Annotated in this window: 106 protein-coding genes and 1 tRNA gene (2 of these 107 running past the window's edge); 38 read left to right on the top strand and 69 right to left on the bottom strand. The window is 71.9% G+C overall.

All coding sequences use genetic code 11. The features are described from left to right. The 3 genes in view from FHX46_RS19920 to FHX46_RS19930 are tightly spaced (at most 28 nt apart) and all read right to left on the bottom strand, a layout consistent with a single transcriptional unit that may run on beyond the window. A protein-coding gene (locus tag FHX46_RS19920; RefSeq protein ID WP_167117242.1) for a hypothetical protein crosses the window boundary here: on the bottom strand, positions 1-9,821 show its 5' portion. The gene continues 19,684 nt to the left of window position 1, outside the view; only the first 9,821 of its 29,505 coding nucleotides appear in the window; its start codon is at positions 9,819-9,821; its stop codon lies beyond the left edge, outside the window. Positions 9,822-9,849: 28 nt separating this feature from the next. After that, positions 9,850-10,248: a hypothetical protein gene (locus FHX46_RS19925; RefSeq protein WP_167117245.1), complete on the bottom strand. Its 399-nt coding sequence runs from the start codon at positions 10,246-10,248 to the stop codon at positions 9,850-9,852. Beyond that, positions 10,245-10,667 carry a YbaB/EbfC family nucleoid-associated protein gene (locus tag FHX46_RS19930; protein ID WP_243871316.1) on the bottom strand — a complete coding sequence of 141 codons (423 nt, stop codon included), beginning with the start codon at positions 10,665-10,667 and terminating at the stop codon, positions 10,245-10,247. The genes FHX46_RS19925 and FHX46_RS19930 overlap by 4 nt, the downstream gene beginning before the upstream one ends. 68 nt (positions 10,668-10,735) lie before the next feature. Between FHX46_RS19930 and FHX46_RS19935 the strand changes: the two genes are divergently transcribed. Then, positions 10,736-12,013, top strand: coding sequence for a S8 family serine peptidase (locus FHX46_RS19935; protein ID WP_313886200.1), 1,278 nt, complete (start codon positions 10,736-10,738; stop codon positions 12,011-12,013). Between the two features lie 104 nt (positions 12,014-12,117). Here FHX46_RS19935 and FHX46_RS19940 read toward each other — a convergent pair whose 3' ends face one another. The 4 genes from FHX46_RS19940 to eccD all read right to left on the bottom strand — a co-directional run bounded on the left by FHX46_RS19940 (position 12,118) and on the right by eccD (position 15,750). Then, positions 12,118-12,408: a WXG100 family type VII secretion target gene (locus FHX46_RS19940; RefSeq protein WP_243871317.1), complete on the bottom strand. Its 291-nt coding sequence runs from the start codon at positions 12,406-12,408 to the stop codon at positions 12,118-12,120. Between the two features lie 20 nt (positions 12,409-12,428). After that, positions 12,429-12,758, bottom strand: coding sequence for a hypothetical protein (locus FHX46_RS19945; RefSeq protein ID WP_167117248.1), 330 nt, complete (start codon positions 12,756-12,758; stop codon positions 12,429-12,431). 172 nt (positions 12,759-12,930) lie between these two features. Beyond that, the gene (eccB, locus tag FHX46_RS19950) at positions 12,931-14,331 is read right to left on the bottom strand and encodes a type VII secretion protein EccB (RefSeq protein ID WP_167117251.1); all 1,401 of its coding nucleotides are present in this window, start codon (positions 14,329-14,331) and stop codon (positions 12,931-12,933) included. Positions 14,332-14,349: 18 nt separating this feature from the next. Then, a complete protein-coding gene (gene eccD / locus FHX46_RS19955) occupies positions 14,350-15,750 on the bottom strand; it encodes a type VII secretion integral membrane protein EccD (protein WP_167117254.1) in 1,401 nt (466 codons plus the stop codon). 120 nt (positions 15,751-15,870) lie between these two features. Here eccD and eccCa point away from each other — a divergent pair, with 120 nt between their 5' ends. Genes eccCa through FHX46_RS19970 form a run of 3 tightly spaced genes read left to right on the top strand, consistent with a single transcriptional unit; the run spans position 15,871 to position 23,112 of the window. Next, complete coding sequence (gene eccCa / locus FHX46_RS19960; RefSeq protein WP_167117257.1) at positions 15,871-19,824, top strand: type VII secretion protein EccCa; 3,954 nt, start codon at positions 15,871-15,873, stop codon at positions 19,822-19,824. Between the two features lie 28 nt (positions 19,825-19,852). Further along, positions 19,853-21,034 carry a hypothetical protein gene (locus tag FHX46_RS19965; RefSeq protein ID WP_167117260.1) on the top strand — a complete coding sequence of 394 codons (1,182 nt, stop codon included), beginning with the start codon at positions 19,853-19,855 and terminating at the stop codon, positions 21,032-21,034. Between the two features lie 5 nt (positions 21,035-21,039). Then, positions 21,040-23,112 carry a hypothetical protein gene (locus tag FHX46_RS19970; RefSeq protein ID WP_167117263.1) on the top strand — a complete coding sequence of 691 codons (2,073 nt, stop codon included), beginning with the start codon at positions 21,040-21,042 and terminating at the stop codon, positions 23,110-23,112. Positions 23,113-23,299: 187 nt separating this feature from the next. Here the strand turns inward: FHX46_RS19970 and FHX46_RS19975 are convergent, their stop codons facing one another. After that, entirely contained in the window at positions 23,300-24,343 is a 1,044-nt protein-coding gene (locus tag FHX46_RS19975) for a hypothetical protein (protein WP_167117266.1), read from the bottom strand. Beyond that, positions 24,340-25,518 (bottom strand): type VII secretion protein EccE, encoded by a 1,179-nt coding sequence (locus FHX46_RS19980; protein WP_167117269.1) that lies wholly within the window; start codon positions 25,516-25,518, stop codon positions 24,340-24,342. The genes FHX46_RS19975 and FHX46_RS19980 overlap by 4 nt, the downstream gene beginning before the upstream one ends. Positions 25,519-25,767: 249 nt before the next feature. On the opposite strand from FHX46_RS19980, the gene FHX46_RS19985 reads away from it, so the two are divergent. From FHX46_RS19985 to FHX46_RS20000, 4 genes are all read left to right on the top strand, one after another. Continuing rightward, positions 25,768-26,688 carry a sigma-70 family RNA polymerase sigma factor gene (locus FHX46_RS19985; RefSeq protein WP_167117272.1) on the top strand — a complete coding sequence of 307 codons (921 nt, stop codon included), beginning with the start codon at positions 25,768-25,770 and terminating at the stop codon, positions 26,686-26,688. A gap of 166 nt (positions 26,689-26,854) precedes the next feature. After that, positions 26,855-27,019, top strand: coding sequence for a hypothetical protein (locus tag FHX46_RS19990; RefSeq protein ID WP_167117275.1), 165 nt, complete (start codon positions 26,855-26,857; stop codon positions 27,017-27,019). An 89-nt stretch (positions 27,020-27,108) separates the two neighbouring features. Beyond that, entirely contained in the window at positions 27,109-27,981 is an 873-nt protein-coding gene (locus tag FHX46_RS19995; RefSeq protein WP_167117278.1) for a 5-oxoprolinase subunit C family protein, read from the top strand. A 265-nt stretch (positions 27,982-28,246) separates the two neighbouring features. Then, complete coding sequence (locus tag FHX46_RS20000) at positions 28,247-28,678, top strand: C40 family peptidase (RefSeq protein WP_167117281.1); 432 nt, start codon at positions 28,247-28,249, stop codon at positions 28,676-28,678. A gap of 46 nt (positions 28,679-28,724) precedes the next feature. Here the strand turns inward: FHX46_RS20000 and FHX46_RS28900 are convergent, their stop codons facing one another. After that, entirely contained in the window at positions 28,725-28,859 is a 135-nt protein-coding gene (locus tag FHX46_RS28900; protein WP_279589477.1) for a hypothetical protein, read from the bottom strand. Between the two features lie 207 nt (positions 28,860-29,066). Here FHX46_RS28900 and FHX46_RS20015 point away from each other — a divergent pair, with 207 nt between their 5' ends. The 3 genes from FHX46_RS20015 to FHX46_RS20025 all read left to right on the top strand — a co-directional run bounded on the left by FHX46_RS20015 (position 29,067) and on the right by FHX46_RS20025 (position 31,444). Next, on the top strand, positions 29,067-30,071 hold the full coding sequence (locus FHX46_RS20015) for a CobW family GTP-binding protein (RefSeq protein WP_313886201.1): 1,005 nt from the start codon (positions 29,067-29,069) through the stop codon (positions 30,069-30,071). 125 nt (positions 30,072-30,196) lie between these two features. After that, positions 30,197-30,595, top strand: coding sequence for a hypothetical protein (locus FHX46_RS20020; protein WP_167117284.1), 399 nt, complete (start codon positions 30,197-30,199; stop codon positions 30,593-30,595). Positions 30,596-30,730: 135 nt separating this feature from the next. Then, complete coding sequence (locus FHX46_RS20025) at positions 30,731-31,444, top strand: GAF and ANTAR domain-containing protein (protein WP_167117288.1); 714 nt, start codon at positions 30,731-30,733, stop codon at positions 31,442-31,444. Positions 31,445-31,764: 320 nt separating this feature from the next. Here the strand turns inward: FHX46_RS20025 and FHX46_RS20030 are convergent, their stop codons facing one another. After that, complete coding sequence (locus FHX46_RS20030; protein WP_167117291.1) at positions 31,765-32,358, bottom strand: TetR/AcrR family transcriptional regulator; 594 nt, start codon at positions 32,356-32,358, stop codon at positions 31,765-31,767. Between the two features lie 42 nt (positions 32,359-32,400). Between FHX46_RS20030 and FHX46_RS20035 the strand changes: the two genes are divergently transcribed. Continuing rightward, the gene (locus FHX46_RS20035) at positions 32,401-33,276 is read left to right on the top strand and encodes a Vgb family protein (RefSeq protein ID WP_167117294.1); all 876 of its coding nucleotides are present in this window, start codon (positions 32,401-32,403) and stop codon (positions 33,274-33,276) included. Between the two features lie 149 nt (positions 33,277-33,425). Here FHX46_RS20035 and FHX46_RS20040 read toward each other — a convergent pair whose 3' ends face one another. Together FHX46_RS20040 and folE are read right to left on the bottom strand one after the other, a co-directional pair. Further along, positions 33,426-34,202, bottom strand: coding sequence for a crotonase/enoyl-CoA hydratase family protein (locus tag FHX46_RS20040; protein WP_167117297.1), 777 nt, complete (start codon positions 34,200-34,202; stop codon positions 33,426-33,428). A 57-nt stretch (positions 34,203-34,259) separates the two neighbouring features. Next, on the bottom strand, positions 34,260-34,859 hold the full coding sequence (folE, locus tag FHX46_RS20045) for a GTP cyclohydrolase I FolE (RefSeq protein WP_167117300.1): 600 nt from the start codon (positions 34,857-34,859) through the stop codon (positions 34,260-34,262). Positions 34,860-34,997: 138 nt separating this feature from the next. On the opposite strand from folE, the gene FHX46_RS20050 reads away from it, so the two are divergent. Then, on the top strand, positions 34,998-35,687 hold the full coding sequence (locus FHX46_RS20050; RefSeq protein ID WP_167117302.1) for a helix-turn-helix transcriptional regulator: 690 nt from the start codon (positions 34,998-35,000) through the stop codon (positions 35,685-35,687). Between the two features lie 12 nt (positions 35,688-35,699). Here FHX46_RS20050 and FHX46_RS20055 read toward each other — a convergent pair whose 3' ends face one another. Then, positions 35,700-36,590, bottom strand: coding sequence for a MerR family transcriptional regulator (locus FHX46_RS20055; protein ID WP_167117305.1), 891 nt, complete (start codon positions 36,588-36,590; stop codon positions 35,700-35,702). Positions 36,591-36,752: 162 nt separating this feature from the next. Here FHX46_RS20055 and FHX46_RS20060 point away from each other — a divergent pair, with 162 nt between their 5' ends. Together FHX46_RS20060 and FHX46_RS20065 are read left to right on the top strand one after the other, a co-directional pair. Continuing rightward, complete coding sequence (locus tag FHX46_RS20060; protein ID WP_167117308.1) at positions 36,753-37,331, top strand: TetR/AcrR family transcriptional regulator; 579 nt, start codon at positions 36,753-36,755, stop codon at positions 37,329-37,331. Positions 37,332-37,389: 58 nt separating this feature from the next. Beyond that, positions 37,390-38,568, top strand: a complete 1,179-nt coding sequence (locus FHX46_RS20065; RefSeq protein WP_167117311.1) for an MFS transporter — start codon at positions 37,390-37,392, stop codon at positions 38,566-38,568. Between the two features lie 61 nt (positions 38,569-38,629). Here the strand turns inward: FHX46_RS20065 and fahA are convergent, their stop codons facing one another. From fahA to FHX46_RS20110, 9 genes are all read right to left on the bottom strand, one after another. Then, a complete protein-coding gene (gene fahA / locus FHX46_RS20070) occupies positions 38,630-39,811 on the bottom strand; it encodes a fumarylacetoacetase (protein ID WP_167117314.1) in 1,182 nt (393 codons plus the stop codon). Beyond that, positions 39,808-40,677, bottom strand: a complete 870-nt coding sequence (locus FHX46_RS20075) for a hypothetical protein (protein ID WP_167121583.1) — start codon at positions 40,675-40,677, stop codon at positions 39,808-39,810. Before FHX46_RS20075 ends, fahA begins: the two co-directional genes overlap by 4 nt. Beyond that, complete coding sequence (locus FHX46_RS20080; RefSeq protein ID WP_167117317.1) at positions 40,647-41,837, bottom strand: homogentisate 1,2-dioxygenase; 1,191 nt, start codon at positions 41,835-41,837, stop codon at positions 40,647-40,649. Before FHX46_RS20080 ends, FHX46_RS20075 begins: the two co-directional genes overlap by 31 nt. A gap of 63 nt (positions 41,838-41,900) precedes the next feature. After that, positions 41,901-42,425, bottom strand: a complete 525-nt coding sequence (locus FHX46_RS20085; protein ID WP_167097770.1) for a MarR family winged helix-turn-helix transcriptional regulator — start codon at positions 42,423-42,425, stop codon at positions 41,901-41,903. Positions 42,426-42,461: 36 nt separating this feature from the next. Further along, a complete protein-coding gene (locus FHX46_RS20090; protein ID WP_167117319.1) occupies positions 42,462-43,784 on the bottom strand; it encodes an MFS transporter in 1,323 nt (440 codons plus the stop codon). Between the two features lie 79 nt (positions 43,785-43,863). Next, positions 43,864-45,279, bottom strand: coding sequence for an FAD-dependent oxidoreductase (locus tag FHX46_RS20095; RefSeq protein ID WP_167117322.1), 1,416 nt, complete (start codon positions 45,277-45,279; stop codon positions 43,864-43,866). Beyond that, positions 45,276-46,052 (bottom strand): SDR family NAD(P)-dependent oxidoreductase, encoded by a 777-nt coding sequence (locus tag FHX46_RS20100; protein WP_167117325.1) that lies wholly within the window; start codon positions 46,050-46,052, stop codon positions 45,276-45,278. Before FHX46_RS20100 ends, FHX46_RS20095 begins: the two co-directional genes overlap by 4 nt. Then, entirely contained in the window at positions 46,045-46,851 is an 807-nt protein-coding gene (locus tag FHX46_RS20105) for an SDR family NAD(P)-dependent oxidoreductase (protein ID WP_208400217.1), read from the bottom strand. Before FHX46_RS20105 ends, FHX46_RS20100 begins: the two co-directional genes overlap by 8 nt. Then, the gene (locus FHX46_RS20110) at positions 46,848-47,324 is read right to left on the bottom strand and encodes a nuclear transport factor 2 family protein (protein WP_167117328.1); all 477 of its coding nucleotides are present in this window, start codon (positions 47,322-47,324) and stop codon (positions 46,848-46,850) included. Before FHX46_RS20110 ends, FHX46_RS20105 begins: the two co-directional genes overlap by 4 nt. Before the next feature lie 112 nt (positions 47,325-47,436). Here FHX46_RS20110 and FHX46_RS20115 point away from each other — a divergent pair, with 112 nt between their 5' ends. Continuing rightward, on the top strand, positions 47,437-48,108 hold the full coding sequence (locus FHX46_RS20115) for an IclR family transcriptional regulator (RefSeq protein ID WP_167117331.1): 672 nt from the start codon (positions 47,437-47,439) through the stop codon (positions 48,106-48,108). 13 nt (positions 48,109-48,121) lie between these two features. On the opposite strand, the gene FHX46_RS20120 is transcribed toward FHX46_RS20115, so the two are convergent. After that, entirely contained in the window at positions 48,122-48,274 is a 153-nt protein-coding gene (locus FHX46_RS20120; RefSeq protein ID WP_167117335.1) for a hypothetical protein, read from the bottom strand. 5 nt (positions 48,275-48,279) lie between these two features. Beyond that, on the bottom strand, positions 48,280-49,383 hold the full coding sequence (locus FHX46_RS20125; RefSeq protein ID WP_167117338.1) for a glycosyltransferase family 2 protein: 1,104 nt from the start codon (positions 49,381-49,383) through the stop codon (positions 48,280-48,282). A gap of 188 nt (positions 49,384-49,571) precedes the next feature. Between FHX46_RS20125 and FHX46_RS20130 the strand changes: the two genes are divergently transcribed. The 4 genes from FHX46_RS20130 (at position 49,572) to FHX46_RS20145 (ending at position 51,913) form a co-directional block, all read left to right on the top strand. After that, complete coding sequence (locus FHX46_RS20130; RefSeq protein WP_167117341.1) at positions 49,572-50,192, top strand: L-threonylcarbamoyladenylate synthase; 621 nt, start codon at positions 49,572-49,574, stop codon at positions 50,190-50,192. A gap of 67 nt (positions 50,193-50,259) precedes the next feature. Further along, a complete protein-coding gene (locus FHX46_RS20135) occupies positions 50,260-50,400 on the top strand; it encodes a hypothetical protein (RefSeq protein ID WP_167095801.1) in 141 nt (46 codons plus the stop codon). A gap of 3 nt (positions 50,401-50,403) precedes the next feature. Continuing rightward, positions 50,404-51,081 carry a hypothetical protein gene (locus FHX46_RS20140; protein ID WP_167117344.1) on the top strand — a complete coding sequence of 226 codons (678 nt, stop codon included), beginning with the start codon at positions 50,404-50,406 and terminating at the stop codon, positions 51,079-51,081. Between the two features lie 64 nt (positions 51,082-51,145). Continuing rightward, the gene (locus tag FHX46_RS20145; protein WP_167117346.1) at positions 51,146-51,913 is read left to right on the top strand and encodes an SDR family NAD(P)-dependent oxidoreductase; all 768 of its coding nucleotides are present in this window, start codon (positions 51,146-51,148) and stop codon (positions 51,911-51,913) included. Between the two features lie 10 nt (positions 51,914-51,923). On the opposite strand, the gene FHX46_RS20150 is transcribed toward FHX46_RS20145, so the two are convergent. From FHX46_RS20150 to FHX46_RS20170, 5 genes are all read right to left on the bottom strand, one after another. Next, positions 51,924-52,802: an enoyl-CoA hydratase-related protein gene (locus FHX46_RS20150; RefSeq protein WP_167117348.1), complete on the bottom strand. Its 879-nt coding sequence runs from the start codon at positions 52,800-52,802 to the stop codon at positions 51,924-51,926. 76 nt (positions 52,803-52,878) lie between these two features. Then, positions 52,879-53,916: an acyl-CoA dehydrogenase family protein gene (locus FHX46_RS20155; protein ID WP_167117350.1), complete on the bottom strand. Its 1,038-nt coding sequence runs from the start codon at positions 53,914-53,916 to the stop codon at positions 52,879-52,881. An 11-nt stretch (positions 53,917-53,927) separates the two neighbouring features. Continuing rightward, positions 53,928-55,100, bottom strand: coding sequence for an acyl-CoA dehydrogenase family protein (locus tag FHX46_RS20160; protein WP_167117353.1), 1,173 nt, complete (start codon positions 55,098-55,100; stop codon positions 53,928-53,930). Then, positions 55,097-56,230 (bottom strand): thiolase family protein, encoded by a 1,134-nt coding sequence (locus FHX46_RS20165; protein WP_167117356.1) that lies wholly within the window; start codon positions 56,228-56,230, stop codon positions 55,097-55,099. Before FHX46_RS20165 ends, FHX46_RS20160 begins: the two co-directional genes overlap by 4 nt. After that, on the bottom strand, positions 56,215-57,777 hold the full coding sequence (locus tag FHX46_RS20170) for an acyl-CoA synthetase (protein WP_167117359.1): 1,563 nt from the start codon (positions 57,775-57,777) through the stop codon (positions 56,215-56,217). The genes FHX46_RS20165 and FHX46_RS20170 overlap by 16 nt, the downstream gene beginning before the upstream one ends. An 88-nt stretch (positions 57,778-57,865) precedes the next feature. Between FHX46_RS20170 and FHX46_RS20175 the strand changes: the two genes are divergently transcribed. Next, positions 57,866-58,501: a TetR/AcrR family transcriptional regulator gene (locus tag FHX46_RS20175; protein WP_167117362.1), complete on the top strand. Its 636-nt coding sequence runs from the start codon at positions 57,866-57,868 to the stop codon at positions 58,499-58,501. A gap of 32 nt (positions 58,502-58,533) precedes the next feature. Beyond that, positions 58,534-60,156 carry a long-chain-fatty-acid--CoA ligase gene (locus FHX46_RS20180; protein ID WP_167117365.1) on the top strand — a complete coding sequence of 541 codons (1,623 nt, stop codon included), beginning with the start codon at positions 58,534-58,536 and terminating at the stop codon, positions 60,154-60,156. On the opposite strand, the gene FHX46_RS20185 is transcribed toward FHX46_RS20180, so the two are convergent. Next, the gene (locus FHX46_RS20185) at positions 60,153-61,088 is read right to left on the bottom strand and encodes a hydroxymethylglutaryl-CoA lyase (protein WP_167121585.1); all 936 of its coding nucleotides are present in this window, start codon (positions 61,086-61,088) and stop codon (positions 60,153-60,155) included. The genes FHX46_RS20180 and FHX46_RS20185 overlap by 4 nt on opposite strands. 22 nt (positions 61,089-61,110) lie before the next feature. After that, complete coding sequence (locus FHX46_RS20190; protein ID WP_167117369.1) at positions 61,111-61,740, bottom strand: TetR/AcrR family transcriptional regulator; 630 nt, start codon at positions 61,738-61,740, stop codon at positions 61,111-61,113. 129 nt (positions 61,741-61,869) lie between these two features. Here FHX46_RS20190 and FHX46_RS20195 point away from each other — a divergent pair, with 129 nt between their 5' ends. Then, complete coding sequence (locus FHX46_RS20195; protein WP_208400218.1) at positions 61,870-63,279, top strand: MFS transporter; 1,410 nt, start codon at positions 61,870-61,872, stop codon at positions 63,277-63,279. Between the two features lie 47 nt (positions 63,280-63,326). On the opposite strand, the gene FHX46_RS20200 is transcribed toward FHX46_RS20195, so the two are convergent. From FHX46_RS20200 to FHX46_RS20225, 6 genes are all read right to left on the bottom strand, one after another. After that, positions 63,327-64,241 carry a hypothetical protein gene (locus FHX46_RS20200; protein WP_167117372.1) on the bottom strand — a complete coding sequence of 305 codons (915 nt, stop codon included), beginning with the start codon at positions 64,239-64,241 and terminating at the stop codon, positions 63,327-63,329. A gap of 50 nt (positions 64,242-64,291) precedes the next feature. Further along, positions 64,292-67,120, bottom strand: a complete 2,829-nt coding sequence (locus FHX46_RS20205) for an FAD-binding and (Fe-S)-binding domain-containing protein (protein WP_167117375.1) — start codon at positions 67,118-67,120, stop codon at positions 64,292-64,294. Continuing rightward, entirely contained in the window at positions 67,117-67,485 is a 369-nt protein-coding gene (locus FHX46_RS20210) for an FmdB family zinc ribbon protein (protein WP_167117377.1), read from the bottom strand. Before FHX46_RS20210 ends, FHX46_RS20205 begins: the two co-directional genes overlap by 4 nt. 4 nt (positions 67,486-67,489) lie before the next feature. Next, positions 67,490-68,767, bottom strand: a complete 1,278-nt coding sequence (locus FHX46_RS20215; protein ID WP_167117379.1) for a hydroxyacid-oxoacid transhydrogenase — start codon at positions 68,765-68,767, stop codon at positions 67,490-67,492. 12 nt (positions 68,768-68,779) lie between these two features. Then, positions 68,780-69,586 (bottom strand): N-acyl homoserine lactonase family protein, encoded by an 807-nt coding sequence (locus FHX46_RS20220; RefSeq protein ID WP_167117381.1) that lies wholly within the window; start codon positions 69,584-69,586, stop codon positions 68,780-68,782. A 61-nt stretch (positions 69,587-69,647) separates the two neighbouring features. Then, the gene (locus FHX46_RS20225; RefSeq protein ID WP_167117383.1) at positions 69,648-70,361 is read right to left on the bottom strand and encodes a GntR family transcriptional regulator; all 714 of its coding nucleotides are present in this window, start codon (positions 70,359-70,361) and stop codon (positions 69,648-69,650) included. Positions 70,362-70,422: 61 nt separating this feature from the next. Here FHX46_RS20225 and FHX46_RS20230 point away from each other — a divergent pair, with 61 nt between their 5' ends. The 4 genes from FHX46_RS20230 (at position 70,423) to hisS (ending at position 75,486) form a co-directional block, all read left to right on the top strand. Continuing rightward, positions 70,423-70,926 (top strand): 2Fe-2S iron-sulfur cluster-binding protein, encoded by a 504-nt coding sequence (locus tag FHX46_RS20230; RefSeq protein ID WP_167117386.1) that lies wholly within the window; start codon positions 70,423-70,425, stop codon positions 70,924-70,926. Continuing rightward, positions 70,923-71,894, top strand: a complete 972-nt coding sequence (locus FHX46_RS20235; RefSeq protein ID WP_167117388.1) for an FAD binding domain-containing protein — start codon at positions 70,923-70,925, stop codon at positions 71,892-71,894. Before FHX46_RS20230 ends, FHX46_RS20235 begins: the two co-directional genes overlap by 4 nt. Then, complete coding sequence (locus FHX46_RS20240) at positions 71,891-73,963, top strand: xanthine dehydrogenase family protein molybdopterin-binding subunit (protein WP_167117390.1); 2,073 nt, start codon at positions 71,891-71,893, stop codon at positions 73,961-73,963. Before FHX46_RS20235 ends, FHX46_RS20240 begins: the two co-directional genes overlap by 4 nt. 236 nt (positions 73,964-74,199) lie before the next feature. After that, a complete protein-coding gene (gene hisS, locus FHX46_RS20245) occupies positions 74,200-75,486 on the top strand; it encodes a histidine--tRNA ligase (RefSeq protein ID WP_167117392.1) in 1,287 nt (428 codons plus the stop codon). 16 nt (positions 75,487-75,502) lie between these two features. Here hisS and FHX46_RS20250 read toward each other — a convergent pair whose 3' ends face one another. Then, positions 75,503-76,159: an HAD family hydrolase gene (locus FHX46_RS20250; protein ID WP_167117394.1), complete on the bottom strand. Its 657-nt coding sequence runs from the start codon at positions 76,157-76,159 to the stop codon at positions 75,503-75,505. A gap of 39 nt (positions 76,160-76,198) precedes the next feature. Beyond that, positions 76,199-76,885, bottom strand: coding sequence for a hypothetical protein (locus tag FHX46_RS20255; protein ID WP_167117396.1), 687 nt, complete (start codon positions 76,883-76,885; stop codon positions 76,199-76,201). Positions 76,886-77,017: 132 nt separating this feature from the next. On the opposite strand from FHX46_RS20255, the gene FHX46_RS20260 reads away from it, so the two are divergent. Together FHX46_RS20260 and FHX46_RS20265 are read left to right on the top strand one after the other, a co-directional pair. Then, positions 77,018-78,100 (top strand): sensor histidine kinase, encoded by a 1,083-nt coding sequence (locus FHX46_RS20260; RefSeq protein ID WP_167117398.1) that lies wholly within the window; start codon positions 77,018-77,020, stop codon positions 78,098-78,100. Then, positions 78,093-78,764: a response regulator transcription factor gene (locus FHX46_RS20265; RefSeq protein WP_279589478.1), complete on the top strand. Its 672-nt coding sequence runs from the start codon at positions 78,093-78,095 to the stop codon at positions 78,762-78,764. Before FHX46_RS20260 ends, FHX46_RS20265 begins: the two co-directional genes overlap by 8 nt. A 21-nt stretch (positions 78,765-78,785) precedes the next feature. Here FHX46_RS20265 and FHX46_RS20270 read toward each other — a convergent pair whose 3' ends face one another. The 5 genes from FHX46_RS20270 to FHX46_RS20290 are packed head-to-tail and all read right to left on the bottom strand — an operon-like array spanning position 78,786 to position 83,857. Continuing rightward, positions 78,786-79,934: an alpha/beta hydrolase family protein gene (locus FHX46_RS20270; protein WP_243871318.1), complete on the bottom strand. Its 1,149-nt coding sequence runs from the start codon at positions 79,932-79,934 to the stop codon at positions 78,786-78,788. A gap of 29 nt (positions 79,935-79,963) precedes the next feature. Continuing rightward, a complete protein-coding gene (locus tag FHX46_RS20275) occupies positions 79,964-80,377 on the bottom strand; it encodes a tautomerase (RefSeq protein ID WP_167117400.1) in 414 nt (137 codons plus the stop codon). Between the two features lie 39 nt (positions 80,378-80,416). After that, complete coding sequence (locus FHX46_RS20280) at positions 80,417-81,766, bottom strand: amidase (RefSeq protein WP_167117402.1); 1,350 nt, start codon at positions 81,764-81,766, stop codon at positions 80,417-80,419. Next, the gene (locus tag FHX46_RS20285) at positions 81,763-82,941 is read right to left on the bottom strand and encodes a hypothetical protein (protein WP_167117404.1); all 1,179 of its coding nucleotides are present in this window, start codon (positions 82,939-82,941) and stop codon (positions 81,763-81,765) included. The genes FHX46_RS20280 and FHX46_RS20285 overlap by 4 nt, the downstream gene beginning before the upstream one ends. A gap of 4 nt (positions 82,942-82,945) precedes the next feature. After that, positions 82,946-83,857 (bottom strand): nitrilase family protein, encoded by a 912-nt coding sequence (locus FHX46_RS20290; RefSeq protein WP_167117406.1) that lies wholly within the window; start codon positions 83,855-83,857, stop codon positions 82,946-82,948. 143 nt (positions 83,858-84,000) lie between these two features. Here FHX46_RS20290 and FHX46_RS20295 point away from each other — a divergent pair, with 143 nt between their 5' ends. Continuing rightward, entirely contained in the window at positions 84,001-84,444 is a 444-nt protein-coding gene (locus tag FHX46_RS20295; protein ID WP_313886202.1) for a helix-turn-helix domain-containing protein, read from the top strand. A 7-nt stretch (positions 84,445-84,451) separates the two neighbouring features. On the opposite strand, the gene FHX46_RS20300 is transcribed toward FHX46_RS20295, so the two are convergent. The 3 genes from FHX46_RS20300 to FHX46_RS20310 all read right to left on the bottom strand — a co-directional run bounded on the left by FHX46_RS20300 (position 84,452) and on the right by FHX46_RS20310 (position 86,476). After that, complete coding sequence (locus tag FHX46_RS20300; protein WP_167117409.1) at positions 84,452-85,069, bottom strand: SDR family NAD(P)-dependent oxidoreductase; 618 nt, start codon at positions 85,067-85,069, stop codon at positions 84,452-84,454. Positions 85,070-85,190: 121 nt separating this feature from the next. Continuing rightward, positions 85,191-85,619, bottom strand: a complete 429-nt coding sequence (locus tag FHX46_RS20305; RefSeq protein ID WP_167117412.1) for a PPOX class F420-dependent oxidoreductase — start codon at positions 85,617-85,619, stop codon at positions 85,191-85,193. Continuing rightward, a complete protein-coding gene (locus FHX46_RS20310) occupies positions 85,616-86,476 on the bottom strand; it encodes an NAD(P)-dependent oxidoreductase (RefSeq protein ID WP_167117415.1) in 861 nt (286 codons plus the stop codon). The genes FHX46_RS20305 and FHX46_RS20310 overlap by 4 nt, the downstream gene beginning before the upstream one ends. A gap of 51 nt (positions 86,477-86,527) precedes the next feature. On the opposite strand from FHX46_RS20310, the gene FHX46_RS20315 reads away from it, so the two are divergent. Both FHX46_RS20315 and FHX46_RS20320 read left to right on the top strand, forming a co-directional pair. After that, positions 86,528-86,908: a MerR family transcriptional regulator gene (locus tag FHX46_RS20315; RefSeq protein ID WP_167121589.1), complete on the top strand. Its 381-nt coding sequence runs from the start codon at positions 86,528-86,530 to the stop codon at positions 86,906-86,908. 99 nt (positions 86,909-87,007) lie between these two features. Beyond that, positions 87,008-87,205, top strand: a complete 198-nt coding sequence (locus FHX46_RS20320) for an antitoxin (RefSeq protein WP_167117417.1) — start codon at positions 87,008-87,010, stop codon at positions 87,203-87,205. 102 nt (positions 87,206-87,307) lie between these two features. Here FHX46_RS20320 and FHX46_RS20325 read toward each other — a convergent pair whose 3' ends face one another. The 5 genes from FHX46_RS20325 to FHX46_RS20345 form a co-directional block, all read right to left on the bottom strand. Then, complete coding sequence (locus tag FHX46_RS20325; protein ID WP_167117420.1) at positions 87,308-87,994, bottom strand: alpha/beta fold hydrolase; 687 nt, start codon at positions 87,992-87,994, stop codon at positions 87,308-87,310. A 96-nt stretch (positions 87,995-88,090) separates the two neighbouring features. Continuing rightward, complete coding sequence (locus FHX46_RS20330; protein WP_167117423.1) at positions 88,091-88,498, bottom strand: hypothetical protein; 408 nt, start codon at positions 88,496-88,498, stop codon at positions 88,091-88,093. Positions 88,499-89,018: 520 nt separating this feature from the next. Continuing rightward, a complete protein-coding gene (locus FHX46_RS20335) occupies positions 89,019-89,429 on the bottom strand; it encodes a hypothetical protein (protein WP_167117426.1) in 411 nt (136 codons plus the stop codon). A gap of 130 nt (positions 89,430-89,559) precedes the next feature. After that, the gene (locus tag FHX46_RS20340; protein WP_167117434.1) at positions 89,560-90,153 is read right to left on the bottom strand and encodes a TetR/AcrR family transcriptional regulator; all 594 of its coding nucleotides are present in this window, start codon (positions 90,151-90,153) and stop codon (positions 89,560-89,562) included. Between the two features lie 190 nt (positions 90,154-90,343). After that, positions 90,344-90,556, bottom strand: coding sequence for a LuxR C-terminal-related transcriptional regulator (locus FHX46_RS20345; protein ID WP_167117437.1), 213 nt, complete (start codon positions 90,554-90,556; stop codon positions 90,344-90,346). An 87-nt stretch (positions 90,557-90,643) separates the two neighbouring features. Here FHX46_RS20345 and FHX46_RS20350 point away from each other — a divergent pair, with 87 nt between their 5' ends. Further along, positions 90,644-91,036, top strand: a complete 393-nt coding sequence (locus tag FHX46_RS20350; RefSeq protein WP_167117440.1) for a hypothetical protein — start codon at positions 90,644-90,646, stop codon at positions 91,034-91,036. 58 nt (positions 91,037-91,094) lie between these two features. Here the strand turns inward: FHX46_RS20350 and FHX46_RS20355 are convergent, their stop codons facing one another. From FHX46_RS20355 to FHX46_RS20380, 6 genes are all read right to left on the bottom strand, one after another. Then, entirely contained in the window at positions 91,095-92,000 is a 906-nt protein-coding gene (locus FHX46_RS20355; protein ID WP_167117443.1) for a sugar phosphate isomerase/epimerase family protein, read from the bottom strand. Between the two features lie 17 nt (positions 92,001-92,017). Further along, positions 92,018-92,950 (bottom strand): multicopper oxidase domain-containing protein, encoded by a 933-nt coding sequence (locus FHX46_RS20360; RefSeq protein WP_167117445.1) that lies wholly within the window; start codon positions 92,948-92,950, stop codon positions 92,018-92,020. 24 nt (positions 92,951-92,974) lie between these two features. Further along, positions 92,975-94,597: an OmpL47-type beta-barrel domain-containing protein gene (locus FHX46_RS20365; protein ID WP_208400220.1), complete on the bottom strand. Its 1,623-nt coding sequence runs from the start codon at positions 94,595-94,597 to the stop codon at positions 92,975-92,977. A 72-nt stretch (positions 94,598-94,669) separates the two neighbouring features. Then, the gene (locus FHX46_RS20370; protein ID WP_167117448.1) at positions 94,670-98,233 is read right to left on the bottom strand and encodes a ThuA domain-containing protein; all 3,564 of its coding nucleotides are present in this window, start codon (positions 98,231-98,233) and stop codon (positions 94,670-94,672) included. 57 nt (positions 98,234-98,290) lie between these two features. Next, on the bottom strand, positions 98,291-98,515 hold the full coding sequence (locus tag FHX46_RS20375; RefSeq protein ID WP_167097862.1) for a helix-turn-helix domain-containing protein: 225 nt from the start codon (positions 98,513-98,515) through the stop codon (positions 98,291-98,293). A 211-nt stretch (positions 98,516-98,726) separates the two neighbouring features. Beyond that, positions 98,727-99,578, bottom strand: coding sequence for a sigma-70 family RNA polymerase sigma factor (locus FHX46_RS20380; protein ID WP_313886203.1), 852 nt, complete (start codon positions 99,576-99,578; stop codon positions 98,727-98,729). 92 nt (positions 99,579-99,670) lie between these two features. On the opposite strand from FHX46_RS20380, the gene FHX46_RS20385 reads away from it, so the two are divergent. Then, positions 99,671-100,366, top strand: a complete 696-nt coding sequence (locus FHX46_RS20385; protein ID WP_167117451.1) for a nitroreductase — start codon at positions 99,671-99,673, stop codon at positions 100,364-100,366. 35 nt (positions 100,367-100,401) lie between these two features. Beyond that, a complete protein-coding gene (locus FHX46_RS20390; protein ID WP_167117453.1) occupies positions 100,402-100,998 on the top strand; it encodes a hypothetical protein in 597 nt (198 codons plus the stop codon). 42 nt (positions 100,999-101,040) lie between these two features. Here the strand turns inward: FHX46_RS20390 and FHX46_RS20395 are convergent, their stop codons facing one another. Continuing rightward, a complete protein-coding gene (locus FHX46_RS20395; protein WP_167097866.1) occupies positions 101,041-101,283 on the bottom strand; it encodes a hypothetical protein in 243 nt (80 codons plus the stop codon). A gap of 142 nt (positions 101,284-101,425) precedes the next feature. Here FHX46_RS20395 and FHX46_RS20400 point away from each other — a divergent pair. Further along, a tRNA-Asn gene (locus FHX46_RS20400) sits at positions 101,426-101,498 on the top strand. Between the two features lie 265 nt (positions 101,499-101,763). Here FHX46_RS20400 and lexA read toward each other — a convergent pair. Genes lexA through dnaG form a run of 4 tightly spaced genes read right to left on the bottom strand, consistent with a single transcriptional unit; the run spans position 101,764 to position 105,623 of the window. Beyond that, complete coding sequence (gene lexA, locus FHX46_RS20405; RefSeq protein WP_167117457.1) at positions 101,764-102,423, bottom strand: transcriptional repressor LexA; 660 nt, start codon at positions 102,421-102,423, stop codon at positions 101,764-101,766. A 17-nt stretch (positions 102,424-102,440) separates the two neighbouring features. Continuing rightward, complete coding sequence (locus FHX46_RS20410) at positions 102,441-103,196, bottom strand: trans-aconitate 2-methyltransferase (protein WP_167117460.1); 756 nt, start codon at positions 103,194-103,196, stop codon at positions 102,441-102,443. Positions 103,197-103,211: 15 nt separating this feature from the next. Next, a complete protein-coding gene (locus FHX46_RS20415) occupies positions 103,212-103,733 on the bottom strand; it encodes a hypothetical protein (RefSeq protein WP_167117463.1) in 522 nt (173 codons plus the stop codon). Positions 103,734-103,736: 3 nt separating this feature from the next. Beyond that, positions 103,737-105,623, bottom strand: coding sequence for a DNA primase (gene dnaG, locus FHX46_RS20420; RefSeq protein WP_167117466.1), 1,887 nt, complete (start codon positions 105,621-105,623; stop codon positions 103,737-103,739). A gap of 51 nt (positions 105,624-105,674) precedes the next feature. Between dnaG and FHX46_RS20425 the strand changes: the two genes are divergently transcribed. After that, positions 105,675-106,619 carry a sigma-70 family RNA polymerase sigma factor gene (locus FHX46_RS20425; protein WP_167117469.1) on the top strand — a complete coding sequence of 315 codons (945 nt, stop codon included), beginning with the start codon at positions 105,675-105,677 and terminating at the stop codon, positions 106,617-106,619. On the opposite strand, the gene FHX46_RS20430 is transcribed toward FHX46_RS20425, so the two are convergent. Together FHX46_RS20430 and FHX46_RS20435 are read right to left on the bottom strand one after the other, a co-directional pair. Further along, positions 106,579-107,148 carry a carboxymuconolactone decarboxylase family protein gene (locus FHX46_RS20430; protein ID WP_167117472.1) on the bottom strand — a complete coding sequence of 190 codons (570 nt, stop codon included), beginning with the start codon at positions 107,146-107,148 and terminating at the stop codon, positions 106,579-106,581. The two genes, FHX46_RS20425 and FHX46_RS20430, sit on opposite strands and share 41 nt — an antisense overlap. Positions 107,149-107,225: 77 nt before the next feature. Then, a complete protein-coding gene (locus FHX46_RS20435) occupies positions 107,226-107,618 on the bottom strand; it encodes a MerR family transcriptional regulator (protein ID WP_390622634.1) in 393 nt (130 codons plus the stop codon). 64 nt (positions 107,619-107,682) lie between these two features. Here FHX46_RS20435 and FHX46_RS20440 point away from each other — a divergent pair, with 64 nt between their 5' ends. Beyond that, complete coding sequence (locus FHX46_RS20440) at positions 107,683-108,585, top strand: NAD(P)-dependent oxidoreductase (protein WP_167117478.1); 903 nt, start codon at positions 107,683-107,685, stop codon at positions 108,583-108,585. Here FHX46_RS20440 and FHX46_RS20445 read toward each other — a convergent pair. The 3 genes from FHX46_RS20445 to FHX46_RS20455 form a co-directional block, all read right to left on the bottom strand. Continuing rightward, positions 108,582-110,357: a YfhO family protein gene (locus FHX46_RS20445; RefSeq protein ID WP_167117481.1), complete on the bottom strand. Its 1,776-nt coding sequence runs from the start codon at positions 110,355-110,357 to the stop codon at positions 108,582-108,584. The genes FHX46_RS20440 and FHX46_RS20445 overlap by 4 nt on opposite strands. Before the next feature lie 3 nt (positions 110,358-110,360). Then, the gene (locus FHX46_RS20450) at positions 110,361-111,476 is read right to left on the bottom strand and encodes a serpin family protein (protein ID WP_167117484.1); all 1,116 of its coding nucleotides are present in this window, start codon (positions 111,474-111,476) and stop codon (positions 110,361-110,363) included. 498 nt (positions 111,477-111,974) lie between these two features. Continuing rightward, positions 111,975-113,088: the 3' portion of a deoxyguanosinetriphosphate triphosphohydrolase gene (locus FHX46_RS20455; RefSeq protein WP_167117487.1), read on the bottom strand. Its footprint extends 137 nt past the window's final position; 1,114 of the gene's 1,251 nt are visible here — the last part of the coding sequence; its start codon lies beyond the right edge, outside the window; its stop codon occupies positions 111,975-111,977.

Raw genomic sequence — 113,088 nt, forward strand, 5'->3', positions numbered from 1 at the left:
TCGGCGGGCGCTTCCGGGCCGGTCTCGCCCGGCTCGGCCTGGACTGTCGCTGGGCGCTCGTCCCCGTCTTCCGGGCCCGGCGGTGCGACCTGGGCCGGGGCTGTGGCCTGGTCCGGGGCTGCGGTCTGATCCGGAGCCGTCGGCAGGGCGACCTGCAGCGCGGCCGCCAGTCCGGCGAGCCGGACCCGCGAGTCGGCCTGCACCGGGACCACGACGCGGACCACGTCGTCGCCCGGCACCGCCGGATGCACCTCCAAGCCGTCGCCGGCCCGGAACTCGATCCGCCTTGTCCGGCCCTCGCCGTCCACCACGGTCATCGTCACGCCGTCGCTGTGGCCCGCGAGCGTGACCTGCGCCCGGTCCCGGACCCCGAGTTCACCGAGCACGGCGTCCACTTCGCCGGTGGTCACGACGGAATCTGCGGAGAGCTCGGCGCCGAATCGCTGCTCGATCAGCCGGACCTGGTGCGCAATCGCGTCCGCCGAACGGGACGGCTGCAGCAGGACCGTGGCCGTGCGCCCGCCGCGGTAGGTGAACTGCAGCGCCACCCGCCCGGGCTCGCCCATCCGCGCGGTCACGTGCAGCGGGTGCCCGCCCGGACCGCCGCGCAGTGCATCTTCGGCCTCGCGCAGCAGCCACAGGTCGTCCTCACGCCCGAGGCTCGGCTCCACCAGCGGGTCGCCCCGGCGCAGCGCGGTGGTGAACCGGTCCACATGGTCCACACTGGACGGATACCGCCACTGCAGCACCTCGGTCAGCAGCTCAGGGGCCCACGTGCGCACCTCGGCCAGTTCCGGCGACAACCGTCCATCCAGCGACTTCACCCACGCGAGCACCACCTGGTGGTCGGCGATCTCACGCTCCAGCAACAAGTCCGCCAGCGAACCGGTCGCCGTGCGCGCCGCCTCCGCAGGCGACTGCCGGAATGAAGTAACCACCTCCTTCACCAAACCGGTCGCGAGGACGTCCAACGGCTGACCCGGCCGCAGGCCAACCCGGCCCGACGCCCAGTCGTAGACAGCGGTTGCGGACACGTAGGGCAACAGCCGGTCGAACGCCGCCTGGTCATCACCGAAAGCCCGGACGATCCCATGTGGACTGAGTTGGAAGACCTCGGCGAGCTTCTCATCGATCCGGCGCTCGACCTCGTCCACGGTCAGGCCGAGCGCCTCGGCGACCACCCCCGCCCCCCGCTTGGCGAAGGCCCCGATTCCGGCGTGGGAGTCGTCCAGTGACGTGACGATGTTTAGCGCCGAGGCACTTCCAGCAGTCCTGAACGCCTCCACCGTCTCCGCCACCGTGCTCTCGATCAGCGGCAAAACTGCCATCGCGGCGGTACCGGACTCCCCGACCAAGGCCACCTGCAGCGCGGGGTCAAGCACATCCAGCTCGGCACGCAGCGCGTCCGCGTTCTCGTGCACCCGCACGACGGCGACTTCGCCGAACTCGGCGTGCACCAGCACGAACTCCGCTGGCAGATCACCCCAGCTCTCCTCGTCGACCCGGATGAGCGCCGTCTCCGGAGGTATCCCGAGACGGCGCGCGATGAACTCGCCGACCTGGTCGGCGGCGGCTTCACGAGCGTCCTGGCTCGCTTCCGGATCACGCTCCGCGGCGATCAGACTGTCCAGGACTGGCGCGGGGATGGTCTCCGCAAATCCCGGCGGCCTGAGGGCTGGCACACCCTCGCTGTAGCGCGCGGCGAGGTCGTCCCGCCGCGCAATCAGGATGTCGATCAGCTCCTGTGCAAACGCGGCATCACTGATGATCGACTCGACGATCTCCCGGATCCCGCCATCGCTGAGCGAGGCGACCGCGTGCACCGAGGCCAGGGCGAGGTCGTCCGGCATGCCTTCGAACAAAGCAGCCGTCCGCGGATCACGTCCCCCGGTCCGGAGTACATCGTCCTCGACGACGCTTTGCCCGAAGGGCATCTTGGGCTTGCCCTCCGTAGGGACCAGGGTTCCGCCGAACCCGGCGCGGACCGGTCCCCGCGCGGTTCGCACAATGTTGTCCGGGAGATCGCTGTGGCCGAGCCATGCATCGGCGCCGAACAAGGCCCAGAACGTGTTCTTCTGGTCGGCGCTGACGGAGTCGATACTCCATCCCAGGTCGCCGTCGTTGTCTACCCATTTGCTGGCGACTCCGAAGAAGTAGTCCTGTCCCAGCCGCCCGTCCAGCTGGACCACCCTGGTCTCCGGAACCGGGACGGTGATCCCGGTCCGTGCCGCGACCACGTCGGCGACCGCTCGGTACAGACGCCCGCCAAGGACCTCCAGCTCCACCTCGCGCAGCTGGTCCTCGGGCTGGGTCGCGTAAGGGGCCTTGACGTATTCGATGCCGTCTGAACCTTCGAACCTGCCGCCGAGACGCGTCCCCAGCGCTGGGCCAATCTGGGTCAGACCGTCCAGGCCAGGCAGTGCCGCGGCGGCGGACCGCAGGCGGAGCAACTGCGCATCGCGCTCGGCCAGGGCACGCACAACGGCCTCGTCGTAGAACAGGCCGCGGGCTCGCGCATGCCGTTCGTAGCGACCCGTGTCGAACAGCTGCTCCCCGGTGATACGGCCGTCGAGTATCTCCGTCTGCTGCTCCACGGGCAGACCACGCAGCACGTCGAACAGCGCGCGTGCGCGCAGATCGTGTCCGGTGAACCCGGACGACCACGCAAGTCCCGCCGACACCACCGGCACGTACGGTGTGTCGTCGCCGAAGGCGGCCACCGTCTCGGCCACAGTCCGGTCCGCCAGCGGCAACACAGCCATGGCGCCCGATCCGGACTCGGCGACGAGGACGACCCGCACGGCGGGGTCCAGGGCATCGACTCCGCTCCGTAGTGCATTCGCGTCGTCGTGCATGCGCACCACGGCGATCTCCCGGCCGTCCGAGGAGGTGAGCACGTAGTGCGCGGGGAGGTCACCGGTGTACTCCCCCGCGACCCTGGTCAAGGTCACCCAAGGCGGCAGACCCAGCTGATGCGCAATGAACTGTGCAGCCGTTGCTTCGGCAAACGCCCGCACCGCCGGGGGGAGCTCCGGCGAGTGCTCCGCGGCGATCAGCCTGTCCAGGACTGGCGCGGGAATGGATGCCGGACGTCGGGTGATCTGCGCGTCCGGTAGGTAACCGATAGCGAGGTTGTCCCGGCGAGAAATCAGCGTCCCGGTGAGCTCCTGGGCGAGCGCCGGATCGCTGATCGTGGACTTCACGATCTGCCGGATGAGGTCGTCGCTCAGCGAGGCGACCGCGCGGATCGATGCCTGGGCGAGATCGGCGGGCATGCCCGTGAACAATGTGGCGGCCCGACGTTCCCGGCTGCCGAGAACGTCCTCCGCCGCGACGGTGGGACCGAAGTCGGGATTCCAGATTCCCTGCGGCCTGTGCACCAGGGTTCCGCCGAACTCGATGCGCACCGCGCCATTCGGGGTCTTGACGACGTTGTTCCCCAGATCGGTGTGCCCGAGCCAAACGTCAGCGCCGAACAGAGCCCAGAACACCTTCTTGTGCTCATCGGGGAGCGAGTCGAACCTTAAAATCGCGCTACCCGTGTTGTCGATCCATTTGCTGGCAACACCGAAGAAGCGGCTACTTCCCAGATGCCCATCGAGCCGGACCACCCGCGTTTCCGGCACCGGGGCCGTGATACCGGTCTGCACCGCGACCGCGTCGGCCACCGCCCGGTACAGGCGCCCGGCGAGGACCTCCACCTCCGCCTCGCGCAGCTGGTCTTCCGGCTGGATCGAATTGGCCGCCTTGACGTACTCCGCGCCCTCCGGACCCTCGAACCGGCGCCCCTCGTGCGAGCCCAGTTTTCGGCCCGTCTTCGGCTGGACGAGGCCGTCCATCCCCGGGAGCGCCGCGCCGACCCGGCGCAACCGCAGCAGCTGTGCGTCACGCTCGGCGAGCCGCCGCAGCTCCTCCTCCGTGTGGGACCAGCCATCTGCCCGCGCCTGACGCTGGTAGTGGCCGGTCTCGAACAGCTGCTCGCCGGTGATCCCGGCCACGGCATCGGCCTGCTGGTCCGTAGGCAGCTTTCGCACCACGTCGAGCAGTGCGCGTGCACGCAGGTCGTGCCCGTCCAACCGGGCCGACCAGGTCAGGGCGGCCGCCACGGCAGGCGGGACATCACCGGGCGCGCCGTGCTCGCCCCCGGTCTCCGGGTCGAACCGGTAGTCCTGTGCCTGGTCGGCGATCCCCCGGCCGGTGTGCGGGCGGTGGGTCGGCCGCCCCGGAGTCGACACCGGTACCGTTCGCTGCTGCCCGTCGACGATCCGGGCGGACTCCACGACCCCGTCCCGCCGGACGACTGCGGTCAGGGTCACCCCGTCGAAAACGCCCCGGACCTCCCACGCGTCGAATAGACCGTCCGCTCTGCTCACGATCGCGTCCGGGTCAGCGACGACGTCCGTCACCGCCGCGCGCAGACGGTCGGCGACGGCCGCTCCGCCGAACCAGGAGCGGTCGAGCGTGCGGCTGCCTGGGGTGGTCACGTCCGGGCCGTGCACCCGGGCGAGTTCGGACACCACGGCATCGGGCACCGTGACCGTGTCCATCGAGTACTCCGGCGGGGTCCACCCCTCCGGGGTGAGCCCGTGAACGCGGGGTCCGTCGTCCGGTGCGCCGCTTTCGGCGATGGGAATGCCGAGTTCCGCCGCGAGTGCGCGGCCGAACGCCCGCGGATCCGCCCCGAGCCGAGGGCCGACCTGGACGAGCACGTCCTCGTCCGCCCCCCCTTCCGCACGCACGCGATCGGCGACCTGTGCGGCGAGTTCACCGGTTGTCAGCCGTGGGTCGCCGTGAACGACCGTCTGGACCCCGAGCCCCGGCAGATGCGCAACGGTGAAGGCCGGCCGCGGCACCCGCATCGTGTCGGCGCCCAGTGGCACCGGAGTGGCGGCGATGAGCCGGAGCCGCTCGGCGTTGAGCCATCGCCGTTGCAGGGCCTGGTCCCGGCGGGTCTGCGCGAGCCGGCGCTGCACTTCGGACAGACGCGCGGCGTGGGCAACGGCTTCGGCGGTGGTGAGGTGGACCGTGACGGTCCGGCCGTCCGGGCCGGTGAAGGTGGCGCGCCAGCCGTGATCGCCGGGCGCTCCCCACGCGATGTCCTGCGACTCCGGGGTCAGGCCCCGGCGAACCAGCTCGTCGAGGACCGCCTGCGCGTTCACGACGAACGCGTCGTGGGCGACGGTGACGGTGTATCGCAGCGGCTCGCCGGTTGTGAGGTCCGCGCCCGGGACGGTGCGGACAGCGTCGTGCACGGCCGGCACCTCCGGTTCGGCGGTGCGCGGGAACCGCAGTCCCAGGCGGACCTCCTGGCCGGAATCCCGGTGGCGCAGCAGGTGTGTGCCGTCCTCGGTCCGGCCGGCCCGGTCGAAACCCTGCTGGCCGAGTTCCCGCAGCAGCGGTGTTTCACTGCCCGCATCGGGCAGAGCCACGACGTACCGGGGCGCGGCGCCGGTGGCGAGTTCCGCCAGGGAGGTTGGGGTGTCCGGCATCAGGACGGCGCCGTCGATGGTGTGGACGGCGTCGAGCAGCGGGGAGAGCCATCGGCCGGACTCGGCGGGCGCGGGACGGCCGGGTTCGATGTGGGGACCCGGCAGGGGGCGTGCTTCCAGGATCCGTCCCTCGGGGGTGACATCGACCGTGACCGCGATCCCGTCGTGGTCCCCGTGGACCTGCCAGACGCCCTGCTCCGCGTCGAACTCCACCCGATCCGGCCGGCGTGCCACGGTGCGGACGAGCTCGCCGAGCGCGGAGCGCGGGTCCCCGTCGCCGAACCAGCGCGCCGCGATCCGGAGCTCGCCGGGGTCGGTCGCGGCCGGGCCGTGGCGTCGCACGATCCGGTCGAGCACGTCGCCGTCCAGCTCGATGTCGCCCAGGGCGGGCCGCTTCTCGTAGGTGGCGACGCCGTCGGCGTCCCAGGCGTTCGGCCGCTCCGCGGAGGGCGGGTCGATCACGCTGAAGTCACCGGGGCTGATCACACCGGCCAGGATCTCCGCGCGCCGCTGGGCGTTCGGCCCGTCCGGGTCCAGCTGGGCCGCCTGCGCCCGCGCGCTGATCGAATCGGGCGTGCCGAACCGCAGCACGATCGACCGGCCGGTGTCCGGATCGGTCCATTCGGTGACCACCACGGATTCGGTGCTGTCCCAGCTCAGCTCGGTGGTCTCCAGACGCAGACCGGACTCGGTGAGCGCCTGCACCATCGCCCACGTGTCGTGCACGAACGCCAGCGGATCGGGCATCCGGATGGCGTACTGCGCCGGTTCACCGGCACCGGTCTCCGGTGCCATCGGATCGGTCACCAGTCGGGCGCCCGCGACGGCTCCGATCACGGTCCGGGCCAGCCGGCCGACCTCCGGGTCCCAATACAGCGAGAGCGTGCCATCCGCAAGGTTGCCGAGGCCGTCGAGCACCTGTCCCGCCTCGGAGAGCGCCTGCCGCAGCAGGATCCGCTGCGAGATCTTCAGCGCGAAGGCATCGGGCACGCCCTGGTCCGAGAGGCGGAGCTCCAACGGGCTGACCTGGGCCCCGTCGGCGGTGAACTGGGGGAAGACGATCTCGTACTGGCCCGCGTCGAGCTCCGGGGCGAGTGTGATTTCCGCGTCGACCGTGACCTGGTCGTAGAACAGCCTCGCGAGGCCGTTGCCGAACTCCACCCGGTTTGGCAGTACGTCCGTTCCCGGCCGGCGCAGCGGGAAAGCGTCGCCGAGTGCGGGAGCCGACGGCGTCGAGACCGCGGTCAGCGCGGCCGGACCGCCAAGACTGCGGAGGAACGCCTCAACCTCGCGAAGGATCTCCGCGCGCTGCGACGTGGTGGCCTGCGTCACCGGAACCGAGCCGCGGACCGGTTCCGACGGCACCCGGGCCAGGTCGCCGTGGTTGACCGCGTGGTGGGGCTGGTCCCGCCCGGGCACACCGTCGGCGACGACGCGCAGGCCCGTCTCCAGCAGGGACGCCAGGTCACCACTCCCGATGCGGATCGTCGCTTCACCGGTCTGCCGCGCCGTCCCGCCGGACCCCACCTCCCACGTGCCCGGGTCGACGTGCACGGAGTGGTCCGGCACCCGGTCGTCCAGCTGCACGTCGACCGCGATCCGGGTGCCGTTCCGGTATTCGGCGAGCAGCAGACCGTGCTCCGGATCACCGTGCAGTGCTGCTACGAAGTCGGCGAGGCTGGGGTCCGGGCCGGACCGCTGACGAGCCGCGATCACGTCCACCAGGTCCTGCTCATCGGGCACCGTGACGGCGGCACCGGCGTCGACGTGGACCGTGCGGGGCAGCGCGTGCCAGATCGTGCCCTCCGCTTGCGGCGTCACGCCGTCGGTCGGCTGTCCCGCGTACGTGTGGACGAGCGCAGGCCGCACGTCGTCGGGGAGCGGCGCGCGCACCAACATGTCCTGCAGCGCCTTGCTGACCACTTCGTGGTTGTTCTGCAGGGCGACGTGGGTGTTCGAGGAGATGTTGCTGGAGATGCGCAGCTCGTTCCCGTGCACCTCCGCCGTTCCCGCCGGCAAGCTGTCGTCCAGTGCGACGCGGAACTCGGCGGTCTGCTGGTGTGGCGAGGTGACGGTGAAGACACCGGTGCTCCGGTCCACCTCGACGGTGAAGCCGGCCTGCTTCAGGGCATCGAGTGTGCGCGCGGTGGCGGCCTTCGCAGTCTCGGGGCCGTTCTCGATGTCTCCGGTCGCGGTGTCCGGGGTGAATCGCCGGTGGTACTCCCTGGTGCCGCTGGTGCGGGGCTCATCCCGGGAACCGGGATCGCGGGTGGCGTCCGCGTCCCGATCGTCCCTGGAGCTCGCCTCGCCAGCCGCGTGGCGGTCCCGGCCGGCGCTGTGGTGCCCCTCGTCCTGGCCGGCCCGTGCGCTGTCCCGGGTCTGGGCGGTCGCGCCACCGTCCCTTCCGGACTCATCGGTGGCACCCTGTCCGTTGGTGCTGTGCTCACCAGCGTCCGCCCCGCCCGCGGCCACGACCTGTTGCCGTTGCGCCGGTGCGGTATCAGAGTTCTCACCGGGCTCGGCGCGCCGTGACGCGGTGTTCGCATCCCGCCCGTCCGACGTTGCCGTCCGGCGGGATTCACCGGCGGAGGTGGAGTCACCGGTGCGGTTGGCCGGGCCGCTTTGGGCCGACCCGTTCGACGAGCTCCCCCGATCACTCGCGCGACCGCCACCGCTGGCGCCCTCCGCGGTGCCCGAGCGCGCCGGTGCGCCGTTCTGCGCAGCACCGGCGGAACTCCCCGCGGAGCCGCCCGCACCGGCGTGGGCCGGCGCGCTGGTGGTCTGGACTCCACCGCCGCTGAAGTGCCCCGCAGCGGGCGTGACGACCGGGCTTCCGGCGGGCGTGAGACCCGGCTGTGGGGCGATGAAGTTCGCGAAGTCGGTCTGGAGGCGGAACCGGCGCATCAACCGTGCGTCCGCCAGGTTGGTCGTGAAGTGGTCGTGGAACTCACGAATCGACGTGCCACCCGCGTACAGCTCCTGCGCACCGCCGACCGCTCCGCCCAGCGCGGCCTTCTTGAGGTTGTTCCAGCTGAGCGGGTTCTCCCCCGCCTGCTGGCCACCGCGGGCACCACGGGCGACGGTATCGTGCGGCGCATTGGCCAAATCGCTGCCGGCCTGTTGCGCGATCGCGTCGACGAGCGACGTGTAGCCCACCGCACCGATCTGGCCCAGGACGCCACCAGCCGCCCCCAGGACGAGGTGTCCCGGCAACCCGGATGCGAAGGCCAGCGGACCACCACCGAGCGAGGCGCCGATGAACGCGGACACGGTGTTGGTCGGGTTGGGGATGTAGACGCCCCCCGTATGCGCAGTAGTGAGCGTATCGACCGTGGTGGCGAGCTGGCTGGTAACGTCGCCACCGCCACCGTAAATCGCACCGCTGCGGAAGCCATACCCGACAAGCCGCCCGCCGATGACTTTGCGTGCGGGGTTTTGCACGGCGTGTTCGGCGACCGCCTGCGCGATCCGCCGCTGCATCTCCGGCGTCATGCCGTGCTGTGCCGCCCGCGCGGTGATCCGTTCGCTCGTGACCCGGCCGCCGTACTGGTGCGCGAGCTGCTGCGCGATCTCCTTGCGGATCGCGGGGTCCTTGAGCTGCGGAAAGATCCGCGCGAGGGCCTTTTCGAGCTCCTTCGCCCCGATCCGCCCCGCGATCTGCGCGATGGAGATCTCCAGCCCCCGCCGCAGCGCCGCTCCGGCGCCCTTGATATTGATCTGCTTGAAAGCCTGCTTGATGGAGATGTTCTCGACCTCGGCGGCCACCTTCCGCATCAACGTTCGCAAACCGACGGTGGTCTTGAGGATCGACGCCAGGATCTCCGCCGCGCTCTCACCGATGGTCGGCACCAGCGCGGCCAGGGACACGGCGATCTCGACCACGGTCATGGTCAGCATGACCTCGTAGCCGTTCTTCGCCAGGAAGAGGCTCGTGATGTACTGCTCGACGCCCATCCCCATCTGCAGGGCGTTCTCGATCCCGTTCAGGATTACCAGGTTGACCTGGGAGGACGCCGCGCCGAACGCGGCCGGCGCGGCGCCCTGGTAGGTCGCCATGACCAGTTCGGTGAGCTGGTTCAGCTTCTCCTGGACGTCGCCCAGGTCGGCCTGCTGCTGGTTCCAGAATTCGGCGACCGGGACGACGTCATCGGGATGGGCGTCGGGGTACTCGCCGAGCCAGCCGTCGATGGCGTCCCCGACGACCGGTGGAAGCAGCGTGAACCCGATCCAGCTGTTGACCAGGTTGAGGAAGTCGTCCGCCGCATTGCCGAAGTCCGCCAGGAGCTGCGCGTAGTACGCGAAACCGTCATCGATGTTTCGATGCAGTCCCATGCGTACCCCTCAGACGGACGGAAACGGTTCAGGCGTGGTAGGTCTTGCCGAGCGCGGCGACGTTGTCGAGTTCGGCACTCATCTGCTCGTCGATGGCCGCGCGACCGCCACCGCCGAGTTTGCTCAGCTCGTCACCCAGCTCAGCCATCGCCTGGAAGAACTGCCCGGCCTTCGTTGGTGAGAAGACACTGCACAGGTTCGTCGAGCCGGTGGCGGCGCCCTCCTCCAGGTCCCGGTAGCTCGGCTTGAACCGCTCGCCGAGCTCGTCGTCGCCGAACGCGGACATCTCGGTGTCGCCGCCCACCACGGAACTGTGGGTGGAAGCGGCGCTGGTGAGCAGGTTTGTCAGGTCCGTTCCGGTGGACGCCACCCGATCGAACAGCGACCGGATCTCCGCCACACTGGTGCTGATTTCGAGGTAGCTCATCGTCCGTCCTCCCGTTCCGCGTAGATGTCGGCGTCCAGCCGGCTCATCAGCTTGCCGACGGTGTCACTTTCGTTCGCGCGCAGCTCGTGCTGCAACTGGTTGGCATCCGACGGGAACTGGCCCGCCATGATCTCCTGGCGCTGTGTGTTGACGTCGATCACGGCTTCCCGAGACGCGGCCATGATCGCCGCCTTCAGTGCCGCGGCATCGGGTTTGCGGAACACGCGCGGGTCGATGTCCAGGTCGGCCAGCTGTCCACGCGGGCCCACGACGACCTTCACCATCCGGTCCGGCGACCAGCCGACCCCGGTGAGCTTCATCATGCGCTCACCGGTTTTGGGCAGTTCCTCGGTCGCTTTCTTGATCTGCTCGAGCATGCTGATCAGTGCCGGATTCATCCGGTCCGAAGGGAAATCCATGTGTACCTCCGTCCATCCGGCGCAGCAACGTTGCCACGCCCGCCAGCCACTCCGCTAGCATCGCCGCCGTGAACTCCAAGCGCCTGATCGCGGCACTGGCCACCGCCGCCACCGGGCTCGCCGTCCTCACGGTGTCCCAGCCCGCCGCGCAGGCTCAGCAGAACTGTGTCGTTTCCGGGTCGCCGTTGGTTCCCGTTCCGTGGTCCCAGAAACTGCTGGCGCCCGACCGGGTGTGGCCGTTGAGCACCGGCGCCGGTCAGCGCGTGGCCGTGGTCAGCTCCGGCGTGGCGGACAACCCGCAGCTGACGGGTCGCATTGCCGAACGAGCCACCTTCGGTCCGCCGGACACCGGCCAGTCCAGTGGCAGCCCCGACTGCGTCGGCACCGGTACCGGAGTGAGCGGCATCATCGCCGCGCAGCCCAGTTCCGTGGTGGGATTCCACGGTGTGGCACCCGATACGCAGATCCTGTCCGCGAAGGTCGTCGGCGACCAGTACGCGCCGGGCCAGCAGCCCTCGGGCACCGTCGCACCCAACACGCTCGCCGCGGGGATCAACTGGGCTGTCGACCGCAACGCCAGTGTCATCGCCGTTCCCACGATCACATACGAAGACAACCCGGCCCTGCGCGGCGCTGTGCAGCGCGCGTTGTCCCGCAACATCGTCGTCGTGGCCGCCGTCGGCCAGCGCGCGACGAGCGAGCCACCCGGCCTGGTCCCCTACCCGGCCGGCTACGACGGCGTGATCGGCGTCGGCTCGGTCGGCGAGAACGGGGAGATCGCGCCGGATTCCCGTCCCACGTCCGTCGACCTGGTGGCACCCGGCGGGAACATCGTCACGACCTACCCGAACGCCGGGCTCGGCACCGCGTCCGGCACCGAGTTCGCCACCGCTTTCGTGGCCGGCACGGCCGCACTGGTCCGTGCCCACCTGCCCCAGCTGTCCAACCAGGATGTCGCCCAGCGGCTGTTCGCCACCGCAACGCCCGCCCCTGAGGGAACGGGAAGCCCGTTCTACGGCTACGGCGTGGTCAACCCGTACCAGGCGGTGTCCGACGACGTGGTGGCCGGCCATCCCGTGGCACTGCCGCCGCTGGTACCGGCCACGGTCCCGCCGGATGTCGCCGCACGGCAGGCCGCCGAGGAACGCAGCAACGGCTGGGCCCTCGGCCTCGCCGCCGGCGGATTCGCGCTCGTGGTGCTGGTGACCGCGATCGTCGTGTTCGGACCGCGCGGCCGTCGTCGACGCTGGCGCGCCGGACTGGCCCCGGTCCCGCAGGACCGGCCCGAGGACGAACGCCCCGAACCGCCCTTGGAACTGTTCAGCGACCGGCCGGAACGGTCCTGATCTCTTGTCGCACAACGAATTCCTCCCCAGCGGGCTCTACTCGAGTGGGATAAGGACCGGTCCCGGAGCGTGGGCTCCGGGACCGGCTGGTGTGGAGTGGTGAGTCAGCTGAAAAAGCCCGCCGCCCGGTTGTCGCTCTCGAAGGCCCTTTCCATGGCCTCGATCACCTTCTTGCCGAAGTGTGCACGCCCCGTCGCGTATTCCACCAAGTTCTTGTTCCAGTCGTGATGCGCCTCCTGGAACGCGTGGGCGGCGAAACCCTGCCAGTCGTTGCCGAGGATGCCCTTGGCCTGCGTCGCGAAATCGTCGAACAGGGTCTCCAGATCCTGCGCTTTCTGGACGTTCCCCGAACCGGCGTCACCCACCAGGTGCGTGTACTTGAGATCGTTGTCCATGTGAGTTCCTTCCCCGAGGATCAGGCGTGGCTCATCCGGCTGTGGAAGTGCATGGTCGAACCGGCCGCCTCGATCGAGGAGCGCGACTCGTCGTCTCCGGCGGTCATCACGTTCTGCGTTCCGGTGATGCCGTTGACGAGCTTGTCGAGGATCGGCTCGAGCTTCGACCTCCAGAACGCGAGCATGTCGGCCGAGGTGATCTGGCCCGCGTTCGACGCCGCCCCGATCCAGTCACTCCCGATCACGTTCTCGAGGTCGCCGTGCATGCTCTGGCACAGCTGGGCGCCGCGGAGCTTGGTGTCGTCGAGCAGTTGCCGCAGTCTCGTGACCTGATCCGCGACAAGATGCACACCATTTGAAGCTGGAGACATGTCTCTCACCCCCACCTCTTGGGACGTTGTGACAGCAGCGTAAGTGGCGTCCCTGACATCGCTCCGTCGCGCCGTGACGCGCAGGCGAGAAGCGCAGCCGCAGGTAGAGGCTTGTTGTCAAACGTTCAAGAATATCAGGAGTGCGGTCTTGCTACGGGACCGCGGGTACCGCAGCGGCAGCCGGGCTCAACGTCGGGCCCTCCGGGATGCGCTGCACCAGCGCGGCCGGCATGTCCACCGCCGACGCCGCCGAATACCCCAATTGGGCCAGCACGTTGTCGTCCGGCACCGGGTATCGCAGGCCGGTGTCGGTCACGAGCGTGTACGCCCCGGCGGTGGCGGTCGCCGAGGGCAGCACGCGCACCACCGCGACGCTCCCAGGTGGAACCAGCACGCGGTCGGCCAGTTTGGTGCCGGTGCTGCTCTCCAGTCTGGTGGTGATCGCCGCGTTCAGGGCGCTCGGGTCACCGCCGACGGAAATGACCGGGTCGGTGCGGGCGTCGTGCGTCTGCGAGCACAACGTCGCGCCGTTCCCGTCCGGCACGGTAACCAGCTCCGGGGGCAGCGACGGCGGTGCAGCCTCGCCCTGCGCCGGGGCCAGTGCCGTGCTGATCGGCGCGACGTTCGCGGCCGCGGCGGGGATCTCCCTGGGCGTCACCGTGTACTGACCGGACAGGATGCGCACCTGCAGCTCGGTCAGCGGGGCCAGTCCGTCGCCCCGGACCAGGTAGTACTGCACGCCGCGGGACAGCGGGTAGTACACGATGTCCCCCACGCTGAACCCACTGAGCACTGTGGACGGCGTGCCCTGCCCGGGCACGTCGATCCGGCCGATGTCCTGCCCCACGGGCAGGCCGTTGAGCCACGCCGTGCCCGCCTCCACCGCGGCGGCCCTGGCACCGAACAGGGACCGGATCACGGACGCGTCGGTGATCCGGTAGCGGTGGTTGTTCCACACCAGGTGAACGGTGCCGTCGGTGGCGTCGCGGGCCAGGATCGCACGCTGGCCCAGCGGGGTGCCGCCGGGCATCGCCTGCCCCACCACCAGCGTCGTGGTGGTCGTCGGCCCGCCGGCGAGGTTGCGGCCCGGCACCGAGCACATCGTCCACGGCGTTGCCGCGGCGCGGCCGGCAGGCGGCAGCGAGGCCGGCGCCCCGGGGATGCCGACCGCAGGCTTGCGGGCCAGCCCCGCCAGGTCCGCACCGGCCACGCGGTACGGACCGGCCTTGTCGGGGCTGGTCAGCAGGCGGGCGGAGGCGTAGTTCAGCGTCGGCTGCAGCTCGCCGGCCCGGTAGACGAACGTCGCGCCCGTCTCGCGCTCGATGACCACCGCGCCGTCGGTCTTCCAGGACGTGCCGCCGACCCCGGTGAACACGCCGTACACGCCGAAACCCGCCGCGACCAGCACCGTGATCATGATCCCGGCGAACACCGCGCCCACCCCGCGCCGCAACGGCGTCAGCTCCGGATCGGTCTCGTGCACGATGAGCGCGGAGGTGACCCGCTGCATCATGAACTGGTAGGCCTGCAGCTGGTCGCGACGAGTGGGCACGCCTCTCCCTCAGCTCCCTCAGCCGATCGAGGCCATCAGGCCCTGGACGTATGCGAAGAATCCGGTGATGAAGCCCGCGAACGGGATCAGGGCCACGATAGCGGTGACGTCCACGATGTCGGCGATCCGGCCGATCCAGGGCGAGGGGTTCTTGCGGCTGTACACCACGCCGGCCGCCGCGACGAGCAACGCGATCACCACCAGCGCCAGCAGGACCAGCCCCCGCCCCCCGTTCCCGGAGGGGGTGCCGAAGCACCAGCGGGTGAGCAACGCGAACGCCCACAACCCGGCCACCAGCAGCGGGATCCGCTGCCGCGGCACCGGGAACAGCCGGGCGCGTAGCAGCAGCGCCGCGCAGGCGAGCAGCGACATCAGCAACCGGGAGCCGCCACCGTGCCCGGCGAGGAAGACCGCGGCGAGCGCGCTGATCAGGGCCGCACCGGAGAGCAGGCCGGTGAGCAGCTCGTCGGCGCGGGCGGCCGCGTCGAACACCGCGGGCGCGGCCGGCTGCGGGTCGTCGTTGAGCAGGTCGGCCGGCCGCTGCGGGAGCGCGGGCAGCGGGACGCGGCCCAGCCGCAGCGACAGCCACGGATACCCGGGCAGCAGGCCGATCGCGATGGTCAGGACCAGCGCACCGGCTGCGTCCGGGGCCATCCAGTAGCCGAACAACGCTCCCAGCGCGCCGAAGAACCCGGTGGCGATCGCCGCGACGAACACCCGGCTCGCCGCGCCGACGCCCAGGTAACCGACGATGCCGAAGACCAGCAGCGCGATCATGCCGAGCAGCAGCTGCGGTGCACCGAACCCGAACAGCCGCAGGTGGTCCGGCGCGGTCGGCAGGTAGCCGCCGAGGAACGCGTACGGCAGTGCCGAACCGGCGAACACCGCGCCCGCGTGGGCGTCCGGCACCGCGCGGGCCACCACGATGCCCAGCGCGGTCAGGACCACCGCGGCGGCCAGCGTGATCAGGCCGGCGTCGAGCCACGGTGGTTCGAACAACAAGGACACCAGGCTGCCCCCGCACAGCAGCACGGCGGCGATGACCAGCCCGGCCCGCCGGGTGGCGGCGCGTCCCCAGCTGCGCCCGTACCGGCGCGCCCCGCTGGCGATGGCCTCGACCAGGTCGTCGTACTCGATCTCGGGCCAGTCGACCGGGCCGGGGACCAGGTGCAGGATCTCGCCGTCGCGCACCTCCTGCGCGGCCAGCGTCTGCCGGCCGTCCAGGCGTTCACCGGTGGGGCGCCGCAGCGACCAGCCGCCGTGCTGCTCCCCGGTGTCCGGCGCGTCCTCGCCCGCGTGGCGCAGGATGTACGGCAGCAGTTCGGCCACCGGCACGTTCTCGGGGAGCGCGACGTCGATCCCGCGCGTGGGCGTGGTGATGCTCACCTTCGCGAGGCTCGTGCCCATCGCCGACGTCATACTGCCGCTACCTCCAAATTGGACCCCGAGTCCGGCTGGGAGAGTGTCCATTAAATCGCGACACTAGGCTGGCGGAAAGCTCTATGCTGGCGCACCCGGGCGCTCGGGAGGTTTTCGGTCTTGGGAACGATCATAGTCAAGCGGCCACTCCGGCGGCCCGCGCCTGACCTGCCCTCGGGCGACGTGGTGCTCGATCCCCCGCCGGAGAACCCGCCGCCCAGCGGCAAGAGCTGGACGCGGGTGCTGATGATCCTGCCGATGCTCGCCGGCACCGGCGGCATGGCGCTGCTGATCGGCGCCGGCCGGTCCGGCCCGCTGATGTACGTCGCCGGCGCCATGTACGGCATCGCGGTGCTGGGCATGATCCTGTTCCAGATCATCAGCCAGGGCGGGCAGGGTGCGAGCAAGCAGGAGATGATCGCCAACCGGCGCCGGTACATGCGGCGGCTGTCGCAGCTGCGCGCGCAGGTGCGGGACACGATCGACCAGCAGCGCCGCGCGATGTTCTACCGCCACCCGGACCCGGCTCGGCTGTGGTCGACGGCGCAGAGCGCGCGGCTGTGGGAGCGGCGGCCGGGCGACTGGGACTTCACCGTGATCCGGATCGGGCTGGGTGCGCAGGAACTGGCCACCCCGCTGGTCCCGCCGGAGACCAAGCCGATCGACGAGCTGGAGCCGCTGTCCGCGATGGCGCTGCGGAAGTTCGTCACCACCTACTCCACCGTGCCGGACCTGCCGGTGGCGGTCGCGCTGCGCGGGTTCGCGCGGATCCACCTGACCGGCGACGACGACCGCAAGCGCGCGCTGGCCCGCGCGCTGGTCGCGCAGCTGGGCACGTTCCACGCACCGAGCGACGTGCTGACGGCGTTCTGCGTGCGCGACCGCGAGCTGTGGGACTGGGCCAAGTGGCTGCCGCACGCGCTGCACCCGGCCAAGACCGACGCCGTCGGCCAGATCCGGCTGGTCGCCCCCAGCGTCACCGCACTGGAGGCGATGCTCGACGACGTGGTGGCCAGCCGGCCGCGGTTCAACCCGGGCACCCAGCCGATCGAGGGCTCGACGCACGTGGTGGTGGTCGTCGACGGCGGTGACACCGGCGGCTCGGAGCACCTGATGATCGAGGGCGGGGTCGAGGGCGTCACCGTCATCGACCTCTCCGGCGAGCCGCCGCGCCTGCTCGACGCGGCCACGCTGGTCCTGGACATCGCCCCGGACGGGCACCTGACGAGCCGCACCATGGACGGCGCCGGTGACATCGGCACCGCCGACGCCCTGGGCATCGAGGAGATGCGCGGCCTGGTGCGCACCCTGGCGCCGCTGCGGCTGTCCGCGCTGACCGCGAGCGAGCAGCCGCTGTCCGGGTCGCTGGAGCTCACCGACCTGCTCGGCCTGGGCGACCCGTACGAGTTCGACCTCGCCAAGAGCTGGGAGGCGAGGTCCAACCGGGACCGGCTGCGGGTGCCGATCGGCATCACCGCCGACGGCAGGCCGATGGAACTGGACCTCAAGGAGTCCGCACAGGACGGCATGGGCCCGCACGGCCTGCTCGTCGGTGCCACCGGTTCCGGCAAGTCCGAGCTGCTGCGGACCCTGGTGCTGGCGCTGGCCGTCACCCACGACTCGGAAATCCTCAACTTCGTGCTGGTGGACTTCAAGGGTGGCGCCACCTTCACCAAGCTGGACCGGCTGCCGCACACCAGCGCGGTGATCACCAACCTGGCCGACGAGCTGCACCTGGTGGACCGCATGCTCGACGCCATCGGCGGCGAGCTGGTGCGCAGGCAGGAGCTGCTGCGCAAGGCGGGCAACTACGGTTCGCAGCGCGACTACGAAAAGGCCCGCACCGCCGGCGCCCCGCTGGATCCGCTGCCCGCGCTGCTGATCGTGGTGGACGAGTTCTCCGAGCTGCTCACCGCGCGGCCGGACTTCATCGACATGTTCGTCCAGATCGGACGCGTCGGGCGGTCGCTCGGGGTGCACCTGCTGCTCGCTTCGCAGCGGCTGGAGGAGGGACGGCTGCGCGGGCTGGACTCGCACCTGTCCTACCGCATCGCGCTGCGCACCTTCTCGGCCATGGAGAGCCGGGTCGTGCTCGGCACCCCGGACGCCTTCCAGCTCCCCCGCTCCCCCGGCAACGGGTTCCTCAAGACCGGCGTGGACGAGCTGACCCGGTTCAAGGCGGCGTACGTGTCCGGCGTGCACCAGCGCGGCACGGTGCAGCGCACCGACGACGAAGGCCGCCAGATCGATCCGGTGCAGGACTACTCCACCGCCTACCTGCGGCCGCGGCTGGCGGAGCAGCCGCTGCAGCCGGCGCAGCGCGAGTCCGACGACCTCGGCGAGACGCTGATGGACGTGCTGGTGGACCGGCTGGAGGGACAGGGCGCGCCGGCGCACCAGGTGTGGCTGCCGCCGCTGAAGGAGCCACCGACGCTGGACAAGCTGCTGGAACCGCTGGTGCGTGATCCCGAGCGCGGCCTGACGACCGGAATTCGCGAGCACCGGGGGGCGTTGCGCGCTGCGGCCGGGATCATCGACCGGCCCGCCGACCAGCGCCGCGACGTGTGCTGGCTGGACCTGTCCGGCGCGGGCGGCAACGTGGCGGTCGTGGGCGGTCCGCACAGCGGCAAGAGCACCGCGGTGCGCTCGATCGTCGCGAGCCTCGCCCTCACCCACACGCCGTCCGAGGTGCAGTTCTTCTGCCTCGACTTCGGTGGTGGCGGCCTGGCCGCGGTGCGCGACCTGGCCCACGTCGGCGGTGTGGCGACCCGGCGCGAGGTGGACCGCGTCCGGCGCACCATCGCCGAGGCGCGGACGCTGATCGCCGAGCGCGAGCAGCGCTTCGCCGAGCACGGCATCGACAGCATGTCGACCTATCGCAGACTGCGGCGCGAGGGCCGGTTCCCGGAGGACCCGTTCGGCGATCTGTTCGTGGTGGTGGACGGCTGGGGCACGCTGCGCGCGGAGTTCGAGGACCTGGAGACCGACGTGGCCGAGGTGGTCAACCGTGGCCTGGCCTTCGGCGTGCACGTCATCGCTGCCGCCAACCGCTGGATGGACCTGCGGATGAACCTGCGCGACATGTTCGGCAGCAGGCTGGAACTGCGCCTGGGCGACCCGGTGGATTCGGTGATCGGGCGACGCCAGGCCGCGGGCGTGCCGGAGCAGGCGCCCGGCCGCGGCCTCGCGCCGGACGGCATGCACTTCCTGGCGGCGGTGCCCAGGGTGGACGGCCGGGAGACCGCGGACGACCTGTCCGCCGGTATCGGGCACTTCGTCGATGCGGTCAACTCCGCCTGGCCCGGCAAGCCGGCGCCGCGGGTGCGGCTGCTGCCACCGGTGCTGCCCTACGCGGCGCTGCCCGCGCCGGGCGAACACGGCATCCCGATCGGGATATCGGAGGCGGACCTGCAACCGGTCGGGCTGGACTTCACCAGCGAACCCCACCTGGTCCTCTTCGGTGACGTGGAGAGCGGCAAGACCACCTTCCTGCGCGCCCTGGCCACGAGCATCATGGCCCGGTACACGCCGGGCCAGGCGCAGATCGCCCTGGTCGACTTCCGGCGGAGCATGCTCGGCCTCGTCCCCGACGAGTACCTGATCGGATACGCGACCTCCAGCGGAACCGTTCAGGAGATGGTGCGTCTGACCGTTGACGCGATGCAGAAGCGACTGCCGGGAGGTGACATCACACCGGAACAGCTCCGCTCCCGCAGCTGGTGGAGCGGACCGGAACTGTTCATGCTGGTCGACGACTACGACCTGGTCGTGCCGAGCCCGCACGACAACCCGCTCACACCCCTGCTCGAGTACATGACACAGGGCCGCGACATCGGCCTGCATCTGGTGGTCACCCGACGCAGCGGCGGCGCAGCACGGGCGATGTTCGACCCGGTCATCGCCCGGATCCGGGACCTGGCCTCGCCGGGAATCCTGATGTCAGGCAACCGTGAGGAGGGTCCCCTGCTGGGCAACATCCGGCCGGAGAAGCTGCCCCCGGGCCGCGCCTGGCTGATCACCCGCGGAGCCGGGGCCCAGCTGGTCCAGCTGGCGGACCTGCCGCCACAGACCTGAGAAGAGAACCCACAGGGGTTGACACCCGGTGGTTTGCTGGGATGCGCGGGGGTCTGCCGACCCCTACCCCCGGCGGACCCCCGCGACCCACCGGCTTTTCACGACGTTTGGGAGGGACATCGTGGCACCAGAGCCGCCGTCGAAGGACGCCGTCCCGGCTCCCGCATGGGCGACCGACGGGGCCGCCATCGAGCTCGACCCGACCAGCTTCCGCAACTACGGGCGGAACGTCGCGAAGATCAGCAACGACATCAGTACCGACACGGTGTCGGCCAACATGGCGCTGCGCGGGCCCGGTCCGAAGGACATGCTGATGAGCACGTCATTCGGACCGGGTCAGGAAATGCAGGACTCCGCCTTCGGCAACGCCGAAGAGCTCGGGATGTTCCTGCTCGCGCTCCCCACGAACGTATCCTCGATCGCCTCGGGCGGTCTGCTGCTGGGCGACATCTTCGGTTCCATGGACGGCGACAACGCCGCGATGCTGAACGCGGTCCAGTTCGCGTTCCGGATGCCCGGCGCCAAGAAGCCGGCCGGGCTCCCGTCCTGGATCGACACGAAGAAGACCGTCGCCGATACGCTCGCGATGCGGGCGGAATCCACCAGCGCGGTCAACACCGCGGGTGACAAGCTGATCAGCACCGTCGTCGTGGACGGCACGACGATCACGACGTACCAGACCCACGGCGGCGGCGTACGTACCGTCCTGTCGAAGGGCGCCACCACCACCGAATACGCCATCGGCAAGGACGGCAAGCGCCTGTACGAGATCAAGACGATCAAGAAGACCGAGGGCGAGGGGAAGAACAAGGAGGAGGTGCTGGAAACCATCACGACGCACTACGAGAACGACGCGCGCTCGGGTCAGGAGCGCCGTGTGACGAGGACCAAGCACCTCGACAAGAACACGGACGACCAGTTCACCACCGTCGAGCAACTGGACAAGGACGGCCGGCCGCGCAAGACCGATGAGCAGCGGCTGCCCGATCACGTCGTGACGTACCGGCACTCCGACGGCACCCACAGCCGGGAGTACTACACCGAGACGCGGAAGCAGGATACGACCGACGTCAACCACAATGGCGACAAAAAGGAGATGATCGCCGGGCGGACGAACGAACGCAAGGTCGGACCCCAGGCCGATCCGCAGCTCAGCGACGACGCATACCGCGAACGTCTCAACCAGGCGCGGCACCTCGGGGGGGCGTGACGACCATGGCGAGCGAGGACGACCCCTACTTCGGCTACCGCCTGAAACCGGTCAGCGCCGGAGCCGCGGATGCGTACTACACCAATAGGCAGGACACCCAGCGGGACTACGGCTTTGCCGACCTTCCGATCGAGGCCCTGTACCAGCAGATCGTGAAGGGCGAGCAGCCCGGCACCACCGCCGACCGCGGACAGCAGTGGCTCAACGTGGCGATGATGCTCCAGGTCGCCGCTGACGACCTGTACGAGCAAACCAAGGCCCTGGCCGATCACTGGAAGTCGCCGGCCGCCAAGAAGGTGTTCCTGAGCAAGGTCGGCATGACCTTGGCCCACATGCGGCAGTGGCAGGACGCCGCCGTCGCGAACGGCACCGCACTGTGGGGTTTGTCGAACGTCATGTACGAGGCGCAGGCCGAGATGGAACACCTGTACCAGGAGTACCGGGCGACGAGAGCCGAGGCCATCGACGGCGCCACCCACGACATGGGCACCTTCTACCTGGCCAAGAACGGCCCGAAGGAGGGTAACGACCAGGACAAGGCGAAAGCGGCGCTCGAGGTCGAGTCGAAGTACGACCAGAAAGCACGGGAGCTCGCGGAGAAGATCGCCGGCGAGTACGCGCCCTACATCGCCAAGATCCAGGCCGCACGCGCGCCGAAACTCGAAGTCCTGAATGCGATCGTGCATCCGGACCTGGACCCCACTGCCGCGCCGAGGCCTCCCGCGTTCTCACCACCGGGGGCGCCACCCGGCGGTCCCGGCGGCGCGCCACCCGGTGCCCCCGGCGGCGGCCCGACCGCACCGGCACCACCGCCGGGCGATGCGCCGACAGCGCCGCCCGGAGGCGCGCCAATGCCGCCTCCGGGTGCGCCGCCACCGGCTCCACCCCGCGCGCCGGCACCGTCGCCAGGTCCTGCGCCCGCGCCCCCGAACAGGTTCGCCGCCCGCCCACCGGCAGCACCTCCGGCCCGCCCGCCGGTAGCGCCGCCGGGCAACCCGCCGGTAGCGCCGCCGGCGCTGACCGGTCTTCCCGCAGGGGGTGCGGGGCTGGCACCGAACCCCTTCCGCGCCAAGCCACCCACTGCACCGGCGCTCGGCGCCCACGGCGGCGGACCGAACCTGTTTTCGGGCGGAAAAGCTCCCGCCGGGGTGCCGCCCACACTGGGTCTCAGCGCGGGCTCGGGGACGCCCGCACTGGCCGGGTTCTCCGCCGCGCCGCCCTCGTTCGCGCAGAACAGCCTGTACCCACCGGGCACGATCACACCGCCGCCGAGCGGCCAGCTGCCACAGCAGCCGCCGGGCAAGGAGCTGGGCAACCGGACAGGAGCGCCGACGTTCAGCACGTCTCTGCCGTTTGACGATCACCTCGACCTGGAGGCAAAAGCCGCGTACCACCAGGATGCACAGTCGGCCCCGGCGCTGCCGCCTGGCAGCCAGGCGCCGATGGGCGGCGGCTTGGGACAGCCGGCTCGCAAATCCGGTGCGCCGCCGACGGGTGGCGTCGCCGAGCAAGCGCCGGCGTTCCGCCTGCCGCCGAGCACCACCCCGGCGGTACTCACCAACGACCAGCAGCGCACCCGCCGGGGCGGCAGCGCACAGGAAGCTCCGGCAGGTGCGCAGGAAGGGTTAGCACCCGGGATCGGTGCGCCGGCGGTGCTGTCCAATCCGCACCGGAGGGCTCCGGCGAAAACGTTCAGCGAGTGGATGGCCGAACGCAAGCGGCAACGGGCGCAACCCAGCGGGGCACACCGCTCCGAGTTCACCGCGAACCTGCCGACCGGCACCGCATCGGTGTTCGACGGGCGGATCTCCGCGACGGAGTACGTGGCGAGCTCGGCCGGGGAGGTTCCCTCGGTGCTGCAGGCGCCCGCACCCGTCGTGTCCACACCGGACCGGCATGCGAAACCGGTCGTGCAGGCCGACCGGGCCACGCGGATGGCCAGGCCGGCCGAGAAGGCACCCGTCACCGATCAGTCGGCCTTCGAAGTCGAGACGCCCGGTGGTCCGGTCGTGGCGAACGGGGAGCCGGAGAAGCGGTACCGGCCGGCCGGGCCGGCCGCGCTGGACGGACGGAACTGATCACGACCCCGGCGTGCCGGGCCTGCAGCGGGAAAGCCGACTGCGGGCCCGGCACCCGGAAGCCGTGACCAACGATGCACCTAACCGGCACGGACGGCGGAGACGCCAGGCCCGGCGGGAGTGCCGAAAGTCAGCGGGACCTGGCGGGAAAGAAGGGCAGGCGGAGTTACGTCTTTCCCGCCTAGATTCAGTAGCGGCCCGGACGTCCCAGGCGCTGTTCGGCTGGTGCTGGGTCGACCCACACGTAGTGGTTGGTCTCGCCCGCGAGCACGGCCAGCATGTCGTCCCGCAGCATCTGCAGCTGTTGCGCGGTCGGCGGGGCCAGCCGCAGCGCCGGGGCGACCAGCGACGCCTCGCTGGGGGTGAGCCGTTGCATCAGCACCAGGTCCGAACCCGGCACCGCGCCGACCCGTTCGGGCGTGAGCCGACGGTGCAGCAGCACGCGCGTCTGCCACGCCTCCGGCTTGCTCGGCGGCTGCGGCGCGTCGTGCAAGCACAGCACCGGCGCGTCCGCGCTGGCACTCACCGCGGTGGGTGATCCCGGTGCCAGCACGGCGACCCGGTCGGTCCGGCCGGTGGCCGACTGTCCGAGCTGGACCCAGTCGGCCGGCTGCTGTGAGAACACCAGGAGCCGCGCACCGGCCCGCAACGCCCGGAACGCCATCAGCCGCGCCGCCCAGGCGCCGCCGATGAGGCTCACCGAAACCGGCTCGGGCCGGAACAACGTCAGCGCCACCGGGAACCCGTTCTGGTCCCGGCCCAGCGGCAGGCCGACCGCGGACGCGGACACCTGCAACAGGTCCAGGGCCGTGTCCGCGGCGAGGTGCGCGCCGATCCGCAGCCGCGGGATCGAGCGGTACCGCCGGGTGCGCCAGTCCCGTTGTTCCCGGGGCGCGCCGGGTGCCGGCCCGACCGGACCGGCCCCCGGTGGCTGGGGCGGCATGGGTGTGGGCACCCCGATCGCCAGGGCGGGCTGCGCGACCTCCACAGTCGTCGCGGTGGCAACGGCTTCGGCCGAACCCTGCTGCCGGGTCTGCGCCGGGCCTGCCACGGCGACCACGGCGGGCGCCTGCGGCAACGCCTGTCCGCCGAGCACGGTCTGGCCAGGTGGGACCGCGGCGGGCTGCTGCTGCGGCGGCGGGCCGGGCTGGGCCTGAGCGGGCGGCATGGGCCCCGGCATCGCCTGCGCGGGCGGCTGCGGCCGCGACGGCGGGTACTGTCCGGCGTTCATCGTGCACCTCCACCGCTCGGCGCCGAAGCATACACGGCCGGCCCGTGCTGTCCGTCCAAACGAGACACCCGCCCGCCGTGGCGCTCGGCCAGGGTGCGCACCAGGTCGCACACCTGCGCGTACCGCTGGACGGTCGCGGCGACCCGGACGAGGCACCGCAACGTGGTGCCGTCGAAGGACGGTTCGAGCAGCAGCGCGATGCTGACCAGGTCCGCGGGCAGCTCGGCCAGCGCGGCGAGCAGCCCGGTGCCGCGGTCGGGCTCCGGCCAGGAGTGGATCCAGAAGCAGCCGTGGGTCAGTCGCGTGGAGTGCCACGACTCCCAGGCTTCGTGCACCTGCGACGGACCGCCGCCGGGCAGCAGGTCGCAGGAGCGGGCCAGCGCGTCCACGACCTCGTCGGCCGCCAGCATCCGCGCCCGCAGTCCGCGCCGCCGCAGCACGCGCTCGGCGCGGCGGGTGATCTCGGCCAGCACGGCGGGCACGTCCAGCCGGTCGCCCGGCGCGTCGATCATCGACTCGGCGACGGCCTGCGCGTCCAGCCGCACCGCGACCCAGAGCGTGCGATCCCGCGTGCGGGGTTCGTGGCCCGGCGTCGAGTGCATCACGACCTGCATGACCACGCCGGCCTGCTCGGCCTCGGCGGCGGTGCGGGCCAGCGCGGCGAGCGGCACCGGCGGGCTGACCACGTCCGCCCCGCCGGCGACCTCCAGCACGGCGAACCAGCCGGCCTCGTCACTGCCCATGCCGAGCTGCGCGTCCCCCGGGCCATCGACGTCCTCGACCACCAGGTCGGGCACCAGCTCGCACAACGCCGCCAGCCGCGGGTCGTCCCGCCGCTCGCCGGACGTGCCGCGGCGGGACCGGAAGCCCAGCCACAACACCAGGCTCTCGGTCCACCACCGGCCGTTCGAGCGGCCGAACATCATGATGATCACGGCCAGGCCGAGCACACCGGCGGCGATCAGCGCCCACAGCCGCTGCACGCCGACGGCCGCGACGGCCACGAGCACGATCTCGAACGCCAGCAAGCGGGCCAGGCTCAGCACTCCCAGCCGCCCGCGGTTGCGGACGTGCGGGAACCACGTCTGTCCGCTGGTCCGGGTGCGTAGCTCGGCGGAGCCGCCACCGCGCGCGTCGAACTGCCCGGCCTGCGGCTGCTGGCCAGTCGTGATCACCTGCGGAGCCCCTTCCACCAACCCACGATATCGCCGGACACCGGCAAGATCACCGCACGAGACCCCGCGGTGCCTGCGCCGGACCCGTAGCCGACCCGCACCGTACCGCACAGCTGCACGGCGGGAATCCCGATGACCTGCCCTTTTCCCGTTCGACGCGCGAGGCCGGGCTGTCGGTTCCGTGCCAGGCCGTTCGGCCACTCTGGGAGCGGTAGCAGAGTCCCCTTGGCTTGTCGGAGGCAACGGCAGGTGACCCCACCGCTCTTCGAGCCGGCCGATCCGGTCCGGGCGTACCTCAACGGCATCAGCCGGGCCGAGCTCCTGACACTCGAGGACGAGGTCACGCTCGCCAAACGGATCGAAGCCGGGCTCTACGCCCAGCATCTCCTGACCACCACCCCGGCGCTCGATCCGGCGATGGCCGAGGACTTGCGCACCATCGCCGAGGAGGGCCGGGAGGCGAAAAACCACCTGCTGGAGGCGAACCTGCGGCTGGTGGTGAGCATCGCCAAGCGGTACACCGGCCGCGGCATGTCGCTGCTGGACCTCATCCAGGAGGGCAACCTGGGGCTGATCCGCGCGGTGGAGAAGTACGACTACACGCCCGGGTTCAAGTTCTCCACCTACGCCACCTGGTGGATCCGGCAGGCGATCAGCCGCGCGCTGGCCGACCAGTCCCGCACCATCCGCATCCCGGTGCACCTGGCCGAGCAGGTCAACCGCGTGCTGGCGGCGCAGCGGGAGCTGGCCACCCGCCTGGGCCGCGAGCCGGGCCACGACGACATCGCCGCCGAACTGAGCCTGACGCCGTTCCAGGTGATCGAGCTGTTGTCCTACAACGAGGAGCCGATCAGCCTGGACCAGACCGTCGGTACGGACGGCAGTAGCGTGCTCGCGGACCTGCTGAGCCACCCCGGTCGTCCGGGCGTGCCGGCGTCGTACCACGTGCTGCGGCGGGAGATCGACGAGCTGCTCTCCGCGCTGAACCCGCGGGAGCAGCAGGTGATCCGGCTGCGGTGTGGTCTGGACGACGGCCGCCAGCGCACGCTCGAGGAGGTCGGCCGCGAGCTCGGCGTCACCCGCGAGCGGATCCGCCAGATCGAGCGGCGCACGCTGGACAAGCTGCGTGAGGAGTCGCGCGCCGCACGGCTGCAGGCGTACGTGTCCTGACTCCGGACCAGATACCCGCAGTACCGCAGTGCCGTGGCCGTACCCATCCTCCGGACCAGCGGTTTTCGCGCACTCCGCCGGTCAGCTCGCGGCGCCCGTTCTGCCAGCGCGAGCGGGCACACTGAACGCCGTCAGGACGATCGAGGGGGAAGACGGGCAGGCTGAGATGACGGAGACGCAGTCCCTCTGCCGGACGTGCGGGGATTCCGGCGGATGGGTCCTGGAGACCGACGTCGATGCGGCGACCGGGTTGATCACCTCGCGGGAGGAGCCGTGCCCGCGGTGCCGGCCGGCACCGCGGAGCCGGGACGACGCGTTCGCGGAGTTCTGACGGGTCGGCCCTCGTTCGCCACAGGCAACTCTTGCCTTATTGTTCAACAATTCTGTACGGTCAGGGCACCCGGAGGGATCGGAGTTGCCATGGCCGCGGTGCTCGAGGTCGTCCACAGCGGGCTGTTGTCGACCGTGCAGGATCTGGGCCGGCCGGGGTACGCCGAGATCGGCGTGACCGAGTCCGGCGCAGCCGATCGCGCCTCGCTGCGGCTGGCGAACCGCTTGGTCGGCAACAGTGACGGCGCCGCAGCCATCGAGGTGACGTTCGGTGGCTTCGCGGCGCGGGCGAGCGCGGACATCACGATCGCCGTCACCGGCGCGCCGTGCCCGGTCCACGTGGACCGGCAGAACGCGCCGTTCGGTGCACCGGTGCAGGTGCCGGCCGGCACGGAGTTCAGACTGGGCTGGCCGGTGAGCGGGCTGCGCGCTTACGTGGCGGTGCACGGCGGGATCGCGGTCGAGCCGGTACTCGGGTCACGCGCGACCGATCTGCTGTCCGCCCTGGGGCCGGATCCGTTGCGCTGCGGGATGGTTCTGCCGCTCGGCGCGGCGGCCGCACGGCCGTGGACGCCACGCTGCAGCCCCTTGGCCGTCCCCCCGCCCGACGAACTGACGCTGCGGGTGATCCCCGGTCCGCGCGACGACTGGTTCACCGAGTCGGCGATGCGGACGCTGCTGGCCGAGTCGTACGTCGTGACGTCGGAGAGCAACCGCATCGGCATCCGGCTGGACGGCCCGGCGCTGTCCCGCGCACGGGACGGGGATCTGGTCAGCGAAGGCATGGTGACCGGAGCGTTGCAGGTGCCGCCGTCCGGGAAACCGACACTGTTCCTCGCCGACCACCCGGTGACCGGGGCCTATCCGGTGATCGCGGTGGTGGTGACCGAGGACGTCGACACCGCGGCCCAGGCACGCCCGGGAATGCGGATGCGGTTCACCCTCGCCGAGGCGCAAACCTAGGCAGTGGCCACCCAGCACACCCGGCGGTTGCGGGTCACCTGTCACTGCACTCCGGACACACGATGCGCCGCGTGCGCTACCCGACGGTTTACCCCGGAGAACACGAGGGTGAGCACTATTCACGACTGTGTTCTCGTTCACTAATGCGGGTGTATATCGTTTCGTGATCGGGCAGCGGGGAAAACGGGGTCTGGTTCCGGGAAATGAACCGAAATACCTTCGAGTGTGAAGGAGGGTTCCGACCGTGCCCACTCGAATACAAAGAATGATCACCCTGCCGATCGGGTGTGCCGTCGCAGCCGTCGTGGTGCTGGGGTTCACCGCACCCGCGAGCGCGGCTCACCTGTCCACAGGGGACCGCATCGTGAACGCCGCGGCCGCTCAGGCCGGCAAGCCCTACCGTTCCGGCGGCACGGGCCCGGGCGGGTTCGACTGCTCCGGCCTGGCGCAGTACGCGCACAGGCAGGTCGGCATCACCCTGCCACGCACCGCCAGTGCCCAGCGGGCGACGGCGCGCAGCGTGTCCAAAACGGATAAACGGCCCGGCGACCTGGTGTTCTTCGCCAGCGGCAGCAAGGTCTACCACGTGGGGATCTACGCCGGGAACAACAAGATCTGGGCCGCTCCGGAATCGGGCGACTTGGTCCGGTTGCAGACGATCTGGACCAGTTCCTACACCGTCGGCCGGGCTTGGTGATCCCCGCCGCGGGGTATCGGGCGACTTAACCCGGTACCCCGCGGCGTCATCCGGGAGTCACCGCCGAAACCGCGTCGCGGACGGCGTACTCGACCACCAACGGATCCGGTGGCTCGCCCATCAGGACCAGCCGGTGGTACAGCGGCGCCGTCGCCATCACCAGGACCCGGTGCGCTTCCACCCCATTCCCTCAGGCATTTCAGGCTGCCCACCCCGAATTCCGAACCACACGGGCTCACCGTCGCGACAGACGGCTCGGTTTGCGCGGCGCCCGAGATCGGCCGGCTTCGTGCCTGAGGTTCCACCGGCCATGCGCACGCTGTCCAGAGTGGAGCGAAGCGGCCGGGAACGCGCGGCGGTGCGGCCGGGTCGCGATAGGGTGCCGTCGGTGAACACGCAGCCGATCCCCGTGGTCCTGGTCGCCGGCTACCTGGGCTCGGGCAAGACGACCCTGGTCAACCACCTCCTCATCCATGCGCGCGACCACCGCATCGGGGTGGTCGTCAACGACTTCGGCCGCATCAACATCGACGCGCTCGCGGTCGCCGGTCAGGTCGACGCGATGCTGCCGATGGGCAACGGCTGCCTGTGCTGCGCGGTTGACTCCGCCGGCCTGGGCCGGATGCTGGAGCGGCTGACCGAGCCGGAACTGGGCATCGACGCGATCGTCATCGAAGCCAGCGGCCTCGCCGAGCCGCGCGACCTGGTGCGCATGCTGCTGGCCGGCGACAATCCGCGGATCGCCTACGGCGGGCTGGTGGAGGTCATGGACGCGGTCGAGTTCGAGGCCAACCGGCTGCGTCACCCCGAGCTGGACGAGCACCTGCGCTTCGCCGACCTGGTGGTGCTGAACAAGGCCGACCAGCGGGACGACGACGACCTGCGCGAACTGGTGCGCAAGGTCAGCGGCGGGCGCCCGGTGGTGCGGGCGTCGTTCGGCGCGATCGACCCGGGTCTGCTGTTCGATCCGGGCCGGCCGGAACCGGTCGCGCGGCAGCTGTCGTTCGACGACCTGCGGCACGCGGACGGCCACCACCACACGCACCTGCACGAGGCCTATCGCAGCGTCGAGTTCAGCACGGACACCCCGCTCCACCCGCGCCGGTTGCTGGCTTTCCTGACCGAACGGCCGGCCGGGCTGTACCGGATGAAAGGGCCGGTGCACTTCGGCGTGCCCGGTCACGACGACCGGTTCCTGCTCCAGACCGTCGGGCCGTACCTGCGGTTCCACCGCTCCCCGTGGGGTGACGAGACGCCCGGTACGCGGCTCGTGCTGATCGGGACCGGCCTCGACGCCGACGACCTGCGCGCACGGCTCGCGGCCTGTGTGGAACCCGACCCCGCGGCCCGCACCGACCGCGCGATCCTGCCGGTGCTCAAACACTGCGGCTAGCGGGCTACCGCATTGTTGAGCAATTCTCAGCAACCTCTTGTCTGATTGTTCAACGAACCGCTAGCGTGTGATCCACATCGCCGAGGGTCCGGCGGTGCACCCCGGATCGAAACGAGGTTCGTTCCATGAACAAGCTCAAGGCCGCTGCCGCCGTCGCCGGCATCGCCGCAACCTGCGTGATCGGCGGCGCCGCACAAGCCTCCGCCGCACCCGACGACGTCACGTGCGCCGTCGTGAAGTACCAGGGCCACGACCGCGGCAAAGCCTGCTACCACTCCAACGGCGACAAGATCGAGGTCTTCGACCTCCGCAAGGACGGCTACTGGATCCACGGCCGCGTCCACGTCTTCGCGCCCGTGAGCTACCCCCACGGCTCCTACTCGTGCGAGAACCACAAGGGCTACAACACGAAGGTCACCTGCAGCAAGGACGCAATCGAGGGCAGGGACGTATACTTCAGCGTCTATCTCGAGGACGGCGACAAGGTTCTGGAGGGGACCAAGTTGATCAGGGCCCACTCCTGACGCACCCCGGGTCCCGCGGCCGTCCAGCGCGCCGCGGAACCCGGGCGAGCGCCACGCCCTCCAGCTGAGGGATCCGGGCCGGAAAGACGGGCCGGACCCTGTCGCCGCCCGCCCGCGTGGACGAGACTGTGGCTGGTGACGGACGAACTCATCAGACCCGCCGATCTCGAACTCGCCGACGCGCTCAGCGCCGTCGTGCGGACGCTCGAGCCGGAGCCGGACGTCGGACGGACTGTCGGCAACATCGTGGCGGCCGTCGCGACGACCGTGCCGGGCACCGAGGACGCCGGGGTCTCGCTGCTCGACTCGGGCGTGTTGAAGACCGTTGCGCCGTCGAGCGAGCGGGTGGCGCGGCTCGACGAGCTGCAGCACGAACTGGGCGAAGGGCCGTGCGTGGACGCGGTGTTCGCCGGCACCGTTTACCGCACCGGCGACATCCGGGCGGACGAGCGCTGGCCGAAGTTCGGTGCGGCCGCCGCTGAGCTGGGGATCAGCTCGATGCTCGCGATCCGCCTGTTCACCGGTAAGGCCCTGCTCGGGGCGCTCAACTTGTTCTCTTCGGAACCGGATGCGTTCGACGAGTCCGCCGTGCACGTGGGCAGCCTCTTCGCCGCGCACGCGGCGGTCGCCCTGGCCGGTGCGCGCGGCCAGGCGCAGCTCCGGGACGCCCTCAAATCGCGCGACGTGATCTCCATGGCCAAGGGCATCCTGATGGAGCGGCACCGCGTCACCGACGACCAGGCGTTCGACCTGCTGGTGCGTGCGTCGCAGAACTCGAACCGCAAGCTGTACGACGTCGCGCACTGGCTGGTGACGGGCACCAATACGGCGATCGAGGCCGGTTCGTAGGGCGTGTGCCGCACCGGCCGCTCGCCGCGGGCTCGGCCGGGTCTCAATGTCCGGCACGGTGAACCGCGTCCGCCCCGCTGCGCCCAGCCGCTCCACGCGGGCGCGGACCAGGACAGGCAGCGTCCAGGAGGCAGCGGTCCGAGCGAGCTCCGGGCCGGGCGGAGCCACCGGTCCTCAGTGGACTGAGCGACGAGGCCCGGCCGGAACCGGACGAGCCCATCGGAGATCCGAGCCGACCGGGCCGCTCGTGACCCGCACCGTCCCACACCCGGTCGGTCAAGGCAATCCCGGCGCCCGGCGGGCCGGTCGCGCGCCGCGCGTCATCCGGCTGTCACCGCCGAAACCGCGTCGCGGGCGGCGTCCTCGGCCATCACCGGATCCGGTGGCTCGCCCATCAGGATCAGCCGGTGGTACAGCGGCGCCGTGGCCATCACCAGGACCCGGTGCGCGTCCACTCCGTCCGGGAGTTCCCCGCGCGCCTGAGCCCGCGACACCACCACCGCGCACCGCCGGTACCGGTCACGCCAGAACGCGCGCAACGCGGCCGCCGCCGGGGCGGACCGGAACGACGCCGCGATCAACGCCCGCGTCACCGACGTGGCGTCGCGCAGCGATGCGAACACCTCCCGGTTCAGCGCGATCAGGTCGCCCAGCAGCGAACCCGTGTCCGCCGGTGCCCAGTCGTCGTCCGCCGCGGCGTCGAACACGTCCGCCAGCAGGCCGCCCACGTCCCGCCACCGCCGGTACACCGTGGCCCGGTGCACACCGGAGCGTTCCGCGACCGCGTCGATGCCCAGCCCGTCGAACCCGGTCTCCACGAGCAATGACGTGACTGCCTCGAGTACCCGCGCGCGGGTCCGGGCGGTGCGGCCGCCGGGACGGCGCAACCCGGTTGTGCCTGCCGACTCGCTCATGCCAGTATTCTACTGCGACGGTCGTCGCGTTAAGGAGGCGGAGTGCGAATCGACGAAATCGACGTGCCGGGCAAGGGTCCCTACGGGATCACCGAAGGCCCGGACCGCGCCCTGTGGGTCACGCTCGTCCACAGTGCCCAGATCGCCCGGATCGCCGAGGACCCGACCGGCACCGTCGACACCACGGTGTTCGACCTCGACCCCGGCTGCGGTCCTGCGGTGATCACCCCCGGCGCGGACGGCGCGCTGTGGTTCAGCCGTCTGCACGACCACCGCATCGGCCGGATCACCACCGCGGGCACCGCCACCTCGTTCCAGCTGGCCGCGGACTGCGGCCCGTACGGGGTTGCCGCGGGTCCGGACGGCGCGATCTGGTTCACCCAGATGAACACCGGCCGGATCGGCCGGATCACGCCGGAGGGCGACGTCGACGAGATGCCGCTGGGCCTCGACGGGGCGTTCCCGTCCACCATGGTCACCGGTGGCGACGGCGCGCTCTGGGTGACGCTGAACCAGGCACACGCCCTCGCGCGCGTCACCACCGCGGGCGAGGTGACCCGCTTCCCGCTCCCCCCCGAGAACGCCGCACCGGTCGGCATCGCCGCCGACGCGCACGCGGTGTGGTTCGCCGAGATCGGCGCCGGGCAGATCGGCCGCATCACCACCGGCGGCGAGATCATCGAATTCCCGCTGCCCGACCGCGAAGCCCGCCCGCACGCGGTCGCCACCGACGGCGACGGCGGGTGCTGGTTCACCGAATGGGGCGCCGGCCGGGTCGGGCACGTGACCGCCGACGGTGAGTTCACGCACTTCGCGCTCCCCACCCCGGGCTCCGAACCCCACGGGCTCACCGTCACCTCGGACGGCTCGGTCTGCGCGGCCCTGGAGATCGGCCGGATCGCCCGGCTGCGCCCCTGACGCCCCGTGCCGGCCGGGGGCGGGATCACTCCGCCGGGCCGGACCGGTCGCGCACCTCGATTCGCTCAGCTGTTGACCGCGGCAAGGAAACACCGGGGTGTGGGCAGGCAAGCCAGACGCGGGCCGCCGCAACCGGCCGGGTCCCGCCGTCAGCCCAGCTCGAACGAGCCGCCGCGGCCCGCGCCCGCGGCGAAGCGTCGGGCACCGTCGGCAGCGTCGGCGGCCAGCGAGACCAGCCCGTGCCGCCACTCGTTCGCCATCGCGGCGCGTTCATCCAGACCGTCCTGCTCGAGCAGCGACAACCGGTCCTGCCGCAGACAGGTCTGCGGGAACCGGGCGATCGCCGCGGCCAGGTCCTCCGCCGCGGCCCGCTCGGTGCCGCGCGGCACCACCCGGTTCGCGAGGCCCATCCGCAGCGCCTCGTCGGCCGGCACCGGCCGTCCGGTGAGCACCAGGTCCATCGCCTGGCTCGCCCCGATCAGCCGGGGCAGCCGCACAGTGCCCCCGTCGATCAGGGGCACGCCCCAGCGGCGGCAGAACACCCCGAACACCGCGTCATCGGCCGCCACCCGCAGGTCGCACCACAGCGCCAGCTCCAGACCACCCGCCACGGCGTGCCCGGCGATCGCGGCGATCACCGGCTTGCCCAGCCGCAGCCGGGTCGGCCCCATCGGCCCGGGACCGTCCTCGCCCAGCCGGTTGCCGCGGTCCGTGCCGATCGCCTTCAGGTCGGCGCCCGCGCAGAACGTGCCGCCCTCGCCCCACAGCACCGCGACCGCCGCCGAGTCGTCGGCGTCGAACTCCTCGAACGCCGCCAGCAGGGCCTGCGCGGCCGGCCCGTCGACGGCGTTGCGGGCGTGCGGACGGGACAGGATCACGGTGTGCACCGGGCCGTCGCGCTCGACCCGGACCCCAGACTCGGTCATGCCGTCACGCTGTCACAGGGGTGCCGTGTTTGTCAGTGTCTGTTATCGGGAGACGGGTCAGGGGTTGACGCCGGTGAGGGCGAAGAACTCCTGGCGCGACCGGGCGTCCTCGCGCAACGTGCCGAGGAGGGTGGAGGTCACGGTGCTCGACCCGACCGCCTGCACGCCCCGCAACGTCATGCACGTGTGCTCCGCCTCGATGACCACACCGACACCCTTGGGGTGCACGCGCTCGGAAAGCCAGTCCGCGACCTGCTTGGTCAGCCGCTCCTGCACCTGCGGCCGCCGCGCGAAGTGCTCGACGACACGGGCCAGTTTGGACAGTCCGAGGATGCGCTCGCCGGGCAGGTAGCCGACGTGCGCGACCCCGACGAACGGCAGCAGGTGGTGCTCGCACACCGACCGCACCGGGATGCCCCGCGCCAGCACGAGCTCGTCATAGCCCTCGTCGTTGGGGAACGTGGTCAGGTCGAACGGCCGCGGCGAGAACAGCTCGGCGTAGGCGCGCGCCATCCGGCCGGGTGTTCCGCGCAGGCTCTCCGAGTCCAGGGAGATCCCCAGCGCTTCGAGGAACTGGGCGGCGTGGAGCTCGGCGGCGGCCAGGTCGGCGCTGTCGCTCTGGTCGTGGACGACGCGCAGGGCGGGTTCGGGCTGCACGGCATTGCCTTTCGGTGGGGAGGGGATCAGCGGGCGGGCCGGGGACTTTTCACCAACAAAGTTTGGTCTTTTAATCCCGCTCAAGTCAAGACTTCTCCATGGCATTGGGCAAAGGACGTTCGGTGATACCGTGGGACGATGACGGAGGGGCCGATCCGGGCACTGGCCGCGCTCGACGACGAGCTGCGGCGCCGCATGTACGCCTACATCCGCCAGGCCCGGCGCCCGGTCACCCGGGACGAGGCCGCCGGTTCGGTCGGCATCTCACGCAAGCTCGCCGCGTTCCACCTGGACAAGCTGGTCGCGGCCGGCCTGCTCCGCGCGCGGTACGAGTTCGTCGGTGAGCGGCGCGGCGCGGGCCGCACCCCGAAGGTCTACGAGCCGTCCGGACTGGACCTCCGCGTCAGCATCCCGCCGCGGCGGCCCGACCTGCTGGCGGACATCCTGCTCGACGCGGTCGTCGGGGAGGTTGCCGGTGAAACCGCGCACGAGGCCGCGCTGCGGATCGCCCGGGAACGCGGACACGCGGTCGGGAGCGCCGAGCGGGAGCGGGCGCGACCGGGACGGCTGGGTGCCGAGCGCGCGCTGACGTTGGCCGCGGACGTCGTGGAACAGCACGGCTTCGAGCCGAGCCGCGAGTCCCCGGCGTGCCTGCGGCTGCGCAACTGCCCGTTCCACCCGCTGGCGGCGAAGCAACCGGCGGTCGTGTGCGGGCTGAACCAGTCGTTCCTGACCGGGCTGCTGGACGGGCTGGGCGCCACCACCGTGGAGGCGGCGCTGGAACCGCGAGCCGGGGAGTGCTGCGTGGAGCTCCGCTCGGCGGAGTAGGCCCGCGGCCGATCAGGTCGGTCCGGTCAGGGCGTCCAGCGCGTCGGGCAGGGAGCGCAGGTGCCGGGCGCCCTCGGGGAGCGGGACGCCGTCCCAGCCGGGGCCGGCCACGTACAGGCGGGTGCCGGTCAGCTCGGCCGCCGGGACCAGGCGCGCCAGCTCCGCCGAATGCGCCCACACCACGGTGGCCGGCGGGTTGCGTGCCGTGACGGCGGCGAGCAGGGACTGCGGCGGAACCCGGGCGCCGAGCGCGATCGTGCCGCGCCCCCGTTCGGCGAGCGCGTGCCGCAGCACCTCCAGCGGCAGCGAATGCTGTTCCTCCGGCGCGCACGCCAGCAGCACCGAACCCGCCGAGGTGTGCCCGGACGGGATGGCGTGCAGCGCGGCGATGATGCCGTCGGTCGCGAGGTGCTCGACCTCCACCGGCCCGCCCGGCTCGGCACACCGCTCGCCCAGCTCCTGCAGGAACGGCACGAGCAGTTTCTGCCACGTGTCCACGGTGCCGTGCCGGTCGAGAAAACCCACCACGATGCGACGGAAGGCGTCGGGGTCGAGTTTTTCGGCGGCTCCGCGCAGCGACCGCCGGCGCCGGCTCGCCACCCGGTCGGGCACGTCGCCGGCCGGGGCGATCCGCGGCACCGCGCCCGCGCTGACCGTCGCGGCGGCACTCGCCACCGGCACACCCTGGCGCACCAGCTGCACCACGCGCTCCAGGCGCCGCAGGTCGCCCACCGTGTAGCGGCGGTGCCGCCCCGGCTCGCGGGAACTGGGCCCGAGTCCGTGCCTGCGGTCCCAGCTGCGCAGGGTCGCGACGGCGACGCCGAGGCGGCCGGCGACCGCGGCGGGGGTCAGCACCGCTTCGGGCGGTACCGCGTCTCGTGCGGCCTGCCCCGTGCGGGTCATCGGCTCGCGCCTCCTGGTGCTGTGCGGGTGACCGCCTCCCGGCGGATTCATCCTTCGATTGTGCAACATTTCCGGGTCGCACGGTTGCGGGAGAACTCACTGACCACCGGGGCATCACGGGGCTATTGGAACGATCGGTTGGATATGCGCTAGGCTGCGGTGATGGCGAGGACCAAGGAGTTCGACCCCGACGCCACGTTGCAGGCCGCGCTGGAGCTGTTCTGGCGACAGGGCTACGAGGCCACCTCGATGCAGGACCTGGTCGAGCACCTCGGCGTGAACCGCGCCAGCCTGTACGCCACCTACGGCAGCAAGCACGACCTCTACCTGCACGCCCTGGACCGCTACTGCGAGCTGCGCGGGATCCAGACGATGACGGTGCTGAACCGGCGCGGGCCGGCGCTGGCCGCGGTCCGCGACTTCATCCGCGGCTACCTGACCGAGGTCCGCGAGGACCCCGACCACAAGGGATGCCTGGTCACCAACACGGCGACCGAGCTCCTGCCGCGCGACGCCAAAGCGGCGCGGCGCGTGGAGATCGCGTTCGGCGAACTGGAAGCCGCCCTGGCCGGCGCCCTGACCCGGGCACAGCACGAGGGCGATCTCGCCCCGGGCAAGGATCCGCGCGCACTGGCCCGGTTCCTGGTCACCTTCGTGCAGGGCCTGCGGGTCGTGGGCAAGACCGACGACGTGCGCCGGGTCGACGAGGCCGTCGACCAGGCGTTGTCGCTGCTGGCCTGACCGCCCCCGTGGCATACCCAAATTCCGGAACGATCAGTTGTTTATGAAAGGGGTGCGCATGCCGCGCGCAATCTACGTGCTGAGCCTCGGCGTGTTCGCGATGGTCACCAGCGAATTCGTCGTCGCCGGCCTGATGCCCCAGCTCGCGGACGGGCTGGGGGTGACGGTTCCGCAGATCGGCTACCTCATCACCGCGTTCGCCGTCGCGATGGCCGCCGGTGGCCCGGTCCTCACCGTCGCGCTGCTGCGGCTGAACCCGAAGTCCGCGCTGCTGCTGCTGTTCGTGATCTTCCTGGCCGGCAACGTGCTCGCCGCGACGGCGACCGGCTACGCCACGATGATGGCCGCCCGCATCGTCACCGGTGTCGCGTCGCAGGCGTTCTTCGGGATCGGGGTGTCCCTGAGCGCGCAGCTGACCCGGCCCGAGGTCCGTGGCCGCGCGATCGCGGCGGTGATGAACGGCCTGATGCTCGGCACACTGCTCGGCCTGCCGCTCGCCACGGTCGTCGGCGAGCACTTCGGCTGGCGGGCCGCGTTCTGGGCGATCGGCGCACTGACCGTCGTCGCCGCGCTGACCACCGTGGCCGGTGTGCCCGCGGTGGCCCCGTCCGCCGAGGGTGGCTCGTTCCGCGCCGAACTCGGCGCGTTCCGCGCGCCGCGGCTGTGGCTGGCGCTGTCGAGCAGCACGCTCATCATCGGCGCCACGTTCTCCGCGTTCAGCTACTTCACCCCGATCCTCACCCAGGTGACCGGGTTCGACGGCGGCACCGTGCCGCTGCTGCTCGTCGCCTACGGCGCGGCCACCGTGGCAGGCAACTTCGTGGTGGGACGCCTGGCCGACCGGCACACGATGCCCGTGCTGGCCGCCGGGCTGGCCCTGAACCTCGTCTTCCTCGTCACGTTCGCGCTGCTCGCGGACCTGCCCGGGCCGGCGGTGGTGGCGATGCTCGGCATCGGGCTGGCCGGGGTCACGCTGAACCCGGCGATGGTGACCCGGGTGCAGCGCGCCGGGAACGCCCGCCCGCTGGTCAACACCGTGCACTCGTCGTTCATCACGCTCGGCGTGATCCTCGGGTCCGCGCTCGGCGGGCTGGCCATCTCGATGTCCGGCCTGCGCGCGCCGCTGTGGCTGGGTGCCGGGCTGGCGGCGCTCGGCCTGCTCACCGTGCTGCCCGAGCTGGTGCGCGGCCGGGTTGCACGACCGGCACCGGCGCCGGTCCCGCAGCCCTGCTCCTGACCCGCGGACCGGAAACCGCCCCGTGCACCGGCCGCTGAGGGCGGCCGGTGCACGGCCGCCCTCAGCGCTTGGCTTCGGTGGCCGGCAGGATCCTCCCCCGCACCTCGCCGAAACCGATGCGGCCCGCCGCGCCGGGCGCGGTGGCCGTGATGGTCACCTCGTCGCCGTCGAGGAGGAACGTGCGCGGCTCGCCGTTGACCGTGACCGGCTCCTGGCCACCCCAGGTCAGCTCGATGAACGCGCCGCGCTGGTCCTTCGCCGCGCCGGAGATCGTGCCGGACGCGTACAGGTCACCGGTGCGCGCGGACGCCCCGTTGACGGTCATGTGCGCCAGCATCTGCGCCGGGGACCAGTACATCTCCCGGTAGGGCGGGCGGCTGACCTCCTGCCCGTTCCACGAAACCGCGAACTCGACGTCCAGGCCCCACGGCTCGCTCTCCCGCAGGTAGGGCAGGACCTGCGGCTCCTGCGGCGGCGTCGGCACGCGGGCGGCCTCCAGCGCGAGCAGCGGCACCACCCACGGTGAGATCGACGTGGCGAAGCTCTTGCCCAGGTGCGGGCCCAGCGGCACGTACTCCCACGCCTGGATGTCGCGGGCGGACCAGTCGTTCACCAGCACCGCGCCGAACACGTGCCGCGGGAAGTCCGCTGTGGACAGCGGCGAGCCCAGCGGCGTCCCGGTGCCGACGACGAAACCCAGCTCCGCCTCGATGTCCAGCCGCCGCGACTCGCCGAACGTGGGCGCGTCCTCGTCCGGGGCCTTGCGCTGCCCGCACGGCCGCACGATGTCGGTGCCGGACACGACGACCGTGCCGGCACGCCCGTGGTAGCCGACCGGCAGGTGCTTCCAGTTCGGCATCAGCGGCTCGGCACCGGGCCGGAACAGCCGCCCGAGGTTGGACGCGTGGTGCTCGGAGGCGTAGAAGTCGACGTAGTCGGCCACCTCGAACGGCAGGTGCAGCTCCACCTCGCCCACTGCGAAGACCGCCGCGTCCGGCACGTCGCCGCGCACCAGGTCACCGATGCGGGAGCGCACCTCGACCCAGCGGTCGTAGCCCTGCGCCATGAACGCGTTCAGCGACGGCCGCGCGAACACGTCGTCGCCGAGCGCCACCGCCAGGTCGACCACCGAGTCGCCGACCCGCACCCCGACGCGCGGGGCGGTACCGGGCGTGGCGAACACGCCGTAGGGCAGGTTGCCGAGCCCGTACAGCGAGCCCTCCGGGATGTCGATCGTGGTCACGCCGTCACTCCTCCGTTCAGCGCCGCGGCCGGGACCAGTCCGAGGTCCGCCAGCTCGGTCACCGGTTCGATGATGCTGCACGTGCCGAACGAGCGGAACCACGCCCGCGCCTCGGCGTCCACTTCGGACACCAGTGCGGCGACCCGCGCACCGTCCCGCTCCGCCAGCAACGCGATCAGCTCGTCCTGCCCCGCGCCGCGGGCGGCGGCTCCCGCGGCGAGCAGCAGGTTCAGGAACCCGTGCTGCTCCAACCCGGTCTCCGGGTCGGTGTTGCGCAGCGCGTGGTGCAGCCCCGCGGTCGCCTTGAACGGGACCCCGGCCCGCACCACGGCGACGACCGCGGCAGCCAGCTCGGCCTCGTCCGGGTACAGCTCGGCCGTGACCCCGCCGGTGCGGAACTTCGCGTGGTGCCCGGTCTTCGCGCAGGTCGCGATCACCTCGGCGCGGCGGTCGTCCCGCGGCACCTCCACGAACACCGGGACGTCCCCGGCGGCCTCCAGCCCGGTGAAGAACTCGGTCACGCCGAGGCCGGCGGGCATCGCGACCTCGAACCCGGCCAGCCGCACCGGCAGGTCGGCGGCCCGGGCACGAGCGTCCGGCAGCTGGGCCGGGCCGCCCGGCGCGGTCACCGCCAGGTCCAGTGGCTGCTCCACGACCGCGCCGAGGTCGGCGAGCGCGGGCGCCGCCAGCACCAGCGGGCCGACCAGCCCGCCGTAGCCCGACGCCAGGTGCACCGCGTGGTCCGGCACCGCCTGCGCCAACGGCTTCAGCCCCGGCGGGAACACCGCCGCGTCGTCGAGGAACCCGTCGAACAGGCCTGCCGGACTCCCCGGGTTCACTGCGGCCCCCGGCCGGCCCAGGTCCAGGCGTAGCCCGGGTCCTCAGCCGCGCGGCCGCCCTCACCCAGCTCCAGCGGGCGGAACGTGTCGACCATGACGGCGAGCTCGTCGAAGAACTCCACGCCGATGCTGCGCTCGTAGGCGCCGGGCTGCGGACCGTGCGAGTGGCCGCCCGGGTGCAGCGAGATCGAGCCCTGCCCGATGCCCGAGCCCTTGCGCGCCTCGTAGTCGCCGCCGCAGTAGAACATCACCTCGTCGGAGTCCACATTGGAATGGTAGTACGGCACGGGGATGGACAGCGGGTGGTAGTCCACCTTGCGCGGCACGAAGTTGCAGATGACGAAATTGGCGCCCTCGAACACCTGGTGCACCGGCGGTGGCTGGTGCACGCGGCCGGTGATCGGTTCGAAGTCGGCGACGTTGAAGGTGTACGGGTACAGGCAGCCGTCCCAGCCCACCACGTCGAACGGGTGCTGCGGGTAGACGAACCGGGTACCGACAATCCCGCTGCTACCGCGGTGCTTGACCAGCACCTCGACGTCGGTGCCGTCGGCCAGCAGCGGCTCGGCCGGGCCGTGCAGGTCGCGCTCGCAGTAGGGCGCGTGCTCCAGCAGCTGGCCGTACTTGGACAGGTACCGCTTCGGCGGCGTGATGTGCGAGTTCGCCTCGATGGCGTAGGCGCGGACCATGCCGTCGGGCACCCACCGGTGGGTCGTCGCGCGGGGCAGGATCACGTAGTCGCCCTGGCGGAACGACAGCACGCCGAACACCGTCTCGACCACGCCTTGGCCGGATTCGATGTAGACGCACTCGTCACCGATCGAGTTGCGGTACAGCGGCGACGCCTCGCCCGCCGCGACGTAGGAGATGCGCACGTCACCGTTGCCCAGGACGAGCCGCCGCCCGGTGACGACGTCGCGGGATTTCCACTCCTCGCCGGGGAACAGCTCGTGCAGCTTGAGGTGCCGCGGCTTGAGCGGGTGGTTGGCCTCGGTCGTCAGGTCCGGCAGCTGCCAGACCGACGAATCGACGAGCGCCGACGGGATGTTGCGGTGGTAGAGCAGCGAGGAGTCGCTGGAGAAGCCCTCCTCCCCCATCAGCTCCTCGTAGTACAGGCCGCCCTCGGGCGTGCGGTGCTGGGTGTGCCGCTTGGGGGGAACCGCACCGACCTGCCGGTAGTACGCCATGACTTCGCCTCCTTGCCGGTCCGATGTAGTAAATGTATGTACTACCTTGCCGGGGCGCAAGGGTCAGTTGCGGCCGCGCACGTCGAACTGGTCGCGATTGGTGATCAGCTTGTCCAGCAGCATCACCAGGATCCGCTGCTCGGCCTCGGTGAGCACACTGGTCCACTCGTGCTCGCGCTCGTTGTGCTCGCGGAACACCTCGGTCATCTCCGACCGGCCGCGCCCGGACAGTGACAGCAGCACCGAACGACCGTCGTGCTCGCCGGGCGTGCGCTCCAGCAGACCGTCGGCGACCAGGGTTTTCGCCAGGTTTGACACCGCAGCGCGGCTCATCCCGGTCAGCTCGGCGGCCTTCTTGGCCTCCAGCGGGCCGGCCAGCCACGTGACGAACAGCAGCCGGAACGCCGACCAGGAGTGGCCACGCGGCCGGTGGACGCTCGCCTCCAGGTCGTAGGTGACGATGTTGGAGGCGCGGTTCAACGTCAGCAGCACCTCGGTGGCGAGCTGGTGCCGGAAGCCGAACTCGTCGGCGAGCCGGCGGTTGGCGAGCTCGACGAAGGACCAGAAGTCGAGCTCGCCATCAGCCATGACCGCACCTTAACGCTTCGCCGAACTAGTTAATACCTAAACTACCTCGTGCGTGGCCGCCACGCCACGCCGTTCCTTCGCCACCTTGAGCACGGACAGCATCACCGCGCACAGGACCAGGCAGGCGATCGGGAAGTACAGGCCCACCGAGACGTCGTCGGCGGTGGCGTTCTTGCCGATCACGTACGGCCCGAAGAACCCGCCGAGCGCGGCGATCGAGTTGATCGCGGCCAGCCCCACCGCGGTGTGCTCCTTCGACAGCACGCGCGCGGCCAGTGCCCAGTACGGCGCGAGGTAGCCGAGCACGCCGATGGCGACCAGCGACAGGCAGATCAGCGCGGCCACCGGGGTGTGCCGGAACTGGATCGTGCCGAACAGGCCGATCGCGGCCAGCAGCATCATCGCCACCACGTGCCCGCGCCGCTCGCCGGTGCGGTCGGAGTTGCGGGCCACCAGCAGCATGCCGATCGCGCCGACGATCCACGGGATCACGCCGAGGAAGCCGATGTTGGTCGCCGAGTAGGACCGGTCCATCTGCTTCACGATCTGCGGCAGGAAGAAGGTGAACCCGTACAGCCCGCACGCGGCGAACAGGTTCGCGAAGGCCAGGTAGAGCACCTTGCGGTCCTTGACGACCCGCAGCTGGCCGAGGAAGGTCTCCTTCTGCTCGGGCGCGTAGTCGGAGTTGATCTCGTTCTCCAGCCAGTCCTTCTCCTCGGCGGTGAGGAAGCTCGCCTGGCTGGGCTTGTTCGGCAGCCAGGCCAGCACGATCACGCCGACCAGTACCGCGGGCAGGCCCTGCAGGAGGAACACCCAGCGCCAGGACGACATGCCGAACCAGTGGACGTGGTCCAGGATCAGTCCGCCGGTGAGACTGCCGAGGATCATCGCGATCGGCTGGGCGATCGCCAGCGTCGCGATGGCCCGGCCGCGCTCCTTCGGGCGGAACCACAGCGTCAGGTACAGCAGCAGGCCCGGGTACAGGCCGGCCTCGGCGATGCCGAGCACGATCCGGGCGAGGTAGAGCTGCGGGATGTTCTGCACGAACCCGGTGACCGCGGTGACGATGCCCCAGCTGATCGCGATCCGGGCGAGCCAGATCCGCGCGCCCACCTTCTTCATGATCATGTTGCTGGGGACCTCGAACACCACGTAGGCGAGGAAGAAGATTGCCGACGCGGTGCCGAACACCGCCGTGGTGATCGCCAGTTCGTGCTGCATGCCGAGCTGGGCGTAGCTGATGTTCGACCGGTCCATGTAGTTGAACACGTACAGCAGCGCGACCAGCGGCAGGACTCTGCGGCTGACCTTGCGGATCGTGCGGCTGCCGACATCGCCGGCAGCGGTGGTTTCGCTCATGTCTCTCCTCGTTGAGTACACCAGTTCTGGAGCGAGGGACCGCCTCGGGTTCCGCTCCCGGGCCGCGGCGCGAGCCACTTCACGAGGTCGTGACCGCGGCGTTGCGGCCGGCGAGGCGGCCCATGGTGAGGGCGTTGGCGACAGCGTTGCCGCCGCCGACGTAGCGCCGGCCGAGCACACCGGCACCGGCCTCGCCCGCGGCGAAGAGGCCGCCGATGACCTCGCCGCGTTCGTCGCGGACGGCCGCGCGGGCGTCGATCTCCAGCCCGGCGTGCGTGCACACCAGCTCGGCGGGCAGCAGGCGCGCCGCGTAGAACGGGGGCTCGGCGATCGGGTCCGGGTTGCCCGTCACAGCCTTGTTGGCCAGCGTGCGGTGCCGCAGGAACTCCGGGTCGTGACCGGCGGGCAGCTGCTCGTTCCACCGGCGAACCGTCGCGACCAGCGCACCGGCGGGGATCCCGGCCTTGCCGGCCAGCTCCTCCAGGCTCGCCGCGCGCAGCGTGCGCCCGGCCTCGGCCTCGGCGAGGACGTGCTCGGCCGTCCAGTGCGCGTATCCGGGCGGGAGGGTCCGGCGGGCGCGTTCGTCGAAGATCATCCACGCGGTGCCGCCGTGCCGTTCGATGATGCCGCCGGACACCGCGTAGGAGGCGTCCTCGTCCATGAACCGGCGCCCGCGGGCGTCCACGTGGATGCGCGATTTCGGCGGGAACCCGGACTGCCAGTGGTGCAGGCGCTGGAAGTAGGCGGTGGGCAGCAGCAGCCCCCAGCCGTCCCCGGCGACCGCCGCGCCGACCTGCGCGCCGAAGCGCAGGTGGTCGCCGCGGCTGCCGTCCGCGGCGACGACGAACAGGTCCTCGCCCGCCCGCAGCGCCGCCGGGTAGTAGCGCGCCAGCAGACCCGGGTCGCGGGCGAACCCCCCGCTGGCCACCACCACCGCCCGCGCCCGCACCTCGATACCGTCCGCGACCACCCCGGCGACCCGGCCGTGCTCCTCGACCAGCCGCTCGACCCGGGTGCCGAGGACGATCTCGACCTGCCGCGTGCGTGCCGCCCTGGCGAGCACCTGGACCACCCCGTAGCCCTGGTCCCTGGGCACGTGACCGCGCCACACGTCCTCGACCCCGGCCTGGCACAGGCCCGGCGTGTGCGCGTCGCCGGACACCTTCGCCGGGATCTCCACGCCCAGGCCGATCAGCCAGTCCAGCGTCGGCCCGGACTGCGCGCAGAACGCGGCGATCAGCCCCGGGTTCAGCTGCCAGGCGTTGAGGTCCATGTAGTGCTGGAAGAACCGTTCCGCGGAGTCCTCGACCCCCAGCGCGGCCTGCACGCTCGTGCCGGCAGCGGTGAACAGGCCCGCGGACAGCTGGGTCGAGCCGCCGAGCTCCCGTTCGGACTCGAACAGCAGCACCGAAGCGCCCTGCTCGGCGGCGGACACGGCGGCGGCGAGGCCGGCGCCACCGCCGCCGACGACCACGACGTCCCAGTCGTCGGTCACGACAGTTCCCCTCCCACGTCGGCGATGATGCGGTGGTAGAGCCCGTTCGACACCAGGCCACCGTCCACTGTGATCTCACTGCCGGTCAGGTAGCTGGAGCGCCCGGACAGCAGGAACAGCACCGCCTCGGTGATCTCCGCCGGCCGCGCCGTGCGCCCGGCCGGGATGCTCGCGACGGCCGAGGCGACGAACGCGTCCGCCCCGTCGAGCAGCCCGGTGTCCACGAGCCCGGGGTGCACCGAGTTGACCCGGATCCCCCACCGCGCGAAGTTGCCGGCGGCCGATTTGGACAGCCCGGTCAGGCCCCACTTGCTGGAGCTGTAGGCGGGCGAGAAGTAGCCGATCTGCCCGGCGATCGAGGAGATGTTCACGATCGACCCGCCACCCGAGTCCCGCATCAGCTCCGCCACGGCCTTCATGCCGTGGAACGGGCCGGACAGGTTGACGCGCAGGACCTGTTCCCAGACCTCGTCGGTGGTGTCCAGGAACTCCAGGCGCCGGGAGATCCCGGCGTTGTTGACCAGGCCGGTGAGACGGCCGCGGGTGGCGCGGATCTCCGCGACGACCCGGGCCCAGGCGGCCGGGTCGGTGACGTCCAGTTCGTGCGCCGACGCCGACCCGCCGCCGGCTTCGATCTCCGCCACCACCGCACCGGGGTCGGCGATGTCCGCCAGGCACACGTGCGTGCCGTGCCGCGCGAGCGCGCGGGCGTGGTGAGCGCCCATGCCGCCGGCCGCGCCGGTGACGAGCACCGTGTCCGGGTACTCAGACATGCCGCGACCCGCCGTCGACGGCGATGCTGTGCCCGGTGATGTAGCGGGCGCTGTCGGAGAGCAGGAACAGCAGCGGTCCGACGACCTCCTCCGGTGAGCCGAGCCGGTGCAGCGGCACGACGTCGAGCGCGTGCTGCAACGCGGCCGGATCCTCCTTGACCCACCGGGTCATCTCGGTGTCGATGTAGCCGGGCGCGATGGCGTTGACGCGGATGCCCCGGTCGCCGAGCTCGACCGCGAGCGATTCGGTGAGGTGCGCGACGGCGGCCTTCGAGGTGCAGTAGGCGCCACGGCCGCGGCGGATGCGGACGGCCGACACCGACGACATGTTCACGATCGCGCTGCCCGGCTCCATGTGCCGCGCGGCGGTCTGGGCGCCGTAGAGGACCCCCTCGACGTTGACCGCGAGGGTCGCGCTGATCTGCTCCGGGGTGATCTCACCAACGGTCGCGTACGGGAAGATGCCGGCGTTGTTGACCCAGAAGTCGAGGCGGCCGAACCGCTCCAGCGCCAGCTGTGCCACGGTTTCGTGGTCCGCGGGCCGGGTGACGTCGATGCGGGTGCCGGCGATTTCACCGGCCTTGTCGGCCCCGGCGAGTTCGGCGGCCAGTTCGCGTGCCGTGGCGAGCATGCCCGCTTCGTCGATGTCGGCACCGACGACGTGCACGCCGCGCGCCGCCAGGGCCGCCGTGAACCGCGCCCCCATTCCGCGGGCCGCGCCGGTCACGACCGCGACCTTGCCCGCCAGTTCCGGGTAGAGGGCCGTCATCGGCTCGTGCTGGGCACGGGTGTCGCTCATCGGTGCTCCTTCTGCTGCGGGTTGTGCGGCTGGTCATCGCGGCGCACGGTGCGGCGGCGGATGCGCCAGGTGCCCGCGTACCGGACCAGCTCATCGGTGAGGGTGGTGAGGCGGAGGAGTTCGGGCGGGCCGCCCGGCAGGGTGCGCACGATCTGCAGGTAGGCGTGCACAGTGACCGCGCCGACAGCGCCGACAGCGCCGACGGCGCCGACACCGTCCATACCGTCGGCACCGTCGGCGGGCACGACGTGCACGTTGGTGATCACGTGACGGGTGATGCCGTCCTGCCGCGCGAAGTCCTCGGCGAACTTCCGCAGGTCCGCGGTGCCGGTGACCGGCGCCGGATAGCTCGGTGAGCGGAACTCGCCGTCCGGGGTGAAGGTGTCCGCCCAGGCCGCGGCGTCGCCGTTGTCGATGAAGTGACTTTGCGCGCCGTAGAGCTGGTGCACGAGCGCGAGCGTCGCCACGTCCACGGTGACCTCCTCGGGGGGTTGCACGCCCGACTAAACGTGCTATTATCGCACGCAGCGTGCGAACTACGGAAACAGTAGGCCGGTGCCCGCCGGCCGTCAAGGGGGTGCCGCCGTGTCCGAAGTCGACTCGGGAATGTCGAAAACGCTGCACAACGGGTTGCAGATCCTGGAACTGCTCGTCGCGCACCCGCAGGGGATGACGCTGACCGAGATCGCGGAGGGCGTCGGGGTGCACCGGACGGTGGCGCACCGGCTCGTGCGGACGCTGGAGGCGCACCGGTTGTGCCGGCGAGACCGGTTCAAGCGGATCTCGCTGGGCACCGGCCTGGTGCGGCTGGCCGAGCCGGTGGAACAGGACCTGCGGACGCTGGCGCGGCCGGTGCTGGAGGAGCTCACGGACCTCACGCAGGCCACGGCGCACCTGGTGGTGCGGGAGAACGCCGGCGAGGTGCGGATGCTCATGATCGTCGAGCCGCGCCAGGCGCGGATGCACGTGAGCTTCCGCCCCGGTCAGGTCGACCCGATCGACCGCGGCTCGGCCGGGCTGGCGATGCTGGCCGCGGGGCCGCCGGCAGCGGGCGAGCGGGAGGAGGTGACGCTCGCGCGCAAGCGGGGCTTCGCGGTGTCCTACGGCGAGATCGCCCCGTCGGTGATCGGCATTTCGGCGATGGTGCCGGGACGGGAGGTCAGCATCGGCCTGTCGCTGTTCTCCGCCCCGGACGAGGAGGCGCTGGGCCGCACCGTGGTCGAGGCGGCCGAGCGGCTGAGTTCCCTGTTGCGGTGACGACGGGCGCCGGTCAGCGCTGGCCCTTGCGCGGCACCAGCTTGACCAGTGCCACGCCGGCCAGCAGCAGCATCAGCCCCGCCAGCACCGTCCAGGCGGTGCCGAACCCGGTGTAGGCCAGCGCGGCCGACCCGGACCCCGCGGCGGTGAAACCCTTTCCGTACATCGCTTTCACCTCCCCCCGGCCGTCAGGTGGTGCCAGCCGGCGGCCCGCCGCAGCACCGCGTCCCGCCACCCGGCCAGGTACACCCCGAGCCGGAAGAAGTCGTAGTAGATCTCGGGCAGGAACAGCAGCGTCAGCACGATGCCGCGCCATCCCGCCTTGCGCACGGTCACCACCCGGTCGAGCACGCACACCGCACCGACCGCGAGCCAGAACGGGTGCAGCACCACCGGCATCCCCGCCGCGAGCGACAGGCCCATCAGCAACGGGTATCCCACGATGACCAGGAAGCCCAGCACCGCCCACAACTGCTGCCCCAGGTACGGCAGCGTGACCCGGTTGACGCCGTGCGACCGCAGGTTGTCGATCGCGCCGCGCTGCCACCGCACCCGCTGCCGCCACAGGTCCCGCCACGTCGGCATCAGCTCGGTCGTCGTCGCGCACCGGGCCGGGGACACGCACCGGTAGCCCAGCCGCAGGCACGCCAGCGTGATCTCCATGTCCTCGGTCAGCGCCCGCCGGTCGTAGTACTCCCCCGTCCGGCCCGGCAGCGCGCCGCCCCGCGCCGCAGCGATCTCGTGCAGCACCGACACCCGGAACAGCGTCGAGGTGCCGGTCAGCACCCACACCCCCTTACCGCGCCGCAGGATGTCCCGGGCGTAGCGGACGTACTCGTTGCGCTGCAGCTGTTCGATCAGCCCCCGGCGGCCCTCGCCGTAGAAGATCCCGCCCACGGCGCCGACGGCCGCGGACCGCTCCATCGCCGCGAGCGCGGTTTCGATCCACTCCGGGGCGAGGATCGAATCGGCGTCCATCACCAGGACGCGGTCGTCGCGGTCGAGCTGGGGCAGCACGACCGCCAGTGCCTGGTTCAGCGCACCGGCCTTCTTGTCCGTGTTGGCGACGGTCTCCAGCACGCGGGCGCCGTGCGCCGCCGCCACCGCTGCGGTGTCGTCGGCGCAGTTGTCCGCGACGACGAAAATCGCGTCCGGGGCGACCGTCTGCGCCCGGACCGAGTCCAGCGTGGCGCCGATGCTCGCGGCTTCGTCATGCGCGGGGATCAGGACCACGACCCGGTCCCGGCCCAGCGAGTGACGAGGAGTAACCAACATGCCTGGGATATAGGCCGGAAAGCGCAGGTCATTAGCCCGATGGATAGTGATGCGCATCACACTTCATTACGCTCTGTTGACAACACGAAGGGTGTTCGAATTTCCCGGAAACCGGCCGGCAGCCTCGGGGCCACCCGGGCCGTTCGCCTCTGGCGGCCGGCCCGGACCCGTGATCCTAAGCTCTCCCCATGGCGAAGTACTTCGACGTGCACCCGGACAACCCCCAGCGCCGGTCGATCGCTCAGATCGTCGACCTGCTGCGGCGCGACGGACTGATCGTCTACCCGACCGACTCGTGCTTCGCGCTCGGCTGCCAGCTCGGCAACCGCGACGGGCTGGACCGCATCCGCGCCATCCGGCACCTCGACGACCGCCACCACTTCACCCTGGTGTGCCGCGACTTCGCCCAGCTCGGGCAGTTCGTGCACGTCGACAACACCGTCTTCCGCGCGATCAAGGCGGCCACCCCGGGCAGCTACACCTTCATCCTGCCCGCCACCAAAGAGGTACCCCGGCGGTTGCTGCACGCGAAGAAGAAGACCGTGGGTGTGCGGATCCCCGACCACGTCGTCGCGCGGGCACTGCTCGACGAGCTGGGTGAGCCGCTGGTGTCCAGCACCCTGCTGCTGCCCAACCACGAGGAGCCGCTGACGCAGGGCTGGGAGATCAAGGACGAACTCGACCACGCGGTCGACGCGGTCGTCGACTCCGGCGGCTGCGGCACCGAGCCCACGACGGTGATCGACTTCTCCGGTGGCGAGCCGGAAATCGTCCGAAAGGGTGCCGGGGACCCGGCCCGTTTCGAATAACTCTGGACATCGCCGCCGTGGCGGGTCACGCTGGAAAAACGCACCGTGATCCGCGAGGAGGCTGGCGATGAGACTGGGCCGCAAACTTGCCGTGGGCGTCGTCGTCGAAGAATCCAGGGCCGAAGAGGTCGCGCCGGTCGAGGAGCCCCGCGACACCGTGGAAACCCCCGAGCCGGAGCGTCCCGCCCCCGTCACCGCCGACCGCTGAGCCATGGCGGGCCGGCTGTCGTTGCGCCGCACGCCCCAGGAACGGCGCGACGTCCCGTGGCGCGGGTACAAGCTCGCCTACCCGATGCTGTCGGCCGACGGCACGGAGGCCGGTTTCACGGGCGTATCGCTCGGCCGCACGCACGCCTACGGGGTGCAGGCCGAGGCGCGGTGCGCGCAGAGCAGCCGCCACCAGAGCCCGTCCCGCCTGTGCGACTGCGGCTTCTACTGCTTCCACGACCTCGCCGACGCCCGCGCGCTGGCGTGCGACCCGCAGTACCAGCAGAGCGTGCTGCTGGAGGTGGACGCCGCCGGCCGGTACTTCCTGTACGAGCGGGGCGTGCGCTACTCGAAACAAACCGTCCGGTCCGTGCACGCAGGGTTGTGCGCATGCGGGTGGCCCGCCCAGGTGTTCGTGGCGACCGGCACGGGCGTCGTCGGCTGGCGCAAGCTGCTGCCGGTGTGCTCGACCTGCGCCGGGAACCGGCCGCCGCTGACGCTGGACCACTTCAGCCGCCTCGCGGGCGTGCCGGTGCACCGGGACGACCAGGCCGTGGCGTTCACCGCCGGGGCGGCCGCCAACCCGGAGCTGGTGCCCCTGCTGTCCGCCGAGGTCGCGCTGCTGCACGCCCGCCTGGACGAGCTGCAGAGCCAGCTGGACCGGCTCACCAAGGGGCACTGAGCAGTCCGTCCGAACGCGACGGTGAACCTTGCGGCGAGATCGCGGACCGGGGCACGATCCGAGGATGACCAACCCGTTCGACCTCACCGGGCACGCGCCGGTGGTCACCGGCGGCAACTCGGGGATCGGCCGTGCGATGGCGGACGCGCTCGCCGCCGCGGGAGCCGACGTCGCCATCTGGGGCACCAGCACCGCGCGCAACGAGGAGACCGCGGCCGATCTCGCCCGGCACGGCAGGCAGGTTCTCGCCGTCCGGTGCGACGTCGGCGACGAGGACGACGTCGAGCACGCGATGGCACGGACGGTGGGCACGCTGGGGCGCCTGGATTCCTGCTTCGTGAACGCGGGCGTCGCCGGGGCGGGCAGCCGCTTCACCGAGACGTCGCTGGACGAATTCCGCCGGGTCACCCGGGTCGATCTGGACGGTGCGTTCCTGACGTTGCGGGCCGCGGCCCGCGTGATGCTCGCGCAGGGCACGGGCGGAAGCCTGGTCGGCACGTCCAGCGTGGCCGCGGTGCAGGGGCAGCCACGCGGGCAGGCGTACGCCGCGAGCAAGGCGGGGCTGACCGCGATGATCAAGTCGATCGCGGTCGAGCTGGCCCGGCACGGCATCCGCGCCAACGCGGTCCTGCCCGGGTGGGTGCACACCCCGCTGGCCGCCCCGGCACTGGACTCCGAGGGGTTCCAGCGCCGGGTGCTGCCGCGGATGCCGGTGGGCCGGTGGGGCCGCCCGGACGATTTCGGCGCGCTCGCGGTGTACCTGGCGAGCCCGGCCAGTGCGTTCCACACCGCCGACACGATCACCGTCGACGGCGGCTACCTCAGCTTCTGATCCCGCCGGGTCACGGTGCGCCGGGAAACGGCGGCACGTGGCCCGGGTAGTCGGCGGTGACCCGGCCGGGGAAGCTCGGTGACCGCTTCTCCAGGAACGCCAGGACGCCTTCCCGCACGTCCTCGCCGGCGCCGAGCTCCAGCAGGGCGCGGGAGTCGGCGCGGTGGGCGTCCCACGGCGTCGGCGAGCCGAGCATGCCCCACAGCAGTTGCCGCGACACGGCCACCGACACCGCCGAGGTGTTGTCCGCGATCTCCCGCGCGATCCCGTGCGCCACCGGGATCAACTCGTCCGGTGGCACCACACGGGACACCAGTCCCCCGGCACGCGCCTCGGCCGCGTCGAACACCCGCCCGGTCGCGACCCACTCCATGGCCTGCGAGATGCCGACGATCCGGGGCAGGAACCACGAGGACGCGGCCTCCAGCACGATGCCGCGCCGGGCGAACACGAACCCGAACCGGGCGTTCTCGCCGGCGATCCGGATGTCCATCGGCAGTGTCATCGTCACCCCGATCCCGACCGCGGGTCCGTTGACGGCCCCGATCACGACCTTCTTGCTCGCCGCGATCCGCAACGCCACCGCGCCACCGGCGTCGCGCGGGACACCGTCGATCTCGCCGAAACCCCGCACGTCACCGATCGCGTCGCGGTCGAACGTGCCGGCGCCGCGGTCGAGGTCCGCGCCCGCGCAGAACCCGCGCCCGGCGCCGGTCACCACGACCACGCGCACCGCGTCGTCGGCGTCCGCCACGTCGAACGCGGCGATCAGCTCGTGCGCCATCTCCAGCGTGAACGCGTTCAGCCGCGCCGGCCGGTTCAGGGTGATCGTGGCGATCCCGCCGTCGACCTCGTAGGTGATCTCGTCGAAACTCACCGCACCGCCCATCGTCGTGGGTACCGGACGAGCCGGAGCGCGGGTGGCAGCCCGGCGACGGCACGGTCGGGCAGCACCGGCCGGGCCGTCACGGCACCCGATCCAGCCGGTCGGCGAGGCGCGCCCACTGCTCCCCGGGAGTACCGAACAGCAGCTCGCTGCTCTTGGCCCGCTTGTAGTACAGGTGCGCGTCGTGCTCCCAGGTGTAGCCGATGCCGCCGTGCAGCTGGAGCCCGGTGGCCGCCGCCTGGAAGTACGCGGGGCCGGTGAACGCCTGCGCGGTCGCCGCGGCGAGCGGCAGCGCGTCCGGGTCGTGGTCGGCGGCCCACGCCGCGTACCGCAGCAGCGACCCGGCCCGTTCGCTCGTGCTGTACAACTCCGCGCAGGCGTGTTTGACCGCCTGGTAGGAGCCGATGGCGCGGCCGAACTGCACCCGCACCTTGGCGTAACCGACGATGGTGTCCAGCACCTGCGCGATCCCGCCGGCCTGTTCCGCGGCCAGCGCCACCGCCGCCAGGTCGCGCACCCGCTCCAGCACCGCGCCCGGGTCGGCGTGCTCGAGCCGGCGGGCGGGCGTCGCGGAGAACTCCAGCTTCGCCTGGCCGCGCGTCGGGTCCAGGGTGGTCAGCGCCCTCCGGCGGCCCTCGGCGGTGACGAACCACCCGGCGGGCGTGTGCACCACGAAAACCTCGGCCACGTCACCGGAGAGGACGAACGGCGCGCACCCGTCGAGCACCCAGCCGCCGTCGCGCTCGGTCGCGGTCACCCCGGACAGCGCCACCGCACCGATCTTCTCCCCGGCCGCCAGCGCGGGCAGGACCTCGGTGTCGCCCAGCGCGGTCAGGACGTCGGCCGCCAGCACCGCGGAGGCGAGGAACGGTACCGCCGCCAGTGCGCGGCCCAGTTCCTCGAGCACCACGCACCGGTCGGCGTGCCCCGCGCCCGCACCGCCGAGCTCCTCCGGAACCACGAGCCCGGTCAGGCCCAGGTCGGCCATCCGCCGCCACAACCCGCGATCGTACCGGGCGCCACCGTCCACAACGGACCGGACGTCGCTGTGGTCGGCCAGCAGTTCGCGCACCGCGGACCGCAGTTGCCGCTGTTCGTCGTCGAGCACCAGCTGCACGGCTTCTCCTCTCAGGCGGGTCGCTGCGTGCCCACCCGCAGCTCGCGGAAGGGCACGTCGCGGTCGGCGACGGGTTCGCGCGGCAGCCCGAGGATCCGGTCGCCGATGATCGTGCGCTGGATCTGGTCGGTGCCACCGGCGATGCTCGACGACGGGGTCTGGTTGATCGCCAGTGCCAGCTCGTCCCCGGCCGCGTCGTCCGGGTCCCAGGCGGTCGCGTGCGGTCCGGCGATCAGCCCGGCGACCGCGACGGCCTGCTGCTGCAGCTGGGCGCCGGCGAGCTTGGCCACCGAGCCGCGGGCGCCCGGCGGGGAACCGGCCTCGGCCTCCTGCCGCAACCGCGCGTTGAACAACGTCAGCGCCCGCTCGGCCGCGTACAGCTTCGCCAGTTCCACCCGCACCACCGGATCGCGGTCGCGGCCGTACCGGCGCGCGGACTCGGCGAGGTTCGCGTGCGCCAGCGGGTCGTGCCGCTTGCGGACGAACCCGCCGATGGACACGCGTTCGTGGCCGAGCATGGTCACCGCGGCCGCCCAGCCCCCGCCGACCTGCCCGAGGACCGCGTCGGCCGGCAGTCGCAGGTCGGCGAAGTACACCTCGTTGAACGGCGCCCTCCCGGTCATGTCCGTCAGCGGCCGCACGGTCACGCCGGGCGCGTGCATGTCGATGAGGAACATGGTCAGTCCCTGGTGTTTGGGCACGTCCGGGTCGGTGCGGGCGAGCAGCGCACCGAAATCGGCCAGGTGCGCGACCGTCGTCCACACCTTCTGCCCGTTGACCACCCACGAGTCCCCGTCCCGGACCGCGCGGGTCTGCAGGCTCGCGACGTCGGACCCGGCACCGGGCTCGGAGAACAGCTGGCACCAGATCTCCTCGCCGCGCAGCAGCGGCGGGATGTGGCGCGCCTTCTGCGCGGCCGTGCCCAGGTCGAGGATCGTCGGCCCGCACATGCCCATGCCGATGCGGAACACCGAGGTCGGCAGGTCGTAGTTGGCCGCCTCCTGGTCGAAGATCTGCTGCTCGGCGGCGGTGAGCCCCTGCCCGCCGTACTCCTTGGGCCAGGTGATGCCGGCCAGCCCGGCGTCGTGCAGCGCGGCCTGGAACCGCTTGGCGGTCGCCAGCTCCTCGTCCCCGGGGACGTTGGCGGCCAGCCACGCGCGGACCTTCTCGCGGAACCCGGTCACGCGATCAGCTCCAGGATGGTCGCGTTGGCCTGCCCGCCGCCCTCGCACATCGTCTGCAGCCCGTAGCGGGCACCGGTGGCACGCATGTGGTGCACCAGCGTGGTCATCAGGCGCGCGCCGCTCGCGCCGAGCGGGTGGCCGAGCGCGATCGCCCCGCCGTGCGGGTTGAGGGTCTTGGGGTCGGCGCCGGTCTCCGCCAGCCACGCCATCGGCACCGGCGCGAACGCCTCGTTCACCTCGAACACCCCGATGTCGCCCAGGGACAGGCCACTGCGCTGCAGAGCCTTGCGCGTCGCCGGGATGGGTGCGGTCAGCATGATCACCGGATCGTCACCCGCGAGCACGGCGGTGTGCACGCGGGCGAGGGGCCGCAGGCCCAGCTCGGCCGCCTTCTCGCTGGTGGTCATCAGCAGCGCGGCCGCACCGTCGCTGATCTGCGAGCTGTTGCCCGCGGTGATCACGCCGTCCTCCGCGAAGGCGGGCTTGAGCTTCGCGAGCTTCTCCAGCGAGCCGCCGCGGCGCACACCCTCGTCAGCGGTCACCGCGCCGAGCGGGAGCAGCTGCTCGTCGAACGCACCGGAATCCTGCGCGGCGGCCGCTTTTTCGTGCGAGGCCAGGGAGAACTCGTCGACCTGGGTCCGGCTGAACCCCCACCGTTCGACGATCATCTCGGCGCCGGTGCCCTGGTTGGGCCGCACCCCGCCGTAACGGGCCAGCACCTGGTCGCCGAGCGGGTTCGCGCCCTGCGCGGAGAAGCCCATCGGCACCCGGCTCATCGACTCGACCCCGCCGGCCACCACCACGTCGTAGTGCCCGGCGATCAGGCCGGCGGCGGCGAAGTGCACGCTCTGCTGGGACGAGCCGCACTGCCGGTCCACGGTCACGCCGGTCACGCTCTCCGGCCAGCCCGCGGCCAGCACGGCGTTGCGGGCGATGTCGCCGGTCTGCTCACCGGCCTGGCCCACGCACCCCCACACCACGTCGTCGATCCGGCCCGGGTCCAGGCCGGTCCGCTCGGCGAGGCCGCGCAGCACGTGCGCGGACAGGTCCACCGGGTGCACCCCGGACAGGCCGCCGTCGCGCTTGCCCACCGGGGTGCGCAGCGCCTCCACGATCACCGCATCTCGCACGGCTCCTCCTTCTCCTCCACCAGGTAGCGCTCCTTGAGGCGGCGCTTCACCAGCTTGCCGGTCGGGGTGCGGGGCAGTTCGGCGGTGAAATCCACGCTGCGCGGCACCTTGTAGTGCGCGATCCGCTCCCGCAGGTAGGTCAGCAGCTCGGCTTCCAGCTCCGGTCCGGGGGTGGCGCCGGGCGCGGGCTGGACGACGGCCTTGACCGCCTCCCCCATCTCCTCGTCCGGCAGCCCGATCACGCCGACGTCGAACACGGCGGGGTGCAGGGCGAGCGCGTCCTCGATCTCCTGCGGGTAGATGTTCACCCCGCCGGAGATGATCGTGAAGGCCGCGCGGCCGGTGAGGTAGAGGTAGCCGTCGTCGTCGAGGTAGCCGACGTCGCCGGTGGTGGTCCAGGTTTCGTGCTCGGGGTGCTGCGCCGCGCGCGTCCCGGCCTCGTCACCGCGGTAGGTGAACGGGACCTCGTCGCGTTCGAAGTAGACGGTCCCGATCTCGCCGGGCGGCAGCACCGTGCCCTCGTCGTCGCAGATGCGGGTGACGCCGACCACCGCGCGGCCGACTGATCCGGGCCGGGTGAGCCACTGCTCGCTGTCGATGAACGTCATCCCGGCGCCCTCGGTGGAGGCGTAGTACTCGACGAGGACCGGCCCCCACCAGTCGATCATCGCGCGCTTGGCCTCGACCGGGCAGGGCGCCGCGGCGTGCACGGCGACCCGGTGGCTGGACAGGTCGTAGCGGGACCGCACTTCGTCCGGCAGCTTGAGCATGCGCACGAACATCGTCGGCACCCACTGGCTGTGCGTGACGCCGTGGGTCTCGATGGCCCGCAGCGCGGCCTCGGCGTCGAAGCGCTGCATCATCACCACCGTCCCGCCGAGCCGGTGCACGGCCGCGCCGAACCGCAGCGGCGCGGCGTGGTAGACCGGCGCCGGGGACAGGTAGACCGTGTCCGGCCCGAAGCCGCACCGGGCCCGCAGGACCGGGGTGAGCGCGTCACCCGGCTCGTCCACCTGCCGGCCGGGCAGGTCGACCTGGATGCCCTTCGGCCGGCCCGTGGTGCCGGAGGAGTACAGCAGGTCCGCACCGCACGGCTGGTCCGCCCGACGGCACGGGGAACCGGACGCGAGGAAGGCGTCGTAACCGGCGTACCCGTCGGCCTCGCCGCCGTAGACCAGCTTGACCGGCACGTCCGGGAGCAGTTCGGCGACCGCGCGGGCCAGCGGGCCGAGCGCGGCGGAGACCACGAGCGCGCGGGCCCCGGAATCGCTGACGATGTAGGCGGCTTCGGCCGGGGCCAGGTGGCTGTTCACCGCGGCGATGTAGCGGCCGGAGCGCATCGCGGCCCAGTAGACCTCGTAGGCGCGGACCGAGTTGTCGCTGAGCAGCGCGACGGTGTCGCCGCGGCCCACCCCGGCGCCGGTCAGGGCGTCGGCGAGGCGCGTGGACCGCTCGTCGAGCTCGCCGTAGGTCAGCTGCTCGCCCGAGCCCGCCATGATCACGGCGGGCCGTCCGGGGTCGGCGTCGGCGTGGGTACCCGGGTACATGCGGCTCCTCCTCGAACGCCTCGGCTCCCCTGCGAGAGTGCAAGCATTCGGCGGAACAGTCAACACCGACTGTTACCGGGTTAGGGTGATGCCCGTGGTGACCGAAACCCGGACCCGGCGAGACCGCGCGGCCGGCACCCGCACCCTGATCCTGGACGCGGCGGTCGCGTGCCTGGTCGAGCTGGGCTACGCGGGCGCCTCCACGCTGGCGATCCAGGCGAAGGCCGGGGTGTCCCGGGGCCGCCTGCTGCACCACTTCCCGTCCCGGGACGAGCTGCTGGTCGCGGCTTCGCAGCACCTGGCGGCGAGGCGGTTGCGGCAGACCGAGGAGCGCCTGGCCGAACAGCTCGCCGGTGAGCCGGAGGGGCCGCGCCGGGTCGAGCGGTGCATCGAGCTGCTGTGGATGACCTTCCACGAACCGGCGTTCTGGGCGGCCGTCGAGCTGTGGACCGCGGCGCGCACCAACCCCGCGCTGGCCGAGGCCCTGCGCCCGCAGGAACGCGCCCTACGCGACGCGATCCGCCGTGTCGGCGACCGGATCTGGGGACCGGCCGTGTGCGCCCACCCGCGTTATCCGGAGCTGCGGGAGCTGCTGTTCACCAGCATGCGTGGTGCGGCACTGCCCTACGCCTTCGAGAAGAAGCGGTGGCCGGCGCGCGATCCGCACGTCGCCCTGTGGAAGTCGCTGGCCCGCCACCTGCTCTTCGCAGACGGTCAGTGTTGACCGTTTCCGGCGCCGCGCGGTAGAAACGCGTGATGCCGATGCCCGGAGCCGCCGAAGTGCCCCGCCTGCTGGGCCGGGGGATGACGATGGGCGATCAGCTCGCCCGCCACGCGCGCACGCACGGCGACCAGCCCGCGTTCTCGTTCGAGGGCACGACCCGCACCTACCGGCAGTTCGACGCGCGGGTGAACCGGCTGGCGAACGCGTTGCGCGAGCGCGGCGCCGGGTACGGCGACCGAGTGGCCGTGCTCGGGCTGAACGCCCTGGAAGTGCTGGAAACCTACTTCGCGTCCACGCGGCTCGGCGCGATTTGCGTGCCGGTGAACTTCCGGCTCGCAGCCGAGGAGATCGCCTACGTCCTCGCCGACAGCGGGGCGCGTGCGAGCGTGGTGCACGCCCCGCTCGCCCCCGCGCTGGCGAAGGCGCGGGAACGGATCGACGAGCCCGGGCCGTGCCTGGTGTTCGGCGGCGCCGTGGACGGCATGGCGGACTACGAGGAGGCACTCGCCACGGCACCGGCGGAGTTCGCCGAGATCACGGTGGACGAGCAGGACCCGGCGTTCATCATGTACACCTCGGGCACCACGGGACGGCCGAAGGGCGCGGTGCTGACGCACCACAACCTGCTGATGCACGCGTTCAGCAACATGGCGACGCTGGGTACCGGCCCCGACGACAAGGTCTGGCTGGCCGCGGCGCCGTTGTTCCACATCGCCGGGCTGTCCGGGATGCTGCCGAACCTGCTGCTCGGCGGCCGGACCGTGCTGCTGCCCAGCGGCCGGTTCGATCCGGTGGCCGTAGTGGACCTGATGGAACGCGAGCGGGTGACCTCGGTGTTCCTGGTGCCGGCGCAGTGGCAGGCCATCGTGTCGGTGCCGGAGCTCGCGTCGCGGGACCTGTCGGCGCTGGCGAAGATCTCGTGGGGCGCCGCCCCCGCGTCGACGACCCTGTTGCGCACGATGATCGACACGTTCCCGCAGGCAGAGGTGACGACGGCGTTCGGGCAGACCGAGTGCAGCCCGGTGACCACGCTGCTGCGCGGCGAGGACTCGATCCGCAAGATCGGGTCGGTGGGCAAGCCGATGCTCAACGTCGAGGTGCGGGTGGTCGACGACGACCTGCGCGACGTGCCGCGCGGCGAGGTCGGCGAGATCGTCTACCGCAGCCCGATGGTGATGAAGGAGTACTGGAACAAACCGGCCGAAACGGCGGAGGCGTTCCGCGGCGGCTGGTTCCACTCCGGCGATCTGGTGCGGCAGGACGAGGACGGCTACTACTACGTGGTGGACCGCAAGAAGGACATGATCATCTCCGGCGGGGAGAACATCTACTGCGCCGAGGTGGAGAACGTCCTGGCGGCGCACCCGAAGATCGGCGAGGTGGCGTTGATCGGCATGCCGGACGAGCGGTGGGGCGAGACGCCGCTGGCGGTGATCGCGCCCCGCGCGGCCGGCGACGCGCCGACCGCCGCCGAGCTCGGCGAGTGGTGCGCCGACCGGCTGGCGCGCTACAAGCAGCCACGGCACGTCGCGGTGGTCACCGCGCTGCCCCGCAACCCGAGCGGGAAGGTGCTGAAAACCCAGCTGCGAGCCGACCGCGCGGCGGGAAAGCTCCCCATCGACCCCGCCCCGGTGGGCGCGGGAAACCTGGCCTAACCGCCGGTCAGCGCCTTGACCACGCGGGACGGACTGGGACGGCCCAGCCGCTCGGCCATCCAGGCGCTCGTGCGCACCAGCGCGTCCAGGTCCACGCCGTGCTCGATGCCCAGGCCGTCGAGCATCCACACCAGGTCCTCGGTCGCCAGGTTGCCGGTCGCCGCCTTCGCGTACGGGCAGCCGCCGAGGCCGCCCGCGGAGGAGTCCACTGTGGTCACTCCGGACCGCAGCGCGGCCAGGGTGTTGGACAGCGCCTGGCCGTAGGTGTCGTGGAAGTGCACGGCCAGCGCGTGCACGTCGCCGAAGGCCGCGAGCACCGCTTCCACGTGACCGGGCGTCGCCACGCCGATCGTGTCGCCCAGGGACAGCTGGAAGCAGCCCATGTCGAGCAGCCGCCGGCCCGCGGCCACCACCTGCTCGACCGGCACCGCACCTTCCCACGGGTCGCCGAAGCACATCGACAGGTACGCCCGCACCTGGAGGCCCTCGTGCCGGGCGCGGCGCACCACCGGTTCGAACATCGCGAACTGCTCGTCGAACGAGCGGTTCAGGTTCTTGCGCGCGAAGGTCTCGGTGGCGCTGCCGAAGATGGCGATCGTCTCCACGCCGAGCGCGAGCGCCCGGTCCAGCCCGCGCTCGTTGGGCACCAGCACCGGGTACCGGACGCCCTCGCGCCGGTCGAGCCCGGCCAGCAGGTCGTCGGCGTCGGCGAGCTGCGGCACCCATTTCGGGTGCACGAAGCTGGTGGCCTCCAGCGTGCGCAGCCCGGCGTCGGCCAGCCGGCCGAGGAACTCCAGCTTGGTGTCCAGCCCGACGATCGCCTGCTCGTTCTGCAGCCCGTCGCGCGGCCCGACCTCCCAGATCGTCACCCGGCCCGGCAGGTCGTCCCGCGACGCCTCGCGCTGGGGCAGGCCCAGCTCCCGCACAGTCACCACGCCCCTACGTTAACGCTCACTAACGCCGCCGTCCAGTGTCCACCACCGGCGGCTCACCGGGGAGGGGACCGGGGACGCGCAGCCCGTCCAGCACGACCTGCAGGTTGCGCTCCCACTGCCGCTCACCCGCCTGGATGCCCAGCGTGTGCGGCCCGGTGGAGGAGGCCGCCACCATCAGGAACGCGACGTCCTCCCAGGTGACCTCGGGCCGCATCACCCCGGCCGACCGGGCGCGCCCGACCAGGTTCCGGATGCGGTCGCGCAGCTCGGCCCGGGAGTGGTCCAGGATGTTGCCCAGGCGCTTGTTGACGTCGCACAGCTCGTTGCGCAGCCGGATGTAGGCGAAGGCGAACGAGGTGAACCCGGCCCACGGGTCCGGATCGGCCATCGCCTCGTCACCCTTGGCGATGATCTCCCCCAGCACCTCGTTGAGCACCGCTTCGAGCAGCACCTCCAGCGAGTTGACCCGGCGGTAGAACGTGCCGATGCCGACACCCGCGCGCCGCGCGATCTCGTGCGCGGTGACCTCGCCACCCTCGGCCGCGGCCTCGCGCGCCGCGGCGACGAGCCGTTCCACGTTGCGCCGGGCATCCGCCCGCGGCCGGCGGCCCGAGCCGTCGTCGAGCAGGCGGTCCACTGCTGCCGTCATGCCGGCAGTCTACCAACCGGACCGATCGCGTCCGGATTAAGTGGACAAGTTAAGTCCGATTGTACTAGCGTCCGGATCCGGACGCATGGAGTCCAGTTAGCTTCCGGACAACACGAGGGGTGGATCCCCATGCCCAAGACTCCGCCGGCTGCCGGGAAGATCACGGCGCTGGCCGCCGGGTTCGTCATGGCGAGCCTGGACACCACGGTGATGCAGGTCGCCGGAGCCACCGTCCAGGACCGCCTGCACGCCTCGCTCGCCCAGCTCACCTGGGCCGTCGACGGCTACGTGCTCACCTTCGCCGCGCTGCTGATGCTCGCCGGCGGCCTGGCGAACCGGGTGGGCGCGCGGCGCGTCTACCTGTGGGGCATGGTCCTGTTCGGTGCCGCGTCGCTGGCCTGCGCGCTCGCCCCGGACATCGGGGTGCTGATCGCGGCGCGGCTCCTCCAGGGGGCCGGAGCGGCGCTGTTCATGCCCAGTTCGCTGGCCCTGCTGGTGCGGTCCTTCCCCGACCCCCGGGAACGCACCAGGGTGCTGGGCCTGTGGTCGGCGATCGTGTCCTCGTCGGTGGCGATAGGCCCGACCGTCGGCGGGCTGCTGGTCGGCGCGTTCGGCTGGCCGAGCATCTTCCTGATCAACGTGCCGGTCGGCATCGCGGGCGTGCTCCTCACCCGGCGGCACATCCCGGCCGCCGACGGGGACGGCCGGCCGCTCGCGATCTCCGGCCACGGCGCGGTGATCGTCGCGCTGACCGGGCTCAGCTTCGCACTCATCGAAGGACCACAGCTCGGCTGGACGGCGCCCCCGGTGATCGCCGCCGCCGGCGCGGCCGTGCTGGCCGCCGTCCTGCTCATCGCCCGTGAGCGGCGGACCGGCCACCCGGTGATGCCGTGGACGCTGTTCCGGGACGCCCGGTTCAGCGGCGCGAACGCCGCCGGGTTCCTGTTCAACGCCGCCTTCTACGGCTCGCTGTTCCTGATCGGCCTGTACCTGCAGCACGCGCGCGGCGCGAGCCCGCTGCAGGCCGGACTGCAGCTCCTGCCGCTCACGGTCTTCATCCCGCCCAGCAACATCGCCTTCGCCCGGCTGTCCGCGCGCGTCCCGACCGGCCCGCTGCTGGCCGTCGCGTTCCTGGCCGCGGGGATCGCCACCCTGGCCCTGGTCGCGCTGTTGCCGGCCGCGCCGTACTGGCTGCCGGCCGTCGCCCTCGCGGTGACCAGCATCGCCAGCGGCCTCATCTCCCCCGCCATGACGGCGGCGCTGGTCAACGCCGCGGGACCCGGGCACGCGAACACGGCCGGCTCCGTCCTCAACGCCAACCGGCAGATCGGCGCGCTCCTGGGCATCGCCTCGGTGGGCGCCGTCCTCGGCCTCACGCCCGGCTGGGACAGCGGCGCGACGGTCGCGCTCCTGCTCGTCGGCGCCGCCTACCTGGCCGGGGCCGTGATCTCCTGGCGTCTCATCCACTGGCCGGGGCGCCGCACGATCACCCCCGCACCGGCACGCGAGCCCGCCGTCTGCCCGGTCGAGCATCGATGAGGGCCGCGAGTCCCACGTTCACGGCCCTGAACGGGGGACTCGCCCGGCTAGTCGTCCAGCTCGGTGCAACCGAAGAAATGCAGCTGGCCGTGCCAGCGGATCGGCCGGCCCGGCGGCAGCCGATCTGCTCCCAGACTGGGCAGCGTGGCCTTCGACCAGTCGATGGTCTGACGGCCGCCAGCTCCCTCCTGGAGTACCGGGGCCAATTCCGATCCCGCACCGGGGGCATCGGGAAGATGGGTCCACACCCCGAAATCCTCGCTCAGGCTCTGCGCCCGGTTCGCCAGCCACGCATCGAGGTGGTCGTCAGCCGCGGCCCGGACCGCAGCGGCGTCGTTCAGTAACCAGACCCGGCCCCTGCGGCTCCCGCTGTGGCCGACCACGTGGGTCATCTCCAGCAGGTGAAATCCATACGGGTAGGACGAAGCCGTCGGCGACGGCCCGGAAGGCGTGACGGCTTCCGGCGCCTCGACGCGCGCCCTGGCGACGTCGTCCTGCGGGTCGAGGCGCAGCGCCACGCCGTAGGCTGCCGCGGCCGCGGCATCGTCGCCCAGCCAGTGCAGCGCGCAGGCGAGCGAGAACGCCGCGAGGTTGTCGGCGGGCTGGAGTTCGAGTGTGCGCCGCGCGGCCCGCACCACCTCCGCGGCGAGCTCCCGGCCGAGCTCGTCGTCCGCGTCCAGACCGGCTGGCGGATGCCAGGGGGCGTCGAAGGGATCTTCGACGCCCCCGCTCTCGCCGTTGAGGTGTGCCCGCAGCTTGCCCAGCGCCAGGACCGTCAGCCCGATGGCGCACGTGGAGTCGTCCGGGACGGAGGCCTGGATCGCCGCGTAGGCGTCCCGGATCTCGTCCTCGTGCTCCTCGTCCAGTTCCTCCAGCGTGTCGTGCTCGGTTGCCTCCCAGTACTGCCGGAGGGATTCACCGGTGTCCCGGAGTGCCGGCTCGATGTCCGCAGCGTCAAACATGATCACGAGAGGATAGGTCCTCGCGAGGTCACCGCAGGCGCCGCGCCTCCTCAGGTCCGGGACCCGCCGGGCAGGCCGCGGGCGAGCACCTGCGCCAGGTGCAGCGCCTGCCGTCCGGTGAGGTCGTCGATCTGGGTGCGGCAGCTGAACCCGTCCGCGAGCACCAGGGTGTCCGGTGACGCGGCCGTCACCTCGGGCACCAGCACCCGGTTCGCCGCCGCGACCGACACCTCGTAGTGCCCCTTCTCGACCCCGAAGTTCCCGGCCAGCCCGCAACAGCCGGAGTCCAGCGTCCGGTTGGTCACGCCGACCTTCCGCAACAGCCGTTCGTCCGCCGCGTTGCCCATCACGGCGTGCTGGTGGCAGTGCTGCTGCGTGATCGCCGACGCCTCCACCTCCGGGAACGACACGTCCGGCGCGTAGCGCTCCAGGAACTCGGCCAGCGTGAACGCCTGGCCCGGCAGCCCGTGCAGCTCCGCCTCGTCGAACAGCTCGCGCGCGTCGTGCCGGAACACCGCCAGACAGCTGGGCTCCAGCCCCACGACCGGCGTGCCCGCCTCCAGGTGCGGCCGCAGCACCCGCAGCGTGCGCCGCAGTACCCGCCGCGCCACACCCAGCTGGCCGGTGGAGATCCAGGTCAGCCCGCAGCACACCGACGACGACGGCAGTACCACGTCGAACCCGGCGTGCTCCAGCACCCGCACCGCGTCGTGGCCCACCTCGGGCGACAGGAAGTTGGTGAACGTGTCCGGCCACAACACCACCTTCGGCCGGCCCCGGTCGCGGGCGGCGAACCCGCGCCGGAACGTCCGCGGCGCGAACCGCGGCAGCGACCGCTCCGGGGTGATCCCGCCGGCCTTCTTCACCACCCCGGCCAGCCGCCCGCCGAGCACCCGGTTCACCAGCCGCGGCGTGCCGGACGCCAGCCGCGCCAGCAGCGGCAGGAACCCGAGGGTGTAGTGGCTGGCCGGGCGCAGCCGCCCGGCGTAGTGCTGGTGCAGGAACTCGGCCTTGTACGAGGCCATGTCCACGTTGACCGGGCAGTCGGACAGGCACCCCTTGCACGCCAGGCACAGGTCGAGCGCCTCGAGCACCTCGGTGGACCGCCACCCGTCGGTGACCGTCTCGCCGCGCATCATCTCGAACAGCAGGTGCGAACGGCCGCGCGTCGAGTGCTCCTCGCGGCCGGTGACCATGTAGCTCGGGCACATCACGCCGGACGAGGTGTCCACGCAGGCCCCGACGCCGACGCACCGCCGGGTCGCCGTCGCGAGGCTGCCGCCGTCGTGCGGGTACTTCAGCGTGATCGGCAGCGACCGGACCGGCCCGTCGAACCGCAGGTCCGCGTCCAGGCGGCGGGGCCGCACCAGGTTCCCGGGGTTGAGCAGGTCGTCCGGGTCCCAGATCCCCTTGAACCGCTCGAACAGCGCGAGGATCTCCGGCGGGTACATCCGCGACAGCAGTTCCGCGCGTGCCTGGCCGTCGCCGTGCTCACCGGACAACGAGCCGCCGTGCGCCACCACCAGGTCCGCCGCGTCCTCCAGGAACGCCCGGAACTGCCGCCGCCCCTCGCCGGTGGTGAGGGCGAAGTCGATGCGCACGTGCACACAGCCCTCGCCGAAGTGTCCATAGGGGACGCCGCGCAGCCCGTACTTCGTCAGCAGGGCACGGAAGTCGCGCAGGTAGGCGCCCAGGTTCTCGGGCGGCACCGCGGAGTCCTCCCACCCCGGCCACGCCTCGGATCCGTCCGGCATCCGGGTCACGATCCCGGCGGCGGCCTCCCGCACCGACCACAGCAGCCGCTGGTCGGCCGGCCGGGTCTCCACCACGGTCGCCGCGCCGGTGTCGCGCGCCAGCACGGCGGCGACCTCGGCCGCCCGTTCCGCCGCCTGTTCCGGGTCCGCTCCGCCGACCTCGACGAACAACCAGCCGCGCCCCTCCGGCAGCAGGTCGACCGCCGGGTGCGGGCGCCGCACCAGCAGTGAGTCGATCAGGTCACGGCCCATACCCTCGACCGTCAGCGGCCCCAGCGGCAGCACCGACGGGACGGCGTCGGCGGCCGCGATGTCGTCGGCGTAGCCGGCGACGACCAGCGCGCGTGCCGCGGGCGCGGGCACGAGCCGCACGGTGATCTCGGTCAGCAGCACGCAGGTGCCCTCGGTACCGACCAGCGCGCGGACCAGGTTCGTCCCGTTCTCCGGCAGCAGCTGGTCCAGCGCGTACCCGGACACCCGTCGCGGCAACGGTGGGAACGCCGTGCGCAGCAGCGCCAGGTTGTCCAGCGCGAGCTGCTTCGACGCGGCGACGCGCGGATCGTCGGGCAGCGACGGCCCGACCGCGAGCCGGGTCCCGTCCGCGGTGAGCACGTCCAGCGCGACGACGTTGTCCGCGGTCCGGCCCCACGCCACCGAATGCGAGCCGCACGCGTCGTTGCCGACCATGCCCCCGATCGTGCACCGGCTGTGGGTGGACGGGTCCGGCCCGAAGGTCAGGCCGTGCGGCGCGGCCGCCGCCCGCAACGCGTCCAGCACCACACCGGGTTGCACGCGCGCGGTCCGCGCCTCCGGGTCGATCTCCAGCACCCGGTTCAGGTGCCGGCTGTAGTCGATCACCACGCCCTCGCCGAGCGCCTGCCCGCCGATGCCGGTGCCCGCACCGCGCGCGGTGACGGGGACGCCGAACTCCCGGCACAGCCGGACGGTCGCCACCAGGTCCTCCACAGTGGACGGGAACACCACGGCCACCGGCACGTGCCGGTAGTTCGACGCGTCCATGCTGTAGACGGCGCGCGCCGTGGTGCCGGATTCCACCTCACCGTCGAGCGCGGCGGCCAGCTCCGCCAGGAACTGGCCCACCCGCTCCTCTGCCACCGCGGTCATGAAGCGGGACCCCCCGGCAGCGGATCGCCGGCCCGCAGCGGCGCGGCGGCGAACCGGCCTTCGTGGGCGAGCACCGGGCGGCGGTCGCCGGCCAGCTCCGGGTACTTCTGTTCCAGCTTCTCCCGCTGGGTCATCTGCCGGTGCCAGTGCCGTACCGTCTCCCGGTCGCCGTTGCCGGTGGCGCGCCAGCTCTTCGGCGCGTCGTCCCGGCTGGGCCCGGCGGAGGCGACCCCGCCCAGCCGCACGGCGGGCGGCAGCCGGTGCGGCACCGAGCCGCACGGGCAGGACGGAGCCGGGCTGGCGGACGAGGGCACGAGCGCCTCGAACCGGTTCCCGCACTCGCACGAGTAGTCGTAGATGGGCATCGTGTCACCAGTTCTCGATCGACTGGGCGAAGATCGCCGCGAGGTCCTCGTCGCGCACCGGGCGGGGCGAGATGGTCAGCAGCCGCTCCTGCTTGAGCGTGCCCTCGACCAGGCCGGGGATGTCGCCCTCGTCGTAGCCCACCCCGCCGATCCCGTTGGGGATGCCGATGTCGCGCATCAGCGAGGAGAGCACGAACGGCAGCTGGTCCACCGGGTCGCGCTGCTCCGGCGCGCCCGGGCCGAGGATCTGCGCCGCCCGCAGGTGCTTGTCCGGGTTGGTCGGGAAGGTGAACCGGAAGGCGGCGGGCGCGGTCAGCGACACCGACTCGCCGTGCGGGACCATGGCCTCGTCCTGCGGGTAGTTCTTCGGCCGGTACTCCTTCACGCGGCCGGCGATCGGGTACGCGCAGGCGTGCGGGATGTGCACGCCGGCGTTGCCGAACCCCATCCCGGCGAACGTCGCGGCCAGCATCATGTCCGTGCGCGCGGCGAGGTCGCCCCCGTTGAGCACCGCCTTGCGGAACGACCGCGCCAGCAGCGTCAGCGCCTGTTCGGTCCAGGCGTCGGAGATCGGGTTGGCCCCGCAGTAGGCGACCCGGGTCTCCGCGCGGTGCCGCGGGAAGGAGTCGAACGGCTTGGCCGTGTAGGACTCCAGCGCGTGGCACAGCACGTCCATTCCGCTCGCCGCGGTCACCTCCGGCGGCATGCTCAGCGTCAGCAGCGGGTCGACCACCGCCATCGACGGCCGCAGCCGGGGATGGCTGATGCCGGACTTCACCTTCAGGTCGAGGAAGTCCATGATGCACACCGGCGTGGTCTCCGAGCCGGTGCCGGCCGTGGTGGGCACCGCGACCAGCGGCTTGAGCGGCCCGGCCGGCGCCTTGCCCTGGCCGATCGGCTTGTTGACGTAGGCGTAGAGGTCCGCGGGGTAGGTGGTCATCAGGTTGATGGCCTTGGCGGTGTCGATCGACGAGCCGCCACCGACGGCGATGAAACCGTCCCATTCGGACTGACTGGCGAAGTCGACCGCGGCCTGGATGCTCACGTCCGTCGGTTCGACGTGCACCTGGTCGTAGGTTTCCACGGTCAGCCCGCCGGCCTTCGCGGCGGCGGCCACCCGTTCCGGCACCCCGGTCGCGGCGACGCCCGGGTCGGTGACGATGAGGACCCGCTCGGCGCCCATCTGGGCCAGGTCCCAGCCGATCTCGTCGACGGCGCCCGCGCCGAACTTCAGCGGGGTGGCACCCCAGGTGAACACGGTCTCGGTGAGGTATTCGGTCATGGCAGTTCCCTTTCAGGCGAAGTACCCGTCGGGTGCGAACGGGAGGGCAGCGGCCTGTCCGGGGTCGTGCCCGAAGATCACCTCGGCGTTGGTCTCCTCGGCGATGCGGCGCAGCTTTTCCACCGACTCCAGCCAGCGCACGCTGTCCCACACGATCGCGGCGCCGATGGCCGGCGGGCCCCAGCTCTCGCCGAGGTAGACGGCGTCGGAGGTGAAGATCTTGGTGCCGGTCTCCGGCAGGTCCACCCGCAGGGACATCGTCCCCCAGGTGTGGCCCGGTGTCGCGATGACGCTGACGCCCGGCGCGATCTCGGCGTCACCGGAGACGAGTTCGTAGTCGATGCCCTCGTAGTCGGCCTTGAGGTGGGCGCCCTTGAACGGGCCGTCGATGCCGAGTGCGCCCTCGTGCTCCTCGGAGTTGACGACGATGCGGGTCTTGCCGCCGGCGAAGAGCTTGGCGTTCGCGGCGTGGTCGAAGTGCAGGTGGGACAGCACCAGCACGTCGATGTCGTCCGGTGTCAGCTCCAGTGCCGCCAGCGAGTCCTCCAGGTAGGTGGTGCCCTCCTGGACCGGGAAGTACTCCTGCAGGCCGGTCGGCGCCCAGCGGGTCTCCCAGTCGCGCGGCACGCCGGTGTCCCACAGGATGCGCCCGTCCGGGTGCTCGATGAGCACCGCGTGGGTCGGGCAGGTCGTCCACACCGCTTCCTTGCGGGTGTTCGTCCGGTCGGTGATCGTCGTGCCCGGCTTGAGCAGCAGCCAGGTCTGGTCGCATTCCATCGTCCCGGTCCGGAGCAGGTGGACCTTGCTCGGTGCCGTCATCGGTGCCTCCTTGCGCCTCGAACGAACCAGCCGGGGCACACAGTGGCATGTAGCATGCTACTCAGTCAATGGCGGGGTACCCGGTCCACTCCATCGAGACCGGCGGCACCGGGTCACCGCTCGCCGCGGCCTCCTGCCCGATCAGCAGGCGGGCCGTGTTGAGCAGGTGCGCACGCATGCACTCGGCCGCTTCCCCGGCCTTGCCGGACTCGATGAGCGCGAAGATCGCCTCGTGCTCGGCGAGGATGTCGGCCAGGCTGCGTGAGGTGTCCACGGTCGAGGTGCCGCGCAACAGCACCATGTCGCGCAGCGAGTCGACGTACCGCGCCAGCCGGACGTTGCCGGAGGCGGAGTTGATCAGCTCGTGGAAGCGCCGGTCGGCGACCATGAACCTCGCCTCGTCGTGCACCTGCGCCGCCGCCCGCATCGCCTTGAGCTCGGCGCCCAGCTCCTTCACCCACGCCGGCGTGCGCTGCGTGACCGCGCGGTAGGTCGCCGGCACCTCCAGCAGCAGCCGGATCGCGAAGACCTCCTCCAGGTCGTGCAGGGACGTCTGGAGGATCCGCACGCCGCGGTTGCGCTCGAAGCGCACCATGCCGCGCTCGGCCAGCTGGATCAGCGCTTCGCGCACCGGCGTCCGCGACACGCCGAGGCGCTCGGCGAGGTCGTGCACCGAATACAGCCGTCCCGCGACGAGCTCCCCGTTCACGATGGCGGTCCGGAGCTCGTCGACGATCTTGCCGGCGAGGTTGGCGTCGTTCCCGATCTGCCGCATCGCAGAAGTTTCCCACGGCGGCGGCGGTTTCACGCCCCAGGCGCCGGGTACGCCCCGGGTCATGGACGCGGAGATCACCTTGCGGGTCGACGGCACCGCCCACCGCCTGACGGTCGACTGCCGCACCACGCTGCTGGACGCGCTCCGCGAACGGCTCGGCGTCACCAGCGCGAAGAAGGGCTGCGACCACGGCCAGTGCGGTGCCTGCACGGTGCTGGCCGACGGCCGCCGGGTGCTGTCCTGCCTGACCCTCGCCGTCGCGCGGAACGGGTCCGAGGTGACCACCGCCGCCGGGCTCGCCCCGGACGGTGAGCTGCACCCCGTGCAGCGCGCGTTCCTCGAGCACGACGGGTTCCAGTGCGGGTACTGCACGCCCGGCCAGATCTGCTCCGCCGTGGGCATGCTGGACGAGGCGGGCCGGGGCTGGCCGAGCCAGGTGAGCCCGGATCTGACCGCGCACCCCGCGCTGACCCGGGCGGAGATCGCCGAGCGGATGAGCGGCAACCTGTGCCGCTGCGCCGCCTACGCCGGCATCGTCGACGCGATCGAGGAGGCGGCCGGGTGAAGCCGTTCAGCTACGACGCACCCGCCGACGTGGCGACTGCCGTCCGCACCGTCGCCGCCGACCCGTCCGCCGCGTTCCTGGCCGGTGGCACGAACCTGCTGGACCACCTCAAGCTCGGCATCGCCCGCCCGGCTCGCCTGGTCGACGTCACGAACCTGACGTCCACCGAGATCACCGAGCGTGACGGCGGGCTGTCGATCGGTGCGGGCGTGCCCAACAGCGACCTGGCGGCCGATCCGCGCGTGCGGTCGCGGTACCCGGCGCTGGCCGAGGCGCTGCTGGCCGGTGCGTCCGGGCCGTTGCGGAACATGGCGACCACCGGCGGGAACCCGTTGCAGCGCACGCGGTGCGTGTACTTCCAGGACGTCACGACACCGTGCAACAAGCGGACACCCGGCTCCGGGTGCTCGGCGATCGGCGGCTACACCCGCTACCACGCGATCCTCGGCGCGTCCGAGCACTGCGTGGCGACGCACCCGTCCGACCTGGCGGTCGCGCTGGCCGCGCTGGACGCCTCGGTGCGGGTGCTCGGGCCGCAGGGCGAGCGCACGATCCCGTTCACCGAGCTGCACCGGCTGCCCGGTGACACCCCGCAGCGGGACACCGTGCTGGAGCACGGCGAGCTGATCACCGCGATCGACCTGCCCGAACCGCCCGCCGGGCGGCAGCGGTACCGCAAGGTCCGCGACCGGGCGTCCTACGCGTTCGCGCTGGTGTCGGTTGCCGCGCTGCTCGACGTCGCGAACGGGACCGTCCGCGACGCGCGGATCGCGTTCGGCGGGGTCGCGCACAAGCCGTGGCGCGCGTGGCAGGCCGAGGACGTGCTGCGCGGCGCACCCGCGACCGACGCGACGTTCCGCGCCGCCGCCGGGGCGGAGCTGGCGCAGGCACGGCCGTTGCCGGGCAACGAGTTCAAGGTCCCCCTGCTGACCCGCACCCTGGTGTCCGTGCTGCGGGAGCTGTCGTGACCGCGATCGGGAAACCACTGGTGCGGCGCGACGGCACGCGCAAGGTCACCGGCGCCGCCACCTACGCCTACGAGACACCGGTCGGCGCACCGCTGTTCTGCCACCCCGTGCAGGCCACCGTGGCCCGCGGCCGGATCACCGCGATCCACACCGCCGACGCCGAGGTGCTCGACGGCGTGCTGGACGTCATCACCTTCCGCACGGCCGAACGGCTGGCCTCCACCGAGGACCGCGAGCTGGCGGTGCTGCAGGACCGCGAGGTGGCCTTCCGCGGACAGGTGGTCGGCCTGGTGATCGCCCGGACCTCGGAAATCGCCCGGCACGGCGCGGAACTGGTGTTCGCGACCTACGCCGAGTCCGCGCACGACACCGAGCTCTCCGCCGATCGCGACGACCTGTACGCACCGGAGAAGGTGAACCCGGCGTTCCCCACCGACACCGGGACCGGGGACGTCGACGCCGCGATGGCATCCGCGGAGGTTGCGGTCGAGCGGACCTACCGCACCGCGATGTACCACAACAACCCCCTGGAACCGCACGCGACGACCGCGTTGTGGGACAACGACTCCCTGACGTTGTGGGACTCCACGCAGGGCGTGCACCCGTCCCGCAAGACCATCGCGAAGGTGTTCGGCCTGCCCGCGGAGCGGGTGCGGGTGGTGTGCCCGTACGTGGGCGGCGGGTTCGGGTCGAAGGGCCTGCCGCACGTCAACGTCGTGCTGGCCGCGATGGCCGCGCGGGCGCACCCGGGCCGTCCGGTGAAGCTCGCGCTCACCCGGCAGCAGATGTTCGCCCTCGCCGGGTACCGGACACCGACGATCCAGCGGATGCGGCTGGGCGCGACCCGCGACGGCAGCCTGACCGCGCTCGCACTGGACGTGGTGGAGCAGACGTCGCGGATCAAGGAGTTCGCCGAGCAGACGGCAGTACCGGCCCGCATGATGTACGCCGCGCCGAACCGCCGCACCACGCACCGGCTGGCCGCGCTGGACGTGCCGGTGCCGTCGTGGATGCGCGCCCCCGGCGAGTGCCCGGGCATGTTCGGGCCGGAGGTCGCGATGGACGAACTGGCGTACGAGCTGGGCCTCGACCCGATCGAGCTGCGTGTGCGCAACGAGCCCGGGGTGGACCCGGAGTCCGGGCGGCCGTTCTCCAGCCGTCACCTCGTCGAGTGCCTGCGGGAGGGCGCGCGGCGGTTCGGCTGGGACGGGCGCGATCCGCGCCCCGGGGTGCGGCGGGAGGACGGCTGGCTGACCGGCACCGGGGTGGCGGCGTCGGTGTACCCGTCGTCGTCACGGGCCGGGACGACCGCACTGGTGCGCTTCTCCGGCGGCCGGTACGCCGTGGAGATCGGCGCGGCGGACCTGGGCACCGGGGCGTGGACGGTGCTGCCGCAGATCGCCGCGGACGCCCTGGACGTGCCGGTCGAGGAGGTCGACGTGGCACTGGGCGACACCGCGTACCCGGTGGCGGCGGTGGCCGGCGGCTCGATGGGCACGGCGACCTGGGGTTCGGCGATCGTGGAGGCGGCGCGCGCGTTCCGGGACAAGTTCGGCCGCGACCCGGACGACGGTGACGAGGCCGACGCGACGACGGGCGACAACCCGGCGCGCGAGAAGTACGCGATGTACGCGTTCGGCGCGCAGTTCGCCGAGGCGCGGGTGCACGCCGACACCGGCGAGATCCGGGTGCCGCGGCTGCTCGGTGTGTTCGCCGCCGGGCGGATCGTCAACCCGCGGACCGCCCGGTCGCAGTTCCTCGGCGGGATGACGATGGGCCTGTCGATGGCGCTGCACGAGGACAGCGTGCTGGACCCGCGGTTCGGGCACGTGGTGAACCACGACCTCGCCGAGTACCACATCGCGGTGAACGCGGACGCGCCGGACGTGCAGGCGCACTGGCTGGACGAGGAGGACCCGCACGTCAACGCCCTGGGCGTCAAGGGAATCGGCGAGATCGGGATCGTCGGCACAGCGGCCGCGGTGGCCAACGCGGTGTTCCACGCGACCGGCGCGCGCATCCGCGACCTGCCGATCACGCTGGACAAGGTGCTGCCCGCGCTGCCGTGACCGCGCCGGCCGCGCCGGTGATCTTTTTCCCGCATCGGTGGTTTACCCGCGCGACGCCCGGGGTAGACAGCGCCGCGGGAGTCGCAATCCGGTGTCGCGCAGGGGTGCCGCTGGGTGCAGCAGGAGGTCCCGGTCCCTCTCGGCGGGCCGGGGCCTCCGGCTGTCCAGGGGTCCCGCTCACCGTCGGCGGCGCGGGCGGGACAATGGCGGGGTACCCGAGCGCAAAGGACCGTTTCATGGCGAAGGCCGCCGAGCCACCTTCCGGGACCCGCGACTTCCTGGCCGACGACGTGCGCCGCCGGAAGGCCGCGTTCGACACCGTCAGCGCCGTCTTCGAGCGCTACGGCTTCGACCCCCTGGAGACCCCGGCGTTCGAACGCCTCGAGGTGTTCGCCGGCAAGCTCGGTGAGGACGCGTCGGCCCTGATCTTCAAGATCCTCAAGCGCGGGGTGCACGAGGCCACCGGCGAGGCCGACCTGGCGCTGCGCTACGACCACACCGTGCCGCTCGCGCGGGTGATGGGCACCTACGGCAGCAAGCTTCCCTCGCCGTACAAGCGGTACGCGATCGGCCCGGTGTGGCGCGCCGACCGGCCCGCGCAGGGCCGGTTCCGCGAGTTCGTGCAGTGCGACCTGGACACGGTCGGCTCCGCGTCGCCACTGGCCGACGCCGAGACGCTGTGGGCGATCAACGACGCGCTCACCGAGCTGGGTGTCGGGGACTTCCGGTTCCTGGTCAACAGCCGGCAGGCCCTGCACGGCCTGCTGGAGGCGTACGGCATTCCCGAGGACTCGGGCGCGAAGGTGCTGGGCAGCCTGGACAAGCTGGACAAGGCCACCCCGGACGCGGTGATCGCCGAGCTGGCGGACCGCGGCGTGCCCGCGGCGACGGCGGAGAGCCTGGTCGGCGACGTGGTGGCCACCGACACCGACCGCATCCGCAAGCAGCTGGACACCACCGAGCGCGGCCGTGCCGGCCTCGCCGAGGTGGACAGGCTGGTGGAGCTGACCGCCGGGCTGCCGTCCGGGCGGGTCGTGTTCACCCCGCGGATGGTGCGCGGCCTGGACTACTACACCGGCCCGATCTTCGAGGTCACCGCGGCCGGCTACCCGGGTTCGATCTCCTCCGGCGGCCGCTACGACGGGCTGGTGGCGAAGCTGGGCGGACCGGACATGCCGGCGTGCGGCGGGTCGATCGGCCTGGAGCGCATCCTGGCGGGTCAAGCGGCCGGCGCCGAACAGGCCGGTGGGCTGGACGTGGCGCTGACGGTGCTCGGTGCGGAGGACGAGGTGCTGCGGCTGGCGGGACGGTTGCGGGCCGAGGGCCTGCGCACCGGCGTCTACCTGGGCACCTCCGGCAAGCTGGCGCGCCAGCTGAAGTGGGCGAACGACCAGCACGCCCGCACGGTGCTGATCTACGGCCCGGCCGAGCAGGAGGCCGGCGAGGTCACGGTGCGGGACATGGCCTCCGGCGAGCAGACCCGGGTGCCGGTCGACCAGGTGCCCGCCCACCTGCGCCGGTAACCCCCGGTCACCGCGCTTAGGTCTCGCCGAACGGCAGCTCGTCCAGGTTCGCGCGGAGTTCGTGCAGGTCGGCGAAGGTGCGGGTGGCGCCGTTGTCCGTCAGCTCGGCGGCGCCGAACCCGCCGGTCAGCAGCCCGACCGAGGGCAGCCCGATGCGGCCCGCGGCGACGCAGTCCCACACCGAGTCGCCGATGACCACCGCCTGTTCGCCGCGCACCTTCTTCAGCGCGACCTCCAGCAGGTCCGGTTCCGGCTTGGTGGCCTCGACGTCCTTCGAGCTGGTCCAGTCCCCCGCCAGCTCGCGGCCGTCGATGAGGTCGAGGTAGTGGTCGACGTGGTCGGGTTTGCCGGAGCTGGCCAGCACCACCCGGTACCCGGCGTCGCGGGCCGCCCGCAGCAGCTCGTGCGCGCCGTCGAGGGCGCACACCTCGGGCAGCATGCCGTCGGCCAGTTCCTTCCACTTGGCGCGGATGTCGTCGCCGCTGGAGTCCTCGACCTCCTGGCCGGCGACCTCGGGCACGAGCTGGTCGCCGCCCATCCCGATGGCGCGGTGGATCCGCCACACCGGCACGGTGACGCCGTAGCTGCGGAACGCGCGGAACCAGGCGAGCGCGTGGTGGTAGTTCGTGTCCACCAGCGTGCCGTCCACATCGAGCACGAGAACCTTGGCCATGCCGGACGGGGTGCCCACGCCGCTCGCCCGGGAAACCGGTCAGCCGAGCGTGCTCACATAGCCGAGCAGCCCCACCGCGGGCACGGCCGCCAGCACGAGCCGGAGGTCCGGTCGCGGCGCCGACCGCAGCAGCCGCACCCCGGAGGGCACCAGTGCCACGCACAACCCGGTGACGGCCACGATCGACAGGACGGTCGTCCCCTTCAGCACCCCGAGCGGCAGCGCCGAGGTCGCCGCCAGCCCCAGCGCCCGCACGGGGTGCAGCACGCCGGCGCGCCAGGCACCGAAGGCGAGCACCGGCCACCCGAGCAGGATGGTGAAGGACAGGAAGCTGAACAGGTGCAGGTCGCCGTAGGCGTCGGCGACGAACCCGGTGGCGAACCCGGCTCCGCGGTGCCGGGCGAGGGCGAGGGCGGCCTGGTCGAACCCGGCGTGGAAGGTCCGCTCGAACAAGCCGGCGACGACCAGGACCGCGCCGCCCACGGCCCATCCCGGCCGCGTCCGGCGGACCTGCCCGGCGACCGCGAGCACCGCCGGGCACAACAGGACGGTGCCGGCGGACACCAAGGTGTAGGCCGCGGTCAGCAGCCCGGGGTGGTCGACGGCCGCGGCGAGCTGGTGCGGGAAGAAGAAGGGGAACGGCACGCGCAGCAGGAGGCCGGCGAGCAGCAGCAGCGGCGCGGCGATCATCGTCGTGCCGCCGATCCAACGGGTTTCTCGAGTCATGGGAAGAACCTCCCAGCGCGGCCGCCGCGGCGAATCGGACCGCAGCCGACACTGCGCGCACCCGGCATCAGACCTGGGTATGACCGCCGTGGTCGGACGCGGTGCCGCGGGGATGCCGGATATCGTGCGGTGATGAGCGAGTGGCGTGCCCGTGCGGCCGACGTGCTGCTGCCCGGGCTGCTGGTCGTCGCCGATGTCGCGGTGGCCGGCAACCTGTTGCACGAGGACCCCGGGTGGCGGTTGCCGGTGTCGCTGGCCGTCACGCTGGTGATCGGGCTGCTGGTCCTGGCCCGGCGGCGGTGGCCAGTTCCGGCGCTGGCGTGCGTGCTGGCCGTGTCACTGGCCGCGGCGTTCCTCGGCGTCCTGTGGGACCCGTTCGCCGGCGCCGCGCTGGTGCTGTACCTGGTCGCGCTCACGCGGGAACGCTCCGCCGCGCACCTCGCCGCGGCGGCTGCCGTGGCCGCCCTCGGCGGACTCGCTGCCTGGTGGTTCGCCCTCGGGGTGCCGCTGCTGGCCGCGGCGTGGGCGGCCGGGCGCGCCCTTCGCGCGCACCGGGCGCAGGCCGAGCAGCTGGACCGGCAACGGCAGCACCAGATCCGCACGGACGAGCGGCTGCGCATCGCACGGGAACTGCACGACGTCGTCACGCACGGGATGGGGTTGATCGCCGTGAAGGCGGGAGTGGCCAACCACGTGGCCGCGTCCCGGCCGGAGGAGGCGCGCGACGCGCTCCGGGTGATCGAGGAGACCAGTCGCGAGGCGCTCGGCGACATGCGGCGGCTGCTCACCGCGTTGCGCGACGACGCGGAGGCCCCGGCCGGGCTCTCCGATCTGCCGGGGCTGGTGACGCGGGCGGCCGCGGCGGGTGTCACCGTGGAGCTGGCGGTGGCGGCCGGGGACCTGCCGCGGCCGGTCGGTCTCGCGGTCTACCGCATCGTGCAGGAAGCGGTCACGAACGTGATCAAACACGCCGCTCCCGCGCGGTGCCGGGTCGTGGTGCGCGACGAGGCGGGCACGATCCGGGTCGAGGTGACCGACGACGGCCGCCGCTCGGGCCGTGCGGACAGTCCGGTCCAGCCCGGGCACGGGATCGTCGGCATGACCGAGCGGGCCGCCCTGTACGACGGCGAGCTGACCGCGGAACGGTTGCCGGAGGGCGGTTTCCGGGTTCGCGCGCTGCTGCGGTACGCACCGGCGGAGGTTCCCCTTGGCTGAGCCGCTGCGCCTGGTGATCGCCGACGACCAGGCCCTGCTGCGGGGCAGTTTCCGGATGCTGGTGGACAACGAAGCGGACATGACGGTGGTCGGCGAGGCCGCGACCGGGGCGGAAGCGGTCGAAGTGGTCCAGGCCACCCGCCCCGACGTCGTGCTGATGGACGTGCGGATGCCCACGATGGACGGCATCGAGGCGACCCGGCTGATCACCGAGCGGGCACCCTCGTCGCGCGTGCTGATCCTCACGATGTTCGACCTGGACTCGCACGTGTTCGGCGCGCTCCGCGCCGGCGCGGCGGGTTTCCTGCTCAAGGACACCCGCCCGGCCGACCTGTGCACGGCCATCCGGGTGGTCGCGAACGGGGAGGCGCTGCTGGCCCCGGCCGTCACGCGCCGGCTGATCGCCGAGTTCGCCCGGACGGCCGAGCCCCGGCCGCCGCTCGGCCGGGAACTGGACGTCCTCACACCACGCGAGGCCGAGGTGCTGACGCTCATTGCGCACGGCCTGTCGAACACCGAACTGGCCGGCCGCCTGCACCTGTCCCCGGCGACGGTGAAGACCTACATCGGGCGGCTGCTCACCAAGCTGGGGGCCCGCGACCGGGCCCAGCTGGTGATCATCGCCTACGAGTCCGGTCTGGTCACCGCATCCCGCGGAAGGTGAACCCCGGTGTGGCGCGGTGCCTCAGTGGACGAACACCATCTGCGGGTACCGGGGCGACGGGCCGTCGAGCAGGTGGTCGTCCCGGCCGCGCAGCCAGCGGTCGAAGAACGACGCGATGTACGCCCGTTGTGTGCGCACCGCGGTTGCCGGCTCGATCGTGCCCAGCGGCACGCCCAGCTGGGGCAGCAGTGTGGCCGCGTCGGTGAAGGTGGCGTGCTCGGAGCCGGCCAGCCTCAGCTGCCGCGCCCAGCCCCGGGTCGCGGTGAGGAAGGCGTCCCAGCCGGGGCCGGTGTCGGTCTCCCCGTCCTCGCCGACCAGCAGGAACGGCCGGTCCAGACCGTGGGCCGCGGGTGGCGTCAGGCTGCCGTCGAACCAGGTCAGGTTCCCGTCCAGGTTGATCCCGGCGACCACGCGCGGGTCGGCGGCCATCGTCATCGCCGCCGCTGTACCGCCCAGGGAGTGGCCGATCATCCCGACCCGCCGCACGTCCAGCCGGGACGCGAGCGCGTCCAGCACGAACCGCGTGTCCGCCACCCGCACGTCGAGTGCCTTGCGCAGGAACGGATCCGGGTCACCCGGGCCGACCATGGTCCGGACCGAGCCGTCCGGGAACTGCACCTCCGGCGCCTCCCAGGTGTGGTCGATGCTCACCACGACGTACCCGCGGCTCGCCAGGTCCTCGGTCGTCGCGGTCCCCCACGTGCGGGGCTCGCCCAGACCGGGCGAGTACACGATCACCGGCCACCGCCCCGGCATCGGCACCGCGTCGCGACGGGACCGCGTTGTCACGCCCGCCCAGTCCGTGCCCCCCGGCACGCCGAGCCCGAGTAACCCGTTGGCGGTGACCGCGTCGAAGTGCGCCGCCGCGCCGGGCAGCATGTACGGCGCGGGCGCTCCGGGGCCGGGCAGTGCCGGGTAGTGCACACTCACCATCAGCTCCCGCACGCCGCCCCGCCACGGGTCCGGCCGGGACGGGTCGACCAGGTGCAGCTCGGTCTCCCCGACCCGGTGCGGACCCGTGAGCGCGGGCAGCGCGAGCCCCGGTACGGCCGGAGCCGGTGCGGCCGAAGCCGGGACGGCCGTCGCGGCGAGCAGGCCGGCCGTGAGGGCGAGCAGGAACGATCTCCGCATCATGGTGATCAGGCTGCCCCAGCCTGCCTGCCGCGACATCCGGGAACATCCCGGACGCGACCCCGGAATCAGGCCCGGTGCGCGGTGGCGCCGCGTTCGTCCCCGGTCCAGTCGGTGTTGAAGCCGGCCAGGTGCGGGTGGTACATCTCGTCGCCGGAGTGCTGGGTGAATTCCACCTTCACCCACAACGCGTCCAGGCCGAACATCTCCACGCAGGCGTCGATCAGCGCCTGGGCGAGACGAGCCCGGGTTTGCACGGGACGGCCACTGCGGATGTCGCACATGATGAGCGCCGACGGGGTCGGGGGGCCGTCGTCGTGGCACCGCCACACGCCGCCGTCACCGAGGTCGTGCACGGACACGGTGAGGAGGTCCTTGCCGACTTGCATGATCTCCCCGTAGATTTCGCCGAAGCGTTGCGCGAGCGCTTGCTTGGCGGCGACCGGGGTGCTCAGGGGCAGATCGATCTGGATTGATGGCACGGGTTGTCCCTTTCTGCGTGGATGGGTGCGGCGGTCGCGTCAACGGCCGTCCCGCGCGGCCGCCTCCACCGCCTGCGCGGCAGCGAAGAGGAGGTGCTCGTGGCCCGGGGCGGCGACGAGCTGCACGGCGGCCGGGAGTCCGTCGTGCCACCCCGCCGGAACGCTGATCGCCGGCGTGCCGGTCAGGTTCCACGGGCTGGTCAGGGACAGCAGGGCCGAGCGGACTTCGAGTTCGGTTCCGTCGACGGGCACGCTGCGGGCTCCGATCGGGGGCGCCACGAACGGGACGGTGGGGAGCGCGAGGAGGTCGTGGGTCGCCAGCAGCTCCTGCACGAGGCTGCCCAGTTCCCGGCGTGCCGCGTCCGCGCGTTCGTAGTCCGCGGCCGAGACGTGCCTGCCCCGGTCGAGCCGCGCGAAGACCTCGGCGTCGATCCGGTCGCGATCGGAGTCCAGGTGGTGCTGGTGCACCTCGAAGGCTTCGCGGCTCTGGAGCGTGGTGAACACGTCGAACAGGTCGTCGGCGCGGTCCCAGCCGGGGAAGCCGGGGACCTTCTCGCAGGCCAGTCCGGCACGCGTCACCAGCTCGTGGGTCAGTTCCTCGATGCGCGGGTCGCACCGGGCGATGTCACCGGCCCGGATCCAGCCGACCGTGATCGACCGCGCGTCGCCGGGCAGGGGCCGCACGGGCTGGTCGGTGAGGGCCTGGTAGCCGAGCAGGGCGTCGCCGACGGACCCGGTGAACAGGCCGACGTGATCGAGGCTGGGTGCCAGCGGGTGCACGCCCGTGCTGGGAATGGCGTCGTAGGCCGGCTTGAACCCGACGGTCCCGCACAGCGCGGCCGGCACCCGCACCGAGCCAGCGGTGTCGGTGCCCAGCGACAGGGGAACCATGCCCGCGGCCACGGCCACCGCACTGCCTCCGCTGCTGCCACCCGACATCCGGCCCGGATCGCGGGGGTTGCGCGCGGGGCCGTGCACGGAGCGGTCGCCGGTCGCGCCGTAGGCGAACTCGTGCAGGGTGGTCTTCCCGACGATGACCGCACCCCGCTCCCGCAGCCGGGTCACGACCGCCGCGTCACGGGCCGCCGGAGCGCCGGACGACGTCGCCGAACCGCAGGTGGTGGGCAGCCCGGCCATGTCGATGAGGTCCTTGACGGCGACCGGGATCCCGTGCAGCGGGCCGCGATCGAGACCCGACGCCAGTTCCTGATCGGCCCGCCGCGCGGCCTCCGCGGCCCCGGCCTCGTCGACCAGGACGAACGCGTTGAGGGCTGCGTTGCGGTCCCGCACCGCCCGCACCGCGTCGGCGGCCAGCTGGGCGGCGGAGATCTCCCGGCGCCGCAGCGCCCGCCCGAGCTCGGTGATGGAGGTTCCCGGCGTCTGTGTCATGCGGACATCCCTGGTACGAGGTTGAGGAGCGGCACGATCGCCGCGGTGGAGAAGCTCATCGAGGCCACGTTCCCGATGAACGGGTGGAAGCTGCCCGGCAAGCGGCGCGAGATCGCCGCCGCGAGCGGGGGCCCGACGAGCGCCCCCGCGAGGGCGCCCGCGATGACGGACCCGACGGTGCCGCCCAAGGCCAGCACGGTCGCCGGCGCCACGGACACCACGGGCACGAAGGTCGGGTAGAAACCCAGCGCCCGCCACTGCTTCCGCCACATCAGGACACCGGCGAGCGCGGTGAGGGCCTGGCTCGCCAGCACGGCCAGGAACAGACCGGTGCCGTAGGCGAGCGCCGACGGGCTGACCAGGTAGGCGAGGACGGCCGCGGCCAGCATGGCGCCGCTGGCCCACTCGTTGCCGAAGAACTGCGCCTCGCTGAAGTCGGCGAGCGCCCGGCGCAGAACCCACCACGGTGACGTCGCCGGCGTGGGCGGGGCTGCCGCCGGCACGGACCGCCACTCGCCGGGCGGCGGCATCCAGGGCAGGAACCGGCACGCCCCGAACGCCACGAGGGCCCCGATCCACATCCCCGCCGTGGCCCCGACGACCGGCGGCAGGTGCGCCGGCCCGCAGACGTACTCGACCACGAGGATCGACGCCGGCGGGGTCACCAGCGCCCCGGACACGGCGGCCGTCACGCAGACCCGGAGCGCGGGCCCGTAGAGGACGACCATGGCCGGCGCGGTGGCGACCAGCGGCACGAACAGCGGCTGCCACAGTCCCGGTCGCAGCGTCCACCCCCAAGCCAGGATCCCCAGGGCCAGGCTGACCACCGCGGTGCCGACCACCGGGGGCCAGATCCCGGTGCCGCAGGCCTGCACGAAACCAGCCCACCGCCGCGAGGCCCGCTGCGCGAGGTGCGCGACCAGACCGCCGAGGAACAACCCGAGGCCGGCGGCGGCCACGGCGTAGAACTGTGGTTCGCTCATCGCGGTGACCAGCCAGGAGGCCAGACCCCGGAGGTCGGTGTAGTCGCCGGCCCAGTCCTGGCCGTCGGAGCGACTGGTCGTGGCGGCCACCACGACCACGAAGACCACGAAAATGGCACAACCGGCCGCAGCGGTGACGCGCGCGGCGATGCGCGAGACGGGAACGCCCCCGTTGGCGTTCGAGGCCGTCATGTCGTCACCGGGGCAGCGGCGCGCTGCCGCGGTAGCCGAGCATCTGGTCGTAGAGATCGGTGCGGCGATCGCGGGGCAGGTCGTTCAGCTGGTTCCAGATCGGGGCGGTGCGGGCGGCTGTGAGGTCGACGTCGGCGTAGATGATGGTGTCCTCGTCCGGTCCGGCGATGCGGTCGATGGGCCAGCCGTTCGTGCCCGCGATGAGCGAGTTGCCCATGAATCCGGCGCCGCGTTCCTGGCCGATGCGGTCGGCGGTGGCGATGAAGACGTTGTTCGCGTGCGCGGCCGTCATGGTGAGGTAGGCGGCCATGCACACGCCGCTCGCGTCGTACAGCGGCGGTGGCGTCCAGACCCAGCCGGTGGGGATGCAGATGATGTCGGCGCCCATCTGCGACACGATCCGGGCCGTCTCCGGGAACCAGATGTCCCAGCACACCAGCAGCCCGATCCGGCCGATGCGGGTATCGAACACCTGGAAGCCTTCGTTGCCGGGGGTGAACCACAGCTTCTCGGTGTTCCACAGGTGGGTCTTGCGGTAGCGCCCGAGGTACCCGTCGGGGCCGACCAGGACCGCGGTGTCGAACAGCTGCTGACCGTCCTGCTCGACCACGCACCCCACGATGTACACGTCCCGCTCGGCCGCGATGCGGGCGAACGACTGCACGCTCGGACCGTCCGGGACCGCCTCGGCGTGCGCGAAGGCCTCCTCGCGGGTCTCGAAGACGTAACCGGTGGTGGCCAGCTCGGGCAGGACGATGAGGTCGGCGCCGCCGTCCGCGGCGGCGATCAGCCGATCCTCGACCGCCGCCGCGTTGGCCTTCAGGTTCTCCACGCCCACGCGGGGCTCGAACTGTGCGACCGCGACCCGGACCGGGCTGACCCGGGTGTCCTGGCCGGCCTGCGTCTGTTCCGTCATGGCGTCTCCTCGGCTGCCCAAAGTGGTTTCACTTTGAAACCATGAGTGGCAACCCTAGAGCACCGTGGTTTAAACTTGCAACCAGTTCGGGGCAGTTTTCCGGCGCACGACGAACAAGGGGGACACCGATGGGAGCGCGGGGCGTGAGCCACCGGCAGGCGGAATGCCCGGTCGCCAGGACCGTGGACGTGATCGGCGACCGGTGGTCGCTGCTCATCATCCGCGACGCCTTCGACGGCATCCGCCGGTTCAGCGAGCTGCAGCGGAACCTCGGGCTCGCCAAGAACATCCTCGCGACCCGCCTGCGCGAACTCGTGGCCCAGGGCATCCTGGAGATCGTCCCGGCGGCCGACGGGTCCGCCTACCACGAGTACGCGCTGACCGACCGGGGCCGCGAGCTGTTCGCCGTCATCGTGGCCCTCCGCAAGTGGGGCGAGGCGCACCTGTTCGACGAGGACGAGCCGCACTCGGCGCTGCTGGACGTCGAGACCGGGCGTCCCGTTGAACTCCAGGTCACGAACGCGGCCGGTCAGCCCATCAGCGCCGGCGACACGTTCGTGCGCAAGGTGGCCGCAGCCCCGGCCTGAGCCGGCGCTACCGTCCGGTGTGGACGATCTCGGCCGACCAGGGGCGCTCCTGCGCGTGCAGGGTCCAGTAGTGCTCGGCGATGTCGTCGGGATCGAAGGGGGTGCCGGGCGCGACCGGGCCGTCCACCGTCACCGACGCGACGTGCACCCCGGAGGGACCGTACTGCGCGTCCAGGAGCGACACGAGCGTGCGCACGCCGGCCTTGCCCAGCGAGAGGCTGACGTAGCGCGGGTCCGGCTCCGGCATGCCACCGGTGATCAGGATCGTGCCGCTCCCCCGCTCCGCCATGGCCGGAGCGACGTGCGCCGCCGCGGTCAGCGCGCCCACCACGTTCACCGCCCACGCGTCCAGGTGCCCCCGGGCGGACAGGTCACCCGGCCCGTCCGGCTGGATGATCGCCGCGTTGTACACCAGCACGTCGGGCGTGCCGAGCTCGCCGGCCGCGACGTCCAGCGCACCCCGCAGCGCGTCCTCGTCCGTCGCGTCGGCGACCAGCGCACGGGCGCCCGGCACGGCCCGCTCCGATCGCGCGATGGTCACCACCGGCAGCCCTTCCCGCACGAATCGCCGTGCCACAGCCTGTCCGATGCCCGGTCCCGCTCCGATGATCACTGCTCCACTCATGCCACCGACGGTAGAACCCTGACACGGTGACAAGGTCAAGACCGCGGCTGGGCCGGCCGGCCGCGCCGCGCGGGTACCGCACGAAGCGCGCATCGTGCGGTACCCGCGCACGCCCGCGGGATCAGCGGATCTTTTCGCCGTAGACGCGGTCGACCTTCAGCGTCATCAGCACCCGGCGGTCGGCGACCATCACCTGCCGGTACTCGTCCCAGTCCGGGTGCTCGCCCGCGGCGCGGCGGTAGTAGTCGACCAGCGCGCCGACCTCCGGGCCGTGCGGATCGGTGCCCGGTCCGGTGAGCGTCACCGTGCCCTCGGCGGTCGCCCACGCCCACCCGTCGGAGCTGGTGACCTCCAGCGCGGCCCGCGGGTCGCGGCGCAGGTTGCGCGTCTTGGCCCGGCCCTCGGTCATCGACACCAGCACCACCCCGGCCTCGCGGTCGTAGTAGGGCGTGACCGGCGAGAGGTGGGGCAGGCCGTTCGCCTTGATCGTGGCGAGGACGGCGATCCTGCTCTCGGCGAGCAACTGGTGCGGGTCGAAGGACGTGGTCATGATCGCTCCTTGTCGGGTGCCTGGAACTGCTCGATCACCGAAACGTAGCTGTCGCCGCCGTGTCCCGCCGCCACCGCGCGCCGCGCCAGCTCACGGGCGAACGCCGGCGGCCCGGAATCAACCCCGGCGGCCACGCTCTCCTGGACGACCTGGTCGATGGCGGCCAGGTGGGTGTCGAGGGTGGCGTCGACGGGCGGGTACCGGCCCTCGTCGATCTGGCGCGCATATCCGGGCAACCATGCGGCGACCGTCTCGATTCCCGCACCGGCGAACGGGACGAACGACTCCGCCGGCACCCCCGCGGCCCGCAGCAGGGCGGCGCTGTGCAGGAACCCGTTCAGGATGCCGTACATCAGGCCCAGCACGGCGGTCTCGTGCAGTGCGGCCAGGCCGGGGTCGTCGCCGAGGAAGGTCGCGGCGCCGAGGTCGCGCAGGAGGTGCTCGTGCTCGTCGAAGGCCGCGCGGTTTCCACTGTAGACGATCGCGGATGCGGGGGTGCCGATATCGGACGGGGCCGCCATGATGGCGCCGTCCAGGTAGCGGCCGTGGCGCGCGGCCGTCTCCCGCGCCTCCCGGGAAGCACCCGAGCTCAGGTTCACCACGACCCGGCCGTCCAGGTCCCCGGCGGCGTCGAGGACCTCCCGCACAGCCGCGGAGCCGGTGACGCACACGATCACGACCGGGCTCGCCGCAACCGCCTCCGCCACAGATCCGGCCACGACTGCCCCGGGGAGCGCGTCCGCCTTGCCAGGTGAACGGTTCCACACGGTGGTGGTGTGCCCGGCGCGCAGCAGCGCACCGGCGAGGGCCTGGCCCATGAGTCCCAGACCGAGAACGGTCACGGCGTGTTTGGTCATGGCACGATGGTGGACGTTCAGACCGGTGTGAAGGTCAAGGGAGGAACCAGGGTGCTGATCGGCGAACTCGGCAGGCGGACGGGTGTCAACACCCACCAGCTGCGCTACTACGAGGCCCAGGGCCTGCTGAAACCCACCCGGGGCGGCAACGGTTACCGCGAGTACGACGAGGACGCGGTGATGACCGTCACCCAGATCCGGCACCTGCTCGATGCGGGCCTGTCCACCGAGGAGATCGCGGTGCTGCTGCCGTGCGCCAGCGGAGCGGAACCGGAGCTGGAGCCGTGCGACGAGCTGGTGACCGTGCTGCGCGGACGGCTCGACGGGCTCGACGGGTACATCAGCGCGCTGTTGCGCGCCCGCCAGACCCTGCACGGTTACCTGGAGGCCGCGGAACGCCGGCTGGACGCGCGGCGGACCGCGGCGGTGTAGCCGTGCCGGCACCCCGGACGCGCGGGGTCCCGCGTCCGGGGGACCCGCCGTTTCCGCCCGGGCGTCCCGGGTACGCGAAACGGTGAGGAGGTAAGCGCCATGAACATGTTCGACAAGGCCAAGGACGCACTGAGCAAGAACCCGGACAAGGCCGACCAGGGCATCGACAAGGCCGCCGAGGCCGCGAAGGGCCGGTTCGGCGAGCACGGGGACCAGATCGACCAGGCGTCGGAGAAGGCCAAGGACTACGTGCGCGGACAGGGGCAGGAGCAACCGCCGCAACCGCCGCCGCAGTGACGCACGATCCCACCCGGTCGTCGCACGGGCCGGCCCCGCCTTACCGGCAGGGCCGGCCCGTCGCCATTCCGCACCTGGCGTGCGCGAACCCCCGCGGCCTGGTCAGGCCGCATCGGCCACCGCCGCGAGGAGCCTGGCGAGTTCGGCCGGCTTGGTGTGCATGGGCCAGTGGCCGGAGTCGATGTCGGCGAAGTCGAGGTGCTTGACGTTCGCGAGCTCGGCCACCTCACCGGCGTCGATCCACTTCCGCGCCTGGGCCGGGGTGAACTCGGGGCACACGACCACGACCGGCACGTCGAAGCGCCCCTCGTCGGTCAGCCGCACCACGCCCGTGGCGACCCCCTCGGGAACGGGAATCGCGGCGGCGGCGAAGGCGCGCCTGGCCTCCTCGTCCAGGTCCACCGAGTCCGGCTCCTCGAACGCGCCCCAGCCGGGGAACGGCAGGACGCCGTCCCGCACCTCGAAGAAGCTCGCGTAGGGCTGTCCGTCGGCGGCCGGGAAGCCCCCGACGAGGACAATGCCGGAAATCGCCTCCGGCCGGGCGTCGGCAGCCAGCCACGCGAGGGTGCACGCGGCCGAGTGCCCGACCACCAACGGCTTGCCCGCGGCGGAGTCCACCGCGGCGAGCACAGCCGCGACCTGGTCGTCGAGCGTGGCGGAAGAGGATCCGTCGCCCTGACCGGGCAGGGTCACCGGCACCGGACGATGGCCGAGCGACCGGAGCTCGGACGCGACCTCGTCCCAGGCCGATCCATCGAGCCACAGGCCGGCGATGAGCACGATGTCCATGCTCCACACCCTAGAGCCGACCCCTGACAATCTGTGTCAGGCTGAGGATGCACCTGGATTCTTCGCCGGGTCGGGCTGAAGCTCGGAGCGCGCAGATCAGTGACGGTCCCGGAAATCCCAGGTATTGCAGCCCCAGGCGCAACCCGTGACCGTGTACTTCTGCCCCCGCTTCAGCCTGTATTTGGCGCCATCCGAGGAGCTCTTCGTGTTACAAGCACCCTTTCCGCCTGGCGCCGTGAACCAGTACTGCGTGGTGTGCCCGTTTCCGGGGCCGACCCAGACTGTCGGGGTCTTACCGTCCGCTTTCGTGTCGCAGATCGAGACGACATCGCCGTATTCCTTCACGTAGATGGTGAAGTCACCGGACGACCCCTTCCAGACGTGGTCCCAGCTGCCCCCACCCGGCGGCAGCGGCGCGGCCGAGGCGGTGCCGTCGAAGGCCAGAGCTCCAAGTGCAGCAGCTGCCAAGGTCACTGCGGCACGCACGCCCTTGCGAGACTTCATCGGTTTTCCTCTCCGGTCGGAAGCGATGGCATACTGTAGCGTCTGGTGATCAAGCCAACAAGAGGATCGTTCAACGATCTGCTCACGTGAACGTACCGGAGCTGGAGGGCGGTATTGCGCCAGCACATGCTTCGGCCGGGTCGATCACCCCTTCACCTGAGCCGTGTCGGCACCGCGGGTGAGCAGGGTGTCCAGGTCAACCAGGCCGCGGTGCGAGGTGGCGGATTCGCCGGAGTGCGCGGCGAGCGCGACGGTGCCGGTCCTGGCCCGCTCACGCGAGGCGATGTGGGTGCACGGCCAATGGCCTGTTCATCTGGCCCGCTGCGCCCGCCGGACGATCCGCTCCCCCTGAGGTGAGGGCCGGACTCGTCCGGCGAGCGCCAGCGGCGCACGGACCAGCACGCAGGATGCCGGAACCGGCCGGCAGCTCACGGTCCCGCTGTCACCGTGCGCGCCGGGCCGGCGGCGAGACCCGAGCTCGCAGTCCGGCCCGGTCGAGCCGGAACTGCGAGCCCGTCAATCAGCGATTGTTCTTGAACTCCCAGCGACCGCATTTCATGTTGGCACACGCGTCGATCGTGATCGTCTGCCCCTCGGGAAGGTCCCATTTTCCACCCTGCAAAGCAGACCTGGAATCGCAGGTGCCCTTGCCGTCCTTCGCCCAGAACTCGTACCTCTGGATCTTCGAGTCCTCGGTGAACACCCGCAGGTGCGGCTTGAAACCGTCGGCCTTGGTGTCGCAGATCGAGATGATGTCCTCGTACACCTTCACGTAGACCTTGAAGTCGCCCGCCTTGCCCGTCCAGACGTAGTCCCAGCTGCCGCCGTCCGGCGGCAGCGGCCTCGCCGAGGCCGTGCCGTGCAGAGCCAGGACCCCCAGAACAGCGGACGACAACGCCACTGCGGCGCGCACGCCCCTGTGAAATTTCATTCGGATTTCCTTTCCTGTCGAGAGCGACGGCGCACTGTAGCGCTCGCTGCTCAACAGGGCAAAACGACCAAATCAAGCCAGAGGTGGGCGCAGGTGCGGGCGGAACCGGGCCCGGTCTCCGCGAGAGCGATCACGAGGCCGGGTAGAGGCGCCCCATCAGCTCCAGCACCTCGTCGATCATCTTGCGGGCCTTCGCCTTCGACGGCGCCGCCGCCACTTCACGGCCGGCTTCGGTGGCCATCGCCGTCAGGCTCAGCACCAGCATGTCGCTCAGCGGGCGCGTGTGGCCGTTGACCAGCGTCGAGTTGGCGTGCAGCCATTCCCGGAACCGCTGCCGCGTGAGCAGCCCGAACCCGGCCGGCCCGCTGCCGGACAGGAAGATCCGCGCCAGTTGCCGCTCCTCCCAGCACCCGTTCAGATAGGCCCGGGTGCCGGCGATGAACAGCCGCAGCGCGTCCTCCTCCCCCGCGGCCAGCGCGGTCCGGAACGCCCGCGCCGACCGGTGCTGCTGCCGCCGCGTGTACTCGTCGTACAGCGTGATCCACAGGTCCGCCTTGGCGGTGAAGTGGTGGTAGAGGCTGCCGATGCTCGCGCCCGCCCGCTCGGCGATGTCGACGAGCTTGGCGTCCTCGTAACCGGAGGCGACGAACACCTCGCGGGCGGCGTCGAGCAGCGCGGCCCGCGTGATCTGGGCTCGCGTGCTGCCGGTGGTGGCCTCGGTCATACCCCGATTGTGCCGGACCGCTCACCGCGCCCCGGGCCGGGCGTGCGGTGAGACCCGCCGGGACGGCGGCGGTCCGGCTTCGCCTGATCCACTATGGACGATCCCGGACGGGGTACGGCGGCGCAGCCGCGCCGGACGGGTGGCGGAACCGACGGCCTCGGCGGGCTACGCGGACCCTGCCCCGACCGGGCTAGATCATCTCCTGCCGGACGGCCCACACCACGGCCTGGATGGGAGTCGCCACGCCGAGGCGGTCGCAGATCCCCCGCACGCGGCGCCGCACCGTGCGCCCGGACAACCCCATCCGGCAGGCCACCTCGTCGGGCGACAGCCCCTCGGCCAGCAGGCGCAGCAGGAGCAGGTCGCTGCGTGGCAGCTCGATCGCCTCCGGCTCGTCTCCCACAACGAAATCGTGATCGTCGGGGCCGCGGCCGGTCAAGGGCGGAACGGGTGTTGACCTTCGAGCAGGTCGAGACCCCAGGCTGGGGTCATGAGCCGAGAGGAACTGACCCGGGCGTTGCAGGCGGAACCGGCGGAGGCACGACGGATCCTGGTGCGGGTGTGGGAGACGGGTTCACCGGTCGACCGGTGCGCGGCGGCGCACTGGCTCGCCGACCGGCAGGACTCCGCGCAGGAGGAGCTGAGGTGGGATCTGCGCGCGCTGGGGGCGGCACGGGCCGCGGAACCGGCGGAGGTGCGCGGGTTCTTCCCGTCGCTGCACCTCAACCTCGGTGACGTGTACCGCAGGCTGGGCGATCTTCCCCGCGCTCGCGAGCACCTGGCCGCGGCTCAGGCGGCGCTGGGCGCCCTCGCCGACGACGACTACGGGCGGATGATCCGCGGCGGGGTGGCCCGGCTGGCGGACCGGCTCGGACGGGGGTGACGGGCGCGAAGCCGCGTGGGGGTCCGGCCCGGCGTGCCCGCCGGGCCGGACCCGTCCCTCACCCCAGCCGGAGCGCCGCCAGGTAGTCGTGCATCCGGCCGGCCCGGGAATCGCTCAGCGGGTTGCTCTGGTCGTCGTTCTCGATGATGAACTCCCGCATGCCCAGCCGCGTCGCCGCGCCCAGGATGGTGCGGTAGTCGACCACGCCGGTACCGAGGTCGGCGAGGTTGCCGTTCGCGTCCAGGTCCTTCACGTGCGCCAGCAGCATCCGGCCCCGGTTGGCCCGCATCAGGTCGACGTTGTCCTGCGCGCTCAGGCCCGCGGCGGACGACCAGCCCATGTCCAGCTCCAGGTACAGCAGCGACGGGTCGGAACCGTCGAGGAGGATCTGGTAGAACGTGCGGCCGTCCGGGCCGTGGCCGAGGAACTCGCTGGTGTGGTTGTGGTACCCCAGCTTCATGCCTGCGCGCCGGATCTTCTCCCCGGCGCGGTTGAACGCCGGCCCGGCCGCGGCGAACCCCTCCGCGGTGTCCGGCACGCCGCCGGGGCACACGAGGTAGCGCTGCCCGAGGATCCGCCCCATCTCGATCAGCTGGTCCAGCCGCTCCGGGTCGGTGAACTCGGCGTACCCGTGGTGGCTGGACACCGCGCGCAGGCCGTATCTGTCCAGCAGGGGCCGGATCTGCCGCGCGTGCGCGGGGTCCGTGCCGCCGGGGAAACCGGCGAACTCCAGGTTGCGGTACCCGGCACGGGCCAGCGCGCGCAGCACCGCCTCCGGCTGGGACATGAACGCGTCCCGCACCGAGTACATCTGCAGCCCGATCTTGGTGTTCGGGATGCGACCGCCACCCGCGGCGGCCGCGGACCCGGTCCCGATCCCGGCCGCGGCGACCCCCGCCGCCGTCGCCGCCACCCCGCGCAGGAACCGCCGCCGATCCACGACGACGGGCGCACCACCACACATCTCGCTCCTCCTCCGGCTCAGTGCTCGTGCACGCCGTCCGGCAGGGTGCCGTCGGCGTTGCGGACCAGGAACATTCCGGCCATGCCCATGTCCGAGTGGTTCTGGACGTGGCAGTGGTACATCCACATGCCGGGGCCGACGCCCTCCCCGGCGATGACCTGGAACCCGAACGACAGGCCCGGGTTGAGGTCCTTGATGTCGATCAGCGGGCTGTTGTCGTACTCGGAGAGCCGGGTACCGGTGCGGTTGTCCAGCCAGCGGTGCCCGTGCAGGTGGAAGGTGTGGAAGTTGTTGCCGTGCCCGATCGCGATCCACTCCACCCGCTCGCCGAGGTTCGCCTCGAACGTCGGCACGTCGTTGCGTGCCCGGTTGTTGATCGTCATGTCGTTGAACACCACGACGAACTGGCGCCTGGGCAGCAGATCGCCGCGCCGCCGCACCACCAGTGCACCGTAGAGTCCTTTGAGGATTCCCTCGGTGCCGTGCTCGGTGCCCATCGCGTGGTCGTGGTAGTGCCAGTACCCGGCGCTGCCCTCGGCCCACGACCCGTCCGCCCGCCGGTAGGAGGTGTGGCTGCGCCAGGTGTAGCGGCGCGTCTGTCCCGGCATCACCGCGGAGTCGTTCATCAGCGTGCCGTCCGAGCGGACGTCGTAGTCGACGCCGTGCGGGTGCAGCGACAGCACCCGGTCGGTGGTGTTGACCAGGTCGATCTCGAGGGTGTCGCCCTCCCACATCTCCAGCACCGGACCGGGCACGGTCGCCGCGCCCGGTGCCAGCCCGTAGCCGTACAGCTGATCGGAGATCTTCTCGGCGTACACCGTCAGGCGCCGGGTCTCACCCTGCGGACGTGGCGGCGCGGCGGTCGCCACGCCGGGCACCGACACGGCCAGTCCGGCGGCTGCGGTGCCGAGCACGGCGCGGCGGGACAAACCGCGAGACTTGGGAAACATGAAGAATCCTTTCGCCGGAGGAAGTCACGCCATGCGCCGGTCAGCCGGCTGCTGCTCCTGCCGGGACGGACCGGTGGAGGACACGACGGTGAAGGTGACGGTGCCGGTCGCGCTGGTGTTGCCGGCCTGGTCGGTGGCCCGGTAGCGGACGGTGTGGGTGCCGAGGTGGTCGATGACGAACGGTTTGCGGTACCGGGTGAACGCGGAACCGTCCACAGAGTACTGGACACGGGCCACTCCGGACGCCTCGTCGGTCGCGATCAGGGTGACTGTCACCGGACCGAGGTAGTCCCACGACCAGTTCTGCGCACCGGCCAACTGCGCGGTGACGACCGGTGGGGTGACGTCACCGGCGGCGGCGATCGTGAACGAGGCCGTTTGCGCCGCGCTGGTGTTGCCGGCCCGGTCGGTCGCCCGGTAGTGCACCGTGTGCGTGTCGACAGCGGTGATGGTCACCGGCTGGCCGTAGCGGACATATCCGGCGCCGTCGAGGTCGTACTCGACCGACGCGATGCCCGATTCGGTGTCGGTGGCCGTCAGCACGAGAGTCGCCGTGCCGAGGTAGCCGCCCTGGGTGTTCTGCTCGCCGTCCAGCCGGGCGGTGACGAAGGGCGCGACCACGTCGCCGAGCGGGTCCACCCGGACCGTCAGCGTCTTCGGCTCGCTGGTGTTGCCCGCCTTGTCGGCAGCCCGGTAGGTCAGCGTGTGCGTGCCGGCCTGCAGGACGATCGGCTGGCGGTAGGTGAGGTACGCCCCACCGTCCACAGTGTACTCTACCCCCGCCACGCCGGATCCGGTGTCGGTGGCGGTGAGGGTCACCGTGGCACTGCCGGCGTAGTTCCCGGCGTCGTTGCGCTGACCCGCGACGCTCGCGGTCACCTGGGGCGGCGTGGTGTCCTCCGCGGGCGGCACGACATTGATCACCACGGTCTTCGGCTCGCTCGCGTTGCCCGCCCCGTCCGTGGCCCGGTAGTGCACGGTGTGCGCGCCGGGGGTGGTGATGGTGACCGGCGTGGTGTAGGGGCGGTAGGTGTCGTCGTCGAGTGTGTACTCGACCGTGGCGACGCCGGAACGGTCGTCGGTCGCGGTCAGGGTAACGGTGGCGCTGCCGACGTAGTTGCCGTTGCCGTCGGTCCTGCCCGCGACGGCCGCGGTCACCTCGGGCGGGGTCGTGTCCTGCTGGCCGCCACCGGTGGTGACGACCAGCTCGCCGCTCATCGTGTGCCCGGGCATCGCGCAGTAGTAGCGGTACCTGCCCGGGGTCAGGGTGACCGGCACCTGGTGCAGTCCGTGTTCGGCGTCCAGCGGGCTCGCGGTGATGTTGACGGCGACGTCGTGGTTGTAGCCGGGGGTGGACGTGTCGAAGGTCAGTGTGTGGGTCATGCCGGTCGTGTTGCCGGTGGCGGTGCTGTTTTCGAACACGATGGTCGCCGCGCCCGCGACGGCACTCGCCGGCGCCGAGGCGTAGGCGGTCATGCTGTCGTTCGCGGTCCAGGTGAGGACCTGTTCGGCGGTGGGGGTGACGTCGCCCGCCGTGACGGGCGCCGGGGAGGCGATCGCGGTGGTCGCCGTGGTCGCCGTGGCACCGGTGAGCAGGGACAGTCCCGCGATCCCGGTCACGAGCAGGCGGCGTGGGGAGACACGCATTGGTTTCCTTCTCCTCGCAAGGGTGGGATCCGGTGGCGCCGCCGTGGCGGCGCCACCGGGGAACGGGAGTGGCTACAGCTGCCGCACCCGGATGTTGCGGAACTCGATCACGTCCCGGTCGCTGTGGTTCTGCAACCCGATGAACCCGCTGAAGAACTGCCGCAGGTCCGTCGGCGGGTCACCGGCGCGCGAGGACTGCTTGCCGGGCGTGTTGTCGAACTCGTTGATCACCACGCCGTTGCGGATGATCGTGTAGTGCTGGCCGGTCACCCGCACCTCGTAGTCGTTCCACACGCCCTTCGGCGTCGGCATCGCCCGGTCCAGGCCCAGCTGGGAGAAGTTGTAGACCGAGCCGGTCTTCTGCGCGTCGCCCGCCGGGTTGTCGTTGATCTGGATCTCCTGTCCACAGTAGACCGCGACCCACGCCTGCGAGGTCCGCGCGGAGCCGACCGTGCCGCAACTGCCCGGCGGACGCTGCTCCAGTGGCGTGCGCGGATCGGGGAACCGGGTGAACACCCCGCTGTTCGCGCGGTCACCGGCCGGTGCGACGTCCCGGAACTGGAGCCGCACCGAGAAGTCGCCGAACGCCCTGCCGGAGTACCACAGCATTCCCATGCCGCCGGCGCTGTGCAGCGTGCCGTCGGGTTGCAGGTCGAACCGGCCGGCCGGCGCCTGGCTCCAGCCCGCCGTGGAGGTGCCGTCGAAGAGCCACTCGTAGCCCGTCGCGCCGGCCTTGCCCACCGCCGACGACGACGCCGCCCGGTTCAGCTGGTCGACCTCCTTGTCCGACAACAGGTTGACACCGCGCAGCTGCGTGGCCAGCCCGGACACGTAGGCGGTGAACGCGTCGTGACCCGGCCAGGGCCGCTCGTCGTCGAGCAGGTCGTTGATCGTGCAGCCGAGTCCGAGGTTGCGGTTGGGCACCGCGGTCTCGCCGTCCAGGATCCACACCCGCTGCCGGGCGTCCGGAGCCGGGCAGCTCACGGTCACCGGCAGGCGCGCGGTGGCCTTCGCACCGTCGGCGTAGGTGACCTCCAGCGTGGCGTCGTAGGTGCCGCCGCGCAGGTAGGTGTGCTTCGGGTTGGCCTCGGTGGAGGTGGCACCGTCACCGAAGTCCCATCGCCACGCGACACCGCCGGCCCTGGCACCGCTGAACGCCATGGTCATCGGACCGGCCTGCGTGGTGGTCCCCACCGTCGCCGCGTCCGGCGCCGGGGTGGCCGCCCCGCCGTGGTAGGTGATGCGCAGCAGCTTCTGGTTCGGGTCGAGGCTGAAGAACCCACCCGCATAGTCCAGCAGGTACAGCGCGCCGTCCGGGCCGAACTTGGCGTCCATCCAGCTCTGCAGGCCGGTGTCGCCACCGCCGCCCTTGATGATCTGCCGCAGGTCCTCGGCGAACGCCGGCGCGCCCTGCGCGGGCACCCGGGCCGGGTCCAGCGTCACCGCGATCCGGTTGTTGCCGTTGGACTCGTCACCGATGAACCACTTGTCCTCCCAGTACGCCGGCCACGCGACCCCGCTGCCGGTGTTCACCTCGGCGCGGTGGAAGGTCGGGCCGGACATCACGGCCTGGCCGCCACCCTTGAGGTAGGGCTCGGTGTAGGTCGCGTCGGACTGGACGTAGGTCGGCACGCCGCTGCCGTCGGCGCGCGCCGGGTAGACCGGGCCACCGCCCTGCGGCGAGTACCAGATCGCGTTGTCCCGCGCCGGCGGGATGTCCACCAGGCCGGTGTTGCGCGGCGAGGTGTTCTTCAGGTCGCCGCAGTCGTACCAGCCGGTGAGGACGCTCGCGTCGGTGTCGCTGCGGTCGCGGTAGGGCTGCCGGTTGCCCATGCAGTAGGGCCAGCCCTGGTTGCCCGCCGACGTGATGACCGTGGCCGTCTCGTACTTCGCGGGTCCCAGATCGGGGCTGGGGGCGCCGGCGTCCGGGCCGACCCAGCCCGCGGTCAGCCAGTCGTGCTGCTTGTCGATGGCCAGCCGGGCGATGTTGCGCACGCCCATCACGTAGATCTCCGGCCGGGTCTTGCCGCCGCCCTGCTCGGCTCCGGTGAACAGGTTGCCCGGCGGGATCGTGTACGTGCCGTCCGGCTCCGGGTGGATGCGCAGGATCTTGCCGTTGAGGTCGTTGGTGTTGCCCGACGTGCGGCGCGCGTCCTGGAACGAGGTGCCCTGGTACTCGGCCGTCCAGTTGTTGCCGGAGTAGCCACCGGAACCGCCGGAGGAGTTGTTGTCACCGACGCCGACGTAGAGGTTCCCGGCCCGGTCGAACGCCATGCCGCCACCGGCGTGGCAGCAGCTGTGGATCTGGGCGTCCCAGTGCAGCAGATCCTTGCGGGTGGACTGGTCGATGGTCTGCCGCGCGGCGTCGTAGGTGAACCGGGACACCGTGCGCTGGCCGATCCGCTTCGCCCGGTCGATGGAGTCGTGCGGCATCCAGTAGACGTAGATCCAGCCGGTGCGGGCGAAGTCCGGGTCGAGCGTGATCCCGACCAGGCCCTCCTCGTTCTTGACCAGCTCGTCACCGCTGCCGCGGTTGCCCATCACGGCCAGCGTGGTGAGGAGCTTGACCTGCTTGGTCTTCGGGTCCCACCGGTGGATCGTGCCGCAGCCCAGACCCACGTTCGGATCGGTCCAGTCCACGACCGGTCCGGACGGGCAGGCGGCCTTGCCGATGTAGAACACCGTGCCGTCGGGGGCGATGGTCAGGCCGTGCGGCTCGCCGATCTGGTCCAGCTGCCCGGGCTGGTTCTTCCCGGTGAGCCGTTCCACGGTGTAGTTCGAGGCGATCGTGGCCTTGCAGTCGCCGCGCACCATGCCGGTGGTCCAGCGGATCGCGCCGAGCAGGTGGCCGCGGAAGAGCTGGTCGGTGGTGTAGCTCTCGGTGGTGCGGCCCATCCCGGTGTAGAAGGAGCGGCCGCCGGAGTAGTCCCGGCACCACGACACCGGGTGGAAGGCGCCGTTGGCGCCCTGTCCCGCCTGGTACTTCCACTCCTCCACCTGCGCGATCGTGTGCACCTGGCCGACCGGGTTCGGGCTCCAGTTCAGCCACTGGTCGGAGCGGGTCCAGTTCAGCGGCAGCCCGGCGCTGGCGGGATGCTGCCGGTCGGTCACGTCGACCACGGCCTGCTGGACGGTGTCCGGGCCGGCGGCCGGCCGGGTGCCGATCAGCCCGGTGAACCAGTCCGATGTGGACTGTGCGCGGGCCGCGTCGTGGACGCCGACGAAACCGTTGCCCGCGGCGACGAACGCCTTGAGCGCGTCCTCCTGCGCGGCGCTGAGCGTCACCGAGTCGGCGGAGAGGAACACCACGCCCCGGTAGCGGGCCAGGTTGGCGGCGGTGAACGCGGCCGGGTCCGCCGACACGTCGGCCTGGAACCCGCCGGTGCGGCCGAGGTCCTGGATCGCCGCGGCGGCCGTGTTCACCGGGTCGGCCTGCCGGTCGGAGGGGCCGTGGAACACCAGGACCCGCACCGGTTTCACGGCCTGCGCGGCCGGTTGCGGGGCGGGCCCGGGCGCCGGAGCGGCGAGCGCGGGCGCCACCGGCACGGCGGTCAGCAGGACCAGCCCGCACAACTGGGCCAGTGCCCGCCGGAGTCTCGAAGTTCTGGATCGGTTCGGTTGACGTCTGTGCCGCATACCATCCCTCGCCTGGAGTTCGGTGTTTCCTGGGCTCGCGGGGTTCTCCCGCTCGGGTCAGATGAGCCTGCGCCGCGCGGCCCAGACCACGGCCTGGATCGGGGCGTGCACGGCCAGCCGGTCGCAGATCCGCCGGATCCGGCGCTGCACCGTGCGGTTGGACAGGTTGAGCCGCCGGGCGACCGCGTCGATCGGCAGGCCGTCGGCGAGCAGGGCGAGCACCGCGAGTTCCTCGGCCGCGAGATCGGGTGCTCTGAGGGGTTGGTCGAGCGTGGCGGTCACTTCCCGCCTGCCCGAAGGCCGGCCGGCAGCGTGATTCGGGATCGGATCAGCATTGATCTCTGCCCTCCCAGCAGCGGGCGATTGATGCACTGGGAAACTAACCACTTCTGCGCACGGTAGGAAGATGTTTGTCGCGAATTGGCCACTAGAACGCCGCGCGCAGGAAGAAGTGACTCCGTTCGGACCACAACGTTCGGCGGGGGTCGCGGACTCACCCAGCGAGGGCCAGCTCCAGCTGGGCGAGCCGGCCGGGATCCGCGATCAGCCGGTAGCCGGTGATCCGTTCCCCGCCGATGGTGAACGTGAGGACGAGGCGCAGCCGCCCGCGCGGGGCGATGACGATGCCGACCGCACCGTCGACCAGGGCCAGGTCGGCCCACCGCGCACTGCGACCGAACACCGCGATCTCCTCGGCCACGCGGGACGCGCCCCGCACCTCAGCGGGACGGCCCGGGGCGAGCGCGCGCCCGTCGGCGCTGCGCACCACGTCGGGGTCCAGCACCCGCAGCACGGCCTCGACGTCGCCGGCTCGCACGGCGGCGAGGAAAGCGGCCACGACGCGCCGTTGCCGGTCGAGGTCGGCACCCGGCGCGGCGGGCCGCCCGCGCACCTTCTGCCGGGCGCGGCTGGCGAGCTTCTTGGTAGTCGCCGTGGTCCGGCCGACGACCGGGGCCACCTCCTCGAACGGCACGGCGAACAGGTCGTGCAACACGAACGCGACCCGTTCGGCCGGGCTGAGCCGGTCCAGCACCACCAGCAGCGCACGACCCGCCGAATCGGCCAGCACGGCCTCCTCCGCGGGCTCGCCGCCGTGCGCGGCGACGGGCAGGTCGTGCCCGGCCGGCTCCTCGCGCCGGTTCTCCCGGGCGCGCAACGTGTCCAGGCACAACCGCGACACCACGGTCGTCAGCCACGCACCCAGGTTGTCGATGCGCCCGGCGTCCACACGAGCGAGCCGCAGCCACGCCTCCTGCACCACGTCCTCGGCGTCGCTGTGTGAGCCCAGCATCCGGTACGCGACCGCCCGCAACCGTTCGCGGTGTGCCTCGAAACCCTCGTTCACCGGTCACCTTTCCCCGTCACCCGTCGTCGACACAGTAGGGACGGTGATCGACCGGGCGGCGGGGCCGCGGACAGTGTAGGAGGCCGGGACGGGTGGATGTGTACCAGGCAGTCGCGAGCAGGCGGGCGGTGCGCCGCTTCAGCAACGAGCCGGTGGAGCGGGAGGTGCTCGAACGGGTGCTCGCCGCGGCTTCGCGGGCACCGTCGGGCGGCAACCTGCAACCGTGGCACGTCTACGTCGTCACCGCCGCCGCGCTGGCCGAGCTGAAGGCACGGACCGGAGCGCGTGCGGCCGCCGGTGACGAGGGCGACGAACGGCAGTACCCGATGTACCCGCCGCGATTGCGGTCACCCTACCGGGAGCGCCGCGACGCCGCTGCCGCGCAGCGCTACGCCGCACTCGGCGTGGAGCGCGGGGACCGGGAGGCACGCCGCCGCGCCGTGGCCCGCAACTGGGACTGCTTCGGCGCGCCCGCCGCGTTGTTCTGCTACCTCGACCGCGACATGGGGCCTGCGCAGTGGGCCGATCTCGGCATGTACCTGCAGACCGTCATGCTCCTGTTGCGCGCCGAAGGTCTGCACAGCTGCCCGCAGATGGCCTGGTCGGTCTACCACGCCACAGTCGCGGAGATCGTCGCGCCGCCGGAGGAGCAGGTCCTGTTCTGCGGCTTGTCGATCGGCTACGCCGCCGCAGGCGGTGCGCAGGTGGGCCGGGCTCCCCTGGCGGAAACGGTCACCTTCGTCGAACGGGCGCCGCGGCTCGAGGTGGGCGACGGGGAGGACCGGTAACCTGACGGCGAGCCCGGCGATCTGGGGGGGAAGCCATGGGAGCGCGGCACTACTTTCGGAACGAGCGCCGCACGTTCGCCGCGATCGGACTAGCCCTGCGGGGCCGGAAAGCGCTCACCGGCGACGCCGTCGCCCTGCCGTACTCCGGCGCGCAGCGCTCGTTCCTGGTCGTGTTCGCGGTGGTCACGGTGGTCGAGGGGCTGCTGTTCGCGCTCGTGGAGTTCGGGCCGGCGGTGCACGTCGTGCTCGCGGTCCTCGAGGTGTACTCGCTGCTACTGGTGCTCGGCCTGCTGTGCTCGGCGACGGTGTACCCGCACTCCGTGTCCCCGCGCGAGGTGCGCGTGCGGCACGGCGCGCACCTCGACGTACCGGTCCCGGTGACGGCCATCGCCGCGGTCCGCGCCCGCAGCGAGGACCACTCCGGGAAGCGGGCACTCACTCTCGAGGACGGCACGTTCACCGTGGCGCAGTCCTGGCAGACGAACGTCGTCCTCGAACTGCGGCACCCGGTTACCGTCACCCGCCCGCTCGGCCGCACCGGCGAGGCCCGGGTGATCAAGTTCTACGCCGCCGATCCGCGGGCCGCCGTGGCCGCGATCGAGGAGGTCACGCAGCGCCGGCGGGCGCGGTGACCGGGCCAAGGAAGGCCCACCGGTGGCCTCCCCCCGGGTCCGCTACGCCTGGGTCACCTTCGGTTCGCGAGCCCGGTACCCGTCCGGCCCGCTGTGCGAGCGCGTGAACGGCAGACGTCCGCCCACCTTCTCGCCGACCTTGGCGCGGACGAACCCGGCCGCACCCTGGACGGCCGGGTGGTCGGCGACCGCGCGGTAGGTCCGCACGATCTGCTCGTACCGCGCACGACCGGCCCGAGCGCCGAGCACGTACCCGACGCCCGCGCCGAGCAGGAAAGTCTTCATGCGCGCCTCCTGGTGTCTCCGCCTCGATCACCATTGTCCCCCAATCCCCGGGCCGGTGCCGGGGGGTGCTTGCAGAGGGCGATCGCCCATCAGCTAAAGTTCTGTCCCGTCAGCCCGGAGCGATCCGGGCGCGGCAGAGCATTCCCCTGTAGCTCAATTGGCAGAGCATTCGGCTGTTAACCGAAGGGTTGTTGGTTCGAGTCCAACCGGGGGAGCTTCCACCCCAGGTCGACGACCTGGGGTTTTGTGTTGTCAGGAACTCTGTACCCCTGACCCGTCAGAAACCCGCCACTTTCACTCGGCGAACACAGCCCAACGGGCCGCCTGGACGAGCTGGACACCCGTGCTGCGCATCGACGGGATCGAGAACCTTGGGAACTTTCACGGGTCAGCCGAGACGGGCTTCCCATCCACGCAGTGTGAATGCAGTCCGGTCGCCTGCACGGCGAAGGAGCGCCCGGCGCCGTCGACCCGCCGGGCTCACACGCTGCGCAGCACCGACACCACGGCGCCGAGGATCACGGCCCGGTCCCCGTCGATCACCTCGTACGCCGGGTTGCGGGGTTCGAGGTAGACGTGCCCGTTGCGGCGCCGGTAGACCTTCACGGTGGCCTCGTCGTCGATCATCGCGGCGACGATCTGGCCCGAGTGGGCCTCCGACTGCTGGCGCACCACCACGATGTCGCCGTCGCAGATCGCGGCGTCGATCATCGAGTCGCCGCGCACCCGCAGGCCGAACACCGTGCCGCGGCCGGTCAGTTCGCGCGGCAGGGTCAGGGTGTCGTCCATGTGCTCGATCGCCGAGATCGGCGTGCCGGCCGCGATGTCGCCCACCACGGGCACCGGCACCGAATCCTCCGCCGCGGAACCTCCTGGCGACGCCAGGAAGGCCCGCACGTCGATCGGGCGGGACATCGTCGCGCTGCGGCGCAGGAAACCCTTTTCCTCCAAGGCCGCCAGGTGCTTCGACACCGACGACGAGGACCGCAGCCCGACCGCCTCCCCGATCTCCCGCGTGTTCGGCGCGTACCCGTAGCGGTTCACCCAATCGCGGATCGCGACGAGGATGCGCTGCTGCCGCTCCGGCAGCGCCGACGGGTCCAGGTGCTCGAACAGGTCAAGATCGTCGTAGGAGGCCACCCGCAGAGGGTAAGGGCTCACACCCGCGCCACCGCGAACACCCGCCGGAACGGGAACCACGTCGTCCCGTCCGCACGCGGCGGGTACGCCTCGGTCAGCATCGGCGCCAGCTGCGCCCGGAACCGCTGCCACTCGTCGTCGTCGAGCACGGCCCGCACCGGGCGCAACGCCGTCCCGGTGATCCACTCCAGCACGGCGTCCGGCCCGCTCAGCCGCTGGACGTACGTCGTCTCCCAGACATCCACCGCACACCTGGCGTCGGCGAGCAGGTCCGCGTACTCGGCGGGCGAGGAGACCGCGTCCTCGCCGCGCAGCACCCCGTGCAACGCCGGCCACTCCGGACGGGACGCCAGTTGACGGGTGAGCACGTGCGACGGCGAGCCCATGTTGCCCGGCACCTGCATCGCGAACCACGCGCCGGGCGGCAACGCCGCCACCCACCGGCGCAGCAGAGCCCGGTGCTCCGGCACCCACTGCAGCACGGCGTTCGTCACCACGACATCGCTGTCCGGAGCCGGCATCCAGTCACGCACGTCCGCCACCCGCGCGTCGACCCCGGCCGCGCGGGCCTGCGCCACCATCTCGGGCGAGCTGTCCAGCGCCTCCACCACCGCGTCAGGCCACCGCTTCGCCAGCGACACGGTGAGGTTGCCGGGCCCGCAACCCAGATCGACCACGCGGCGCGGCGCGACGGCGTCGATTCGCCCGATCAGGTCGTAGAAGGGGCGGCCCCGCAGGTCCGCGTAGTCGAGGTACTTCGCCGGATCCCACACAGTACGAGCGTACTGCTATGCCGGGGGTGGCGCCAGCTTCTCCGCGGCCTCCCGCGCGATCGCGGCGACGACCTCGGGATCCACCCCGGGATCCGGCCGCGCCTGCAGCACCACCCCGTCCCGCCCAGGCAGCTTCCGCTGGACGAACCACACCCCGCCGCTGGCCAGCTCCGCGCGGTGCCGCGCCCGGATCGACCCGTCCACGCGCTGCCGGACCAGCCACGGCACCTTGCCCGGCCGCGGCAGCTCGAACCGCACCGCCGCCCGGTCGCGCAGCACCACGGCCGGCCCCGCGGTGCCGGTCTCGTCGGCTTCGGTGACCGCCAGCGTCCCGTCGCCCCAGGTCGCCTTGCTGATCAGGTGCCAGCCGATCCGCCGCGCGCCCGCCCCGTCCGGGACCCACAACCCCAGCTCGGTGACGACGAGATACCCGCCGCCGCGCACCGGCGCCGAACCGATCGCGTTCTCCGACTCCGCCAGCCGGCCGGGGAAGTCCTCCGGCAGCGGGTCGCCGATGAGCCGCCGCAGCCACCGCACGCGCTAGTCCATCCCGCCGATCGCCTGGACCTTGAGCGCCTTGCGGTACTCCTCCAGCGCGACGAGGTCCCCGAACAGGGCCCGGTAGTCGTCAGCGGCCTCGATCGGCGACAGCCGCTGCAGCCGCGACTTGATCTCCGCGATCTGCCGTCCCACCAGGTTCTCCTGCACCGCGGCGATCATGCTGCCGATGTAGCGCCCGTCGGCCTCGCCCTTGGCGCGCAACGGTTCCACCGCCAGCTCCGACAGCAGCGACCGCACCGGGCCCTCCGGCGTGTACGGGCTCGCCGCGTCGATCAGGCCCGGTCCGGCCAGCCCGCTGCTCGTGCCCCCCGCCTTGAGCACCGCCCGGTGCACGGCCACATACGCCGGATGGGTGAACGCCTCCTCGGGCAGCGCGTCGTACTCCGGGCCCGCGTACGCCGGTTCCTGCAGCGCCGCCTTGAGCACCTCGCGCTGCGCCATCAGCCGCGGGTCGTTCGGGTCCGGCCGTGGCACGTCCGCGACTGCGGTGCCGTTGACCCGCTGCGCCGGCCTGCGCCCGTTGCCGCGCACCGCCCCGCCCGCGCTCTCGCGCACCCGGCGCACCACCATGGCCTCGTCCTGCCAGCCGACCCACCACGACAGCTTGGTGGCGTAGCCGTCCCGCTTCGCGCGGTCCTTGATCTGCGCGACCAGCGGCACGGTGCGCTGCAACGCGGCGACCTGACCGTCGACGGAGTCCAGGTCGTACTCCTTGAGGATGCTGCGGATCGCGAACTCGAACAGCGGCGTCCGGCGGGCCACCAGGTCCCGCACCGACGCCTCGCCCTTCGCGAGCCGCAGGTCGCACGGGTCCATGCCGTCCGGGGCGACCGCGATGTAGGTCTGCCCGGCGAAGGTCTGCTCCCCCTCGAACGCCTTCAGCGCCGCCTTCTGACCCGCCTCGTCGCCGTCGAACGTGAAGATGATCTCGCCGCGGAACGCGTCGTCGTCCATCAGCAGCCGGCGCAGCACCTTCATGTGCTCCTCGCCGAACGCCGTGCCGCAGGAGGCGACCGCCGTGGGCACCCCGGAGGCGTGCATGGCCATCACGTCGGTGTAGCCCTCGACGACGACGACCTGGTGCCGCTTGGCGATCTCCCGCTTGGCCAGGTCGAGCCCGAACAGCACCTGGGACTTCTTGTAGATCGGGCTCTCGCTGGTGTTGAGGTACTTGGCCTGGATCGGGTCGTCGTCGAACAGCCGCCGCGCACCGAACCCGACGACGTCGCCGCCGAGGTCGCGAATCGGCCACACCAGCCGCCGGTGGAACCGGTCGATGGGGCCCTGGCGGCCCTCCTTGACCAGCTGGGCCTTGAGCAGCTCGGTGAGCTCGAAACCGCGGTTGAGCAGGTACTTCGTCAGCTTGTCCCAGCCGGCCGGGGCGTAGCCGCAGCTGAACGTGCGGGCGGCGGTCTCGTCGAAGCCGCGCTCGGCGAGGAACTCGCGAGCCTTCTGCGCCTCCGGCGTGCGCAGCTGCTCGGCGTAGAACTCGGCGGCCGCCTTGTGCGCCTCGACCATGCGGGTGCGGGTGCCGCGGTCGCGCTGGACGCTGCCCCCGCCGCCTTCGTAGGTGAGGCGGAACCCGACGCGGTCGGCCAGCCGCTCGACCGACTCGACGAAACCGAGGTGGTCGATCTTCATCACGAACTTGATGACGTCGCCGCCCTCGCCGCAGCCGAAGCAGTGGAAGGTGCCGTGCGTGGGGCGGACGTTGAACGACGGGGTCTTCTCGTCGTGGAACGGGCACAACCCCTTGAGCGCTCCCCCGCCGGCGTTGCGCAGGGCCACGTAGTCGCCCACGACCTCGTCGATCCGGTTGCGCTGGCGAACCTCCGCGATGTCACTTTCCCGGATCCGGCCTGCCACGACGACCAGTCTAGTGACCACGGGCCGCGCCTCGTGCGGCACACTCGATCCGTGAGCACGCTCGACGGGGTGGCCGAGGAGTTCGCGGCGCTGCGCCCCCACCTGACGGCCGTGGCGTACCGGCTGACCGGATCGGTGAGCGACGCCGAGGACGCGGTCCAGGAGTCGTGGCTTCGACTGTCCGCGCTGGACGAGCCGAAGCGCGCGCGGATCGTGGACCTGGGTGCCTGGCTGACGACGGTCGTCGGGCGGATCTGCCTCGACCGGCTGCGGTCGGCCGCGGTGCGGCGCGAGAAGTACGTCGGGCAATGGCTGCCCGAGCCGATCGTCACCCCGCTGAGCGCGCCGGCCGGGGACGACCCGCTGGAGGCCGCCGTGCGGGACGAAGGGGTGCGGATGGCGGCGATGGTCGTGCTGGACCGGCTCACGCCGGAGCAGCGGGTGGCGTTCGTGCTGCACGACGCCTTCGCGGTGCCGTTCGACGAGATCGCGGACATCCTGGGCGTCACCACCGCGACGGCGCGTCAGCACGCCTCCCGGGGGCGCCGCGCGCTGGACGAGGCGCAACCGCCGCCCCGGGCGGACCTGGCCGAGCAGCAGGAGGTGCTCGACCGGTTCATGCGGGCACTCGCCGCCGGGGACGTGCGGGCGGTGGCGGAGGTGCTGCACCCCGACGTGGTGCTCATCGGCGACAGCGGCGGCAAGGCCAAGACCGCCGTGCAGATCGTCACCGGCGCGGACAAGGTCGCCCGCTTCTTCCTCGGGCTGCTGCGGCTCTACCGCCCGAGCGCGCTCACCGCGGGCCGTCCGGTGCTGGTCAACGGCGACCTGGGGGCGTACACCCCGCCCGATCCCGGCGGCGACGGCTACCGGCCGCTGCAGGCGCGCCTGCAAACCTTCACCGTGCGGGACGGGCGGATCGCCGCGATCTACGACCAGGCCAACCCGGACAAGCTCACCCGGGTAGCGGAACCCGGCACGCCTCCCCGGACGTGAACCCCTGGTCGGTGATGCCGAGCGCGCTGTTGGTGCGGCCGCGCTGGTTCTCCAGGGCGATCAGGTAGGTGAGCTCGACCAGCCCCGCCCGGCCGAACTCGCGTTCCAGCTCGGCGACCTGCTCGTCGGTGACCGCGACCGGGGTCTCCGACATCGCGTCCGCGTAGGCCAGGGCGAGGCGTTCCGGACGGGTGTAGAGCTCCGAGGTGGCGTAGTCGTCGATGTGCTTCAGGCGCTCGATGTCCAGGCCCTCGTGCTTCTGCAGCATGGTGCCGAAGTCGACGCACCACGAGCAGCCCAGCCGCACGGCCGTCCGGTACTGGGCGAGCTCGCGCACGCTCACCGGCAGGTGCTTGACCGCCCGGTCGACGAGCAGTTCGTGGATCCCGCTCGCGCGCATCAGGGCCGGCTGGTGCGCCGAGACGGCGAACGGCTCGGGCACGGCGCCGAACCGCTTCTTCGCGTAGCGGTACAGGAGCTTGGTCAGGGGGCCGGCGTCCTTCGCGGACACCGCGGGAATGCGGGGCATCTCGTCCTCCTTCGTGGTCCTACCGAAAGGACGAGACGGCGTGGCGAGACGTGACACGTCGCCCCTGCCGCGCCGGATCAGGCGGCCCCGCTCGCGTAGCAAACCTCCGGGTCGTCGGTCACGGCCGGCGCGGTGGCGGCGATGATGGCGTCCAGCTTGCCGCGTGCGGCCAGCAGGCCCGCCACCGCCTCGTCGATCCGTTCGCGCTCCCGGTTCAGGTCGGGCAGCAGACCGGAGCACCCGGGCGCCAGGATCTGGCCGTCGTCGATCATGCAGGGCAGCAGTTCCGCGATGGTGGCGGTGCTGAGGCCGGCCGCGAGGAGCATGCGGATGCCCCGGACCGTGGCGACGTCCGCTTCGGTGAACTCGCGGTAGCCGCTCGGCCGCCGCGACGGCGTGAGCAGCCCCTGCTCCTCGTAGTAACGCAGGAGCCGCTGGCTGACCCCCGTCCGGCGGGAGAACTCTCCCATGCGCATATGACGACCACCACGTTCCGTTGACTCTCTCATCGGTGTGAGACCGCAGTCTATTCGCATGACGAACGACCAATCAGCAAGCGCGCGACAGGCGCCCGTCACCGTCGTCGGCCTGGGTCCCATGGGCCTCGCCCTCGCCGGCACGCTGCTGGACCACGGCCACCGCACGACCGTCTGGAACCGCACCCCCGGAAAGGCCGATCACCTCGCGTCCAAGGGCGTCCGCCCCGCGGCGACCGTCGCCGAGGCGGTGACTGCGAGTCCGGTCACGATCACGTGCCTCAAGGACTACGACACCATGTTCGAGGTCTTCGACTCCGCCGGCGACGCGCTGCGTGGGCGGGTCTTGGTGAACCTCAACTCCGGTACCCCGAAGGAGGCGCACGCGGCAGCCGGATGGGCGGCCGAGCGCGGCGTGTCGTATCTGGACGGTGCGATCATGGTGCCGCCACCGATGGTGGGGCAGCCCGGATCCGTCTTCCTCTACAGCGGTTCGCGGGAGGTGTTCGACGAGCACCGCGCCACGCTGGCGAGCATGGGCGATCCCCGGTACCTCGGCGCCGATCCCGGCCTGGGCGTGCTGTACAACACCGCGCTGCTGGAGATGATGTACGCCACCATCAACGGGTACCTGCACGCCACCGCGTTGGTCGGCTCGGCCGGGGTGTCGGCGGTGGAGTTCGCCGAACTGGCCATCGGCTGGTTCCTGCCCGCGGCGCTGGGCCCGATGCTCGCCGCGGAGGCCCCCGTCCTGGACGAGGGCGACTACCCGGGGGATCTCGGCACCTTGGAGATGAACCTGAACGCGCTGGAGCACATCGCCCGCACCGCCGAGGAGCGGGGCGTGCACACCGATCAGCCGCGCCTGATGCGGGAGATCGCGGCACGGGCGATCGCGGACGGACACGGCGGCAAGAGCTACCTGGCGGTGTACGAAGTCTTCAAGAACGCGGCAAGCTAGCGGCGCAGGGCGCGGACATCCCAAACCCAGACGCCGTCGACGAAGCGGGCCGGGGCGCCGATGAGCTGCTCCACCGTCTGGCGCAGCGCGGTGCCGTTGGCGACCGGAGCCAGCACCACCGCATCGGCCTGCCAGTACTTCAGATCCTTGATCGCCTGGGCGCGCTGCGCACTCGTCACCTCCGGAACCTCGCCGCTGTTCCGGACCCGGACCAGCAGTTCCTCGGTGGGCCGTTTCACCGCGCCGTACCGGCCGCGCCTGTCGTCCGGTCCGGTCGGGCCGACGAAGTACCCGCCGGCCAACGGGAAGCCGAGCCCGGCCCTCACCTGCCAGTGCAGCCCGCGGGCGTCAGCATCGTTGGGCAGCGGCACCACCACCACCGAACCGGTCCCGACATGGGGCCGCCACGCCCCGTTCGTGAAGAACGCCGGCGTGTCCGGGCGGAGAGTGGTCTTCAGCGGCGTCGGCGCGACCGGGATCAGCACCGCAGCGAGGGCTACCAGCCACAGGAACCGCACCAGCAGATCCCGGTCGCGCAAGCTCGGCGCCGCCCGGAAGACGCGTTCGGTGGCGATCGCCAGCAGTGCGGCGATGGCCGGGATGCAGCCGATCGCCAGCCGTGACTCGATCAGCGAGTTGAACAGCGGCTGGTTGAACAGCAACTTCCACGGGCCGGGGATTCCGGTCTCCCGGTGGTTGACGACGATCTGGATACCCAGTGACAGCCAGGCCATCAGGAACATCGAGATCGCGATGGCGCGCGCCAGGACGTTACGCCACAACCAGACGGTCAGCACCACCATCAGGATGATGAGCGGCCAGCCGAAGAACGCGTTCTCCTCGGTCCGGTTCATCGACACGTCCGCGGCCGCCTGCGGCGCGCCCGCGATCGACTCCGTCGCGAAGCGGGTGAGAGCGGCGGTGTCGTTGCCGACCCGGCCGTGCTCGATCCTGTCGTAGCTCTGCGGCCCGAAGAACTGCCACCACAGCGGGTAAATCGTGATCACCACGGCGATGACCGCGGCGATGGCCAGCCCGCCGGCCATCGGTTTGACCATCCGCAGCGCCGCGCGGGGCCGCGACACCGCGTACCCGGCGGCGAACAGCACGAACGCCATCATCATGATCAGCAACGGTTCCGCGCCCAGGAACACCTGGTAGCCGAGCATCAGGCCGAGGACGATGCCGTCGCGCACCGGACGGCGGCCCTGCGCGAGGCGGATCAGCCGCAGCACGATGAACGGGATCAGGAACAGCACCACGAAGTTCGGGTGCGCGTTGCCGTGCGAGACCATCGCCGGCGCGAACCCGCAGAAGGCGGCACCGATCGCGGCGGCCGTGCGGGAACCGACCAGGTGCCGGGAGAACACCCAGTACCAGGCGATCGCGGTGCCGGCGAGGCCACCGGTGAGCGCGATCGCCCAGGTGGCGGTCGGACCGAACAGCTGGGTGATCGGCGAGAGCGGGATGCCCAGGCCGAGCATCGCCGTGTTGGCCATCATGTTGACGCCGGCCGGGAAGTTCTGCAGGTCGCTGAAGAGCGGGTTCTCCCAGTGGAAGACGGCGTGCGCGGTGACCGCGAAGAACCACTCCCACATGTTCTGGTCCTGCATGCTGTTGGTCATGTAGCCGCCGCGGCCAAGGTTGGTCCACAAACCCGCGTAGATCACGAACGCGGCGACGGCGTAGCAGCCCATCACCAGCGCATCCGCGCGGGTGAACCGGCGGCGTCCTCCTCCGGCCTCGGGCACGTTTTCGGGCGCCACCGTCAACCCTCAAGGTTCGACAACGCGGGTGAAAAAGTAGAAAACACCGGTCGCCGCATGCCGTACGAGGAGCAGGAAAGGCCGGTCCACCCGTACCTCGACCGGGTCGGCCGGTTTCACCAGCGACAGGGTGCGGATCATGACCGCGGTGGCCGCGGCGCCCTCGAGGCCCTGCTCGTCGAGCCTGAGCACGGACTGGTGCTGCACGGCCGAGACGTGCGCGCGCGGGTCCGCGGTGAGACGGCTCAGCGGGGCTGATCCCGCTGCGAAGAGCGTGCGCACGCCGAGCTGCCGGAGCGCTCCGGTGAGGTCCGCCGGGCGGTTCAGGTCGATCTTCGGCAGGCGCAGGTCGACCTGGACCGGCCGGAGCGCGGCGAGCAGGGTGGTGAGCTGGTCGGGGCCCAGGTCGGGCTCCTGATCCGCGAGGTCACCGTCGGGCAGCAGGACGGTGGCGGTGACGCCGCCGGCGCCGGGCAGCTCGACGACCTGCCAGCCGTCCCGGTGCGCGTAGCCGAGGCGCTCGGACTGGCGCATCATGCGTACCCGGCGAGGGCCGCCCGGGCTGTGGAACTGCTCGTCGCGGGTGTTCGCGGCGCGGAACGGGTGCTGCCAGGCGACCTTGAGGTAGAGGGCGTTGACCAGGCTGGCGACGGTGTCCGCGTCGACCGATCCCGGGGGCAGCAGCTCCGGGATGAGATTCCGAGTGGTCTCGGCGACGTCGGCGTTGATGGCGCGGCGGGCGGCGTCGGGGTCGGCGACGAACGGCGCGGTGCGGGTGGCCGCCCCCGGCCACCCGGCGAGGTCGGTGCGGAAGCCGTCGTGGACGGGCAGCCGGTCCCAGACCCAGAGCGTGTTCGCGACGGCGAGGAGCGGGTCCTCCTGGCGTGTGCGGTTGTGGAGGATGGCGGCGGCGCGGAGCAGGTCGGCCTGCTTGGCGATGTCCGGGTCGCCGCCGGTGAGCAGCTGGAGCAGCTCGTCGGCGGCCGGTCCCCCGGCGGCTTGCGTGGCCAGCCCCAGTGCGCTGGCGATCGAGTAGGGCGAGACGACCGAGTCGCGCCCGCCTCCGGCGACGGCCCGGTGCACCGCGAGGCTGAAGCGCAGATGCTCACGTTCCGGCGTGGTCACGTTCCCGACGCTACCCGCCGGGTGGCGAGCTTTCCGGGGAAGCGCCGCCCGGCCCCACCGTGTGGGGGGCGGGCGGAAGTGGCACCAGCGGCAGCGCTCGCGCCGGAACCACGACGTGCCCGGGCAGCCGGTGCTGCCGGTTGCGCCCCGCCGGCACCCTGCGGCACCGTCTGCTGTGGACCGTCCACGTGGGGCAGCTGAACCGGATCCGGTCCGGGCAGGCTCTTGCCGGTCCACAGCTCGCCCGGCACATCAGGCAGGCGTGCTGGAGCCCCGGAGCGCGACGGCGCCGGCACGTGGCCGCACCGCCGCCACTGGACCGGCGGCACCACCACGCCGCCACCACCCGGCACCAGCCGCCGGGTCGAACCCGAACCTCTCCGCGTCACAGCCGGCCCCGCACAACGAGGCACGCGTGGTGCCGCACCGGGGGTCACCAGGCACCCACAGCCCGGGCGTGGCTACGCGAACGGGCGCGGTGCCGCCCGCGGCCGCCGATCAGGGGCGCCCGGTGTGCCAGCGGTGCCATGCGTGCGCCTGGGCATCCGTGAGCGAGGCGACCTGGTCGATCACCACCCGCAACCGCGCGGCGTCATCCGGGGCGGCCTGCCACGCCGGGTGGAAGGCCGCCTCCAGCGGGTCCGGTGCGCGGTCGGCCAGGACCGTGACCAGCTCGGCCAGCAACTCCCGCTGGCCCTCCAGCACGGCCAGCCGCTGCGGGTCGCTCATCACGTAACGCAGCGCCAGCGCCTTGAGCAGCGCGACCTCGGCCGCCACGCGATCCGGCACCACCAGGGCCGCGTCGTAGCGCGTGAGCGGGCCGTCGCCGTACTCGGCGCGCGTGCCGGTGACCGCCGCGGCGGCGAACCGGCCGACCAGCTCGCTCGTCATCCGTTTCACCGCGATCTGCGCCCGCGGCGTCCAGTCGAAGCCGCCACGCGCCAGACCGGCGACGACCGGCAGGTCGAGCAGGTCACGGGCGGCGCCCTCCAGCGCGGACACCGACAGGTGCGAGAAGTGCTTCGCCGCCAGCTCCGCCACCGCGGCGCGCTCACCCGGATCGGCGAGCACGGCCAGCGACAACCGGCCGGCCAGCACGCCGTCCTCCACGTCGTGCACCGAGTACGCCACGTCGTCGGCCCAGTCCATGATCTGCGCCTCGAGGCAGGTGCGATCCTCCGGCGCACCCGCCCGCATCCAGTCGAACACCTCCCGGTCGTCGTCGTACACCCCGAACTTCACCGTGCCGGCCCGCCGCGGCCACGGGTACTTCGTGGCCGCGTCCAGGCACGCGCGGGTCAGGTTCAACCCCGCGTGCTCGACCTTCGGCTCGAGCCGGGTCAGGATGCGCAGCGTCTGCGCGTTGGCCTCGAACCCGCCACACGCCTGCCCCGCCTCGTCGAGCGCCCGCTCACCGTTGTGGCCGAACGGCGGGTGGCCGATGTCGTGCGCCAGCCCCGCCGTGTCCGCCAGGTCCGGATCGGCCCCCAGCTCCTCGGCGATGCCGCGCCCGATCTGCGCGACCTCGAGCGAATGCGTCAACCGCGTGCGGGGCACCCCGCTGATCTCGGTACCCTCCCCCGGCCCGACCACCTGGGTCTTGCCCGCCAGC

Source organism: Amycolatopsis viridis, from assembly GCF_011758765.1.
GTDB lineage: Bacteria > Actinomycetota > Actinomycetes > Mycobacteriales > Pseudonocardiaceae > Amycolatopsis_E > Amycolatopsis_E viridis.

What these genes read in the sequence shown, in the direction of transcription:
- FHX46_RS20370 (WP_167117448.1), bottom strand. Translation starts at nt 98,233, where the DNA reads ATGCGGCACAGACGTCAACCGAACCGATCCAGAACTTCGAGACTCCGG.
- FHX46_RS20430 (WP_167117472.1), bottom strand. Translation starts at nt 107,148, where the DNA reads ATGCCCCGCATTCCCGCGGTGTCCGCGAAGGACGCCGGCCCCCTGACC.
- FHX46_RS20140 (WP_167117344.1), top strand. Translation starts at nt 50,404, where the DNA reads ATGGCGGGCCGGCTGTCGTTGCGCCGCACGCCCCAGGAACGGCGCGAC.
- FHX46_RS20135 (WP_167095801.1), top strand. Translation starts at nt 50,260, where the DNA reads ATGAGACTGGGCCGCAAACTTGCCGTGGGCGTCGTCGTCGAAGAATCC.
- FHX46_RS20130 (WP_167117341.1), top strand. Translation starts at nt 49,572, where the DNA reads ATGGCGAAGTACTTCGACGTGCACCCGGACAACCCCCAGCGCCGGTCG.
- FHX46_RS20260 (WP_167117398.1), top strand. Translation starts at nt 77,018, where the DNA reads ATGAGCGAGTGGCGTGCCCGTGCGGCCGACGTGCTGCTGCCCGGGCTG.
- FHX46_RS20125 (WP_167117338.1), bottom strand. Translation starts at nt 49,383, where the DNA reads ATGTTGGTTACTCCTCGTCACTCGCTGGGCCGGGACCGGGTCGTGGTC.
- FHX46_RS20350 (WP_167117440.1), top strand. Translation starts at nt 90,644, where the DNA reads ATGAGCCGAGAGGAACTGACCCGGGCGTTGCAGGCGGAACCGGCGGAG.
- FHX46_RS20175 (WP_167117362.1), top strand. Translation starts at nt 57,866, where the DNA reads ATGCCCGTGGTGACCGAAACCCGGACCCGGCGAGACCGCGCGGCCGGC.
- FHX46_RS20000 (WP_167117281.1), top strand. Translation starts at nt 28,247, where the DNA reads ATGATCACCCTGCCGATCGGGTGTGCCGTCGCAGCCGTCGTGGTGCTG.
- FHX46_RS20360 (WP_167117445.1), bottom strand. Translation starts at nt 92,950, where the DNA reads ATGTTTCCCAAGTCTCGCGGTTTGTCCCGCCGCGCCGTGCTCGGCACC.
- hisS (WP_167117392.1), top strand. Translation starts at nt 74,200, where the DNA reads ATGGCGAAGGCCGCCGAGCCACCTTCCGGGACCCGCGACTTCCTGGCC.
- FHX46_RS20270 (WP_243871318.1), bottom strand. Translation starts at nt 79,934, where the DNA reads ATGTCGCGGCAGGCAGGCTGGGGCAGCCTGATCACCATGATGCGGAGA.
- FHX46_RS20220 (WP_167117381.1), bottom strand. Translation starts at nt 69,586, where the DNA reads ATGACGGCACCGAGCAAGGTCCACCTGCTCCGGACCGGGACGATGGAA.
- eccD (WP_167117254.1), bottom strand. Translation starts at nt 15,750, where the DNA reads ATGACGTCGGCGATGGGCACGAGCCTCGCGAAGGTGAGCATCACCACG.
- FHX46_RS20390 (WP_167117453.1), top strand. Translation starts at nt 100,402, where the DNA reads ATGGGAGCGCGGCACTACTTTCGGAACGAGCGCCGCACGTTCGCCGCG.
- FHX46_RS20105 (WP_208400217.1), bottom strand. Translation starts at nt 46,851, where the DNA reads ATGAGCGACACCCGTGCCCAGCACGAGCCGATGACGGCCCTCTACCCG.
- FHX46_RS20090 (WP_167117319.1), bottom strand. Translation starts at nt 43,784, where the DNA reads ATGAGCGAAACCACCGCTGCCGGCGATGTCGGCAGCCGCACGATCCGC.
- FHX46_RS20290 (WP_167117406.1), bottom strand. Translation starts at nt 83,857, where the DNA reads ATGACGGAACAGACGCAGGCCGGCCAGGACACCCGGGTCAGCCCGGTC.
- FHX46_RS20280 (WP_167117402.1), bottom strand. Translation starts at nt 81,766, where the DNA reads ATGACACAGACGCCGGGAACCTCCATCACCGAGCTCGGGCGGGCGCTG.
- FHX46_RS20210 (WP_167117377.1), bottom strand. Translation starts at nt 67,485, where the DNA reads ATGCCCATCTACGACTACTCGTGCGAGTGCGGGAACCGGTTCGAGGCG.
- FHX46_RS20215 (WP_167117379.1), bottom strand. Translation starts at nt 68,767, where the DNA reads ATGACCGAATACCTCACCGAGACCGTGTTCACCTGGGGTGCCACCCCG.
- FHX46_RS20320 (WP_167117417.1), top strand. Translation starts at nt 87,008, where the DNA reads ATGAACATGTTCGACAAGGCCAAGGACGCACTGAGCAAGAACCCGGAC.
- FHX46_RS20195 (WP_208400218.1), top strand. Translation starts at nt 61,870, where the DNA reads ATGCCCAAGACTCCGCCGGCTGCCGGGAAGATCACGGCGCTGGCCGCC.
- FHX46_RS20340 (WP_167117434.1), bottom strand. Translation starts at nt 90,153, where the DNA reads ATGACCGAGGCCACCACCGGCAGCACGCGAGCCCAGATCACGCGGGCC.
- FHX46_RS20180 (WP_167117365.1), top strand. Translation starts at nt 58,534, where the DNA reads ATGCCGATGCCCGGAGCCGCCGAAGTGCCCCGCCTGCTGGGCCGGGGG.
- FHX46_RS20355 (WP_167117443.1), bottom strand. Translation starts at nt 92,000, where the DNA reads ATGTGTGGTGGTGCGCCCGTCGTCGTGGATCGGCGGCGGTTCCTGCGC.
- FHX46_RS20100 (WP_167117325.1), bottom strand. Translation starts at nt 46,052, where the DNA reads ATGTCTGAGTACCCGGACACGGTGCTCGTCACCGGCGCGGCCGGCGGC.
- FHX46_RS20190 (WP_167117369.1), bottom strand. Translation starts at nt 61,740, where the DNA reads ATGACGGCAGCAGTGGACCGCCTGCTCGACGACGGCTCGGGCCGCCGG.
- FHX46_RS20050 (WP_167117302.1), top strand. Translation starts at nt 34,998, where the DNA reads ATGACGGAGGGGCCGATCCGGGCACTGGCCGCGCTCGACGACGAGCTG.
- FHX46_RS20080 (WP_167117317.1), bottom strand. Translation starts at nt 41,837, where the DNA reads ATGGCGTACTACCGGCAGGTCGGTGCGGTTCCCCCCAAGCGGCACACC.
- FHX46_RS20310 (WP_167117415.1), bottom strand. Translation starts at nt 86,476, where the DNA reads ATGACCAAACACGCCGTGACCGTTCTCGGTCTGGGACTCATGGGCCAG.
- FHX46_RS20145 (WP_167117346.1), top strand. Translation starts at nt 51,146, where the DNA reads ATGACCAACCCGTTCGACCTCACCGGGCACGCGCCGGTGGTCACCGGC.
- FHX46_RS20150 (WP_167117348.1), bottom strand. Translation starts at nt 52,802, where the DNA reads ATGGGCGGTGCGGTGAGTTTCGACGAGATCACCTACGAGGTCGACGGC.
- FHX46_RS19995 (WP_167117278.1), top strand. Translation starts at nt 27,109, where the DNA reads ATGGCCGCGGTGCTCGAGGTCGTCCACAGCGGGCTGTTGTCGACCGTG.
- FHX46_RS20395 (WP_167097866.1), bottom strand. Translation starts at nt 101,283, where the DNA reads ATGAAGACTTTCCTGCTCGGCGCGGGCGTCGGGTACGTGCTCGGCGCT.
- FHX46_RS20200 (WP_167117372.1), bottom strand. Translation starts at nt 64,241, where the DNA reads ATGTTTGACGCTGCGGACATCGAGCCGGCACTCCGGGACACCGGTGAA.
- FHX46_RS20230 (WP_167117386.1), top strand. Translation starts at nt 70,423, where the DNA reads ATGGACGCGGAGATCACCTTGCGGGTCGACGGCACCGCCCACCGCCTG.
- FHX46_RS20435 (WP_390622634.1), bottom strand. Translation starts at nt 107,618, where the DNA reads ATGGGAGAGTTCTCCCGCCGGACGGGGGTCAGCCAGCGGCTCCTGCGT.
- FHX46_RS20330 (WP_167117423.1), bottom strand. Translation starts at nt 88,498, where the DNA reads ATGAAGTCTCGCAAGGGCGTGCGTGCCGCAGTGACCTTGGCAGCTGCT.
- FHX46_RS20300 (WP_167117409.1), bottom strand. Translation starts at nt 85,069, where the DNA reads ATGAGTGGAGCAGTGATCATCGGAGCGGGACCGGGCATCGGACAGGCT.
- FHX46_RS20225 (WP_167117383.1), bottom strand. Translation starts at nt 70,361, where the DNA reads ATGCGGCAGATCGGGAACGACGCCAACCTCGCCGGCAAGATCGTCGAC.
- FHX46_RS20325 (WP_167117420.1), bottom strand. Translation starts at nt 87,994, where the DNA reads ATGGACATCGTGCTCATCGCCGGCCTGTGGCTCGATGGATCGGCCTGG.
- FHX46_RS19940 (WP_243871317.1), bottom strand. Translation starts at nt 12,408, where the DNA reads ATGGACAACGATCTCAAGTACACGCACCTGGTGGGTGACGCCGGTTCG.
- FHX46_RS20335 (WP_167117426.1), bottom strand. Translation starts at nt 89,429, where the DNA reads ATGAAATTTCACAGGGGCGTGCGCGCCGCAGTGGCGTTGTCGTCCGCT.
- FHX46_RS20255 (WP_167117396.1), bottom strand. Translation starts at nt 76,885, where the DNA reads ATGACTCGAGAAACCCGTTGGATCGGCGGCACGACGATGATCGCCGCG.
- FHX46_RS19930 (WP_243871316.1), bottom strand. Translation starts at nt 10,667, where the DNA reads ATGGATTTCCCTTCGGACCGGATGAATCCGGCACTGATCAGCATGCTC.
- FHX46_RS20055 (WP_167117305.1), bottom strand. Translation starts at nt 36,590, where the DNA reads ATGACCCGCACGGGGCAGGCCGCACGAGACGCGGTACCGCCCGAAGCG.
- FHX46_RS20205 (WP_167117375.1), bottom strand. Translation starts at nt 67,120, where the DNA reads ATGACCGCGGTGGCAGAGGAGCGGGTGGGCCAGTTCCTGGCGGAGCTG.
- FHX46_RS19975 (WP_167117266.1), bottom strand. Translation starts at nt 24,343, where the DNA reads ATGAACGCCGGACAGTACCCGCCGTCGCGGCCGCAGCCGCCCGCGCAG.
- FHX46_RS20250 (WP_167117394.1), bottom strand. Translation starts at nt 76,159, where the DNA reads ATGGCCAAGGTTCTCGTGCTCGATGTGGACGGCACGCTGGTGGACACG.
- FHX46_RS20170 (WP_167117359.1), bottom strand. Translation starts at nt 57,777, where the DNA reads ATGTACCCGGGTACCCACGCCGACGCCGACCCCGGACGGCCCGCCGTG.
- FHX46_RS19925 (WP_167117245.1), bottom strand. Translation starts at nt 10,248, where the DNA reads ATGAGCTACCTCGAAATCAGCACCAGTGTGGCGGAGATCCGGTCGCTG.
- FHX46_RS20085 (WP_167097770.1), bottom strand. Translation starts at nt 42,425, where the DNA reads ATGGCTGATGGCGAGCTCGACTTCTGGTCCTTCGTCGAGCTCGCCAAC.
- FHX46_RS20285 (WP_167117404.1), bottom strand. Translation starts at nt 82,941, where the DNA reads ATGACGGCCTCGAACGCCAACGGGGGCGTTCCCGTCTCGCGCATCGCC.
- FHX46_RS20120 (WP_167117335.1), bottom strand. Translation starts at nt 48,274, where the DNA reads ATGTACGGAAAGGGTTTCACCGCCGCGGGGTCCGGGTCGGCCGCGCTG.
- FHX46_RS20065 (WP_167117311.1), top strand. Translation starts at nt 37,390, where the DNA reads ATGCCGCGCGCAATCTACGTGCTGAGCCTCGGCGTGTTCGCGATGGTC.
- FHX46_RS20040 (WP_167117297.1), bottom strand. Translation starts at nt 34,202, where the DNA reads ATGACCGAGTCTGGGGTCCGGGTCGAGCGCGACGGCCCGGTGCACACC.
- FHX46_RS20020 (WP_167117284.1), top strand. Translation starts at nt 30,197, where the DNA reads ATGAACAAGCTCAAGGCCGCTGCCGCCGTCGCCGGCATCGCCGCAACC.
- FHX46_RS20440 (WP_167117478.1), top strand. Translation starts at nt 107,683, where the DNA reads ATGACGAACGACCAATCAGCAAGCGCGCGACAGGCGCCCGTCACCGTC.
- FHX46_RS20060 (WP_167117308.1), top strand. Translation starts at nt 36,753, where the DNA reads ATGGCGAGGACCAAGGAGTTCGACCCCGACGCCACGTTGCAGGCCGCG.
- FHX46_RS20030 (WP_167117291.1), bottom strand. Translation starts at nt 32,358, where the DNA reads ATGAGCGAGTCGGCAGGCACAACCGGGTTGCGCCGTCCCGGCGGCCGC.
- FHX46_RS19970 (WP_167117263.1), top strand. Translation starts at nt 21,040, where the DNA reads ATGGCGAGCGAGGACGACCCCTACTTCGGCTACCGCCTGAAACCGGTC.
- FHX46_RS19990 (WP_167117275.1), top strand. Translation starts at nt 26,855, where the DNA reads ATGACGGAGACGCAGTCCCTCTGCCGGACGTGCGGGGATTCCGGCGGA.
- FHX46_RS20305 (WP_167117412.1), bottom strand. Translation starts at nt 85,619, where the DNA reads ATGACCACGTCCTTCGACCCGCACCAGTTGCTCGCCGAGAGCAGGATC.
- FHX46_RS20365 (WP_208400220.1), bottom strand. Translation starts at nt 94,597, where the DNA reads ATGCGTGTCTCCCCACGCCGCCTGCTCGTGACCGGGATCGCGGGACTG.